The organism is Rhodobacter capsulatus, from assembly GCF_052363175.1.
Taxonomy (GTDB): domain Bacteria; phylum Pseudomonadota; class Alphaproteobacteria; order Rhodobacterales; family Rhodobacteraceae; genus Rhodobacter; species Rhodobacter capsulatus_D.
Window position 1 is genome coordinate 3168579 of the sequence record NZ_CP198946.1, and the last position, 112082, is coordinate 3280660.

The 112082-nt window shown below is 64.2% G+C and carries 108 protein-coding genes, 1 tRNA gene and 3 pseudogenes (2 of these 112 cut by a window edge); 38 read left to right on the forward strand and 74 right to left on the reverse strand.

All coding sequences use genetic code 11. The annotated features are described in order from the left end of the window. Positions 1 to 326, forward strand: partial view of a YgiQ family radical SAM protein gene (locus tag ACTTAI_RS16465; RefSeq protein ID WP_444452592.1) — the 3' end only. It extends 1723 nt beyond the left edge of the window; 326 of the gene's 2049 nt are visible here — the last part of the coding sequence; its start codon lies off the left edge, out of view; the stop codon is at positions 324 to 326. 7 nt (positions 327 to 333) lie between these two features. Here the strand turns inward: ACTTAI_RS16465 and ACTTAI_RS16470 are convergent, their stop codons facing one another. The 8 genes from ACTTAI_RS16470 to ACTTAI_RS16505 form a co-directional block, all read right to left on the reverse strand. Further along, positions 334 to 1620 (reverse strand): RsmB/NOP family class I SAM-dependent RNA methyltransferase, encoded by a 1287-nt coding sequence (locus tag ACTTAI_RS16470; RefSeq protein WP_444452593.1) that lies wholly within the window; start codon positions 1618 to 1620, stop codon positions 334 to 336. Positions 1621 to 2427: 807 nt separating this feature from the next. Then, the gene (gene hxsC, locus ACTTAI_RS16475; RefSeq protein WP_444452594.1) at positions 2428 to 3597 is read right to left on the reverse strand and encodes a His-Xaa-Ser system radical SAM maturase HxsC; all 1170 of its coding nucleotides are present in this window, start codon (positions 3595 to 3597) and stop codon (positions 2428 to 2430) included. After that, positions 3594 to 5051 carry a His-Xaa-Ser system radical SAM maturase HxsB gene (hxsB, locus tag ACTTAI_RS16480; protein WP_444452595.1) on the reverse strand — a complete coding sequence of 486 codons (1458 nt, stop codon included), beginning with the start codon at positions 5049 to 5051 and terminating at the stop codon, positions 3594 to 3596. Before hxsB ends, hxsC begins: the two co-directional genes overlap by 4 nt. After that, positions 5048 to 5362: a hypothetical protein gene (locus ACTTAI_RS16485; protein ID WP_444452596.1), complete on the reverse strand. Its 315-nt coding sequence runs from the start codon at positions 5360 to 5362 to the stop codon at positions 5048 to 5050. Before ACTTAI_RS16485 ends, hxsB begins: the two co-directional genes overlap by 4 nt. After that, positions 5359 to 5937: a hypothetical protein gene (locus ACTTAI_RS16490; protein WP_444452597.1), complete on the reverse strand. Its 579-nt coding sequence runs from the start codon at positions 5935 to 5937 to the stop codon at positions 5359 to 5361. Before ACTTAI_RS16490 ends, ACTTAI_RS16485 begins: the two co-directional genes overlap by 4 nt. Before the next feature lie 46 nt (positions 5938 to 5983). Then, positions 5984 to 6535, reverse strand: coding sequence for a recombinase family protein (locus tag ACTTAI_RS16495; RefSeq protein ID WP_444452599.1), 552 nt, complete (start codon positions 6533 to 6535; stop codon positions 5984 to 5986). Positions 6536 to 7123: 588 nt separating this feature from the next. Further along, the gene (locus tag ACTTAI_RS16500) at positions 7124 to 8482 is read right to left on the reverse strand and encodes a hypothetical protein (protein WP_444452600.1); all 1359 of its coding nucleotides are present in this window, start codon (positions 8480 to 8482) and stop codon (positions 7124 to 7126) included. Between the two features lie 81 nt (positions 8483 to 8563). Then, complete coding sequence (locus ACTTAI_RS16505; protein WP_444452602.1) at positions 8564 to 9955, reverse strand: DUF6538 domain-containing protein; 1392 nt, start codon at positions 9953 to 9955, stop codon at positions 8564 to 8566. A gap of 343 nt (positions 9956 to 10298) precedes the next feature. Here ACTTAI_RS16505 and ACTTAI_RS16510 point away from each other — a divergent pair, with 343 nt between their 5' ends. Together ACTTAI_RS16510 and ACTTAI_RS16515 are read left to right on the forward strand one after the other, a co-directional pair. Next, positions 10299 to 10499 carry a helix-turn-helix domain-containing protein gene (locus ACTTAI_RS16510; RefSeq protein WP_444452604.1) on the forward strand — a complete coding sequence of 67 codons (201 nt, stop codon included), beginning with the start codon at positions 10299 to 10301 and terminating at the stop codon, positions 10497 to 10499. Between the two features lie 44 nt (positions 10500 to 10543). After that, positions 10544 to 10801 carry a helix-turn-helix transcriptional regulator gene (locus tag ACTTAI_RS16515; protein ID WP_444452606.1) on the forward strand — a complete coding sequence of 86 codons (258 nt, stop codon included), beginning with the start codon at positions 10544 to 10546 and terminating at the stop codon, positions 10799 to 10801. A 22-nt stretch (positions 10802 to 10823) separates the two neighbouring features. On the opposite strand, the gene ACTTAI_RS16520 is transcribed toward ACTTAI_RS16515, so the two are convergent. After that, positions 10824 to 14117: a sacsin N-terminal ATP-binding-like domain-containing protein gene (locus ACTTAI_RS16520; protein ID WP_444452608.1), complete on the reverse strand. Its 3294-nt coding sequence runs from the start codon at positions 14115 to 14117 to the stop codon at positions 10824 to 10826. Positions 14118 to 14428: 311 nt separating this feature from the next. On the opposite strand from ACTTAI_RS16520, the gene ACTTAI_RS16525 reads away from it, so the two are divergent. The 6 genes from ACTTAI_RS16525 (at position 14429) to ACTTAI_RS16550 (ending at position 25709) form a co-directional block, all read left to right on the forward strand. After that, a complete protein-coding gene (locus ACTTAI_RS16525; protein ID WP_444452609.1) occupies positions 14429 to 15313 on the forward strand; it encodes a WYL domain-containing protein in 885 nt (294 codons plus the stop codon). Beyond that, entirely contained in the window at positions 15310 to 18216 is a 2907-nt protein-coding gene (locus tag ACTTAI_RS16530) for an ATP-dependent helicase (protein WP_444452610.1), read from the forward strand. The genes ACTTAI_RS16525 and ACTTAI_RS16530 overlap by 4 nt, the downstream gene beginning before the upstream one ends. After that, entirely contained in the window at positions 18213 to 19526 is a 1314-nt protein-coding gene (locus tag ACTTAI_RS16535; RefSeq protein ID WP_444452611.1) for a site-specific DNA-methyltransferase, read from the forward strand. The genes ACTTAI_RS16530 and ACTTAI_RS16535 overlap by 4 nt, the downstream gene beginning before the upstream one ends. A 71-nt stretch (positions 19527 to 19597) precedes the next feature. Beyond that, complete coding sequence (locus ACTTAI_RS16540) at positions 19598 to 20017, forward strand: hypothetical protein (RefSeq protein ID WP_444452612.1); 420 nt, start codon at positions 19598 to 19600, stop codon at positions 20015 to 20017. Continuing rightward, complete coding sequence (locus ACTTAI_RS16545; protein ID WP_444452613.1) at positions 20010 to 22688, forward strand: TnsA endonuclease N-terminal domain-containing protein; 2679 nt, start codon at positions 20010 to 20012, stop codon at positions 22686 to 22688. The genes ACTTAI_RS16540 and ACTTAI_RS16545 overlap by 8 nt, the downstream gene beginning before the upstream one ends. A 210-nt stretch (positions 22689 to 22898) precedes the next feature. Then, complete coding sequence (locus ACTTAI_RS16550; RefSeq protein WP_444455791.1) at positions 22899 to 25709, forward strand: UvrD-helicase domain-containing protein; 2811 nt, start codon at positions 22899 to 22901, stop codon at positions 25707 to 25709. A 209-nt stretch (positions 25710 to 25918) separates the two neighbouring features. Here the strand turns inward: ACTTAI_RS16550 and ACTTAI_RS16555 are convergent, their stop codons facing one another. From ACTTAI_RS16555 to ACTTAI_RS16625, 15 genes are all read right to left on the reverse strand, one after another. Then, the gene (locus ACTTAI_RS16555; RefSeq protein ID WP_444452614.1) at positions 25919 to 27844 is read right to left on the reverse strand and encodes a DUF2793 domain-containing protein; all 1926 of its coding nucleotides are present in this window, start codon (positions 27842 to 27844) and stop codon (positions 25919 to 25921) included. A 9-nt stretch (positions 27845 to 27853) separates the two neighbouring features. Then, positions 27854 to 31819 (reverse strand): baseplate multidomain protein megatron, encoded by a 3966-nt coding sequence (locus tag ACTTAI_RS16560; RefSeq protein ID WP_444452615.1) that lies wholly within the window; start codon positions 31817 to 31819, stop codon positions 27854 to 27856. 9 nt (positions 31820 to 31828) lie between these two features. Then, complete coding sequence (locus ACTTAI_RS16565) at positions 31829 to 32263, reverse strand: NlpC/P60 family protein (RefSeq protein WP_444452616.1); 435 nt, start codon at positions 32261 to 32263, stop codon at positions 31829 to 31831. Then, positions 32260 to 33144, reverse strand: a complete 885-nt coding sequence (locus tag ACTTAI_RS16570; RefSeq protein WP_444452617.1) for a DUF2163 domain-containing protein — start codon at positions 33142 to 33144, stop codon at positions 32260 to 32262. Before ACTTAI_RS16570 ends, ACTTAI_RS16565 begins: the two co-directional genes overlap by 4 nt. Positions 33145 to 33270: 126 nt before the next feature. Then, positions 33271 to 33501 carry a hypothetical protein gene (locus ACTTAI_RS16575; RefSeq protein ID WP_444452618.1) on the reverse strand — a complete coding sequence of 77 codons (231 nt, stop codon included), beginning with the start codon at positions 33499 to 33501 and terminating at the stop codon, positions 33271 to 33273. Between the two features lie 86 nt (positions 33502 to 33587). Further along, positions 33588 to 33818 (reverse strand): hypothetical protein, encoded by a 231-nt coding sequence (locus ACTTAI_RS16580; RefSeq protein WP_444452619.1) that lies wholly within the window; start codon positions 33816 to 33818, stop codon positions 33588 to 33590. 5 nt (positions 33819 to 33823) lie between these two features. Further along, the gene (locus tag ACTTAI_RS16585) at positions 33824 to 34477 is read right to left on the reverse strand and encodes a lysozyme (protein WP_444452620.1); all 654 of its coding nucleotides are present in this window, start codon (positions 34475 to 34477) and stop codon (positions 33824 to 33826) included. Between the two features lie 5 nt (positions 34478 to 34482). Next, a complete protein-coding gene (locus tag ACTTAI_RS16590; protein ID WP_444452621.1) occupies positions 34483 to 34614 on the reverse strand; it encodes a hypothetical protein in 132 nt (43 codons plus the stop codon). Continuing rightward, on the reverse strand, positions 34607 to 34957 hold the full coding sequence (locus tag ACTTAI_RS16595; RefSeq protein ID WP_444452622.1) for a hypothetical protein: 351 nt from the start codon (positions 34955 to 34957) through the stop codon (positions 34607 to 34609). The genes ACTTAI_RS16590 and ACTTAI_RS16595 overlap by 8 nt, the downstream gene beginning before the upstream one ends. Further along, a complete protein-coding gene (locus tag ACTTAI_RS16600; protein WP_444452623.1) occupies positions 34954 to 35580 on the reverse strand; it encodes a phage distal tail protein, Rcc01695 family in 627 nt (208 codons plus the stop codon). Before ACTTAI_RS16600 ends, ACTTAI_RS16595 begins: the two co-directional genes overlap by 4 nt. Next, entirely contained in the window at positions 35580 to 38015 is a 2436-nt protein-coding gene (locus ACTTAI_RS16605; protein WP_444452624.1) for a phage tail tape measure C-terminal domain-containing protein, read from the reverse strand. The genes ACTTAI_RS16600 and ACTTAI_RS16605 overlap by 1 nt, the downstream gene beginning before the upstream one ends. Beyond that, a complete protein-coding gene (locus tag ACTTAI_RS16610) occupies positions 38008 to 38136 on the reverse strand; it encodes a DUF7697 family protein (RefSeq protein ID WP_255453286.1) in 129 nt (42 codons plus the stop codon). Before ACTTAI_RS16610 ends, ACTTAI_RS16605 begins: the two co-directional genes overlap by 8 nt. Before the next feature lie 98 nt (positions 38137 to 38234). Then, positions 38235 to 38672 carry a hypothetical protein gene (locus tag ACTTAI_RS16615; protein ID WP_444452625.1) on the reverse strand — a complete coding sequence of 146 codons (438 nt, stop codon included), beginning with the start codon at positions 38670 to 38672 and terminating at the stop codon, positions 38235 to 38237. After that, on the reverse strand, positions 38672 to 39610 hold the full coding sequence (locus ACTTAI_RS16620; RefSeq protein WP_444452626.1) for a phage tail tube protein: 939 nt from the start codon (positions 39608 to 39610) through the stop codon (positions 38672 to 38674). Before ACTTAI_RS16620 ends, ACTTAI_RS16615 begins: the two co-directional genes overlap by 1 nt. 24 nt (positions 39611 to 39634) lie before the next feature. Next, positions 39635 to 40054 carry an acyl-CoA transferase gene (locus ACTTAI_RS16625; protein WP_444452627.1) on the reverse strand — a complete coding sequence of 140 codons (420 nt, stop codon included), beginning with the start codon at positions 40052 to 40054 and terminating at the stop codon, positions 39635 to 39637. Positions 40055 to 40109: 55 nt separating this feature from the next. On the opposite strand from ACTTAI_RS16625, the gene ACTTAI_RS16630 reads away from it, so the two are divergent. Next, entirely contained in the window at positions 40110 to 40898 is a 789-nt protein-coding gene (locus tag ACTTAI_RS16630) for a hypothetical protein (protein WP_444452628.1), read from the forward strand. Positions 40899 to 40931: 33 nt separating this feature from the next. Here ACTTAI_RS16630 and ACTTAI_RS16635 read toward each other — a convergent pair whose 3' ends face one another. From ACTTAI_RS16635 to ACTTAI_RS16670, 8 genes are all read right to left on the reverse strand, one after another. Then, positions 40932 to 41561 (reverse strand): DUF6441 family protein, encoded by a 630-nt coding sequence (locus ACTTAI_RS16635; RefSeq protein ID WP_444452629.1) that lies wholly within the window; start codon positions 41559 to 41561, stop codon positions 40932 to 40934. After that, positions 41558 to 41869 carry a head-tail joining protein gene (locus ACTTAI_RS16640; RefSeq protein ID WP_444452630.1) on the reverse strand — a complete coding sequence of 104 codons (312 nt, stop codon included), beginning with the start codon at positions 41867 to 41869 and terminating at the stop codon, positions 41558 to 41560. Before ACTTAI_RS16640 ends, ACTTAI_RS16635 begins: the two co-directional genes overlap by 4 nt. Beyond that, complete coding sequence (locus tag ACTTAI_RS16645) at positions 41869 to 42204, reverse strand: DUF2190 family protein (protein WP_444452631.1); 336 nt, start codon at positions 42202 to 42204, stop codon at positions 41869 to 41871. The genes ACTTAI_RS16640 and ACTTAI_RS16645 overlap by 1 nt, the downstream gene beginning before the upstream one ends. Before the next feature lie 74 nt (positions 42205 to 42278). After that, a complete protein-coding gene (locus tag ACTTAI_RS16650; protein ID WP_444452632.1) occupies positions 42279 to 44315 on the reverse strand; it encodes a prohead protease/major capsid protein fusion protein in 2037 nt (678 codons plus the stop codon). Positions 44316 to 44319: 4 nt separating this feature from the next. Beyond that, positions 44320 to 45840, reverse strand: a complete 1521-nt coding sequence (locus tag ACTTAI_RS16655) for a phage portal protein (protein WP_444452633.1) — start codon at positions 45838 to 45840, stop codon at positions 44320 to 44322. Then, positions 45840 to 46049, reverse strand: a complete 210-nt coding sequence (locus tag ACTTAI_RS16660) for a phage head-tail joining protein (protein WP_444452634.1) — start codon at positions 46047 to 46049, stop codon at positions 45840 to 45842. Before ACTTAI_RS16660 ends, ACTTAI_RS16655 begins: the two co-directional genes overlap by 1 nt. Continuing rightward, complete coding sequence (locus ACTTAI_RS16665; RefSeq protein ID WP_444452635.1) at positions 46049 to 47959, reverse strand: phage terminase large subunit family protein; 1911 nt, start codon at positions 47957 to 47959, stop codon at positions 46049 to 46051. Before ACTTAI_RS16665 ends, ACTTAI_RS16660 begins: the two co-directional genes overlap by 1 nt. Then, positions 47874 to 48470 carry a terminase small subunit, Nu1 gene (locus ACTTAI_RS16670; RefSeq protein ID WP_444452636.1) on the reverse strand — a complete coding sequence of 199 codons (597 nt, stop codon included), beginning with the start codon at positions 48468 to 48470 and terminating at the stop codon, positions 47874 to 47876. The genes ACTTAI_RS16665 and ACTTAI_RS16670 overlap by 86 nt, the downstream gene beginning before the upstream one ends. Before the next feature lie 115 nt (positions 48471 to 48585). Between ACTTAI_RS16670 and ACTTAI_RS16675 the strand changes: the two genes are divergently transcribed. From ACTTAI_RS16675 to ACTTAI_RS16685, 3 genes are all read left to right on the forward strand, one after another. Next, positions 48586 to 48768 carry a hypothetical protein gene (locus ACTTAI_RS16675; RefSeq protein ID WP_043869402.1) on the forward strand — a complete coding sequence of 61 codons (183 nt, stop codon included), beginning with the start codon at positions 48586 to 48588 and terminating at the stop codon, positions 48766 to 48768. 9 nt (positions 48769 to 48777) lie between these two features. After that, entirely contained in the window at positions 48778 to 49065 is a 288-nt protein-coding gene (locus ACTTAI_RS16680) for a hypothetical protein (RefSeq protein ID WP_444452637.1), read from the forward strand. A 94-nt stretch (positions 49066 to 49159) separates the two neighbouring features. Next, entirely contained in the window at positions 49160 to 49672 is a 513-nt protein-coding gene (locus ACTTAI_RS16685; RefSeq protein ID WP_444452638.1) for a DUF3489 domain-containing protein, read from the forward strand. A gap of 53 nt (positions 49673 to 49725) precedes the next feature. On the opposite strand, the gene ACTTAI_RS16690 is transcribed toward ACTTAI_RS16685, so the two are convergent. From ACTTAI_RS16690 to ACTTAI_RS16765, 16 genes and pseudogenes are all read right to left on the reverse strand, one after another. Beyond that, entirely contained in the window at positions 49726 to 49950 is a 225-nt protein-coding gene (locus ACTTAI_RS16690) for a DUF7220 family protein (protein WP_444452639.1), read from the reverse strand. After that, positions 49947 to 50237 carry a hypothetical protein gene (locus ACTTAI_RS16695; RefSeq protein WP_444455824.1) on the reverse strand — a complete coding sequence of 97 codons (291 nt, stop codon included), beginning with the start codon at positions 50235 to 50237 and terminating at the stop codon, positions 49947 to 49949. Before ACTTAI_RS16695 ends, ACTTAI_RS16690 begins: the two co-directional genes overlap by 4 nt. A 397-nt stretch (positions 50238 to 50634) precedes the next feature. Beyond that, positions 50635 to 51141 (reverse strand): annotated as a pseudogene (locus tag ACTTAI_RS16700) (DNA cytosine methyltransferase); the annotation flags it as partial. A 3-nt stretch (positions 51142 to 51144) separates the two neighbouring features. After that, positions 51145 to 52371, reverse strand: coding sequence for a DNA modification methylase (locus ACTTAI_RS16705; protein WP_444452640.1), 1227 nt, complete (start codon positions 52369 to 52371; stop codon positions 51145 to 51147). Positions 52372 to 52741: 370 nt separating this feature from the next. Further along, entirely contained in the window at positions 52742 to 53128 is a 387-nt protein-coding gene (locus ACTTAI_RS16710; RefSeq protein WP_444452641.1) for a DUF6362 family protein, read from the reverse strand. After that, positions 53121 to 53318 carry a hypothetical protein gene (locus tag ACTTAI_RS16715; protein ID WP_444452642.1) on the reverse strand — a complete coding sequence of 66 codons (198 nt, stop codon included), beginning with the start codon at positions 53316 to 53318 and terminating at the stop codon, positions 53121 to 53123. The genes ACTTAI_RS16710 and ACTTAI_RS16715 overlap by 8 nt, the downstream gene beginning before the upstream one ends. Next, positions 53315 to 53845: a crossover junction endodeoxyribonuclease RuvC gene (locus ACTTAI_RS16720; protein WP_444452643.1), complete on the reverse strand. Its 531-nt coding sequence runs from the start codon at positions 53843 to 53845 to the stop codon at positions 53315 to 53317. Before ACTTAI_RS16720 ends, ACTTAI_RS16715 begins: the two co-directional genes overlap by 4 nt. 390 nt (positions 53846 to 54235) lie before the next feature. After that, positions 54236 to 56509, reverse strand: coding sequence for a PriCT-2 domain-containing protein (locus ACTTAI_RS16725; RefSeq protein WP_444452644.1), 2274 nt, complete (start codon positions 56507 to 56509; stop codon positions 54236 to 54238). Further along, positions 56509 to 56733, reverse strand: coding sequence for a DUF6511 domain-containing protein (locus tag ACTTAI_RS16730; RefSeq protein WP_444452645.1), 225 nt, complete (start codon positions 56731 to 56733; stop codon positions 56509 to 56511). Before ACTTAI_RS16730 ends, ACTTAI_RS16725 begins: the two co-directional genes overlap by 1 nt. After that, positions 56730 to 58466, reverse strand: coding sequence for a DEAD/DEAH box helicase family protein (locus tag ACTTAI_RS16735; RefSeq protein ID WP_444452646.1), 1737 nt, complete (start codon positions 58464 to 58466; stop codon positions 56730 to 56732). The genes ACTTAI_RS16730 and ACTTAI_RS16735 overlap by 4 nt, the downstream gene beginning before the upstream one ends. Next, on the reverse strand, positions 58460 to 59404 hold the full coding sequence (locus ACTTAI_RS16740) for a PD-(D/E)XK nuclease family protein (RefSeq protein WP_444452647.1): 945 nt from the start codon (positions 59402 to 59404) through the stop codon (positions 58460 to 58462). Before ACTTAI_RS16740 ends, ACTTAI_RS16735 begins: the two co-directional genes overlap by 7 nt. Then, complete coding sequence (locus ACTTAI_RS16745) at positions 59404 to 59766, reverse strand: hypothetical protein (protein WP_444452648.1); 363 nt, start codon at positions 59764 to 59766, stop codon at positions 59404 to 59406. The genes ACTTAI_RS16740 and ACTTAI_RS16745 overlap by 1 nt, the downstream gene beginning before the upstream one ends. Before the next feature lie 64 nt (positions 59767 to 59830). After that, positions 59831 to 60331, reverse strand: coding sequence for a DUF669 domain-containing protein (locus tag ACTTAI_RS16750; RefSeq protein ID WP_444452649.1), 501 nt, complete (start codon positions 60329 to 60331; stop codon positions 59831 to 59833). 19 nt (positions 60332 to 60350) lie between these two features. Beyond that, complete coding sequence (locus ACTTAI_RS16755; protein ID WP_444452650.1) at positions 60351 to 61097, reverse strand: ATP-binding protein; 747 nt, start codon at positions 61095 to 61097, stop codon at positions 60351 to 60353. Then, entirely contained in the window at positions 61097 to 61582 is a 486-nt protein-coding gene (locus ACTTAI_RS16760) for a hypothetical protein (RefSeq protein ID WP_444452651.1), read from the reverse strand. Before ACTTAI_RS16760 ends, ACTTAI_RS16755 begins: the two co-directional genes overlap by 1 nt. An 11-nt stretch (positions 61583 to 61593) precedes the next feature. Continuing rightward, positions 61594 to 61803: a helix-turn-helix transcriptional regulator gene (locus ACTTAI_RS16765; RefSeq protein ID WP_043869387.1), complete on the reverse strand. Its 210-nt coding sequence runs from the start codon at positions 61801 to 61803 to the stop codon at positions 61594 to 61596. A 183-nt stretch (positions 61804 to 61986) separates the two neighbouring features. Between ACTTAI_RS16765 and ACTTAI_RS16770 the strand changes: the two genes are divergently transcribed. Continuing rightward, complete coding sequence (locus ACTTAI_RS16770) at positions 61987 to 62586, forward strand: DUF6088 family protein (protein WP_444452652.1); 600 nt, start codon at positions 61987 to 61989, stop codon at positions 62584 to 62586. Further along, positions 62583 to 63620 (forward strand): nucleotidyl transferase AbiEii/AbiGii toxin family protein, encoded by a 1038-nt coding sequence (locus tag ACTTAI_RS16775; protein ID WP_076534709.1) that lies wholly within the window; start codon positions 62583 to 62585, stop codon positions 63618 to 63620. Before ACTTAI_RS16770 ends, ACTTAI_RS16775 begins: the two co-directional genes overlap by 4 nt. Here the strand turns inward: ACTTAI_RS16775 and ACTTAI_RS16780 are convergent. From ACTTAI_RS16780 to ACTTAI_RS16790, 3 genes are read right to left on the reverse strand one after another with little or no spacing between them, the layout of a single operon-like run. Further along, positions 63607 to 64593 carry a hypothetical protein gene (locus tag ACTTAI_RS16780; RefSeq protein WP_444452653.1) on the reverse strand — a complete coding sequence of 329 codons (987 nt, stop codon included), beginning with the start codon at positions 64591 to 64593 and terminating at the stop codon, positions 63607 to 63609. The two genes, ACTTAI_RS16775 and ACTTAI_RS16780, sit on opposite strands and share 14 nt — an antisense overlap. Then, positions 64568 to 65752 (reverse strand): hypothetical protein, encoded by a 1185-nt coding sequence (locus ACTTAI_RS16785; protein WP_076534508.1) that lies wholly within the window; start codon positions 65750 to 65752, stop codon positions 64568 to 64570. The genes ACTTAI_RS16780 and ACTTAI_RS16785 overlap by 26 nt, the downstream gene beginning before the upstream one ends. Positions 65753 to 65765: 13 nt before the next feature. After that, positions 65766 to 66005, reverse strand: coding sequence for a DUF2188 domain-containing protein (locus ACTTAI_RS16790; RefSeq protein ID WP_043869383.1), 240 nt, complete (start codon positions 66003 to 66005; stop codon positions 65766 to 65768). Positions 66006 to 66141: 136 nt separating this feature from the next. Between ACTTAI_RS16790 and ACTTAI_RS16795 the strand changes: the two genes are divergently transcribed. The 5 genes from ACTTAI_RS16795 to ACTTAI_RS16815 all read left to right on the forward strand — a co-directional run bounded on the left by ACTTAI_RS16795 (position 66142) and on the right by ACTTAI_RS16815 (position 70016). Further along, positions 66142 to 66462, forward strand: coding sequence for a helix-turn-helix domain-containing protein (locus ACTTAI_RS16795; RefSeq protein WP_074743390.1), 321 nt, complete (start codon positions 66142 to 66144; stop codon positions 66460 to 66462). Next, positions 66462 to 67394, forward strand: coding sequence for an ImmA/IrrE family metallo-endopeptidase (locus tag ACTTAI_RS16800; RefSeq protein ID WP_444452654.1), 933 nt, complete (start codon positions 66462 to 66464; stop codon positions 67392 to 67394). Before ACTTAI_RS16795 ends, ACTTAI_RS16800 begins: the two co-directional genes overlap by 1 nt. A 398-nt stretch (positions 67395 to 67792) precedes the next feature. Further along, on the forward strand, positions 67793 to 68290 hold the full coding sequence (locus ACTTAI_RS16805; RefSeq protein ID WP_444452655.1) for a DUF2924 domain-containing protein: 498 nt from the start codon (positions 67793 to 67795) through the stop codon (positions 68288 to 68290). Between the two features lie 2 nt (positions 68291 to 68292). Next, complete coding sequence (locus ACTTAI_RS16810; RefSeq protein WP_444452656.1) at positions 68293 to 69624, forward strand: recombinase family protein; 1332 nt, start codon at positions 68293 to 68295, stop codon at positions 69622 to 69624. Then, on the forward strand, positions 69621 to 70016 hold the full coding sequence (locus ACTTAI_RS16815) for a hypothetical protein (RefSeq protein WP_444452657.1): 396 nt from the start codon (positions 69621 to 69623) through the stop codon (positions 70014 to 70016). The genes ACTTAI_RS16810 and ACTTAI_RS16815 overlap by 4 nt, the downstream gene beginning before the upstream one ends. A gap of 51 nt (positions 70017 to 70067) precedes the next feature. Here the strand turns inward: ACTTAI_RS16815 and ACTTAI_RS16820 are convergent, their stop codons facing one another. From ACTTAI_RS16820 to ACTTAI_RS16855, 8 genes and pseudogenes are all read right to left on the reverse strand, one after another. Further along, positions 70068 to 70787 carry a hypothetical protein gene (locus tag ACTTAI_RS16820; protein WP_444452658.1) on the reverse strand — a complete coding sequence of 240 codons (720 nt, stop codon included), beginning with the start codon at positions 70785 to 70787 and terminating at the stop codon, positions 70068 to 70070. A gap of 473 nt (positions 70788 to 71260) precedes the next feature. Continuing rightward, positions 71261 to 71350: transfer RNA gene (locus ACTTAI_RS16825), tRNA-Ser, on the reverse strand. A 61-nt stretch (positions 71351 to 71411) separates the two neighbouring features. Next, a pseudogene (locus ACTTAI_RS16830) lies at positions 71412 to 72672 on the reverse strand (mechanosensitive ion channel family protein); the annotation flags it as partial. Between the two features lie 780 nt (positions 72673 to 73452). Next, positions 73453 to 73593 (reverse strand): annotated as a pseudogene (locus tag ACTTAI_RS16835) (hypothetical protein); the annotation flags it as partial. 300 nt (positions 73594 to 73893) lie between these two features. Further along, positions 73894 to 74922, reverse strand: coding sequence for a cysteine synthase A (locus ACTTAI_RS16840; protein ID WP_444452659.1), 1029 nt, complete (start codon positions 74920 to 74922; stop codon positions 73894 to 73896). Positions 74923 to 74986: 64 nt separating this feature from the next. Next, positions 74987 to 76123 carry an NUDIX domain-containing protein gene (locus ACTTAI_RS16845; protein ID WP_444452660.1) on the reverse strand — a complete coding sequence of 379 codons (1137 nt, stop codon included), beginning with the start codon at positions 76121 to 76123 and terminating at the stop codon, positions 74987 to 74989. Between the two features lie 33 nt (positions 76124 to 76156). Next, positions 76157 to 76633 (reverse strand): TrgA family protein, encoded by a 477-nt coding sequence (locus ACTTAI_RS16850; RefSeq protein WP_444452661.1) that lies wholly within the window; start codon positions 76631 to 76633, stop codon positions 76157 to 76159. A 112-nt stretch (positions 76634 to 76745) separates the two neighbouring features. Beyond that, the gene (locus ACTTAI_RS16855; protein WP_444452662.1) at positions 76746 to 78167 is read right to left on the reverse strand and encodes a cryptochrome/photolyase family protein; all 1422 of its coding nucleotides are present in this window, start codon (positions 78165 to 78167) and stop codon (positions 76746 to 76748) included. 135 nt (positions 78168 to 78302) lie between these two features. Between ACTTAI_RS16855 and ACTTAI_RS16860 the strand changes: the two genes are divergently transcribed. From ACTTAI_RS16860 to neuC, 6 genes are all read left to right on the forward strand, one after another. After that, positions 78303 to 79364 (forward strand): extracellular solute-binding protein, encoded by a 1062-nt coding sequence (locus ACTTAI_RS16860; protein ID WP_444452663.1) that lies wholly within the window; start codon positions 78303 to 78305, stop codon positions 79362 to 79364. A 115-nt stretch (positions 79365 to 79479) separates the two neighbouring features. Then, positions 79480 to 80508 (forward strand): N-acetylneuraminate synthase family protein, encoded by a 1029-nt coding sequence (locus tag ACTTAI_RS16865; RefSeq protein WP_444452664.1) that lies wholly within the window; start codon positions 79480 to 79482, stop codon positions 80506 to 80508. Then, entirely contained in the window at positions 80505 to 81302 is a 798-nt protein-coding gene (locus ACTTAI_RS16870) for a glycosyltransferase family 25 protein (protein WP_444452665.1), read from the forward strand. The genes ACTTAI_RS16865 and ACTTAI_RS16870 overlap by 4 nt, the downstream gene beginning before the upstream one ends. Continuing rightward, complete coding sequence (locus ACTTAI_RS16875; protein WP_444452666.1) at positions 81299 to 82795, forward strand: capsular polysaccharide export protein, LipB/KpsS family; 1497 nt, start codon at positions 81299 to 81301, stop codon at positions 82793 to 82795. Before ACTTAI_RS16870 ends, ACTTAI_RS16875 begins: the two co-directional genes overlap by 4 nt. Before the next feature lie 49 nt (positions 82796 to 82844). Further along, positions 82845 to 83615 carry a hypothetical protein gene (locus ACTTAI_RS16880; protein ID WP_444452667.1) on the forward strand — a complete coding sequence of 257 codons (771 nt, stop codon included), beginning with the start codon at positions 82845 to 82847 and terminating at the stop codon, positions 83613 to 83615. Next, the gene (gene neuC / locus ACTTAI_RS16885; RefSeq protein WP_444452668.1) at positions 83612 to 84730 is read left to right on the forward strand and encodes a UDP-N-acetylglucosamine 2-epimerase; all 1119 of its coding nucleotides are present in this window, start codon (positions 83612 to 83614) and stop codon (positions 84728 to 84730) included. The genes ACTTAI_RS16880 and neuC overlap by 4 nt, the downstream gene beginning before the upstream one ends. Before the next feature lie 2 nt (positions 84731 to 84732). Here neuC and ACTTAI_RS16890 read toward each other — a convergent pair whose 3' ends face one another. The 10 genes from ACTTAI_RS16890 to ACTTAI_RS16935 all read right to left on the reverse strand — a co-directional run bounded on the left by ACTTAI_RS16890 (position 84733) and on the right by ACTTAI_RS16935 (position 93823). After that, the gene (locus ACTTAI_RS16890) at positions 84733 to 85680 is read right to left on the reverse strand and encodes a Gfo/Idh/MocA family protein (RefSeq protein ID WP_444452669.1); all 948 of its coding nucleotides are present in this window, start codon (positions 85678 to 85680) and stop codon (positions 84733 to 84735) included. Beyond that, on the reverse strand, positions 85674 to 86465 hold the full coding sequence (locus ACTTAI_RS16895) for an SDR family NAD(P)-dependent oxidoreductase (protein ID WP_444452670.1): 792 nt from the start codon (positions 86463 to 86465) through the stop codon (positions 85674 to 85676). The genes ACTTAI_RS16890 and ACTTAI_RS16895 overlap by 7 nt, the downstream gene beginning before the upstream one ends. A gap of 1 nt (position 86466) precedes the next feature. Then, on the reverse strand, positions 86467 to 87171 hold the full coding sequence (locus ACTTAI_RS16900; protein ID WP_444452671.1) for an acylneuraminate cytidylyltransferase family protein: 705 nt from the start codon (positions 87169 to 87171) through the stop codon (positions 86467 to 86469). Between the two features lie 271 nt (positions 87172 to 87442). Beyond that, positions 87443 to 87793 carry an H-type lectin domain-containing protein gene (locus ACTTAI_RS16905; RefSeq protein ID WP_444452672.1) on the reverse strand — a complete coding sequence of 117 codons (351 nt, stop codon included), beginning with the start codon at positions 87791 to 87793 and terminating at the stop codon, positions 87443 to 87445. A 126-nt stretch (positions 87794 to 87919) separates the two neighbouring features. Next, positions 87920 to 88318, reverse strand: a complete 399-nt coding sequence (locus ACTTAI_RS16910) for a F0F1 ATP synthase subunit epsilon (RefSeq protein ID WP_444452673.1) — start codon at positions 88316 to 88318, stop codon at positions 87920 to 87922. 9 nt (positions 88319 to 88327) lie between these two features. Beyond that, positions 88328 to 89746, reverse strand: coding sequence for a F0F1 ATP synthase subunit beta (gene atpD / locus ACTTAI_RS16915; RefSeq protein WP_444452674.1), 1419 nt, complete (start codon positions 89744 to 89746; stop codon positions 88328 to 88330). Between the two features lie 21 nt (positions 89747 to 89767). Further along, positions 89768 to 90640 carry a F0F1 ATP synthase subunit gamma gene (locus tag ACTTAI_RS16920; protein ID WP_110806624.1) on the reverse strand — a complete coding sequence of 291 codons (873 nt, stop codon included), beginning with the start codon at positions 90638 to 90640 and terminating at the stop codon, positions 89768 to 89770. Positions 90641 to 90660: 20 nt separating this feature from the next. Next, positions 90661 to 92190 carry a F0F1 ATP synthase subunit alpha gene (gene atpA / locus ACTTAI_RS16925; protein ID WP_444452675.1) on the reverse strand — a complete coding sequence of 510 codons (1530 nt, stop codon included), beginning with the start codon at positions 92188 to 92190 and terminating at the stop codon, positions 90661 to 90663. Further along, positions 92190 to 92750 (reverse strand): F0F1 ATP synthase subunit delta, encoded by a 561-nt coding sequence (locus tag ACTTAI_RS16930; protein ID WP_444452676.1) that lies wholly within the window; start codon positions 92748 to 92750, stop codon positions 92190 to 92192. The genes atpA and ACTTAI_RS16930 overlap by 1 nt, the downstream gene beginning before the upstream one ends. Before the next feature lie 314 nt (positions 92751 to 93064). Beyond that, positions 93065 to 93823, reverse strand: coding sequence for a methyltransferase domain-containing protein (locus ACTTAI_RS16935; protein WP_444452677.1), 759 nt, complete (start codon positions 93821 to 93823; stop codon positions 93065 to 93067). Between the two features lie 60 nt (positions 93824 to 93883). On the opposite strand from ACTTAI_RS16935, the gene gloB reads away from it, so the two are divergent. The 4 genes from gloB to rpsD all read left to right on the forward strand — a co-directional run bounded on the left by gloB (position 93884) and on the right by rpsD (position 99102). Further along, positions 93884 to 94654: a hydroxyacylglutathione hydrolase gene (gene gloB, locus ACTTAI_RS16940; protein WP_444452678.1), complete on the forward strand. Its 771-nt coding sequence runs from the start codon at positions 93884 to 93886 to the stop codon at positions 94652 to 94654. Between the two features lie 175 nt (positions 94655 to 94829). Next, positions 94830 to 97151 (forward strand): ATP-dependent Clp protease ATP-binding subunit ClpA, encoded by a 2322-nt coding sequence (gene clpA / locus ACTTAI_RS16945; protein ID WP_444452679.1) that lies wholly within the window; start codon positions 94830 to 94832, stop codon positions 97149 to 97151. A gap of 138 nt (positions 97152 to 97289) precedes the next feature. Continuing rightward, on the forward strand, positions 97290 to 98294 hold the full coding sequence (locus ACTTAI_RS16950) for a M23 family metallopeptidase (protein ID WP_444452680.1): 1005 nt from the start codon (positions 97290 to 97292) through the stop codon (positions 98292 to 98294). A 187-nt stretch (positions 98295 to 98481) separates the two neighbouring features. After that, entirely contained in the window at positions 98482 to 99102 is a 621-nt protein-coding gene (gene rpsD, locus ACTTAI_RS16955; protein ID WP_110806631.1) for a 30S ribosomal protein S4, read from the forward strand. A gap of 101 nt (positions 99103 to 99203) precedes the next feature. Here the strand turns inward: rpsD and ACTTAI_RS16960 are convergent, their stop codons facing one another. Further along, complete coding sequence (locus ACTTAI_RS16960; RefSeq protein ID WP_444452681.1) at positions 99204 to 99599, reverse strand: hypothetical protein; 396 nt, start codon at positions 99597 to 99599, stop codon at positions 99204 to 99206. Between the two features lie 229 nt (positions 99600 to 99828). On the opposite strand from ACTTAI_RS16960, the gene hisC reads away from it, so the two are divergent. From hisC to ACTTAI_RS16975, 3 genes are read left to right on the forward strand one after another with little or no spacing between them, the layout of a single operon-like run. Continuing rightward, complete coding sequence (gene hisC, locus ACTTAI_RS16965; protein WP_444452682.1) at positions 99829 to 100920, forward strand: histidinol-phosphate transaminase; 1092 nt, start codon at positions 99829 to 99831, stop codon at positions 100918 to 100920. Next, positions 100917 to 101846, forward strand: coding sequence for a prephenate/arogenate dehydrogenase family protein (locus ACTTAI_RS16970; RefSeq protein ID WP_444452683.1), 930 nt, complete (start codon positions 100917 to 100919; stop codon positions 101844 to 101846). Before hisC ends, ACTTAI_RS16970 begins: the two co-directional genes overlap by 4 nt. After that, positions 101846 to 103051: an extensin family protein gene (locus ACTTAI_RS16975; RefSeq protein WP_444452684.1), complete on the forward strand. Its 1206-nt coding sequence runs from the start codon at positions 101846 to 101848 to the stop codon at positions 103049 to 103051. Before ACTTAI_RS16970 ends, ACTTAI_RS16975 begins: the two co-directional genes overlap by 1 nt. On the opposite strand, the gene ACTTAI_RS16980 is transcribed toward ACTTAI_RS16975, so the two are convergent. Continuing rightward, the gene (locus ACTTAI_RS16980; protein WP_444452685.1) at positions 103048 to 104031 is read right to left on the reverse strand and encodes a DUF2125 domain-containing protein; all 984 of its coding nucleotides are present in this window, start codon (positions 104029 to 104031) and stop codon (positions 103048 to 103050) included. The two genes, ACTTAI_RS16975 and ACTTAI_RS16980, sit on opposite strands and share 4 nt — an antisense overlap. Before the next feature lie 60 nt (positions 104032 to 104091). Here ACTTAI_RS16980 and ACTTAI_RS16985 point away from each other — a divergent pair, with 60 nt between their 5' ends. Genes ACTTAI_RS16985 through ACTTAI_RS16995 form a run of 3 tightly spaced genes read left to right on the forward strand, consistent with a single transcriptional unit; the run spans position 104092 to position 107159 of the window. Next, a complete protein-coding gene (locus tag ACTTAI_RS16985) occupies positions 104092 to 104625 on the forward strand; it encodes a gamma-glutamylcyclotransferase (protein WP_444452686.1) in 534 nt (177 codons plus the stop codon). Positions 104626 to 104683: 58 nt separating this feature from the next. Next, positions 104684 to 105889 (forward strand): biopolymer transporter ExbB, encoded by a 1206-nt coding sequence (locus ACTTAI_RS16990; RefSeq protein ID WP_444452687.1) that lies wholly within the window; start codon positions 104684 to 104686, stop codon positions 105887 to 105889. Between the two features lies 1 nt (position 105890). Continuing rightward, complete coding sequence (locus ACTTAI_RS16995; protein ID WP_444452688.1) at positions 105891 to 107159, forward strand: peptidoglycan -binding protein; 1269 nt, start codon at positions 105891 to 105893, stop codon at positions 107157 to 107159. Here the strand turns inward: ACTTAI_RS16995 and ACTTAI_RS17000 are convergent. The 3 genes from ACTTAI_RS17000 to ybaK form a co-directional block, all read right to left on the reverse strand. Beyond that, positions 107156 to 108226: a Hint domain-containing protein gene (locus ACTTAI_RS17000; protein WP_444452689.1), complete on the reverse strand. Its 1071-nt coding sequence runs from the start codon at positions 108224 to 108226 to the stop codon at positions 107156 to 107158. The genes ACTTAI_RS16995 and ACTTAI_RS17000 overlap by 4 nt on opposite strands. A 128-nt stretch (positions 108227 to 108354) precedes the next feature. After that, a complete protein-coding gene (locus ACTTAI_RS17005; protein WP_444452690.1) occupies positions 108355 to 109275 on the reverse strand; it encodes a lipid A-modifier LpxR family protein in 921 nt (306 codons plus the stop codon). Positions 109276 to 109572: 297 nt separating this feature from the next. Continuing rightward, on the reverse strand, positions 109573 to 110052 hold the full coding sequence (gene ybaK / locus ACTTAI_RS17010) for a Cys-tRNA(Pro) deacylase (RefSeq protein ID WP_444452691.1): 480 nt from the start codon (positions 110050 to 110052) through the stop codon (positions 109573 to 109575). Positions 110053 to 110202: 150 nt separating this feature from the next. Between ybaK and ACTTAI_RS17015 the strand changes: the two genes are divergently transcribed. Beyond that, positions 110203 to 110970 carry a 3-hydroxyacyl-CoA dehydrogenase gene (locus tag ACTTAI_RS17015; RefSeq protein ID WP_444452692.1) on the forward strand — a complete coding sequence of 256 codons (768 nt, stop codon included), beginning with the start codon at positions 110203 to 110205 and terminating at the stop codon, positions 110968 to 110970. Further along, positions 110967 to 112082, forward strand: partial view of an acetyl-CoA C-acyltransferase gene (locus tag ACTTAI_RS17020; protein ID WP_444452693.1) — the 5' portion only. 78 nt of this gene lie beyond the right edge of the window; only the first 1116 of its 1194 coding nucleotides appear in the window; it begins with the start codon at positions 110967 to 110969; its stop codon lies beyond the right edge, outside the window. Before ACTTAI_RS17015 ends, ACTTAI_RS17020 begins: the two co-directional genes overlap by 4 nt.

Genomic DNA, 112082 nt, shown 5'->3' on the forward strand with positions numbered 1-112082 from the left:
TCAACCCGCTGAAAGGCGTGCGGCGCGGCGCCTCGGAGCCCGTGGGCACGGTGCGCGGCACACGGCAGCGGCGGCTGCACAAGGCCTTCCTGCGCTATCACGACCCGGAGAACTGGCCGGTTCTGCGCGAGGCGCTGAAGGACATGGGCCGGGCCGATCTGATCGGCACCGGGGTGAACCATCTGGTGCCCGGGCATCAGCCGCCCGGAACCGGCAAGACCGTGGCGGGCAAAGCGGCGCCGAAGCGCAGCTCCTCGCGACCGGGGCCGGGGGCGAAGACCTTCACCACCAAGGGCGTGCCGTTTCCGAAATTCCCGAAGAAATGAGCCGGGCTCAGGCCTCGTCTTCGGACGGGGCCGGGGTCGCGGCGCGTTGCAGCACCGCGGCAAAGAAGCCGTCGGTGTCATGGCGCGCAGGCGTCAGCGACAGATAGTCGGGATGGGCCGAACCGGTCAGCTGCGGCGCCACTTCGGCGAGCGGCACGACCGAGAAATCGGGATGCGCCGCAAGGAAGGCCGCCACCCGATCCTCGTTTTCCTCAGCAAGCAGCGAGCAGGTCGCATAGACGAGCCGCCCGCCCGGCTTCACCAGCCGCGCCGCGCTGGCCAGGATCCGGCCCTGCAGCGCCGCCAGATTGTCCACGCCCTGCTCCTGCGGCGAGCGCCAGCGCGCATCGGGATTGCGCCGCCAGGTGCCGGTGCCGCTGCACGGCGCATCGACCAGCACGCGGTCGAAACTGGCCTTGTGGCGCTTCACCCAGCGGTCGGTTTCGCTGGCCAGAAGCCGGGTCTCGGCATTCTGCAGCCCGGCCCGGCGCGCGCGTTCGGCGCAGCGTTTCAGCCGCCCCTCGTTCACGTCGCAAGCGATGATCCGGCCCTTGTTCTGCATCTGCGCCGCGATCGCCAGCGTCTTGCCGCCTGCGCCCGCGCAGAAATCGACGACACGATCGCCCGGCCGCGCCGCCACCAGCAGCGCAACAAGCTGCGAGCCCTCGTCCTGAATCTCGATCGCGCCGTCCTTCAGCCCCGGCAGCCGCCCCAGCGACAGCCGCGCGGTGACCCGGATGCCCGAAGGCGCCACCGCCGAAGGCTCGGCCGGAAGACCGATGTCGCGCAGCGCCCGCAGCGCCGTCTCGCGCGTGGATTTGAGCGTGTTCACCCGCAGATCGAGCGGCGGCACCGTCAGCATCGCCGCCATCTCGGTCGCGAATTCCGCCCCGAAGCGGCGCCGCAGCGCCTCGGCCGCCCAATCCGGGCATTCCAGCCGCACATCCTCGGGCATGGCGGGGCTGTCGACCGTGCCGCCATGCAGCTTGACCACCAGCGTGTGTTCCGCCTCGGTCAGGATCGAGGGCGCATATTTCGCACCGCTGAACAGCCGCTTCATCTGATCCGGTGTGCGCCGCTCGACCAGCGTCAGAAAGGCCAGCAGCCGGTTGCGGTGGGTGTCCTTGCGCCCGTGCCGATCGAGCCACCAGCCCAGCCGGGCCTGATGGCGCAAGAGCGCATGCAGCGTGGCGATGATCTCGCCCCGGTCTTCTTCGCCGATCTGACGGCGGGCACGAAACCAGGCGGACACGACCGCATCCGCGGGGCGCGCGACGCTGTCGACTTCGGACATGAGCTCAAGGATGGCTTGCAGACGGGCAGCAGGGGTCACGGTCAGACGATCTGGATGAGAAGCGATGGCAGGTGCGAGAGCGATGCCCGGTCACTGTTCGCACCTGTTGGCCAGCCACCAGCGGCCTTGCGGCCGGATCGGCAACTTATCGGTTAGATCGGCGTTTGGAAACCTGCATTTGCGGGCGAAACGACCAATGTCGCGGCAGGAGTCGTTTGACACGGCAGTCTGCGGGAAATCGAAGGAGGCCGTCGGTGGAAAAGGTTCGATGCCGCAAATCTGGATCATGCTATCCCGCCTTTGCCAGTCGATGGGCAGCAAGCATCAGTTGGTGCGATCGTGTTGCCGACCGAAACGTCATTTCAGGCAATCAAGCGATCGATCGTATCGAAGACTTCGAGAAACATGGCGGACGGGATGAGCCCAAGGCGGTTTCCGGAGCCTCAATTATCACTTATAAGTCAATACCTTACAAGCCCCCGAAGATCAGAGTGAGCACTGCGTGGCGGATTTGTGTAACCTCTGTGGGTCGCCATGAAAGCAACACAATGTGACCTATATTTAGCTTTGCGGCCTGACGAATCCACAAAATAGAGCCGACTTCGATGAACTTATCATCCGACTACGTCGACAGGATAAGGTCGGTCAGACCATCGGGAACCAAACTTTATTAGTTCGCGCGGCGTATTACCGCGAGCCAGGAGCCGGGATCTGCATTGGGCTGGTCCCCTGGGTAGTCGTTGAATTTTGCATTGTTAATCAGATCGATCGAGCTGGCGACGTGTGAGACGGCGCCCTCTCATTATGTTACCTAGCATTAACAGCGATTGGTGCTTCAATAGGCAAAACTCGTGCGCTAGCGTCCTTAATTCCAGACATAAAAAAACCACAACATGAGGCGCGCATAACGCAGGCATCGCACTCCGCAGGGTATTCATTCTTCCAGTCGCTGATCGATTGGCACGCATAAGGCCAAATGGATTTTTCGATCATACAGGCGGGAAGATTGTAGACCGATACATTCATGCCATAGTCTCTGAGCTTCAGAACTGCTGAAGCGAGCTCTGACCTATACTCGGTTGGATCGATCGCGAGGACGGAGTCATTGGCTTTCGCAAAGCCTTCTCGCTCAAGTCCCATGAATGCAACATGCTCAACAAAGGTAAGGTTGCGAAAGATGAAATCTGCAAAGAGCGATAGATGCGAGGCAGATTGACGGCTTAGAACGATCCGTAATTCGGTACGAATACCGCGTTCTCCGAGCGCACAGAGCCCCATCATCGTGTCGCGAAATGCCCCCTGCGCCTGAGCAATATAGTCGTGCTGCCATGGCACCGGCGCGTGAAGCGGAATCCCGATGCTCAATCGCCTATGCCCTACCTCTGCAAGTGCGTTCGCTAGTATGCCATCGCGAAAACCTCGCCCATTGGAGAGCACATGCAGATCGGTATGCGGAAGCCATGCCTTAGCCGATCGCACCAGATCGACGAAACGCTCTCCAAGAATTGTCGGTTCACCGCCAGTGAAGCCGATGGCCTTGGTTGATGGCGGCAACATCTGCAAAATTTGGCTAATCTCGTCCACGTATCGTTCGTTTGCCACATTCCGGGGCGGCTGTGAGCACATCAGGCAGAGATTGTCGCACTGCTCCGTCAACAGGAAATGATTCACCGGAGCGTTACTGCGAAATAGGACGCGCAACGCACCATGTTCGTCAAGCCTCACGATATCTCCATCCGCGAGGTAAGAAAAATGCTCGGGGCAAAGAAACATGGCGTTATGGCCATCGCAATCTCTTGGCGATACAAGAGAGATGCAGGCACCAAACTGATGTGGGTAGCTTCCGTCGCGCGATAGGAAGCACTCTTCTCGCGCCAGAATGGAGGGCCTGTCCGACTGCTCGCTGAGGCGATAAAGCTTCGGCCCCGGTTGTTTAGGCGGAGATTTAACGGTCAAATGTCCTGCGAGAGGGATCACTGAATGCTCCAACGGCGAAGGGTACGCGCATCTTCACCATCCGCTTCGACAATATCGATCAGTCGACGAATGACATGCATGTTCCTCTGGCAAAAACCAGAGCGCGGCTTGAAGCCGACGAAGTCTCCCTGCGTGGCGTGATGGTATACCGGTTCAGAACCGCAATATGGTAAATAGGCGCAATCTGAACACATCGGAACAGAGGCCGCGAAGGATTCCTCAATTGGCGTGAGTAGTGCATCCGAGCCAAATAGCTCTTCGAAACTGTTCTCGTGAACGTTGCCTAGGCGAAACGTGTAATCGTTCATCTCCGCTCGCATACGTCCCTCGTCGGACGCATAAACTGTACCGTCATGGTTGTAGATCACCCCGGCCAGACCGATGCCCGAGGGGGTCATGAGATCAACATATCCTGGAGAAAATGGTGTAAGGATCTTCTTAAGTATCATGCCGCTGTAGAACTCGCTGAAAGGAGTTCCTTTCCGATTGAGCTCAAGAATGTAATCTAGACCTTCGTCGAAGAATTCTAGCCAGCGTGTGGTGTCGTATTTCTGGTACGTTCTTGTCTTAACAGCAAAGCCGTAAGGCGAGAGCGGGCGGAGAAATATTCCTGGAAAGCCGTTTTCAACATAGGTGTCGATTATGTCGCGAACACGGCCAAGCCCTGCCTCGGTAGTCGTCATGAGCGCGCTTACGGAGTATCTGCCAAGATGGTGCCGCGCCAGTTCGACACCTCGCAAAGTAGCGTCAAAGCTGCTTCCTCCCGTCAAAGGGCGGTTAGCATCATGCAGATCGCGCGGACCGTCTAGAGAGGTCGAAATGGATATTCCATGAGCCTTACAGAAGCGCGCAATTCGGTCATCTATTTGACTGAGATTGGTGGCAATCACGAAAGATAACCGCCGCGACATCCTCCGCGCGACATCTTCAGCATAAAGTACGATATCCTCCACCGCCTCGAAGTTGAGAAGTGGTTCCCCCCCCTGGAATTCTATTTTGATGTCTGGATTGGGGGAACGAAATATCATATCGACGACTTTTCGCCCGGTCTCCGTTGAGATGTTGAACGCATCCTTATTCGCACTCTGTCGCGACACTTGACAATAGATGCAAGAATGGTCGCAGCGCTGCGAAATTACGATCATGTGCAGGCCGGTGAACCAAGCAAGGTTTTTTAGCTTAGTTCGCAGCTTCAGAGCGGTAATTTCGAGCGGCAACGGATCCGCACCAACGCGAAGAAAACCACGCGCGTAGAGCTGCGCAAAACTCGGCGTCTCCAAGCCGAGAGAGCAAGATACAAACGCTTGGAAATCCGCCTCAGAGAGTATCACATATTCTCCCGACATACTGGTCAGGATGCGTTTCCCAGCTGAGTAGCGATCGAAGCGAAAGGGCAGGAGTGTGTAGGCGTTCGCCTCTTCGCGAAAGGTAGAACTATCTCGAAAGATACTCAAGACATCAGGCCTGTGCGTGAAAATGTATAGGCAAGGATGGTGTTGCGGAGGGGCGCGGTTTGCTCAGCGATCCGCTCACGCAGATCGTAATCCACCGCGTCCAACCGCAGTTGCTCGGCAACTATCTCAAGATCAACACCAGCGGGTGCATCAGAGCGCAGCCGCAACGCGACGCATAGCTCATTTGCCAAAATGGAGACCTCGAAGGTGACAACATCCCCGTGCCGGTAGAGCGCCTTCTTTATGGCATCCTTGGAGATGAAACCCGCATCGAAACGGATCTCAACTCCAGGATCAAGCGAATCCTTCACTGGCAATAGCTGTATCCCGAACAATGGCTGCCATGACTTGCATGACTAGCGTGGCTCGCATGGCTTGAGTGCCAAACATAGCTGACGCCTTCATCAGAATGCCGCTCCAGAACCATGTTCCTAGAGAGCTCAGGAATGGGCGCGACAAAGTTTTGCTGAACCGGCGCCGTAGCGGCACTCTCGACGACAGCCCCATCTGTGGAGGCGAACGCAGTCCCGTCAAGCATCGCGACTGCGGCCGCGAGCGGGATGAGAAAATCTCTTTTCGACATCTTAAACTTCTCCCTTGCTACGATGCGTAAGCTATAGCTGTCGCTCAAAAAAAACTCAATTTCCCACGCTGAATGCGGCCGACCCCGAGCCCGCGACCGATTGCCGCGACACTTCAGCCCCGGCGCTAAGTTTGGCATTGTCGAGATCGGGCCGACGAAAGATCGATGTGACGCTGGCTTCGATATTTTCGAGTGTCTTCTTGCGGCGCGAGGCGGCGGCCCCACCGCATGGGCCAGGGCCAGGAACAACCCGCACCAGGCGAAGAAGACGATGCGGTAAAGGGTGATCAGTTTGCGAAGCATGATGCTCTCCTGTGTCATGATGTCTGCGTGATGTCTGGGGGGATGCTCAGGCCGCAGCCGAGAGGACGCGGTAGACCGAGCGCTCGGAGATGCCGAGCTTGCGGGCGATCTCTCGCTTCGGTGTCCCTGCCGCCAGCAAGGCCAGAGCTTCGGCCTGCTTGAACTGCGCCGTGGGCTTGCGGCCTTTGTACCTGCCATCAGCCTTGGCCTTGGCGATGCCTTCCCGTTGCCGCTCCAGCATCATCTCACGCTCGAACTGCGCCACGGCCCCGAGCACATTCAGCATCAGCTTGCCGGTGGCATTGGCCGTATCCAGCCCCAGGTCGAGCACCCTCAGCCCCACTTTCTTGCGCTCCAGGGCCTCCACGATCTCGCCCAGGTGACGCACCGAGCGGGCCAGGCGGTCGAGCTTCGTCACCACCAGAGTGTCCCCTTCCCGAACGAACTCCAGCGCCGCAGAGAGGGCGTCTCGCTGCCCCACCGAACTGACCTGCTCCTCGAACAGCTTCTCGCACCCGAGGGCCTGCAGGGCCTTCCTCTGGGCCACAAAGCCCGCGATCTGGTCCAGGGTCGAGGTGCGGGCATAACCGATCAGCATGTGATCCTCCTTTGCTGCCAATAGGGTCAAAGAGGTGGGGGAGAGGCGTCTGCCAAAACTCCGAACCCACTTCCATGACGGGGCTATCCCGCCACCTTTGCACCTGCCTCTGGGGCAAGCTTCAGTGGCAGAGGGGATCGGCTGGGGTCTGGACCTGGGATGGCCCTGGGAGACTCGGAGAGGGCCCCAGAATGGCCTTCCTGGGCTCTCCCGTGGGTGAGACTCGGGACGGCAGGAGGCGACTCCACGGCCTTCCCAGGGACTCTGGCGAGGCGCTGGGCTTTGGGACTTTTTCAATCCGTCAGAGGGGGGTTGGGGGTTTTGGAAGCGACTTCAAAAAGAGGGGTTATATTATTACTCTTATTGTTCTTCTTGATGCTGAGCCCTCACCTCTGACCGAAGGGGCAACCTTGGGCACTCTTACGTTTCCAAGTAATGCCTTGGTGGTCGTAAGTGAACCCGAGCCTCCAAAGCCCATCAAGTATCTGATGAGTAGGGGATAATAGCCCAGATACCTACCTTGGACCATCCAAGGACACCCCCCCAATGATCAGCCTTGGAGGGCCAAGGGGCAACCGAGGGGAAGGCCTATTTGCATCTGACCTCAGGCAGGCAGCCAAAGCGGTTCCCGTAAGCTTCCACCAGACAGGTGAGGGCCACGTCCTGATGCTGTTTGGCGATGATCAAGCTGTCAAAGACGGGCAAAGCGGCAACACCGTGATGGCGCCCAAGGCGGCTCAGGCATTCCATGAAGCACTCGGATTCCTCGTATTGCAGCCGAGCCCAATCCATCGAGCCCTTTTTGAGCTTGCTCAGGACCGGATGCTTCGCGATCAGGGCGTCCAGAACCTTCCTGAGCTTGTATACGGCACCGATCTTTCGCCCTGTGCGCTTCACGTAGTCCTCGCTTAGCGTCATCGGAAAGCGGGTCAGGCGCGATCCTTTCCCCGTCATCGCCACAAAGAGCCCCTTCACCACGTCCCGCTCGACACCAGGCAGGAAATAAGGGTCGTCGTCGCTGTCCAACTCCAGATCGTGCAGGGCGTAGAGAATAAAGAGATGGCTTCCCCTTACGTCAAGCTCGACTGTGGGTTCACCCCGGCAGGTGATCAGGGCGCGGTCTTCTTTCGACCTCTGCTGCCAATCATCCTCGGAACAGCAATAGAGCCTTCCGCCCATGTTGAAGTCGAAGTTGTGGAAGTTGCCCCGGTTGAACAGCCGATAGACCCGAGGTGTTTCCGCGAGGTCGAAGCCTCCTTGGGCCAGCGTGGTGTTGATCTCCCTGACCCTTTTGACCTCAGCATCATACTTTGCCCCGACCAAGCGCATATTGGCCGAGGTGACGCCTGTGCCATGCCGATTGGCAACTTCAGAGCGCACCGTGACCGGAGACAGGCGCCCCGTTTCCTTCAGGAAGTGATCCTTGAGCGTGTCCGGGGTGATGCCGAAGCCCTCCGCCAAGCTCAGCAGCTCTGCCGTTGCCCGAAAGCGTCTAGCCCTGCCAAAGCCAATCCCCGTGTCGTCTCCCTCCCAAGTCTCCCTGACCCGAAAGAAGCTGGTGACCTCCATCAGCCCCATCTCGGGCCAGAACTGCAGCAATTGCTCGAAGCTTCGCACCGAGACCAGGGTTTGCCCCAGCGCCTCCTTGTCGCTTGAGCGATAGAAGAACCCTCTCGCCTCCTGAAACCTGGCATGGTGGATCAGATCGGCAGCGAAAGCAGACACGGCCCCTGTAAAGCTCCTCTGGGCCTCGGCCTGCCGTGTGCGCTTCCTCGGCTGCGCCTTAGCTTCATGGTCAAGCGTGATGGCCGTCAGATGCGCCACCAGAGCCTTTGCCGCATCGGTCTTCGGAGCAAAGACGAATTCCGCCATGCGGGCCGCTTCGAGGTGATCCCGGCAATGCCCCAGCGCCGTGACGAGGGGAGTGTCCGTGTTCATGTCATTCATGTGCCGTAACCTGAGATTCGAGGCGAGTCTGACCCCGCCTCAGCGTTGCGCTGTGACCTTTGGATGAGATTCAAAGGAGATTCAGGCCGCTGATACGTGCTCAGCGGGGCCTTCTCCCGGCAACGGCAGCACCGTCTTCAGCATGTATCGCTGCATCAGTTCCAGGCTGTGCCCCTTGCCGTAAGTCTCTCCGACACCCTTGGTGACCCAACCACCGATCCGGTCAATCAAATCGGGCGGAGCTTCCACGTTGCGAAGACGATCCCGCATCGTGTGCCGGAAGCTGTGGAGCGTCTGGCCTTGTCGCGCCAACTTGTTTTCCTTGAGCCACTTGTTCAGGGCAGCTGAGGCCGCCCCGGAGTGAAACTCATCTTTCGGGACATCCTTGGCAATGCTCGGGAAGAGGAACTTTCCTTCGGTCGTCATGGCGCGCTGGGCTGCCCAGAGAGCAGCACCGACGAGGGGGACCGACCTCGCAGAGAGTCCCGTCTTCAGGTTACGAACATCGGTCACGCGAAGCCTGATATGGGGGACCGGATCGTTCAGCCTGACATCCTCTTTCATGATCTGCTGCAGTTCCGCCAAGCGTGTCATCGTGTCCGAGAGCATCGCAATCAGCCACCGGCGCTCGTCATCCTTTTCGTGGCAGGCAGCCTGAATTGCGATCAGTTCTCCGACCTCAAAGGTATCTCGGGGTTTGCGTGGCCCCTCATCACGGTTGGGAATCGTCAGCTTCTCGAAGGGATTGGCCTTGGTCATTTCGAACTCAAGCAGACCCGTTTGGATCACGGGGCGCACCTGAGCCAAGTAACGCTTCACGGTTTCGGGGCCGACACCCCTTTGCACCAACTTGCGCACGAATGCATTGGCATGATCGCGGCTGAGATGGTCGAGGGGAATGTCCCCGGCGATCTCAAGAAGATGGCCCCAAGCTCGCTCGAACTGCTTGTCCGCTACGGTGTTCTTCGGCCCCTTGCCCAACTCGAAATGCTTCTCCCTGGCATCACTCAGAAGCTTCGGCACCGGGGCACCGTAGAGGATGTCCAGGGTCAACTGGTCCTGTGGCGTGATCTCGGGCGGCGGCTCATGCGGCTCATGTTGCCCGATCAGTCGATCCACGAAGGTAGAAATCGCGGGATTGTCGCGGTATTTGATGGCATCCCCAGGCGACATTCCGGCAGCCGCAAGTGTTGCAAGAGCGACATGAGGATCAACCGCCGTCTTGTTCCCCTCTCTGTGCGATTTCCATAACGCATCAAGACGCCGAGTGTGTGCATCGGCAAGGCGACAGGCTTCCATCTTGTCGGTGGTCTTCAGGCTGAAGAACATTTGCTCCTCTGCCCTTCGACCAAGATCCTTGTAGATCGAGCGCACATCCTCGGGGATGCGACGGCGGTAGTAGAAGGTATTACCCTTTTGTTGGAGGTGCTTGCACATGACCCGAAAGGCCCCCGCATCGAAGATCAGTATCATGCCTTGTGTAACCTCGTGTGTTACCTCAGGCAACCCACGGATCACACCTAAGCCATTGATATTCAAGGGGAATGTCATGGTTTGGTGGCGGAGGAAGTGCCCTTCCAACTGGACCGTCTCCTGTGACCCCTGAGGAAGCTCCGGCAGGATGACGAGTCTTAAGATGTTCTGACGGAAATTGCGTGATCTGACATGGCGTTGGCCTGAAGCTCGCTGCTGCGCCGACTGTCCGAAGAACCCAGAGCGCAACGCGCAGAACCCCGCAACACACTGACTTGAATACGTTTTCTTTCTACGCATTCGTTGTCGTGCGACCACGGTGGTCGTTCGAAAGGAAACGAAAATGCGAGAAATTTGCCTCAGTCAAATCGATCTGGCTGCCCGATGGAGGATTAGCCCGAGGACACTTGAACGGTGGCGGTGGACTGGTGAAGGACCGAGCTTCATGAAGCTCGGCGGGCGCGTAATCTACCGCCTCGAAGATGTGCTTGCGTTCGAAAATCAAGAGCGCCGCGACTTGGAGGAGATGAAAGCCGGGCGCTGAACTGGCCCGGGTATCGTCAGAAAAACCCTGCGCGAAGCATTGTGTTGGACGCGCAGGGAATTTTCATTTCGGCCGTTAAGGTCGCACGAAAGGAAACGAAAATGCTTGACTTACGTCTGACCCAAATTGAGCTGGCAGCACGATGGAGGATCAGCCACAGGACCCTCGAATACTGGCGCTCCACTGGTGACGGGCCGCGCTTCATCAAGATCGGACGCCGCGTCATCTACCGGATGGAGGATGTCCTAGCATTCGAAGACCGAGAGCTCAGCGAGATCGCACTGGACGAGACCGGTGGCTGAACCGCGCCCGCTTAGTCCACTTTCATTCGGTGGCCGTTAAGCCGGGAGAAATTTCGGTAGCAACATGGCTCCAACCGTGGTCGAAGGTGAACGTTTTCGAATTTCCCGCCGGATCTTGTATTCCGAGAATGCGAGCTGTTGAAGCGTTCCTGGCGCTTTCGACGATATACAGCCAGTAGGATTTTCCTTTCTCGCGCGCGAAATCAAACTGCGTGCGAGAAAGTCCGACGGGGCGCTCCATCAACGTCCCAGTCATGGACTTCACTTCGACCCATCTTACCTGAATGTCGTTCTCATCGACCTCGTAAAGATCGAAGCCTGGATTACCTGCTGGTGTTCTGCAGAGTGCGGGCTCTGCCGCGAGTATCAGGTCGATTGCATCCGCCTCGAGCTGCATGCGCTGCTCTTGGTCAAGACCATCTGGATCCTGCTCCTCGTCATCCACATGTGCTCCGACATAGGATATGAACGGGCGTCCGGCAGCGTGCCCCGCAGAGCTCTTGCCAGCCCCACCAGCGCTTCTGCCGCCACCTCCGCTCGCGGCATCCCTGACGCCATTGCCCCGACCGTCGCCACCGTTGGCATCGAGGTTACCGCGCTTGTCGCCTTTTCCTGGCCCTTTGCTCCCGCCGGTAGAACCAGTGCGCACATCGTCACCCGCATCTGGGTCAGGGGTTCCAGGCGCAATATCAGGCATATCGTCCCCATAAAGGTCCTTGGCTTCGTCATAGACGTCACCGTCGGAAGAAATCTCGGCGGCTGCTTCTGTGGAGGCCGGGGACATGGGCTCTGGGCTAGCATCCTGCACCCCTAACCGCGAAGTTAAATCGGCGACACTGGTGATGCCAAGCCTCCGCAGCAGATCAAGCGCTGCCGGATCGATCCCAGCCTCTCTGGCAAGCTGGTCGATAATCGGTGGCTTGAATGCAATGACAGATTGAAGGAATGGATTGCTCTTCCAGCCAAGATCATCGAACACCACAAGACTCGGGACGACGAGCTCACCGCTTTCCGTTGGCACCCAAGACGTCCGGACAAGCTCTCGAACGAAAGAAGCGCTAAACCGAGCAAGTTTCACTTCATGGGAGTAGCCCCATTTGTACGTGCCGTAGAACGCTCCTGTGCCGCGCGCTTCCAGATCGGCTAATGCATCCCACAAGACTTTGGCTCTTATCGCCGACTCTTCAGCTGCCAGCTTTGGAAAGTGCTTTAGCAACTGCGATAGTCCTCGCAGCGTGAAATCTTCCGGTACTTGCTCCCAGCTGGCGCGCTCAAGGCCCGCATCGCGGCGAATCCGTTCTTTCTCGGAATACCCTAGTGTGGACTCAACTTGCTCCACGACCAAATACCGGCTTGCGCCGCATGACACTAACAGGTCGCGAATATCTTCGCCGCGCAAGCCTTCGTACTCGTTATTAACCAGCAGGACGTTTGCTACGCCTTCGAAAAGCTGCTGAAGTCGGTCGGTGGCAATATAAGTTTCGCCGGGTTTTGCAATGTACCTCTTGTCGCTGCCAGCATCGATAACCATCACAAAATGCGTGTCGCGAAGCGCTGCGCGCAGCTTCTCTTTTTGATTGGCTGAGTCGGTGTTAAATGCTGCGAGTATCCGCCTAATATCCTCGTTGTAGGCCTCATCGCCCACATCGATCTCGTCTTGCTGATATTTAGGCAGAATATTCCAAATGACATCGTCTACGGGGTCTGGCTCGGTGATTCCGAGCGAAGTCAAAAACTGACGCGCTTCCGGTGTGGCACATACTGCGCGGCGCACAGTCGGGAAGCTCGTAACGATGGAGCTTGGCAAGAAAGCGTTTGCTTTACCATTTTCACGGACGGCGACATGGGAGCCATCATCCAATCTGATGATCGGGATCGCATCAAGGTGACGGCGGATAATTTTCTCCTGTCCGCTTAGAAAATCGTACAATCGCACCACCCACGGATCGGACTGCGCCGCAAGGAAATCCTTCGTCAGGCTTGGTATGAGGGTCTCCGGTCTAACTTCATCAATACCTAGCTCGCGCATGAGGTATTGGCGTATGTCTGGCGCTCGATCCTGAGTTATGTCTCCTGAGAGCCAAGCTTGCACATTTGCCCCGAACAGCCCTTCAACCTGATTGGGACCGAGTAGATCTCGAATATCCTGAGTCCGCGCGAGTTTTGCTTGTGCCGCCGCAACATACGTCCCGTCGCTGGTCGGTAGTAATTCCTCATTTTGCAGCAGATTTTTTACCGCATCAAACACCGGCCGAAACCTACTGCTGGCTGGGAATTTCTCCCTGTCGAAGGGCAAACAGCGGAGCACTGAGACATCGAGCATAGACGCGTCGCGCAACCAGCTCATGGCCTCGCCAAGCAGCTCGGATGTCTGGATCACCAAGTGCTGGTTCCAAGGGTCGCCAGGAGGGATGTTTTCACGGCTTGGCGTGGTTCGAAACGGTCCTTGTACAAGGAAGCCAAGGTGTGTCTCGACGACCGTTGGAAAAAAGACCACCAAGGGCGACGTGGACAGGGGTTGAACTGCCCAACGCTCCGACCGCGCCTTTGGGGGCTGGACCTTAAATGCGATCTCCACACGACCGACTGACTTCTGACTGTCGGAAAAGACGTCCCGGTGGAATACGAGCCAGCTTTGGTCGACTTCTTCTTGACCGGTCTCGTGACCGATTAGGCTAACGCGCCGCACATTAGGTCCGAGCACATCAGGCGGATTGCGCATGTAAAACCCAGATGCGCCCCCTTCAACGTTCCAATTGATCTCTTCTATATTACGAAGAAACAGAAGCGCACTCGGTCCGAGCCTCTGGAATCCGTCCGTGATATCCGAGCCTGCGGTTGAATCTCCCGATTTCAACGGAAGGACGATCTGCGTCTCGTCAGCGCGCCGAGAAGATTGCGCCACCCTCTTGGGAAACACATACTCTTCTATTGCAAAGTCTTCATCGCCTGAATGAATTTCCGGGAGATCGGTGACAGTATAGACAGATTTGAAGCCTAACCCAAATCGACCGATTGCCGACTCGTTCTTTGTGCTTTCTGCTATGTCGCAGACGCTCCTGACATCATCTTCATCGAACGGCTTGCCAAAATGTGCGACAGTCAGCTTTTCTTCATCCAAATTGAATGAAACGGTGCGCGGCCCTGTCCATGCTCCACGTTTGCCAAGTGCGTCTTCTGCATTCTGAAGTAGCTCGAAGATAAAGTGCGTCCGATCATCGTAGAGGCCTGCAGCGAGACCGCCAGATTTCTTGGCGCCCTCTGTGCCGTATCGAGACCGGTTCTCTTCACAAATCAATTCGTAATTTGATGCCACGGCGAATGCCCTCAACAGAATTTATCACTCAGCATCCCACGGACGCCGAAGCAGCAAGATCGAGACGCCACCAACGCTTGTTAGCAGTGTCTGGATGGTGAGACCTTTCATCTAGCCGCACCCGCACCCGCACCCGCACCCGCACCCGCACCCGAGCTTTGCGAAGTAAGCAAGAAACGTGAAGCAATTTCAATGCAATCTCCGCTCATTTTCGATTGCCCCCGCAGAACCCGTCCGCTAGCGTGGATATGAGCACAGAAAGTGGGTGCACATAGTTATCGTGCGGTTCGCACTGATGTCGGGAGGGCGTGATGGATAGCGAAAGGTTAGAACTTCGCTGGGGCGTCGAGCAGCGCCTCGAGTTCATCGAGTTCCGCCTGTTCTGGGAGGGGCATGTGAACCGCAGCGATCTGATGGACCAGTTCGGGGTCTCGGTGAACCAGGCGTCCACCGACCTGAACCGCTACATCGGCTTCGCGCCGGACAACATGGCCTACGACAAGAGTGCGCGAACCTATGTGCGAGGCTCCAAGTTCAAGCCGCAGTTTCTCGAGCCTGACGCGAGCCGCTATCTTGCACAGCTGCGATCGGTCGCTGACGGTATCCTCGACCGCGAGGACGCCTGGATCGCCAACCTGCCGCCCTACGCTGCCGCCCCTACGCCAGTTCGTGGGGTCAATCCGGCAACGCTTCGTTCGGTCGTTGGCGCAATCCGCCGGTCCGAGGCGATTGAAGTAAAGTACCAGTCCCTGTCCAGCCCCGAGCCGCGCTGGCGCTGGATCGCCCCCCATGCCATCGCGTTTGACGGTTTCCGGTGGCACACTCGGGCGTTCTGCCAAACCGACGATTGCTTCAAGGACTTCCTGTTGTCGCGGATGCTCGAGATCCGAGGCTCGGGCGAAAGCAACAAATCGGCTAACGATGATCAGGACTGGCTTTCCGAGGTTACGCTTGAAGTCGGGCCCCATCCGGAGCTCTCCGAAACGCAGGCTAAAGTCATTGCGCTCGACTACGGCATGCAAGGCGGTAAAGCAAAAATTACGGTTCGGCGGGCGCTACTCTACTATGCGCTAAGGCGTTTGGGTCTCGACACTGAGCCGACCGCTAGGCCGCCCCAAGATCAGCAGATTATACTTCTCAATGCTGACGCGGTATTCGGTGCCCCGAAATATCTGGCGAGGTCGGCAATCCAATGAAGGATCATCGCTCCAGCGCAAACCCCCAACAGCTCGCGGCTATTAACGCGTCGGAAGGGCCTGTTCTGATCATCGCGGGCCCAGGTTCCGGTAAGACCTTCACACTCGTTGAACGCATTGTACACTTGATCACCGTGAAGAAGGTCACCCCGGAAAGCCTTCTTGTGGTCACATTCACCGACAAGGCGGCCCGTGAGCTCACCACTCGGGTTTCAAATCGCCTCACGGAACTGGATATCCGCTTCAACCTAAATGAAATGTACCTCGGTACATTTCATTCGATCTGCCTGCGCGTTCTCGAAGAGTTTCGGGAATTCACCCGCCTCAGGCGCAGCTTCACGCTGTTTGACCAATTTGATCAGCAATACTTCCTCTACCAGCGGATCAAGGACTTTCGGGAGCTTGCAGACGCGCAACTCGTCATGGGAGATGATCAGACCGGCCGGTGGGCACAGTCAGAACAGCTCATGAAATGGCTCAACAAGGTCAGCGAAGAGGCTCTGGACCCGGTTGCGCTTGAGGCGGCGCCAGATCCTGAGGTGCGCGCCCTCGCACGCTGCTTCTTGAAATATCAAGAGCTTCTCAACGAAAACAATTGCTTGGACTTCTCGGGAATCCAGTACGAGGCCTTGCAGCTGCTGCGTCAACATCCGGACGTCCTCGCCCAGCTGCGAGACAAGATTACGTACTTGATGGTCGACGAGTATCAGGACACCAACACTATCCAAGAGCAGATCCTGCTCCTGCTGGCGGGCGAAAAAAGCAACCTGTGTGTCGTCGGTGACGATGACCAAGGTCTCTATCGATTTCGTGGCGCCACAATTCGTAACATTCTGGAATTCCCACAGCTCTTCGCGCCCGCAAGTTGTACGCAGGTGCGCCTGACGGTAAACTATCGCTCTCACCCAAGCATCATCGACTTCTACAACGATTGGATGGAACGACTTGACTGGGAAGATCAAGGCAAGACATTTCGCTTTCCAAAACAGATCCTTCCGCGAGAGGACGATTTCCCGCACGTACCCGCCGCGGCACGGCTGAGCGCCTCCGACGAAAAAGGGGAGAATGACAACTGGCACGCAGAGGTACTGTCATTTCTGACAGCGCTGCGCGAGTCAGGTCGCCTTACCGACTGGAACCAGGTCGCCTTCCTGTTCCGATCGGTCAAGAACGACCGCGTGCTCAACCTCGCGCGTTTCCTCGAAGGTCACGGTGTCCCCGTCTATTCACCGCGCTCCAACATGTTCTTCGAGCGGGAGGAAATCCGGTTGATGATCGGGGCCATGATCTTCCTGTTTCCGCAGTTCCCCAAGGTCCGTCAGTGGGCCGAAGGTGCCCAGCTCGCCATCTGGGACTACTACGACCACGAGTGCTTCAAGGCCTTCGCGGATGAGCTCCGCAAGCCAGAGAACCGCCGCATGCTTGAGTGGGCCCGGCCACTCGCCAAGCGACATGCGGTGCTTACACAAACCGCCGACTATGCCTTCTCTGGGCTGTTCTATCAGCTGCTCCAGTTCCCCCTGTTCTCCCGGTTCCTGGACGAGGACGCGATGCAGGGCGTGGACAAGGGTCGCGCCGCCCGCAACCTGGCGACCTTCTCGAAGCTGATCACCAAGTTCGAATACCTTCACTACGTCACGGTCCTTAACCCCGAATACCTCGAACGGGACCTTCGGAACCTGTTCAACCAGTTCTTCCGCTTCCTCAAGGAAGGCGGCATCGGGGAGTATGAGGATGAGGCGGAATACGCGCCGAGGGGCTGCGTCTCGTTCCTGACCATCCACCAGTCCAAGGGGCTCGAGTTCCCCGTGGTCGTGTGCGGATCGCTGGAGGCAGTGCCGCGCAAGCAGCACACCGATCTGGACGAGATCCTCGAAGACGGCGGTTACCTGTCGAAGGCGCGGTTTGAGCCGCTGGACAGCATCAAGCACTTCGACTTCTGGCGTCTCTACTACACCGCGTTCTCGCGGGCGCAGAATCTGCTGATCCTCGCCGCGCAGGAGCGGCACGGGCACGGCCGGTCGCCATCGAAATATTTCGAGGATGTCTTCCGCGCCCTGCCAGAGTGGCGGGGAGTCGACCTGACCCGGTTCACCTTCGAAAAGGTGAAGGAAATCAACCTCAAGCGCGAGTATTCCTTCACCTCGCACATCACGCTCTTCGAAAACTGTGCAGAGCAGTATCGCTTCTTCAAGGAGCTGGAGTTCGCCGCCATCCGCGTCAGCCCGATGCTGTTCGGCACGCTAGTTCACCAGACCATCGAGGACATCCACAAGGCCGTCCTGCGGGGCGAAGAACACGCGGTCACGCCCGACGCCATCGATGGCTGGTTCTCCACCAACTATGCCATGCTGTCGAAGAAGGAGCGCGTCTTCCTGGCCCCGATCACCCTCGAGGCCGCCCGCAGGCACGTCATGCGCTACTACGAGCGCGAGAACGGCAACTGGGACCGGATCAAGGAAACCGAGGTCGAGATCTCGCTGGTCAAGGACGACTACATTTTGAAGGGCAATGTTGACCTGATCCGGGGCGAAGGTGGCACGGTCGAAGTGGTGGACTTCAAGTCGGAAAAGAAACCCGACATGGAGAAGGACCGCGACCGCCTGCGCCAGTACCAGAGCCAGCTCGAGGTCTACGCCCACCTCATCGAAGAGCGGACCGGCCAGAAGGTTAGCCGGATGCACCTCTATTACACCGGCGAGCAGGACGGGAACCCTTATGTCAGCTTCGCCAAGGATGACCGTGCGATCGGCAAGACGATCTCCCGCTTTGATGAAATCGTCCACCGCATCGAATGCTCGGACTACCGAATAGCCGCGCGCCCCGATAGGTTGTGCGAGAACTGTGACATGCGCGCCTATTGTGACGCGAAAAACTGGAATTTCAGGAAAGACGACCGATGAGTGATGTGAAAGACGACCAAACCGCCATGAGCCTTGGTGCCGATACGGGCAACCTGGAGAGCGTGGAGAAATTCCAGTTCGCGCCCATCAAGGGCTACCCGATGCTGAACTGGCGCGGGAAGCGGCCGTTTACGTCCACGCAGTTCTACCCAGCCCAGTTGAAAGAGGTGCATGGCGAAGAGGTCGATGGCTGGCGCAACAAGATTTTCTGGGGCGACAACCTCCAGGTCATGAGCCACCTACTAAAAGAGTTCCGTGGCAAGGTCGATTTGATTTACATAGACCCGCCATACGACTCTAAGGCCGAATATAAGAAGACCGTAAAACTGAAGGGGGGAACTGCCGCCTCCGACACAAGTTCTTTTGAGGAAAAGCAGTATAGCGACATTTGGACAAATGACGAATACCTTCAGTTCATCTACGAAAGGCTCGTACTTTGCCGCGAACTAATCTCGGATCGTGGGAGTATTTATGTTCACTGCGACTGGCATAAAAATCATTACATCCGCGCAATTATGGATGAAATTTTCGGAATTGGTCGATTCAGAAACGAGATCATTTGGAGCTATTTCGGCTTCAAGCGCTCTACGACGCGCAAATTTCCACAGAAGCACGACACCATATTCTCCTATGCGATGTCAGACGACTACAAGTGGAAAGTTCAATTTCGACCTCACGGTGAGGATTATATCAAGCGCTTCAAGAAAGATGCAAATGGACGCTTTTTCCGAGACGACGTGAACCCCACAGGCGGTGGCGCGCGCGTGATTTATCTAGATGAAGTCGAAGGTGACATCATTGATTCAGTTTGGGATGACATCCCCCCGGTTAACCCAGTTGCCAAAGAACGCCAGGACTATCCAACGCAAAAACCAGAGGCCCTTTTGAACAGGATTATATCGGCATCCACTGAGCCAGGAGATCTTGTCTTTGATTGCTTCATGGGGGCGGGAACAACGCAAGCGTCAGCGATGAAGTTGGGAAGAAGATTCATCGGCGCAGACATCAATCTCGGAGCGATCCAAACGACCACAAAGCGTCTTTGTGGCGTCGCTGAGGAACTTGGAAGCCGCCTACCTGACCCGGATCTTCCGCTATTCACAGGTTTTGAGGTTTACAACGTTAACCAGTATGACGTCTTCCGCAATCCAGTTCAGGCCAAAGAGCTACTCCTTGAGGCGCTTGAAGTGCAGCCCATTGAAATGAATGCACTCTTTGATGGCGAAAAAAGATGGGCGCTTGGTCAAGATCATGCCGGTCAATCGCATCGCCACGCGAGCGGATTTGAACGAGTTGACAGCGGGCTTTGACTACAAGGCTTGGGAACGTCGTCAGGGGGAAGCCCCCTAACAGACCTGTAGAAAAGATCACGTTGATTTGCATGGGCCATGAACCTGACCTTGCCGCCCAGTTGAAGTTGGCCGCATCGCCCTACAAAATCGATGTCGAGGTGGTCGACATCCTGCGCGACAAGGCGAACCTCGAGTTCCGCCGCGATTCCGAGGCGAAGGTCGTCATCAAGGATGGCGAGCTGGTGGTGGACCGCTTCTACCCCATGAACCTGCTGCAGAAGCTGTCGATGCAGAAAGAGACGGTCGAGGACTGGCGCGAACTGGTCGAGAGCATCCTCATCGATTGGAACTACGACGGGGCCATTTTGCAGCCGACGGTGGTGGACATTCCGGGCAAGACTGACCTCGTCGCGGGCCGCTACAAGGTTCCGGCCGACGCCGGGACGATCCGGGTGAAGATCACCGACCTCCTCTCCGAGTCCTGGGAAGGGAGCGTGACCAATGGCTAAGCGCGCCAAAGCGGTCAGCGCGTCGCTGGACTTCGCCTTCTTCCAGTTCCTGTGGGAATTCTACCGCGGCAATCGCGGCACGATCCGCACGCACTACAAGGAGCTGACGCGCAAGTTCCTGGACTTCAACAACCCCGACAAGAACCCCAAGGCCTTCCTGCGCCAGCCGCAGTTCGAGGCGCTGGAGATCTATGTTTTCCTGAAGGAATTCATGGACAACGCGAAGGTCGAGGAGGTTTTCAAGGCCTGGTTTGAAAAGTCCGGCGCCTTCGCAGGCCGCCAAGAAGGCGGGCTCATCGGTGGTGACACGCGCCAAGGGTCGATGTTCGATGCCGTGACGCAGGAGCAATACAAGGCCGTCTTCGCGGCGATGCGGAAGAACTCTCGCATCTACCCGAACTACATCTTTGCCCTGACCATGGGGACCGGCAAGACGATCCTCATGGCGACCTGCATCTTCTACGAGTTCCTGCTGGGGAACAAATTCGAGAAGGACAAGCGGTACTGCCACAACGCGCTGGTCTTCGCCCCGGACAAGACGGTGCTGCAGTCCTTGAAGGAAATCGAGTCCTTCGACCTCGCGCTGGTCGTGCCGCCGGAATACGTGAACTTCCTGACCACCCACCTGCGCTTTCACTACCTGGAGGAGGCTGGCACCTCGCTGAGCACGCTAGACCGGTCGCGCTTCAACATCGTGGTGTCGAACACGCAAAAGATTATCCTGAAGCGGCAGCACAAGCAAAAGACCCCGATGGATGCGCTTTTCGGCGCAACGCCCGAAACCGTGACGGCACCAGGCGTGTACGGCGATGCAGCCGACCTGTACGATTGGGATCAACCCGAGGAAGAGGCCGAACTGACCACAAACCAGCGGTTCGAAAAGCTGTGCCGCCTCGAGCAGCTGGGCATCTATGTGGATGAGGCCCACCACGCCTTCGGCAAGACCCTCGCCAAGGACATGGGGATCGGCGCCAAGGAGACGGACACCAGCCTGCGCACCACCATCGACCAGCTCGCCGCCAACCTGAACCGCGCAGGAACCCGCGTTGTGGCCTGCTACAACTACACCGGCACGCCGTACGTCGGGAAAGAAGTGCTGCCTGAGGTGGTCTACGCGTACGGGCTCAAGGAGGCCATCGACAAGGGCTTCCTCAAGAAGGTCGTGCTGCACGGATACCGAAACACCCGCACCGACGAATTCATCGACATCGCCGTGGATCAATTCCTCGATGAGACCGGAGATCTGAAACCGGAAGGCATGCTGCCCAAGCTGGCCTTCTTCGCGGCAACGATCGACGAGCTCACCAAGGAACTGCGACCTGCGGTCGAGAGAGCTCTTACCAAAAGGGGACTTCCGACGTCCCGCATATTGGTCAACGTCGGCGACGACAAACTGACCTCGAATGACGATATTCGCGAGTTCAATCGGCTGGACACGCCGGCCTCCGAGAAGCAATTCATCCTGCTCGTAAACAAGGGCCGTGAAGGTTGGAACTGCCGGTCACTGTTTGGGGTCGGCCTGTTCCGAGAGCCCAAGTCCAAAGTTTTCGTTCTCCAAGCCACGATGCGCTGCCTTCGTGCCATCGGCCAAGGCCAGCATACGGGACATGTGTTCCTTTCCGACGACAACATGGAAATCCTGAACGACGAACTGCAGCAGAATTTCAGGATCAGCGCCGCAGACCTGCAGAAGGTTGCGAGCGACAAAGAGCGAGTTCAGGTCAAGGTCGTCGAGCCCCCAGTCAAGATCAAGCTTGTTCGGGTGCGGAAGCAATACCAGGTCCGGGAGAAGACCGTGATGCCAGGCCAAGCTCTGTTTCCTGAGTTGGCTGCGCGAGACAAATGGAGCGAGCTTATCGAAAAATATCGCCTGGTAGAGACACAGCAAGAAGGCCTGTCTCCCACCCAGGCATCTCGCGCTTCATCCAGCCGCACATTTGACCTTACCGAGCGAAGGGAAAAGCAGACGTTTTCACGTCTCAGCTTGGTGGGTGAGGTATCTAGATATCTGAACCAGTCACCACTGCATTCCGAAAGCCTTTTGGACGCAACAAAAGAAGGCCTAGATAGGCTCGTTGAGATCACAAATGAGTTCAACGAACTTCTCTATGATGAGGTAATACCCCGTCTATTCCGAATGCTTTTTGATCTCGATGAAGATCAGCAAAAAGAAGAGCATGAAGTCGAGCTCATCAAATTGCCCTCCAGCGGCTACTACGAAGTTACGGCTGCCAAGGATAAGATCGTGCGCAGTACCGACGAGGTGCTGAAGGCAGCTGAGCGCGACAAGAGCTTCCACCTCGACACCTATTGCTTCGATTCAAACTCCGAACGAACGCTGTTCTGGGACTTGCTCAGAGAAAAGCGGGTGAAGAAAATTTACTTCACCGGAATGCTGACGCACGGGCAATCCGATTTCTTCGTCCAGTATATCGACCCGGATTCGCATACCGTACGCAGCTACTACCCAGATTTTGTTTTCTTGCGGGAAGAGGCTGACGGAAGCGAAAAATACGTCGTTGTTGAGGTAAAGGGCGATCATCAAATCGATAATGCAGTAGTGCAGGCGAAGAAGGAATTTGCCGAACAAATAGCCGTCGCAAGCGGAATGGAATACCAGATAATAAAGTCGACAGATGCAGATTCACGAAACTACCGAGTTCTCCTGTAAACCTGGGTCAGCTGACGAGGATTTACGCGTCGCAATAGGTAGGTGTAACTGCCATCGGCGAGGCATGGTTTCTTGAACAGTCTTCGTCGACGCCCCTTCGTCGGATTTCTTTGTGACCCGTTCGGCAAAGGCGCCCGCAAGATGGAGCTTGAAGCGGATGGGATAAGGATTGGGTATGGCAACCAAACATCGTCCATTTCTTTGGAGAACATGGCCAATCCGCCTGCGCTGAAGAAGGGAAGACTTGGAACCTCACTGACAATCCGTTCGGGCGACGACCTCGGTATCACGCTGAGGGGCGCGGGCCACAAAGAAGCACAAGACTTCTCGGAAGCGGTCAAAACGGCCTGGACCCGTTTCAATCTTTCGGCCCTCGAGAAGGAAGCAGCGCTACTGGACACGGTCCTGGCGGGTGTGCTGTCTCTGGCCGCGCCATCCCAATACCCCGCCGCGTGCCAGATCGCGCCGCTGCTGGATGACGCCCAGGCTCTGGATACATCGCTTCTTTCGAAGCTGAATGCCGAGGCCATCGGTCCCGAGGTCGTCGCGCGCATCGCGCCCGTCCGCAAGTTCGCCGCTGACCCTCAAACCGCACGGGCAAATGCCATCGCTACCTTCGTCTCGGCTGAACTGGACCGCTGGAAGGATTTCTTCGACACCATCGAGAGCAAGCCGCTGACACCGGAACAGCGTCTTTCGGTCGTCGTCGATGAGGACGCGACACTCGTCTTGGCCGGTGCAGGATCGGGGAAGACCAGCGTCATCACCGCAAAGGCGGCCTATCTGGTCACGGCGGGCATTCGTCAGCCGGAGGAAATCCTGCTGCTGGCCTTTGCAAAGAATGCGGCCGAGGAAATGTCGGAACGGGTCGAGGCCCGATCCGGCGTGCCCATCGTCGCGAGGACCTTCCACGCGATTGCCTACGACATCATCGGGATCGTCGAAGGGTCCAAGCCCGCCTTGGCCGACCATGCCACTGACGAAATGGCCTTCAGCAACCTGATCAAGCAGATCCTGAAGGACCTCGTTTACCGCTTATCTGAGGTGTCGAGGGCGATCATCCAGTTCTTCGCGCATTTCCTGGTCGAGCCGAAAACCGAATGGGATTTCAAGACCAAGCACGACTTCTACACGCACATGGAGAGCCAGGACCTGCGGACGCTGCAGGGCGAAAAGGTCAAGAGCTACGAAGAACTGCAGATCGCCAACTGGCTCTACGAAAACGGCGTCGAATACGAGTACGAGCCCGTCTATGAGCACAAGATCGCGGAAACTGGCAGGCGTGATTACCAGCCGGATTTCCGGCTGACCGAAAGCGGAATTTACATTGAGCATTTCGGGGTGCGCCGCCAGAAGGTGGCCGATGGCAGCGAGCGGCTGATCACGGCGCCCTTCGTGGACCGCGACGAATACCTGGCGGGCATGGACTGGAAGCGGAAGGTCCACGCCGAGCACGAAACCACGCTTATCGAGACCTACAGCTATGAACGGCAGGAGGGCCGCTTGCTTACCGGCCTCGCCGAAAAGCTGGCACCGCACGTAACCTTAAAGCCCCGCTCGCCCGACACGATCTACGACCGGATCGTCGAGATGAAGCAGGTCGACGACTTCTCCAAGCTGCTTGGAACCTTCCTGCGCAAGTTCAAGAGCGGCGGCTACAGCTTGCAGGACTGCGAGACCAAGTCCGATCAGATGAAGCTGGGCAAGCGCGCCCAGGCGTTCCTGGACGTCTTCGCGCCGGTCTTTGAGGAATACCAAAAGCGCCTCGGTGGCCGGATCGACTTCGAGGACATGATCCTGCGTGCCGCGCACTATGCCGAGACCGGCCGCTATGTCAGCCCCTTCCGGCACATCCTGGTCGACGAGTTCCAGGACATCTCGCAAAGCCGGGCCCGGCTGGTGAAGGCGCTGAAGGCCCAGCATCCGGATGTCCGCGTCTTTGCCGTAGGTGACGACTGGCAATCGATCTTCCGCTTCGCCGGGTCCGACATCCACCTGATGCGCCATTTCGGGCGGGAGTTCGGGGGCCGCTTCGATGGCGAGGCTGGCGTGCACAGGACCGTCGACCTCGGCCGCACCTTCCGGTCGGTCGACCAGATTGCCTTTGCCGCCCGAACCTTCGTTCTGCGAAACCCCGCCCAGATCGACAAGAAGATCGTCCCGGCCGGGACAGCGACCGACCCGGCGATCAGGGTCGTGACCGTGTCCAAAGGCGAGGATGAAGGGAAACTGAGCGAGGTACTTGCGGCCCTGTCCGCCGCAGCGGCCTTGGAAGGCAAGTCCACAACGGTGCTGCTCCTCGGGCGTTATCGCTTCAACGAGCCAGACATGCAGGGTCTGCGCCGCCGGTTTCAGCGGATCAAAATCAGCTTCAAGACCATCCATGCCTCGAAGGGGCTGGAAGCTGACCACGTTATCCTGCTGAACGCTGACAGCGGGCGCATGGGGTTCCCGTCAGAGATCGTAGACGACCCCCTCTTGTCTCTGGTCTCGCCAGAAGAGGAGGCGTTCCAGAACGCAGAGGAGCGGCGCGTCATGTATGTGGCGATGACGCGGGCCCGACATACCCTGACGATCCTTGCCTCGAATGCCCGGCCATCGTCCTTCGTGACCGAGCTTCGCAAAGACCCCGCCTACGGGATTTCGACAGCCCCCGGTGCTGAACCAGAGGCCCACGTCTGCGGCGAATGCTGCGGGCGATTGCTGGGCGTGACCGGGCAGGATGGCCGCATCTGGTACCGCTGCGAGCACGTCCAGCACTGCGGAAACCTGCTGCCCGCCTGCCCATCCTGCGGCACGGCCCTGCCTCGTCATGCGGAAGGGACGAGTGAGGTTCGCTGTGGGTGTGGTGCCAGCTACCCGACTTGCCCGGATTGCGAAGATGGCTGGCTGGTCGAGCGAAGCGGCAGCTTTGGCAAGTTCCTCGGCTGCGTTCGTTACCCTACCTGCACCGGGAAAGCGAAGATTTCAGGTGGTGACCGGCCAACGATCACCAAACCACGACGACGAACCAAGGCTTGATCCAAGGTGCACAATTGTGCCCACCGCCGCGCGGGACAGATGCCGCTTAGCTGTGCCACTATTCCGCCGCAGCGAATCCCTGCCGCCCTTTGAAACCGTGAACCTGTGATCCGGGCCGGGCGATGCGCCACGGTTGCGCCGTGTAGCATTTCCCGTAATGGGGTCGCGTGGCCCAGAACTCGCCCGCGTCTGTTCGCATCATTCCCCGCTCAATAATCCGTCTCGACATAGACCCCCGAGCAATCATAGGCGACCGCCGCCGCCGTCGCGCCGTTGTTCATGTAGTTCCGGGGGCTCAGGAGCTGCGTCGCGGCGGGGATGTCGGTGTCGAGCATGGTCTCGACCACCGCCCCGCTGACCTCCTCGACCACCCGGACGCCGATCTCGCTGCTGTTCGGGGCGGCGAGGAGCGTGAGGGTCAGGACGTTCGTTGTGCTTGAGATCGGGAAACTCGCTCCGAGATCGGTGAGCGTTGGCGCGCCGGAGGCGTCGTTCTGGACCAGTTGCCAGTTCGTGTGGGTGCCGCGTTGGAAGCCGATGCCGATGCAGTTCACCACGGCCGACAACGTCAGGGTCGTGGCCAGCGCTGTTGTCGATCCGTAGAGGCCGAAGAAGCCCATGCCTGTCGCCTGCAGGGTGACGAGCGAAAGCCGGTTCACATAGGTGAAACCGCCCAGCCCATCCGCATTTCCGCGCCAGCATACCCAGCCGGCCGAGCGTTCCTCGGCCGCCGCGTCGGCGGTGGCGGCGCTGGTCACGCGCCAGCGGCGCATCGAGGTCGAGAGATTTGTGGTGGCGAACGTCGGCGTGGACACGGTGCCGACGGCCGTGCGCGGCATGCCGTTGGTGTTGACAGTCGTGCCGGTGGACGGCGCCCAGGTCGCGATCCGGTTCACCCCGAAATGCGGCTGCAGCGGAAAGAACCGCCCCGAGGGGCGCTGGACGTCGAGCCATCCGGCCCCGGCGCGGTCGCGCGCGTAGAGCGCGAGCTTGCCGGTGGGCGGCGGCGCGGGAACGGCGCTCACCGCCGGGAGCACCACGGGTTCGGGCATCTCGACCCGGCCGCTCGAGCGGTCGATGCGGAGCGCCTCGTAAAAGGCCGAGCCGTCCGGGCTGACCTTGAAGCTGAAATCGTCGCTGCCCAGAAGCCCGATCAGCGCCCGGGCCGACCAGTTCGTCTTGAAGGCGAAGCTCGCGTCGTTGGCGGGCGCGGCCTTGTTGACGGTCGCCTCGATCCCGGCGCCCGCGTTATTCAGAAGCACTGCGGGCGTGTTGACCGACAGCCGGTTGTAGCTGTCAGCCGTCGCACCGCCTAGGCCCAGAAGTTGCGCGGTCAGGTTCGCCTGGGGCATGCCGACCTGGGTCACGGCATTGGCGAAGGTTACAGTCGGCGTGTTGATGACCGTGGTTCCGTTCGCGCCCGAGGTCACGGGGCCGATGTTGACGACCGTGCTCGACCCCGATGCACCTCCGGTGCCGAGGTTCACAGTCTTGATGAGCCCGGTGGTCGTCGCTCCGGTGCCCATCCCGTAGGTCGCGGTTCCCGTCGCCGTGCCAATGGTCGCGGTCACTGCCGAGACCGTGACGGTGCCCGACGCGGTCAGCGTACCCGAGAAGGTCTTATTGCCGGTGAAGGTCTGGGTGCCGGCCAGGATCGCCAGTTCCGAAGACGTGTTCGGCAGCGTGTAGCTGCGGATTGTGGCGGTGGAGATGCCCGACAGCGAGAAGACCGCCTTTTTGGTGGGATCGGCGTCGTTCACGAGGCTGAAGACCGCATCCGAGATGTCGCTGGGCTCGCCCACGACCTCCCAGGCAGCGCCGGTCCAGACGAGTAGTACGGCCTCGTCCTCGACCCATGCCCGCCAGCCGGTGCGCGGCGGAAGGCGCAGCCAGGCGCCGTCGGTCCAGAAGGCGATGTTCAGGTCCCAACCGGCCCAATCGCCGGTGGCGCCGGAAGCGACGAGATAGCGGTCGCCTTCGGCAGGGCTTCCCGGCGGCGCGGTCAGGTCCCGGTCGAGGACCGAGAGCTGGACGAGTCCGTCCAGGATCCGCAGCGCCTCGTTATGGGTGACGTGCTTCTGGGCCTGCGCCGCCAGGATGTAGGGCAGCAGCAGGTGGGTCGTGGCGTCGGACATGGGATGGCCTCAGAAGATCAGCGCAACGGTTTTCGCCGCGCCCCGCCCCACGAGGGCGGAGAGTTGGTAGATGCGGATGGTGAGCGTGTCGCCGTGGCTGAGCAGCGCGCCCCAGTCGGTGATCTGGGCGGCGGCGGTGTAGACCGCACTGGTGGTGGCAGTGGTCAAGGATCGCTTGACAACTGCACCGTCGAGGATCTCGACGTCGTAAGCCTCCAGTTCCTCGGCGACTGGCACCTCTAGCCCGCCCCAGGTGTCGGCAGCGAGCGCGCGGGATCGCCGGGTCCAGCGGATCGTCAGATCGCCTGGTGCGCGCGGTCTGCGCCACGGCTGCTCGACATGCGCGACGGAAAACGGCCGCAGCCCCACGCCTTCGGGCGTAAAGGCCCGCGCCATATAGGTCTCGTCGCTGACCGGACGGCTCGCGGGCCCAATACGCCAGTTCCAGGGGATGCCAAGATCGGCCTCGGCGATCGGCAGCGATGCGAGCGCGGTGTCCAGCACGACGACCCGCGCGCCGGCGGGCGCAGGGTTGCCTATGGCGCCCTCTGTCCCCCGCTGGCCGCGCAGGAGACGGGTCAGTCGATACCGGCCGGGGGCGATCAGTTCGGCTGCGCCTGCCTGTACGATCTCCCAGGCACCCGGCGCACTCTCGATGGCGAGCGCATTGGCTCCGCCAAACAGGGTCAGGTCGGTGACGCTTTCGAGCGTGCCGGTGAGCAGATCGACCACCAGCGCATTGCCGAGGTCGAAGCGCGACGTCGGTCCCGCGTAAAAGTCAGTGACCAGCGCGCCGATCCTGGCGCGTGTGCCAAACGTGGTCAGCAGGTCGAAACCATCCGTCGAGGGGCTGCGGTAGACCGCGATCTCACCGGGCCATGGTGCGGCGTACGCCGCCGCGAAGGGCCGATGCGCGGCTTGGTCCTCGGTCAGCTGCGGCAGATCGAGGAGGACCGCGTCCGGCGCGCCGAAGACGACGGCCTGCGACAGCGCCGAGGGTCTCGGCGCGCCAAGCGGCAGGTCGTAGGCCTCTCGGTCCTGGCGGATGGCCTCGATGCCGCGTGCGTCGGCATCGGCAATCGAGATGAGCCGCAGCGGGACGAACCGGCCGTCATGGGCGAGCGTCACCACATCGGCCGGGTCGAGCGCCAGCCGCGAGGGCGGCAAGCGGAAGGCTGCGCTCTCCCGGCCGGTCCAGGCTTCCATCAGCGCGCGACGGCAACGGCGCTCGGCCTCCTCAGGCGGCACCGCCATCGGGAAGCTCTCGGAGGCGATGCGCGTCGTGTCGACGGTGATCCGCCGGGCCTCGACCTGAGCCGCCTCGTAATCCTCGTCGGCCCGGGCGACCTGCCACTTCAAGGCCTGCGGCAGTTCGGTCTCCTGTCCGCGCGTCAGTTCCAGTACGTCGCCTTCGCGGGCTGCGACCAGATCGTCGGGTGCGACGCTTGCCACCGCCGCCCTCCCGCGCATGACGAAGCGGATAACGCCTTCGGTCTCGACAGCATCGAAGCCGAAGTGCCGCGCGAGCGTGGTGATCGAGGCGCGCGCGCTTTCCAGCGCGCCGATGGCATAGCCCTCGACCGCGCCCCAGAGGCCGGTGACGTCGATGCGGGTCTCCGGCATCCCGGCGCGCAGGCAGAGTTGCCGCACAAGCGCGGCGAGCGACACCGCCCCGAGGCGGCCGGTCAGCCAATGGCCGAGCCGCCAGTTGGGTCCATCGGTCCAGACATCGGTCAGTTCGGGGAAGAACGGGTATGGCCGCGCGTCCCAGGTCCAGGCCGCGCATTCTGGCACATCGATCATCCGGCCGCCGTAGACCGAGGACAACGGGTTGTTCGCGGCCTCACCCCAGAAGAGATAGGTGGCCTCGAGATAGGCGCGCTGGATGGTATCGTCGCGCCAGCCCCGCGAGAAATACGGCGTTAAGCTCTCGGAGGATTTCGGGTCGAAGAAGACGTTGGGCTGGTTGGTGCCCCGGTCGATGGCCGGGCAGCCGAGTTCGGTGAAGCGGATCGGCTTCGATTCCGGCACCCATGCCGTCGGCGTGCCGCTCTCAACCCCGCCCGGGCGGTTGTAATGCGGGTTCGCCCACCAGCTGCGCAGATCCTTGTAGCGGAAGACCCATGGCTTGCCGGCACTCCCGTCGGTGATCGGCGTGCGCACCTGCGCCGACCGATCCGCCGCGCCGGCATAGAACCAGTCGAAGCCCTCGCGGCCCGCGATGTTCGCCTGCAGATAGGCCCGGTCGTAGATCGCGGGCCAGCCCTCGGCAGTGTCCGCGTGCCCGAAGCCGTCGCGCCAATCCGAGAGCGGCATGTAATTGTCGACGCCGACGAAATCGATGTTGGCGTCCGACCAGAGCGGGTCGAGGTGGAAATAGACGTCGCCGCTGCCGTCGCCCGGGTGGTGGCCGAAGTATTCCGACCAGTCGGCAGCATAGCCGATATCGGTGCCTGCCCCGAGAATGGCGCGCACATCGGTGGCGAGCGCCTTGAACGCGGTGACGGCGGGATAGGTGCTGGCAGCCGCGCGGATGGTGGTCAGGCCGCGCATCTCTGAGCCGATCAGGAAAGCATCGACCCCGCCCGCCACGGTGCAGAGATGCGCGTAATGCAGCATCATGCGGCGCAGACCCCAGTCGCCGGACGGGCCGGTCCAGGAGACGGTGTCGCCCGAAATCGCGAAGTCGGAGGGGCTGGCGGTGCCGAAGAAGGCCGCGACCTGGCTCGACGCCGTGGCCGTCTTGTCCACGCTCCCGGCATAGCCTGCCGCCGACGAACAGGTGATCCGACCACGCCAGGGAAATGTGGGCTGACCGACCTCGACGGAATTGTCCGAATACGGGTTCGGCAGCGTGTTGCCGGGCGGGACGTCCATCAGGATGAAGGGATAGAAAGTGACTCGCAGCCCGCGCGCATTCATCTCCCGGATCGCCTGCACCACCGCGAAATCGGCGGGCGTGCCGCCATAGACGGGTCGATCCTGATCGTCGCGGCTGACGAGGAAGGCATTCGCCCGGCTGACGCCATTGACCGACCAGCCGACCGGCGTCGTCGACTTGACCGTGACCTCGACGCCGGGGCGCAGTTTGCAGGATCCCGCGCGCAGGTCGTCACCGAACCAGGCCACGACGAGGCTGACGCTTTCGACGGCCGGTGCCATGGCCTGCAGGCGGTCGAGCGCCACGACCATGTCGGAGGTGTCGGGCAGCGCGTTCAGGTTCTCAGAAACCGTCGCGCCGCCTGAGGATTTGCGGATAACTTGGGTGGCGTAGGTGAACTCGCCCGAAGCCGGGATCAGGGTGACAGCGCGGGTCAGCCCCTCGGCGGTGTCTGGATCGGCGAGCGGCCGGAAGACCTCGAAGGACAACTGCGGCAGGCGGTTGCCGTAACTCGACAGCGGCAGTTCCTCGAAGACAACATAGGCCGTGCCGCGATAGGCTGGCGTGTTGGCCGCGCCCATCTTGGCCGAAATGAACGGGTCCGCCGCCTGCGCCTCATCGCCCGGATACCAGCGCCAGACGACGCCGGAGAGGTCCATCGGCTTGCCGTCGGCCCAGACCCGCCCGATGCCGGTGATCGGTCCCTCGCAGAGCGCGACGGCGAAGGACGCGTAGTAGAGATATTCGGTGGTCTTGACCTTGCCGCCCCCGCCGCCCTTGCCCCCGCCCTGTGTGGTGGCCTTGGTCTCTTCCCGAAAATCGGTGGCCCAGATGATGTTGCCGCCGATCCGCATCCTACCGTAGAGCCGCGGGATGACCGCCCCTTCGGTGGAGGACGTGATGCGCAAGCTGTCGAGCCGCGCGCCTTCGATCCGCTGCGTCGGTGCGAGCGAGGACACGATCCAGTTGTCGACGACCGAGCCGATGGTGGACCCGATGAAGCCACCGATGGTCGCCGCGCTGACGCCGAGGATCGCGCCACCGATCGAGCCGCCGATGGCGGCACCGGCAGCGCCAAGAATGAGGGTGGCCATGTCGGGGTCTCAGCGTTGCGGAAACAGGAAGGCGAAGGCGATACGCCGGCGCCAGGCTGCCGTGAGCGGCTCCTCGATCACGCCGAGCCGCTCGTAGGCATGGAGGAAGCTGTCCGGCCCGGTCACGATGCCGACATGCTTGGCGATGGCGCGGCTATCCATGCGAAAGAGGACCAGCGCACCGGGACCGGCATTTGCCGGGGCGATCTCGGGCATCATGCGGCGCGCGCCCTCGGCCAGCACCTCGCGAGGGCCGGTCTCGCCCCAGTCCCGGCTGTAGGGCGGGATCGGAAACGGCTCGGGACCGACAACCTCGCGCCAGACGCCTCGGGCCAGCCCGAGGCAGTCGCAGCCGACGCCCTTGAGGCTCGCCTGGTCGTGATACGGCGTGCCGAGCCAAGACCGGGCTGCCGCGATTACCTTGTCAGGATCGGCGGTGTTCACAGCACGCCTCCGTCGTGCCCGCCATCCTTGGTGGCGTAGCGCAGAACGGCGTCTTGGCCGGGGATATGCGGAAAGCCCCGGAAACTGGCGGTTTTGGCAAACTTGGCCCCGCAGGTCTCGATCCGCTTGTCGCAGCCCGCACGGATCGTGAAGTCGTCGCCCTCGGCAATCGCGCGCACTGGCGCCTCAAGCAGGGTGAGGATCGCCACACCGTCCGTGACGCCATACCCCAGCACCTCGGTGCGCCGCCCCGCATTCGCGCCGCTGGTCCAGTCCAGCGTACCAAAGGTGAACCAGCCGGAGGTGAAGCCGCCTAGCCCCGAGGCGGTGAACGCCCGGTCGCGCAGGAGATCGATGACTGCGCCGGTCCCCTTGTAGGCCGGGTCCTCCAGATCGACGCCGCAGCGGGCATCGCCGAGCGCAGCATCGCAACTCGCCTGGAAGGTTCGCCCGACCGTCTGCCCGAGGACATGTGCCAGCGAGCGGACCTCGGCGACGAAAGCGAGCCGCCCGCGCCGGATCTGGCCGATGGCCCCGCGCCGCATCAGCACGCGCTGCGCGGTGTCGGCCCAGTTCACCCGCCAGACCTCCACCGCCGCGTTGTCCCATCGGCCATCGAGGATGTCAGTCTCGGTGATCCGGTCGGAGGTCAGAACGCCCTCGGCGTCCTGCGCATCGACGGACAGGTCCGAGCCCGAGCGCACTTCGGAGGCCGTCAGCCCGCTCTCGGGCTCGAAGTCAGTCCCGTCAAAGGTCAGCGTCCTGTCGTGGTCGGTGAAGCCAAAGGTCACGCCGTCCGCGCGGGCGATCCGCCAGCACCAGGCGAGCGTCGTCGTGCCGTCGTCGAGATGGGCCTGCAGGGCGGGATCGAGGGTCTTCATCGGCATGTTCCTGTCATGCGGTCGTCGAGATCGGCGATCCAAGTCGCCCATTGCGGGGGCACGGCGGCGACGGCAGTGGCCGATGGTCGGGCGAGACGCGCCTCGGCGTAGGAGGCGCAGCCCGCGTCACCAGCGCCCGTCGTTGCGGCGCAGCCGGTCAGCAGGATCGCCTGCGCCGCGGCCGTCGCGAACCGCCTCGCGCCCGCGCGCGACGCGCTCGTTCTTATCTTCAATCGCATCGCGTTCCGCCTCCCGTTTGCCCATGCGCTTCCCTTCCGCGCGGCCCCGGATGCGGCCGAGGACGATGCCTCCGAACGCACCCAAGGCCGCAACCAGCCAGAACAGGAACTCAGCCATCGTCGTGATCCCCGCGCGCCGTGGCGACGCAGAGCGCGACGACGAAAACGCCGAGACCCCCGCCCACGATCATCCCTGCGAGAGACTCAAGCATCGCGGCGGAACCCGCGTTCGATCCGATCCCGCAGGCCGATGAGGCCGAGCCCGAGGAACATCAGCCCCGCAGGCGAGGCATCGCCCGAGCCCGCGAGCAGCGCGACGAGGCGAGATAGGTCGGCAAACGGGCCTGTGGCGGGCAGCGCAAGCGACGCGATGCCGGTGAGCATGGCGAGGCACCCCGCCCACCAAGTGAGCGAGGTCGGACGGATGTAGCGCATGGGGATCAGGCCCTCCGGGTCAGGGTGGAAAAGAAAGCGGTCAGCCGGACGAGCCAGCCGGTCGGGGTGCCGGGTTCAGGCTCGGGGACCGGCGGTGTCGGCGCCGGCCGAAGCAGCGCCAACGCCTCGCCCTCGGTCAGGCGCCGGATCGGTCGCGAGAAATCGACCTTTCCGCTACTGTCGACCGACCAGACCGGGATGGTTCCGGTTGGATAGCGGCCCGTAGCAAAGAGGTCGCGCTCGGCCTCGCGGCGCGGGCGGATCGCGGCGGGCTTGAGCCAGCCCATGAAGGCTGTTGCCGCCGCAGCCCGGTCGCCCGCGTTCAGATGTCGGGTGAGCGCCGCCTTGGCGATGCCGCCGGTGTTGTAATGAAACGAGACCAGCGCATCGAACTCGTGCGGTTCGAGCGGCACCTTCACGGCACGCAGGACGGCAGCCTCGTAGCGCGAGAGATCGGACCGGAAGGCCCGGAACGCCTCGCGGATCCCGGGATCGAGATCGGTGGGCATGCCGCGCGGCATCGTGGCGGGATCGGGCAGACCGGCTGCGGCCGTGTGGCCGATGCCGAAGGTCCAGACCTGTTTCACATCACGGTAGGGTCCGGGCACGATGCCTTCGTGTCGGACGAGGGCCAGCAGCCCCCGGTCAGTCATCTGCATGGAAGTCACCCCAGAAGCGATAGGATCAGGATCAGCGCGGCGACGGCGATGCCGACGCCCAGCCGATGGCGGAAGGCCTGACCGGGATCGGTCGGGTCGCAGCGCAGCGAGCGCGCGAGGCGGAGAAGGTCATGCATCGCCACCGCCTTTCCCGGCATGGCGCAGTCGGGCGAGCAGCACCTCGATGAAGGCCGGTCCGAAGACGCCGACGAGATAGGCGGCCGATCCGGCCGCGCCCCCGGCTGGGATCGCTTCGGGCGGCAGGCCAAGCCAGCGGGTGATGATCGCCATCGAGAGGCTGCCCATGCCGGCGGCGATCAGACCGCCGAGCAGGATGTGGCGCAGCGCGTCGCGCAGCCGCATCTTCGTCGTCAGAGCGTTGGTCGCACCCCCAAGCGCGCCCCAGGCGGCGAGGATCACGGCGGTGGAGGCGAGCAGTTCCTTCAGCGCCGCCGCCAGAAATCCGGTTTCGTCGTTCATCGTCGGATCTCCAGAAGCGGGATGGAGGTGATGGAGCCCAGCCGCTCGAGGTCAAGCGTCACGTCGAGCGCGTCGGTATCGAAGCGGACGGGCACGTCGAATTCGAAGCCTACGGTGATCGGGACGCCAGCGCCCGGCGCGGCAGCGAAGGTGATGACACCGGTCGTCGTGTCGACCGACCAGCCGGAGGCCTGCAGGGCGCCATTTAAGGCGACGGCGACTGAGCCCGCGACCGGCTTGGTGATGGTCCGCACCCATGTCTGGCTGCCCGAAGCGTAGCGCTTCACCAGCTGGAAGGTGGTCGTCGCGCCATTGCCGGTGCCGATCGACTGATCGTTCGGCGAAGGCGTGCCCGAGGGAAGGCAGGATTTGTGATCGCCCCAGTCCTTGAACCGGAAGCCATGGAGGCGACCATTGCGCGCCTCGAAGAAGGCGACGACTGCCGCCAGATCGTCGGCGCGGCGGATGCCGTAGGCCACATCATAGCGGCGGCGCGAGTTGGCCCAGCTGGCGTTTCGCTCCTCGTCACCCGATGCCAGCTCGACGACCTGGGTGCGTCGCTCTGGCCCGCCACGCGCACCTCGGCTGACGTTGTCGGGAAACCGGACCTCGTGAAACGTCATCACATGCCCCTCCGTCCCAGCGAGACGGCCCGGGCGATGTCCGCCGCGACCTGCGTGCGGGACTGGCGGAAACTCTCGGCGTCGCGGGCCATGATGGTGACGTTGATCCCGCCGCCCGCGCCGTAGCTCTGCGCCTCGCGCCGGGAGAGCACACGCTCGCCGCGCTGCAGGATCGCAGGCACTTCGTCGTGGCGTAGGCCGACGGCGCCGCCAGAATGCATCCGAGGCGCCGCGGCGAAAGCCATGGCCGGGACCATGCGCGAGGGTCCGGACAATCCGACCATGCCGCCAGCGTGCAGGATATTGGCGAAGATCCCGCCCGCGCCACCGAGCGCGCCCGAAAGCGCGTTGGCGATGGGGCCGAGGATGAAGCGCCGCGCCGCCAGTTTCGCCAGGTCCGCGATGAGCGAGGTCACGAGATCGCGGAAGTTCAGCTTGCCGGTCTTCACGAACTCACCGACCGCGTCCTCGGCCGACTGGAACGCGCTGACGAGGCTCTGGCCGATATCGCCGCCGATCTCGCGGGCGCGGCTCGCGTAGTCCGACAGCGCGGCCGTCACCGCCTGCCAGCCGGTCAGCGCACGCTCGGCCCCTTCGCCTGCGGCGGTTCCGGCATCGCGGGCCGCACCTCCGGCGCCATTGGCAGCGGCTGCAGTGTCGTCGAGCCCGGCCGCCAGCGCATCGGCGGAAGTCGCGGCGTCCGTCAGCGCAGTCTCGGCCTCCGTGCCGGACCCAGCCACGGCATCCTTCAGAGCCTGCCAGGCAGCAAGCGGCCGGGCTGCGGCATCGGTCAACATGCCAGCGGCCTCGCGATAGGCGTCGGCCCGGGCACGCGCATCATCCGCCATGGCACCGAGACCGAGATCGGGCGGTGCGATATAGGTCCGGGCGAGTGCGGCGGAGAACGCATCGGCTGCCGCCGTGCCCGCCGCCGTTGCGGCCCCCTCGAACGGGTTGTCGATCCGGCTCAGGTCCACTGCATCGAGCGTGCCGATCCGCACGCCACCTTCGCCGGTCGCCCATTCGGGCAACAGGGCCAGCGCGGCGTTCAGGGTCTCGATGAAGCTGTTGATGCGGGTGACGACGCCGTTCAGCATCGCCTCCACGCCGCCGATCAACCCGTTCGCGGCTTGGTAGGCGAAGTCACCGATGGCGCCCGGCAGGCTGCCCCAGATCGCCACCGCGCCGTCATAGGCCCCTTGGAAGATCGCGACGGTGCGGTCTCCGAACCCGTTGAGCCCCGCGACGGTGCCGTCGAGCGCCGAGAGTGCGGCGGCCTTCAATCCCTCCCATCCGGCGGCCATGCGGGCAAGTGCGGCGTCGAGCGCGAGCCCGATGCGCGACCAGACCGCAGAGGCCAGATCGGAGAGCAGCCGGAAGGCTTCGCCGACCCCGCCCACGCGGGCAACGAATTGCGACAGCTGATAGATCAACTCGCCGACGCCGACGATCATAGCGCCGATACCGGTACGGATCAGCGCCCCACGCAGAACGACCAGCGCCGTAGCGAGGCCCCGGACCGAGAGCGCGGCAGCGGCCAACCCCGCGACCCAGCGGCCCGCGAGGAAGGTTGCAAAGGTCACGGCATAGGTGGTCAGGCGGCCGATATTGTCGAAGAGCCCGCGAATGGCGATGCCGAGCGGCCCGGTGCGGCTGGCAATAGCGGCCATCGCGTTGGCGACCGCCTCGAGCGCGGGAGCCGCGGCGACGGCGAGCTGGTTCGACAAACCGCGCCAGATCAGCCCGAGGCGCGAGATTGCGTCGTTCGTGCGCTCGATCTGGTCGGCGTCCTGTTCGGAGACCACCACCCCAAAGGCGAGGACATCCTCCGTCGCCTGGCGCAGCGTCGCGGTGTCGATGCGCGACATGGCGATGGAGCCTTCCTCGCCGAAGAGCTGACCCGCGACGGCCGCACGCTCGGCGGCCGGCACGAAATTCTCGATGGCAGCGTTGATCGCGCCGACGCGCTGATCGAGCGGCAGCGCGATCAGGTCAGAGGCCGAAAGACCCAACCGGTCGAGCGCGTCGGCAGCCGGGCCTGTCCCGGCCGCTGCCTGGCTGAGACGGCGCGTCAAATCCTTGGTGGCCTGCTCGATGCCGGACATCGAAACGCCCGCCAGCTCGCCCGCGCGCTCCAGCGTCTGGATCGAGGCGACGGTAGTCCCGAGCGACTGCGCGAGCTTCGCCTGCGCATCGACGGTCTGGAGGCCCGAGCGGACCATCGCCACGCCAGCGGCGGCGGCTGCAGCCACGGCGGCTGCGGCGGCCACATGGACCCGTCGCGAGAAGGCTGCGAGCCGGGTGTTCGCCGCTTCCATCTCGCGGCTGAGCCGTCCGAAGCCACGCGACCCGGCCTCACCGACACCTTCCAGCTCGGCGCGCACTTGCCGACCACCGACCGCCGCGAGGCGGACGCTGACGCGTTTTTCAGCCATTGGGGCGTTCCATCTGTTCGTTGAGTTTGGCGACCATCACCGCTTCGATGACGGGCAGAAGTTCGGCCATGGCGAGCGGCGGCACGCCGAGCGCGTCACCGAGCGCCAGCGCCGCCGACATGTCCCAGCCGATCACCGCGCCAGGCAGGACGCGGAGTTGGCCGCCGAGGCGGCCGACCAGGTCCCAGACCTGCCAGCCCTCCGGAGTTTCTGGACGGTTCAGCCGCGCCGGGCAGTCCGGGCAGGCTTGCGCGCAGGCTTGGCAATATCGTTCGCCCCCGCCGAAGGACCATTCGGCGAGAGCGCGGAGGCGTTTTTTTCCTGCTCCAGCAGCAGGCCCTTGGAGACGTAGGTCAGTTGGAAGGCCTCGAAGATCGGCCAGACGTCGAGCAGCGCATCGATGGCCTCGGGGCTCGGCTCGATGGGGTTGCCGTCCGCATCGCCGATACCGTCCCAGGCAAGCACCGCCCGCCGCGCCAGCGCCTTGGCGAAGGCCACTGCGCGTTCCTCGTCGGAGGCATCTTCTGGAACAGCTTCCACGGCCGGATCGCTGCGCGTCGCGACCATCAGCGCGGTGGTCAGCGGGCGCAGCTGCACCCGCACGCCGGGGGCGAGGTCGTGCCAACGCGGCGCGTTCGTCAAGTCGAGCGTCAGCATCAGTAGGTCTCCACATCGTTCACAAGGGTTGCCGTGCACATCCGGCCGACGACGCTGTCGCGCGCGGCCTGCCAGTCGAAGGTCGCCTGCACGCCCTGCGGCCCTGAAATCTCGATCCGGGGGCGCGGCAGGTAGACGGCATGCACGGTGAAGGTGAAGCTCTCGCCCGAGGGCAGGACGTAGGCGAACTCGAGCTCGCAGGGATCGCCGTTGATCGCCTGCGTCACCAGTGTGCTGTCGGAGAAACGGACTTCGATGGAGCCGGTCAGCGCGGCGATGGACGGGTCCGCGCCATCGATGCGGCCGTCCGAACGGATGGTTTCGATGCGGTCGAGGTTGTTGGCGTAGGTGATGTCGGCCGAGACCACGTTTCCGAGGGCCGAACCGTTTCGGGTGATCGACCCGTTGAAGTGTCCGAAGCGCTTCAGCTCCAGCGTCGCGGGTGTGCCTGCGCTGGTCGTCGTGCCCACCGTCTCCCCCTGCGCCACCAGCCGGGCGGTCGCGGTCAGCAGGCCAGACCGCTGCATCTGCCAGGTGATCTGGTCGAGCACGCAGCCGGAGTACATGGCAAAGCGCGGCACCTCGGGCATGCCGGTCTCGATAGAGAGGCTCGGCAGCGTCCACGCACCGGACCGGAACTCGTGTGTCCAGGGGCCGGTGCCGGTCGTGGTCGGGTCGCCGAAGGCGGCCTTCAGCCAGAAGCCAAAGGCCTCCGCGTCGAGCGGGACGACGACGTCCCCGTCGGCCGTCACCGCGTCCTTGATCGGCGCGAGCGGATCGCGGCCGTAGCCCAGCAGCTTGGAGTTCAGCAGTGGCTGCTCCGCGCCGAGCGAGGTGCTGGCGAAGGGCATCTTCGTGAAGCCGCCGACGGGCGGCGTGCCATAGACGGTCTCGAACGCAAACGCCATCTGCGCCCGCGCCCCTTGGGCTCGTGCCATGTTCTTCTCCTGTTGTCGGTTGGGTCAGGCCAGCGGGTCGGCCGTGGAATAGTGCAGCACCACCGGGATGACCGCGACCTTCAGGCTCGCCGCGCCCTCGACCGGCAGATCGACGGACCGTGGCGCTTCCGCCTCGACCCAGTCGCAGAGCCCACCCAGCGTCCTGTCCGTGGCGAGCGCCGCGCCGACGCTGGCGGTCAGCGTGTCAAAGGCGACGTCACGGTCGGCGCCCTGCACGACCGCCTCGATCTCGGCGCGATGCTGGTAGTGGTAGCGCAGGGGCGAGAGCGTTACGTCGGGTTCTCCCGGTTCGCCGTCGCGCAGGATCAGCAGGCCTTCGGCCGGGACCCGCTCGGGCAGCACGTCGCCGCGCAGCGCGGTGGCGGGCAACCCCGAAAGCCGCGCGTGCAGCGCGGCGAGGATGGTTTCGCGAGTAGTGGGCATCTTGGAAAGCCGTTCGCTTACAGATACTTCATAGATTGTCAGCGGAGGATCGAGGTTGCAGCCTATTCTTTACCCGAAATACCAACATGTAATTGAGTCACGAGGCGCTTCGGCTTCAAATGATCCGGCACTCGTGGTGGATCAAAGCGCACGAGATACCGTCTTCTACATGCCATTCGAGTATGTAAATGAGCGCGCTAGGATCGTGATTGTCGGCATTACGCCGGGACCGAACCAAATGGCGCTCGCATACGATGAAGTTAAGGCGCTGTCCTCCAGAGGAATGAACGAGGATCAGATCCTGTATCAGGTGAAGAGCCTCGCGGCGTTTGGGGATGAATCAATGCGCCCCAACCTTGTGAAGATGCTAAATGCAATGCAGATCAACGAGTTGATAGGCATCCGAGACGCCGGTGAGCTTTGGTCAACTTCGTATGACGCACTCCATGCCACTTCCGTCATTCCGCATGCTGCGTTCAGGAATGGGAAGATGTTCGCTGGCAGCTTTGACCAAGTTCTTCGATCCGAGGCCTTCGCTGCCGGTTTCCAAAGGGATTTCCTGCCATCCTTGCAAGCCTTGCCACACAATGCCTTCTTCCTTGCGCTTGGGCCTACGCCCCTTGAAGCGCTCCAATGGTGCGTTGCGCAGGGACACATTCAGGAGGAACAACTTCTCGGAGCACTCGCGCATCCCTCACGATCCAGCGGAAGCCAGGTCGACATCTATCTTGGCCTGAAGGATCCGCAGGATCTGAACCCGAAGGATCCGGTCCGTTATCGCGTCGACTGGCTGCAACGCGCATCACAGTCGCTGAGACAGAAGCTTCGGAAACTCGCTATGTAGGCACCTGCCAAGTAACCGGCTCGTCGAAGTTTCCTACAGCTTCCCCTCCACCCAATTCGCCACGATCAGACCCGGCACGCCGTCCAACGCCCGGTCTGCATCTCGTGCGAGATCCAGCCGCTTCGGCAGCTTGACCTGCGGCACCAGCAGGAAGATCGGCGCGGTGACCTTGCCGCGTCCGGTCTTCGATCGCGACACCACCGCCTGGCCTTTAGTGTTCAGCCGTCCTTCGGCCACCAGCAGGCTCGGTCCCGTGCGGCGATAGACGAACCGCAGGCGGAGGCCACGGCGGCGCTCCCATTCGCCGGGCGTGATCCGGCCGCCGCGCAGCGACTTGCCTGCGGCAGGCAGCGGGATCGCGAGCCAGAACCCATCCTTGGAACGGATCAGCGGGCCGGTGTCATGCGCGCCGATGATGACCGGCGCCTGGGACCAGACCAGCGCGGCGGCATCAAGGCTCTCGCCAGACTTTGGAAACGTCTGGCTGCGGATCGTGTTGGCGAGGCGTGTGCCAAGCCCTGCGCCGGTGACCTGCAAGCGCCACGCGGCCTTCAGCCCGGTCCCAGCCTCGCGCATCGCGGCGGTCACCGCGCGCTCCCCCGCCGTCACCTCGGCTTGCATCATCGCGACGATGTCGGGATCGATGTTGAGCTTAAGCCTCACGCGGGCCTCAGATCGACGATCCAGACGAGCCGCTCGCGGTCGCGGACGGGCTCGCCCTGGATGAGGAAGGCGTCGCCCTCGATCTCGATCCGGTCGTCGGGGCGCGGGTTCGCCACCTCGGTCACCTGCAGATCCACGCGCGTGGTCTCGGACCAGATCCTTGCATCGCCGAAATCCGTAACCACGTCCGCGCGCCGGGTGACGGCGCGCACCAAGACGGGCGCGCCGCCCTCGGGCGTGTAGACAGCGTCCCTGCCGATGTTTGGATCGGCAAAGAGCGCACCCACGGCGGCGGCGAAGGCAGTCATCAGAAGCTGCCGTTGAGCCGCACCCGGCCGATGGTGTCGCCCGCGCCGCTGGCCACCGCCTCGATGGCGACGCCGATCAGCGTGTTCGAGGTCGCCACATTAGTGGTGCGCTTGTTAGTGTCGTCCCAGTAAATCCTGGCACCTGCGGTCCAGGCCTGCGAGCCAATCTTGGTGATGTCGAAGACGCCGGTGAGCGCGGTCTCGACGCTCTCGCCGAGGGCGGCGGTGCCGCTGGCGATGCCGAAGATGGAGCCGACGAGCAGGCCATCGCCGGAGGCGACGGCATAGGGCGCGGTCAGGGTGATGGTGTTGCCGGGCTGGACGGAGTTTTTCATGGGGGTGATCCTCGTGGAAAGACGAAGGGCGGCCCGTTAGGACCGCCCGTGTGTCAGGGTTCAGGATGTGGGCCTTACGCGCCCGGATTTTTGTAGAGGCCGCGCCAGTCGATGGCCTTGGCACCGAAGTCGAGGCGGCACTTGATCTCGACGCCATCCACATCGAAGCCGTTGCGGGTCTCGATATAGGCGCCCTGTTGTCCTTCGAGATAAGCGTATTCGATGGTGTCGATCTGGTTCGGCGAGGCCGCCAGATACCAGGCGGTGGCGCTGGCGGCATCGAGGCGCGGCTCGCTGATCGGCGAGAGCGTGCGGATCGATTGCGGTACTACGCTAGAGGTCGCGGCGGGGACGAGGTTCTGGGCGACCAGCTGCTCGGCCTTCAGTTCTAGCGCGGCGGGCACGATCAGGAAGGCGGGGCGGATGTTCAGCACCGTCTTCTTGTCGAGCCCGGTCTGCAGCGCCATCGCCGCCCGGGCCGCGCCTACCGCATCGACGGCCAGCGCTGCGCCGGTGCCCGCGAGGTTCTTGTGGTTGGCGTGGAAAAGCGCCGTGCCATCGGCCATGGCCGGGTTGGCGGTGATGATGCCCCAGACCACGTCCGACTCCAGCTGCGCGATGGAGTTGCCGTACATCGCCGGGATCCGGGTGAAGGCGTCGAGATCGTCGTTGATCAGCACCTGCCGGGTGATGGCGACCACCCGGCCATAGGTCTTGACCTTGTAGCTTTCCTTGCTCTCGCCCAGCGTGCCGCGCTTGAACTCGCCGCTCTCGCCCACTTCCAGAAGCTGCGGCGCCTCGCCGAGCTGGACGCGGTGCATCGACTTGAAATCGGTGGCCAGCACCTGGCGGCAGAAGAGCGCGAAGGTGCGGGGATAGGCGTCATAAGCCTGCCGCAGGGTCTTGTTGGTGACGGCCGAGAGGATCTCGGGGAAGTCCGAGGTCGTGTGCAGTGCGCGCGTCGCCACCTCATCACGCGACAGGCCGCGCGTGTTCACCCCGGAATTGCCAAGGCTTTCACGGGCCAGTTCCAGCAGGGTCATGCCGCGATACTGGCGCGCGGCGTCCTCCAGCGGGAACAGCGTCGGGCTGTAGCGGTGAAGGAGCGCGTTCGCCACGGCATCGCGGCGGGTGATGCGCTCGTCCCGGCCGCCAAGGGGGACCGAGACATGCGGGAAGGTCCGGGTCTCGTCGGATTTCGCGGCGACCTGGTCAAGGATCAGGCGGCGGGATTCATCCACACTGATCTCGCGCTTGACCAGATCCTCGGCAAAGCTGCGCTCGAGGTTCAGGCGGCCCGCCAGATCGTAGATGGTCGAGACGCGGTCGCGCTCGGCCTCGCGGGCGCGGGTCGCGATGGCCTCGGTGTCGGGGGCCTCGGGCTTCAGGGCATTGGGCTGGCTGCGCGTCTCAGCCGCGCGCGTCTGCGCCTCAGCCGCGCCGGTCTTGTCGTCGGGCATGGTGATCTCCTCGGTCGCTGCCGTATCGGTTGTGTCGTCGGCCGGGGCGGCCGGGGTCGTCTTGTCGGTCATCGGGGATGCTCCTTCGCTGGTTTCGGCGTCCCGGCGATGGAGGACGCAATCGTGATGTTCGCCCTTGGCGCGGAAGCCCGCGGCGGGATCGGCGCCGACCGGCACAGCCGAGATCTCGAACGGGGTCCAATCGATCGCGCGCCAAAGCTCGCGCCCGCCATCGAGTTTCGAGACGTCGAAGCGGTGGACCTGGTAGCCGATCGAGACGGCCCTGATGTGCCCGGCCTGGATGTCGCGCCAGATCGGCTCGACATCGGCGCGCTCGCTGATCCGGACCTGCGCGATGCCGCGACCATTCTCGATCCGCACCGAGCCGGGCACGACCGAGCCGATCACCGCGTCGAGCGTGTCGATCTCATGGACCTTCAGGAACGGCGCGCCCGCGTTCAGCCGGTCGAGGCGGACGTGGGCGGGGTCGAGGCTCAGTTCCTCGTCATAGGGCTCGCCGAAAAAGGTGGCGCGGCGAACGCGGGCGCCCGCCGACCAGATCACCTCGACGGTGCGCGCGCCATTGTCGACGCTGTTCGGCGCAAGCTCCGCCGACCGGCGCAGGGCCGGCAGTTCGATCATTGTATCCATGGGGTCAGTCCTGTTGGTCAGTCTGCGCTGGTGTGATTTCCGTATCGGCGGGGGCTGTCAGGTCGCCCGCCTGCGCGCTGCCGGTCTTGGTGACGCGGCGCGGGTCGCTGTCGAGCACGAGGCCGAGGTCGTCGAGCTTCGCGTTGGTCGCGGCGATTTCCGCCAGCACGGCGTCGGGGTTGCGCCCCTGCCGGGCGATGGCCTGCGCCAGCGTCATGGTGCCCGACCGGATGGCCAGCAGGTCCGCCATCGCGTCCTTCTGCGGATCGACGGCCTCGAACTTCGGCGGCTGCCATTCGACCGGGACATCGGGTGTCGGGATTTGGCCCGCCGCCCAAGCGGCTTCCGTGAACCAGCGCCAGACGGGCGCGCAGAGCATCGGAATGAAGAGCTGCCACTGGACGGCGTCGATCATCCGGCGGAACTCCACGAGCCCCGCCCGGATCGAGGAGTAATTCACCTGGGACAGGTCCCCGGTCAGCAGCTCGTAAGGCACCCGGAACCCGGCCGAGATCGTGTGCAGGCTCGCCCGCTTGTATTCGCCATAGCCGCCGGTTGCGGCGGGTTGGTTGAAGCGGATGTCCTTGCCGCCGCGTGCATAGGCGATCAACCCCGGCTCGAACTGCTCCACGCGGTTGCCATCGGCATCGACCACCGAGGGCGCGATGCCCTGCTGCGCCTCGTCATCGCCGAAGACGATGGCGGTGACGCAGGCCTCGGTCTTCTTGCGGACCAGTTCGGCAACCTCGTAGTCGTCGAGATCGCGCAAGCTGCGGATCACCGGCGCGCCCCAGGGAACGCCGCGCGCCTGCGTGCGCTGCTTCTCGTAGATGTGGGCAATCTCACTCGCAGGCACCGGGCGGCTCTGCAACCCGTTCTGCAAGGCCCCGTAGGCGTCGCCCGGGTGCTCGGCATGGAGCCAGTAGGCCCGGCGTTTGCCGACTGGGTCGAACTCGATCCCTTGGACCAGCCGTCCCGCGCCGATGGCGCCGGATTTCGTGGCGTCGAGGAAGTCGGCCTCCAGCACCTGCAGCTGCAGCGGTACTGGAAGACCGTCGCTTGCCCGCCGCAACCTTCGACGGATCAGGACTTCGCCCGCCTCGACCATCTCGCGGCAGATCAGCGTCTGCAGGCCGTAGAAGTCGAGCTGGCCGTCGGCATCGCACTCCGCCGTCCAGCGCTCGAAGAGCGCATCGACCTTCCGGTCGAGCTTGTCGTCACCGCTCGCGGCGCGCGGCATGATCCCTGCGCCGATGATATTGTTGACCAGCACCGCGACGGCTTTAGCCGCATGCGGGTTGTTGCGCACCAGATCCCGCATCCGGTCGCGCAGCAGCGCACCGGCCAGCTCGATCTCGGTATCGGCAGAGGATCCCGGCGCCCGCCAGCCCTCCGTCCGCCGGCCTTTCGCGGCCCCGTCATAGCCCCGTGTCAGGGTCTCGAAGGCATGACGGGCCAGGAAACGGCGGGCTGCAGCACGTGGGGCGACGGAGGCAATAGCCCTATCGAACCAGTTGGCCGACATCAGCGATCCCCGCGCGAAAAGCCCGTCAGCCCGGCTATGGGCAGCGGCCGTGTGGTGCCCGCGATGGCGCGCTCGATGGTGCGGATGCGCGCGAGCAGGTCCTCGGCCGAGCCGTAATCCACCGATTTGCCGTCATAGCTGACCCGGGTCGTGCCACTGGCATAGGCCCGGCGCAGCGCCGAGAGCTCGGTTTCCGTCCAGTCCGTCATCAGAACCATCCTCCGCGCCGCCCGAGCCAGTCGGAACGGCGCTTGCCCTGCGGGGCCTGTCCCGGCCGGTTGATCTGCCCGGCGGGATCGGTGTCGGTGGGGGCGGACCCGAGCTGATCCTCGAGGTTGCGCCATTTCTCGTCAGTCCAGCGGTCCGCGCCCGCGATCCAGGCGGCGGCCCGGGCATAGACCCGGCAATCCAACGCCTCGTTGCGTTCGCGCAGCTTCTGCCACTCCAGTTTCGCGAAGCCGCGCTTGGTGCGGACGGTCACCAGTTGCTCGGCCACGACCTGCTTCAGCCACTCGCTTTCGACCCATGTCGGCAGGTGGATCGTTCCAGGCGGAAAGACCGCGCCCTCGGCCATCTCCTCATCGGTCGGGCGCGCCAGCCGCAGAAAGCGGTACGTCTCGGCCTTGAAGGTCGAGACTGCCACGGTCCAGAGCCGGGCCCCGCGCCGCAGGCGTTTCCCGCCCTCGGTCGCATCGACAAAGGTCGGCCCCGACACCGGGCTCGAGCGGTTGAACCCCTCGACGCCTTTGACCGGCGACACCTGCGCGAAGCCCTGCGCCCGCGACCAGGAATAGACCGCCGGGGCCTCGTAGCCGGTGTCGATGGCGAGCCGCGCGACCCTGAGATGCGCGCCGCGTTCGTGAGGCCAGGACCGATCCAGCAGCGCGGTCAGCTCCGACCAGGCGTCATGCCGGTCCGGCCCGCCCTCGATCACGACGTGATCGACGAGCCAGCTTTCCAGCCCGCGGCCCCAGGCCCAGACGTCGACCTCGACCCGGTCCTTCTGCACGTCGGCCCCGGCCGTCAGGAACAGCCCGCCCGCGGGCACCATGCCCGGTTTCCAAGCCTCGCGCCGGTCGTAGAGCCGCTGCCAGTCTGGCGCTTCCCCGGTCTCGACCCATGTCTCGCCCAGCGACGTGTTGACGAAGGTCTTCATCGTCTCGTCCCCGCCGGAACGAGCCGAGAGAAAGGCTCGCACCATCGCCTCCAGTCTGACCCATGGCGAGTAGATCTCGTTCAGGTGGAAGCCCGCCACGCCCGCGAAGGGCTGTTCCGCCACCCAATGTCCTTTTGAAACGGCCGCCCAGCGGGTCTCGTCCCGCCAAGCCGCATCGCATTCCGCGCAGTGGTAGCGCGCCGTTTCGGGCCGGTGGTCGCCCTCGGGCCCCTTGCTCCAGCGCACCTGTGTCCAGGTCAGCACCTGTTCCGCCCCGCAGTCAGGGCATGGCACCCAGAACCGGCGCTGGTCGCTTTCCTCGAAAGCTGCCTCGATCCGGCTGGTGCCCTTGTTCGTGGGCGTCGACACCAGCACGATCTTGCGGTTCCAGAAGGTCACCGTGCGTTTCCTGGCAAGGTTGACAGGATCGCCCTCGGCACCTGCGCTGAACGGGTAGCGGTCCACCTCGTCGCACAGCAGAAGACGGATCGGTCGGCTGGCCAGACCCGAGGGCGCGTTCGCGCCCACGATGGTCAGATGCCCGCCCGGAAACCGCTTGTGCAGGATCTTGTTGTTGCCGTCGCGCGAGCGCGGATCGGCGATCTTGCCCTGAAGACAGGGCGTGTCGCGGGCCATCGGCGAGAAGCGGTCCTTCGACCAGGTTTCCGCGTCGCGCTCGGTCGGCATCACCACCATGATCGGCGCGGGATCCTGATCGATGTGATAGCCGCAGGCGTTGTTCAACACCTCGGTCTTGCCGACCTGGGCGGAGGACATGATGACCACCGTCTCGGTCGAGGCGTCCGAGATCGCCTCCATGATCCCGCGCTGATATTCGGCCCGGCTCGTGCGCCATTGCCCGGGTTCGGCGCTGGCCTCAGAGCTCAGCCGTCGGTTCTGATCCGCCCAATCGCTGATCGTCAGTTCCGGCGGCGGGCGCAGCACCTTCAGCGCCGTCTCCACCGTCCGCTTCAGGATCGGCGAGCCCGTCAATGTCAGCGCTGGCTTCGAGTTGGACATCTGGCTGCGCGAGATCATCGAGCACCTCGCGGATGGTCATTCGGATCAGGTTCCGGGTGTCTCCGACGGTTGATTGTTCAAAAACCTGCGGCGCCAACCGGTCCGGCAGCGCGAGCAAGCGGGTGCGCAGAAGCGCCAGGACGGCGATCCAGGCGGCCTCGATCTGCTCGGCCGCGATCAGCGCGCCGCGCTTTTCCTCGGCCTCCATCTCGGCGAGATCAGCCCGCGCCCGAATGAAGCGCGCCCGCTCGGCCGCGTAATCCGGCGCACCGGCCTGCGCCTTCGTGGCTTGATCGCGCAGGTAGCGGACATAGCCGCGCACCGAGCCGATCAGGTCGTACTGGCCGCGCTCGGCCTTCGGGATCACGCCCTCCCGGCTCAGCTGCTGGACCCGGCGCTCCGAGAGATCGAGGAGCCGCGCGATCACGCCGATGGGTTGCGTGGCTGACGACATGAGATGATCCGCGATCTGCGATTAAAGCCATGTAATTGCTGCGATTATACTGGATGATGTGCCCCGGCAGAGCGAAGCTGATCCTACAACAACGATGCACCCCACGGAGCCTGCCATGACCCTCGCCGAACGCTACAACCTCGAAGCCGCCCGCCTCCTTCCGCACATGGCCGCCGACCTTCAGGTCGATCCTGCCATCACCCGCGCGACCGAGATCGACGAGATCGTCTTCCGGCGCGGCGAGTTTCTGGGCGGCATGGCCTGCGCGATCCTTGCGATGATCGAGCAGAAGAACTGAGGGGGCAGGATGATGACCGAACGCCACCAACTCTGCGCCGAAAAGGCCCGCAGGAACCAAGGTGAGACCGGTTCCGCCACCGGTTCAAGAAACCGGTCGAACGCACTGGCGGCCTTCATGGAAAAGAAGGCCGACATCGACGCGATGCTCGCCCGCCTGCAAAGCCTGAGCGACGACCACTTCAACGCCCACCCCGATGAGATCAATTGGGGCCATGTCGGCACCCTCGAACACTATTCCAACCTGCTGAAGCGCATCACCGACAGCGCGTTCGGCGAAGGCGAATTCGCAGGCTGACCTCCGGCATTTCCGGACCCTTGCCGCGCGCTGGCGCGGCTTGGGGTCGTAGAAGGGATCGCGACGGCCGCGACCCAAATACGGAGACGACCCCATGACCCAGCTTTCCGACACCCAAGCCATCATCCTCAGCGCCGCCGCCCAGCGGCCCGAGCATATCGCCCTGCCGCTGCCCGAGAGCCTGCGGGGTGGCGCCGCCGCCAAGGTGGTCGGCGCGATGCTCGCCAAGGGCTTCCTGCAGGAGGTCGACGCGGACCTGCGCAAGGGAGAACCCATGTGGCGCGAGACCGGCGACAGCCACGGCGTCACACTGGTGGCCACCGACGCGGGCCTCGCCGCCATCGGCATCGAACCGGACACCTCCGCCGCCCCCGAACCCGCGCCAAAAGCGCGTACGCCGCGCGAGGGCACCAAGCAGGCCACACTGATCGCCATGCTGCGCGCGTCGGACGGCGCGACCATCGAGGAGATCATGGCGGCGACGGGCTGGCAGTCGCATACGGTGCGCGGCGCGATGGCCGGGGCGCTGAAGAAGAAGCTTGGGCTCGAGGTGACCTCAGAGAAGGTCGAGGATCGGGGGCGCGTTTACAAACTACCCGCCGCCTGACGCACCGGACTCCGAAAAGTCGATGACCGCCGTCCCTCCGGGGCGGCGGTCGATCATTTGGCGCCCCGCATCCGGTTCGCCTCAAACACCCGCCGCAAGGCGAAGGAACGCGCTATCGACACAATGGTGAAGACCGCGCCCATCTTCAGGTTCTGCGCCAGCGTCGTGTGCAGGCCGAAGATCGGAAAGATCAGGATCTGCGTGACGACCTCAACGCCGTAGCCGACGATCACGTTGGCAACGGACTCGATCAGCGACATGAGGCGGGACTGCTTCATGCCTCCACCTCATCCATCTGCCAGCAGTTCAGCTGCCAAAGTTCTGAGCGCATGCGCCGCAACCAGCGGGACCACGCCGTTGCCACAGAGGCGAAGCCGGTCCACCCGGTGGGCCAGCCCATCAGCGCCTCGACGAACAGCGGGTTCAAGGTCCGGCGCGGCTCGGAGGTATCGCTCCCAGCCATCGGCGTCACCAGGACCTGGCGGCCAAGCAGGCCGTTCACCGGCGTGTTCGCCAGCGTCGTCGCGCCATCCTTGTGATCCCGCGCCGTCGGCGTCATCCACATCCCGGCCGCGTGGGTCAGGTCCGCAGTCCGCCGGTTGCCCGCGCTCGGCTTGCATCCGTCGTTCGCCATCGGGGTCGGCCAGTCCCGCGCCAACCGGTCGAGACCTTTCTCGTCGCGCCTGTCGCCGCCCCGGCTCCGAAAGCTGTCGGTCTGCGGCGTCGGCCAAAGCGCGGCCGTCGTCGCGAGGTTCATCCCGTGCTGGCCTGCTGCCTGTGACGGCGTCGGCTTCGTCTGCCGGTTCTCGTTGGCACTGGCCCGGGGCGTCGGCCAGAGCCGCAGCAGCTCTGTCCGGTTCCCGCCACTCGAGCGGGTGCCAGAGCAGGCGCGCGGGGTCGGCCAGCTCGTCGCCCTCGCGGATGGCGAGGATGAACAGCCGCTCACGCTTGTGGGGCGCGCCAACTTCCGCCGCCGTGAAGAGGCCTGCCGCAAGGCGGTAGCCCATGCGGACCAGTCCGCTGGCGACTTCGGGGAAGCCGAGGCGGAGATGATGGGCGACGTTCTCAAGGAAGACAAAGGGTGGCTCGACCTCGCTGATGATGCGGGCGACATGCGGCCAGAGGTGGCGCGGGTCGTCCGTGCCCCGGCGCTTGCCCGCGACGGAGAACGGCTGGCACGGATAGCCCGCAGTGACGATGTCCACCGCGCCGCGCCACGGGCGGCCGTCGAAGGTGGCAACGTCGTCCCAGACAGGCGCGTGATCCAGGGCCGCGTCTTCCATCCGCGCCACGAGAGTGGCTGCGGCGTAGGTTTCCCGTTCGACATGGCCCACAGTTCGATATCCGGGCAAGGCGATGGTGAGCCCGAGGTCGATGCCACCGGCGCCGGAGCAGAGCGAGAGGCCGAAGAGGCATGCGTCGCCTGTTCCGTCAGGCAGGCCTGCGGAAGGTAAAGCCAGGTCATCCATCCCTCAGCGGTCTTTGGTCTTGAGGTCGTCGTAGGGCGTTCCATCCCCGTCGAGGACGGCCTGCTTCCCGGTGAATTTCTGCCAGCGCTGGACGGCCACATCGACATAGGCCGGGTTCAGCTCGATGCCGAGGCAGACGCGGCCCGTGGTCTCGGCCGCGATCAGCGTGGTGCCCGATCCCATGAAGGGCTCGTAGATCGCCTGACCCGGGCTCGAATTGTTGAGGATCGGCCGACGCATGCATTCCACGGGCTTCTGGGTACCGTGGACGGTTTTTTCGTCCTGATCCTTGCCCGAGATATGCCAGAGCGTCGTCTGCTTGCGGTCGCCCGCCCAATGGCCCTTGCCGGATTTGCGCACGGCATACCAGGCGGGCTCGTGCTGCCAGTGATAATCGCCCCTGCTCAGAACGAGCCGCTCCTTGGCCCAGATGATCTGGGACCGGATGGTGAAGCCCGCGACCTCGAGGCTTTCCGCCACGGTCGCCGCGTGCAGCGCGCCGTGCCAGACATAGGCGACATCGCCCGGGAACAATGCCCAGGCCTCGCGCCAATCGGCGCGGTCGTCGTTCAGCACCTTGCCAGTGCGCTTGGTCTTGGCCGCCCCCGCCTGGTTACGCCAGCCCGGGTCGTATTCCACGCCATAGGGCGGATCGGTGACCATCAGGAGAGGCTTCACCGGGCCGAGCAGCCGCTCGACATCGGTGGCGACCGTGCTGTCGCCGCAGAGGAGCCTGTGATTTCCGAGGAGCCAGAGGTCGCCGGGGCGGCTGACGGGCTCCTCCGGGGTTTCCGGGATTTCGTCTTCGCCTTCCTGCGGACCGGTGCCCGCATCGAAGCTCGACATCAGCGCGTTCACCTCGTCCTCGGTGAAGCCGGTCAGGCCGAGGTCGTAATCCGCCTCCAGCAGGTCCGCCAGTTCAAGGTTCAAGAGGTCCTTGTCCCATTCGGCATTCTCGCCGGAACGGTTGTCCATGATCCGGAAGGCGCGCGCCTGCGACGTAGTCAGCCCCTTGGCGACATGCACCGGCGCGGTCTTGAAGCCGAGCTTGCGCGCAGCCGCCAGCCTTGTGTGCCCGGCCAGCACGACCATCGCCTCGTCCACGACGATAGGCTGACGCCAGCCGAACTCCTGGATCGAGGCCGCGACCGCGGCGATGGCTTGCTCGTTGCGCCGGGGATTACGCGCATAGGGAATGATCTGCTCGAGCGGCAGGTCGACGACGTCCATGGGAATGTCCTTGGGGTGCCGGGCGGCGAAATGGGGGCGTGAGCCGAAATGACCCCGCAGGGCCGTTTCGGTTCAGGAATGGGGTTTCCGGCGGTCAGGCCCTTCGCTCATTGCCGCGTGGCCCCAAGCGAAACGAAACGGGTGTTTTTCGGGGTATCACTGGGAAACCCTCGCGCTTCGCCCGCCCGTATAGGATGGACGCCGGGAAGGACCCGCCGATTTCAGGGAAATGCGCTCCGCTGTGGCCCTGCAGTCGCGGGTCCGCGCGAACGGAAACGGGGAGAGCCGTCTTCCGACGCACTCTCCCCATCATATCCTTCAGATAGCACGGATCTGTTGCAGCTGTCGAAGACCAAAGTGTTGCAACACTTCATGCTCGCGCAGCATTCAGCCGCGCAGCGATTTTGGTGAGCGCGAGCTTGTGCTGGCGCCATGCGGTGCTGCGGTCGACGCCCAGCTCATGGGTGATCTGCTTCCACGGCCGGCGGGCAGCGCGCCACCAGATCAGGCGGCGTTCACTCTCGCCAAGCCAGAGCACCCAGTCGAAGGTCTGCTCGAGCCGCGAGATCGCGGCGGCCGAGGGCCAGACCCGCATCGGTTCGGGTTCCATGGCGAGGATCTCGCGCTCGCTGCGGATGACCTGCGGCCAGGCGTTGAAATAGCCCTGCACCTTCACCGGCGGCAGTTTGCGCAGGGTGCGGAATGCCTCCTCGAAATGATCGGCGACGTCCTCGGCGGTCCAGATGCGCTCAGCCATGGCGCAGATCCTCCGCCGGGCGCGGGCCATAGAGCCGCGTGCCCAGCTGCTCGACGAGTTCACGCTCGGGCCAGGTCAGGCGCTGGTCATCCACGCTGACCGCCAGCACGCCCTGTTCGCGCCAGCCGTCACGCTTCACCTCATCGGGTGACCGGCGGTGGCCGCCATAGCCCTTGGGATGGAACCTCATGCCGCACCTCCCCGGGCGTCGAGCGCCCAGAGCAGGATGGCGATGGCATCGGCCTCGTTGTCGTCTTCGGGGCTGAAGCCCTTCGCGCGGGCCGCATCGATCATGGCCTGCTTGGGCGCGTTGCCCTTGCCGGTGGCGTGGCGCTTGATGGTGCCCACCGGCACGCCCTCGTAAGGAATGCCCCGCAACTCGCCCCAGCTGGTGAGAGAGGCCATCAGCCCGCCATAGACATGGGCTGCATCCGTTCCGGCGTGGCGGCGGACCTCCTCGAACCAGATGGCCGCGATCGGCCCCGACAGGCGGTCCAGCTCGGTCAGCCAGTTGGTGAAGCGCAGATAGCGCATGCCGCCGCCGTCATAGCGGCCGGGCCGGAAGCTGGCGGTGCCGCTGATGATCAGCCCCTCGTGGCTGCGCAGCGCCCAGCCGGTGGTGGTACCGAGATCGAGCGCGAGGGTGGCGCAGAACCGTGGCCCCTGTGGGGCCGCGTAAGTCTGCGTCACGCGCGGGTGTTCGTTGGATTGGGTCATGAGAGACCTCCTCTTCGCGTTTGTGAGCGAGGCGAGCGGGCTGGCCGGTGAAGGCTGCGGTCTCGCCAGGCCCCGAAGGGTGGTCTGGTCAGTTCATGGGCTGGGCAGCTGGGCCGCCCGGCAAATCCTTCAGAACCTTCAGAGGGGCGTCTTGAAAGATCTCCTCCCCTAAGTGGTTGTCCTGTATATGTAATATATAATCCTTCAATTATTCAATATTTCAATAGGTACCTGTCTCTCTCTTTGAGAACGCGCGTGCACGCGTATAGGGGAAAGAGGTCCTCTTGAAAGATTGAAGGATTTGAAGGATTCCGTTTTTCCCTTTCATTTCTGCTGCTTGTCGGAGTTTCGGCTTCAAGGGCCGCTTCAGGCGGATTGAAGGATCTCCGGTCACCCGCCCCACTGCGCCATCCGGTAGACCATGGCCTGCTTGGTCGAGGAGCCGCGCATGCCCGTCGTGATGTCGCCGCTCTCGATCAGCGTCAGCAGGATTTCGTCGCGGTCGCGCGATTTCAGCCATTGGGAGGCCCGGGTAATCTCGGATTTGGTGATCCCCTTGGGCCCGGCCGCGCGGACGATTTCCTTCAGGCGCTTCAGATGCGCCTCGGTCTCGGTATCCGCCACATGGCGCTCGACCGCTTCCATGGTGCGCCGCGCGTAGTGGCGCACAAAGCCGATGGCCCAGTCCGCCGCGGTAAGGTCGATCTCGGGGCGCACAGGATCGCGCCCGACAGCGACGATCAGCGCCAGCTTCAGCGCGTTCTCTCCGATCCGGGCGAGAATGGCGGTAAAGGCCGTCCCGGCCGCTGCCCGCAGCTCCTCGGTCAGGGCGTCGCTGAGCTCGGCAAACCGGGCGCGCGCCGCATCCGACATCGGCACGGTCATCGGGTTCACGGCTGTGTTCTGATCGGCGGTCTTGCCGGTCAGGTTGCCCTTCACGGCCCCGCCGCCGTTTGCGACCAGCTGGAGCGCCTGGATCAGCGTGGGCGGCGCTTGCCGAATGCCGACGGCGAGGTTTTCGTCGGGATAGTCCTCGTCGCTCGGCAGGATCAGGAAACGGGCAAGCGAGCCGTCGACCACATTCGCGCCCTGCAGCGCGCCCCAGAAATGCAGCGGCGTCGTGGTGCCATAGACGCAAAGGCAGGGCTGGTTGATGTCGCGCCGCTCATTGGTGCCGTCGCGGTTCGCATATTCGGCCCCGAGGAAGATCCCGCCTGCGGCCGTGAAGAGTTCGGTCATGTTGTCGAGGATCTCGGTGATATGGCGCGGGCTGCGCTTGCGGTCGGCGGCGGCCGACAGGAACATCCCGAATTCGTCGATCTGGAACAGGATCGCGGGCTGGCGATGGAGCGCGGTCAAGAGCCCGGCGCCGGACGCGATCTTGTTGCCGCCGAGATGGTGGGCGAGACCCGCCTCGAAGAAGACCTCGTTGATGATTTCGCGGGCGTGGTTCTTGCCCGAACCGCTGTCCGCGATCCCCACGACATAGAGGTTCGAGCGCAGGTTGCTGGTCGTGCGGTACCGCCGCCCGATCAACGCCCCGATGGCGCAGAGGCTGGCCCCGAGCGACAGAAGCGGTTGCGGGCGGCGCGCGGTGGCCAGCATGTAGCCGGTCAGATCGCCGACAAGACCGTCGGGAATGGTCAGGCTAAAGATCGGTTTTTCCGGATCGGCGATGGTCGGCGCGCTCCCCTCCAGCCGGGCCAGCAGATCGGCGGCCGGATGCGGGCCGTCCGGATCGAGGCTGCCATCGAGGCGCAACGCGGCGTCGGGCTGCCAGCCGCGCTCCATGGCGAGGTGATAGATCGTGCCCGCGCCGATCCTGTCGGGCTTGAAGCTCGCCCAGGCGCGGGCGGTGGTCGCAGGCACATCCTTGGCCGCCTGCGCCGACCAGGTGGCAAAGACCTCGCCGCCCTCATCGCCAAGCGCGCCTTTCAACGCCATGCCGATGCGCATCCAGCTGTCGTAATCGAGCTCGTCATTCGGCAGCCAGTCGAGCGCTGACCGGATGGCGGGCAAGGTGCCGATCTGCCCGTGGTGGCGCAGCACGGTGGCCGGTGCTGCCGAGCGCAGCCCACGCTGGCGCAGGGCCTCGGGCAGGATCGCATATGCCTCCTCTAGAAAGGCCGCCGCCGCTTCCTCGGTGATTTCCGGAAGATCGCTGATATCGAGATCGGCCAGCCCCTCGTCGGGCCAGACATAGGGCGCGCCGGTGTCAGGGTGATCGGCATAGGCCAAGAACTGCTGCCCGAGGCAGAGCACCTCGAGCGGATGGCGTTTGATGCCCCGAAACGGTGCGGCCGAGCGATAGACCAGCATGCGCTTCGGGGCGCGGCCGATGCGCAGCGCGGGCGTGTCGCCAAGGCGCGCCCGGGCCAGCGCCTCGATCTGCAGCGCCAGTTCTGCGTCCGTCGCGATGTCGATATCGACCGCCGCCACCGCACCGCCGACGATGCCGATGCCGCAATCGGGCCAGGCAGCCCAGGTCGCGACCTCGACTTCCGTGGTCGGGCGTTCGGCATGGCGGTTCCATTCCGGGTAATCGGCCCAGCCGCCGCGCTGGAACCGGCCGGGCTTCTTGGTGCCCGGGCCGATCGGCAGGATGGCATAGCCATTGGTGACGAGCCGCGCGCCGAAGCGCGCCATCCAGGACGTGTCGGCCATCAGAACGGCACCTCCGGCGCCATCGCGTCGAGCCTGCTGCGATCCTTCGCCGTCAGCGCGCGCAGATGGTCGCAATAGCCGGTCACGACCGCATCGAGAAACCGGGCCCATTCCTCCTCGGACAGGGTCGCGAGGTCGGACTTGCCGATGGCTTCCAGATATTCGCCGCCCATTTGGCCGCCCGTGGCCATGGCCTCGGTCTCATTCGGGGTCGGATCGATCATGCCCTTCCTCCCATGGCAGAGGTCCTGACAGGCACGGCTGCAGAGCCGCTTGCGGCTGGCGTCGCGCCGCGAGTCGGTGCGCCGGAAGCCCGGTTCGAACCAGCCAAAGCCGCGAGGTTCCCGGTGGCAGACGGCGCAGAGGCCGGGGTCGGATGGGCGCATGGGGCGAACCTGTAGCCGGAGATTTCAAGATAACGGCCCGAGGGGCGGACCGAGATGGCGCTGGGGCGCGCAAGGCGGCTCGTCTGCGCGAGGGCCTCGGCCACGCTCAGCGGCACGGCGCAGCCGGGCGCGCGCTTGCGCCACCACTCGGCCGCCTTCTGGCGGGCATAGCCCTGATGCTCGAGGCAGACCCATTCGCTGTAGGTGGCAAGGCCGCTGCTATAGGTCACCTTTAGCGACGGACGCCCGCCCGCCTTGTCGTGACGGCTGTAGGACACGCCTGTGACCGGAAGCCATTGTTGCTTCGGCGAAAGCACCGGCAGCGTGGCGGCCGTCGGGGCGATCTTCACCTCGCGTGCCGGGAAGACATAGCCGCAATCCGGGCATTCGGTCGCCGAGAGCGCGATGATGCTGTCGCAGTCCGGGCAGACCTTGGTCGGCGCCTCGCCCCCGCCGCCATCACCGGGGCGCTTGGGCCGCACCAGGTCGATCGGCCCATGGCGACGGACATTGCCCGCGAAGTCCAGCACCAGGCAGTTCTCCTTGCCCGGTGCGAGGCGGGTGCCGCGCCCGACCATCTGCACATAGAGCCCGGCAGATTGCGTGGGACGCAGCAGCGCGATCAGGTCGACGCCCGGCGCGTTGAAGCCGGTGGTCAGCACGCCCATCGAGGCGAGCGCGCGGATTTCGCCGCGCTTGAAGGCGGCAAGTATCGCATCGCGCTCGTCCTTCGACGTGTCGCCGAAGATCGTGCGGCAGATGATGCCCTGGCGGCCGAATTCCTCCGCCACATGGCGCGCGTGATCGACACCCGAGCAGAAGGCAAGCCAGGATTTGCGGTCGCGGCCATGCTCGATGATTTCGGTGACGGCCGTGCGGGTGATGGCGTCCTGGTCGACCGCCGCCGCCAGATCGCGCGCGATGAAGTCGCCCGCGCGGGTGCCCACCTTCGAGACGTCGAGCCGGGTGGCGGGCTGCTTCGAGACCAGAGGGCTCAGATACCCCGCGTCGATCAGCTCGCGGACCGGGGCCTCATAGGCGATGTCGGTGAAGAGCGCGTTTTGCCCCTCGTGCAGCATACCGCAGTCGAGCCGGAACGGCGTGGCGGTCAGCCCGATCACCTTGAGCGCCGGGTTGATCGCCTTCAGCGCGTCGAGGAAACGCCGATACATCGTGCTCGACTTGCCGGGGATCAGATGCGCCTCGTCGATCAGCACCAGATCGGTATGGCCGATCTCGGCCGCGCGGCGGTGGATCGACTGGATGCCCGCAAAAAGGATCCGCGCCTGCGCCTCGCGCTTGCCGAGGCCCGCCGAATAGATGCCCGCCGGGGCATCGGGCCAGAGGCCGATCATCTCGGCATGGTTCTGGGCGATCAATTCGCGGACATGAGTCACGATCAGGATGCGCTGATCGGGCCAGGCCTTCAGCACGCCTTCGATGAAGGACGCCATGACGAGCGATTTGCCGCCCGCGGTCGGAATGACCACCAGCGGATTGCCGGTGTGGGTCTGGAAATAGCCGTAGATCGCGGTGATCGCGGCCTGTTGATAGGGGCGCAGGGTCAGCATGGCGCAGCCTCCGGAGAACGAGCGTCGTTGGTCCAGGTCGAGCCATTGGCCATGCGGTAGGTGACGACATCGTCGCCCGCATCGATGACCTCGCCCGGGATGAGATCGGGGATGAAAAGATGGCGGTCGCAGGCGGCGCGTTGCTCTGCCGGGGCCAGCATCCGGTCGCGCCGCGCGCAGTGCCAACCACCGTCGACCGGCGTCGCATGCAGGCAGGACCGGCAGGTCACCGCCGCGCCACCGTCTTCGTGGCAGGCAGCATGGTGATCGCAGAACCGGCACTCGAACCAGGCCGGATCCTCGCTTATCCGCGCGGGCGGGTGCTGGGCGAAGATGATGCGCCCGGCCTTTTCCAGCAGGCGCTCGGCCATGGCGCGGTCCGCCTCGATGCGCTCGACATGCAGCGCGTCGGTGTCCTTGCAGACGGCGACGTAGAGGGCGCGCGTGATGCCCGTCAGGTGCATGTAGATCTGCATCTGCGCGGCATGCTGAGGCTTGGCCAGAACCACGCCCTTGGCGGTCAACTCGTTGAAGCTCTTGACCGAGTGGGTCTTGAATTCCAGCACATGCCACGTCTTCGGCGCTTCGAGGAGTCCAAGGGCCACGCCGTCGAGCGATCCACCGAAATGCCCGCCATGGGCTTCGACGCGGAACTGGCGGCCGGTCTCGGGATCGACTTCGAGCACGGTCGCCCCGGTGGCACGCAGGTTGCGCACGAGCCGGTCCTCTTCCAGCTGACCCGTCTCGAACAGACGCAGCAGGCGGCCGGAATGGCGCGCGGGCGTGACCCAGCGGAAATCGTACCAGAGCGCCCGGGCGCAGGATTTGCCGATGATCGACGCCCCGAGGTGATCGCGGAAACCATCGCCCTGGCGGGCCTCGTAATCGGCATAGATCGCCGTCAGCGTCGGCGTGGGCGCTTCGGGAAGCTCTGCCATCACAGACCCTCCCGTTCGCTGCGGGCCTGGGCCTCGGCCAGAATGCGATTCCAGGTCTCGGGATCATGGTGTTCGCGCAGGATGCCGATCAGCGCGTCCTTGAGCTTTTCGCGGCGACGGCGGCCGGTGCCTTGGGCTAAGAGTTCCGCGCGCTCGCGGCACAGGTGGCGCAGGGCCGTTCGGGCCCGGTGGAACCAGTCTGGATCGATAGGCTTCTGGCCGCGCTGGCGGGCCAGATCGGCCGTCGCGATCTGCGTGCGGATCTTGGCAATGGCATCGTCGAGATCGATCAGCCGCCGCTGGTCATCAGGCAAGCCGGGGCTGGTCGCGGCCACAGGGGCCGCGTTGGTCATGTCAGTCATGGGAATTTCCTCAGATGGGGTTGCGCGCTGCCCCGTCAGTCAGGGCGCAGGGCAGCGCGAAAGCTCAGCCCTTCTTGTTCCAGGGCGCGGAGGCCATTTTCGGCGGCACCGAGGAGCCGGCCGGATCGGGCGCGGGCTTCACCAGACGGCCGGCCGGGACCGAACCCCGCTCGGGCGGCAGATAGGCAATCGCGTTGCTCTCGCCGTAGCCGTTCTTCGGCGGGCGGATCTTCACCTGGATCGTCATCGGGATCAGGTGCAGCTCCTCGCTGTCGCTGACATGCAGCCGGCCCGTGGCGTGGCAGATCGCCGAGAGCGTGCGCTGCGCGATCTCAACCGTGGTCGGGTTCGGGTTCACCAGGTTCAGCTGGTCGAAGATCTTCCGGCCCTTGTGCTCGCCCTCGAGGATGTCGAGCATCAGCCAGAGGAACTGGCCCATGCCGTTCTTCGTGACGCGCATCTCGCTCTCGACGATCTGGGCACGGTATTTGCCTGCGGGCAACAGCTCGTAGGCGGTGGTGGGCTCGACGCTGGTGGCGTCGAAGGACGTATCGAAACGTGCCATGGTCTTGTCCTTGTTCAGTTCAATGGGATTGGGGCATGGCCGCGAGGAACTCCGACCACATCAGCGGCAGGGTGTCCGGCAGGCCGTAACGGTTCTTGGCGAGGAAGGCGGGGCGCTCCTCGGTGTGCATGACACGCGCACCGGACCCGAGCGCCCGGGTCACCCGTCTGTTGAAGCCGACATCGGATTTCGCGACCGAGATCTGATAGTTGGCGAAAAGCACCACGTCCGAATGCTCCTGCAGCAGCGCCGAGGCGCGGGTTTGCAGCTTGATCACATAGCGGTCGTAGGGCTCGTGCTCGGGGCTGTCGAAACGCTTGATGTCGGTATGGGCGATCTGGATGACCACCATGCCTTTGCGGTCGCGCAGCGCGTTGAGCCGGTCGAGATATTCGCGCCAGATGGTCAGCGCCTCGGCATAGCCCTTCCCAAAACCCGGGGCCTCGATGGAGGCCCAGCCGTTACGCTTGCAGGCCTCGGCCCAGATCAGCGGCTCCAGCCAGTCGACGCTGTCGACGACGACCGTGCCGAAATCATGGTCCTCGCTCAGCAGCGCATCCAGCGCCTCGGCCACCTCCGCATAACTGGTCGCGAGCGGGAAATGCGGGACCTGCAGCTTGCCCAGACCATCCTCGGTCATGAGGAAGACAGGCCGGTCAGCATCAGCCGCAAAGGTGGATTTGCCCACCCCGGCCACGCCGTGGATCAGGATGCGCGGCGGGGTCAGCACGGAGGTCGTGCGCAGTGACGCGAGCGAAATGGCCATCAGCGCACCTCCTCGTTCAGCACGAGGCGGAACTTCGGCTTGCCGGTGCGGACCGTGCGCGCGGGCTCGAAGCCCTCGCGCCAGCTTTCCGGCAAAGCACCGTATTTGCGCTCGGACACCGACAGCTTGGTCTCGATGAACTCCGCCGGGTCCTCGCCCGCCGAGGCGATGTTCTCGGCGATCTGCGCCAGCAACGCCTGATCCCAGTCGATGCGCTTGGGCAGTTCGGCGATCACGGTGACGCCGCCATCCTCGAACCGTATCGTGCCGGTGTCCTTGCCCGCCTCCTGGCGGGTATCCTGGGCGCGGTCCGCGTATTTCAGCGAGACCGCGCCGTCGAGCCAGTCCGCGACCGACTTCGCCTGCGCCAGCTGCTCCTCCGCCGCGCCTTTCAGCAGCGCGAGCTGATCGGCGGGCAGCGCCGCGATCTGTCCCACCGGCATGCGGTGGATATCGGCCAGGGTGATGTGATTGGAGATCGTCATGTTCCGCCCCCTCACGCCGACATCGGACGATGGGGTTCGTGATCCACGCCGCGGATCTGTTCGGCCTCGAAGGCCTCGACATCCTCGAGGCGGTAGATCACCCGGCCGCCGAGCTTGATGAACTTCGGGCCTTCTCCCGTCCACCGCCAGCGCTCCAGCGTGCGGTGCGAAATGTTCCAGCGAGCCGCCAGCTCGATCTGGGAAAGGTGCCTGGTCGCCATGTGAACCTCCTTGGGATTTCTGCGAACTCTTGCGGGTTCAACATGGCGGAGGGCGTGGGAGGGCTTAGGGAGGCGAAAGGGAGGCGTTCGGGGAGGAATTGATTTCGTCAGAAAAATCCTCTATATTTCTGACAAGAAAAGCCTACGAGGACCGCTCAGATGACTGGTATTTCTGATAGAATCATGAAGCGCCTTCGCTCGAAGGGACGCGGGAAGTGGGTTTGCACCCCCAAGGACTTCCTCGACCTCGGTAGCCGTGCGGCTATCGATCAGGCATTGTCGCGCCTGGCAAAGAGTGGTGATCTCCGTCGTGTCGGCCGTGGGCTTTACGATCTTCCCCGTACCAGTGGCGTCCTGAAGCGGCCCGCACCGGTCGATATGGACAAGGCGGTTGCAGCCCTCGCGCGGCGCGACAGTGTTCGCATCATGCCCGATGGCATCGCCGCAGCGAACCAGCTGGGCCTGACCAATGCTGTCCCCGCGAAGACAAGCTATGTGACGGACGGGGCGACGCGGGACGTGAAAATCGGCAATCGGACCGTGCGGCTGCGGCATGCAGGTCCGAGTGTGATGGCATGGGCGGGTAAAACCTCCGCGCCAGTCGCGCAGGCGCTGCGCTGGCTCGGACCCCAAGCAGCTTTGGACACACGGGTTGCGACCACGCTCAAGCGCAAGCTGCCAGACGCCGTGAAAAAGGATCTCGTTCGTAACAGCGGCAGCCTGCCGAGCTGGGCAGCGCCCATCGCGCATAGCCTTGTCGACCCGCAGATCGTCACACCATGAGCGAGAGCTACACGCGGTTTCTCGCGCTTTCAGCTCGCAACCAGAAAGACGTATTCGAGGCGGCTGCTGACCGCCTCGACACGCTTCCGAGCTATGTCGAGAAGGATTTCTGGGTCTGCTTCGTGCTGGACGCGCTCTACAAACGCTTGCCGGAGGGCCACCCGCAACTCTTGTTCAAGGGTGGCACGGCGTTATCCAAGGCCTATGGGCTCATCCGCCGCTTCTCGGAGGACATCGATCTTGTCGTTTATCGGGATGGTCTCGGCTTTGCAGCCGAGCGCGACCCGACGAACCCAGAGGGAATTTCGAACAAGAAGCGCAAGGCCCTGTTCGATGACCTGAAGAACGCCTGCGGCACCTATATACGCGGTGATCTTGCTGAAGCGCTGAAGCCGCTGCTCGACGCGCGTTGCAGCATCATGCCAGACGATGAGGACAGCGATCAGCAAACTCTGCTGATCGAGTACCCGACGCTCTATCCAAGCACCGAGATATCCTACGTCCTCCCACGCGTGAAACTAGAAGCGGGCGCACGCTCGGCGCTCGATCCCAACGCCACCACCAGCGTGATGCCCTATATCGCAGAGGAACTGACCGACGGATGGTCATTCGCAGTCGACAACATCCACGTCATTGCCCCGCAGCGGACCTACCTGGAGAAACTTCTGATTTTGCACGGCGCGTTCTGCGGTCATCGTGACGAAGGACGGGTACCTGCCGACAGCGACAGGATCTCCCGCCACTACTATGACGTCGCCATGATCACCGGCACGGAGATTGGGCGCTCTGCCCTGGCCGACGACGGGCTGCTTGCGGCCGTGCGCGAACACAATCTCATCGCTTTCAGGCAGGCATGGAAGAAATTCGAAGAGGCCACGCCGGGCTCGATCTGCGTCGTGCCGGCCGCCAAGTTGCGCGCAGCAATCGAGGAGGACTATGCGGCGATGCAGGGCATGATGCTCGGCGAGGCACCGCCTTTCGACTGGATCATGGAACAACTTCAGGTCGCCGAGGACGCAATCAATCGGCGTTAGGAGTATCGGCCTCCAGAAGCTCCCTGATGCGAAGCCGACAGGATCCCCCCGTCGTCTCGATCAGATCGCGCCAATCGGGGTGGCCCTTGAAGATATCCCGCATGCGGCTCGAGACATCGTATTCGAGATCGGCAAACATGACTTCGGTGCTGACGCTCTCCTCGCCATCCTCCCATGTGTTGAAGAGGTACTCGACAATTTGCCGCCTCTTGTCGCCACCAAACTTGAATTCCCGTTCTCCCACCCAGAGATGACGGAACCCAGCGGCGTGGCGCACGGGATCGCCTGCATGGGTCGCCGCGCCGGCCTTCAGCTGGGCGGCCAGATACGTTGGCTCGACAACCAGTCCCGCACCGCTAATTTCCAGATCCCCCAGCGCGATGAACTGATGCCGGGACAGGTCAGCCTCAGCGAGACCACGGGTCACCGAAGTGGTCACCACCACCCTGAAATCTGCGGGCGGACGCCCCCCGAGGTAGTTGACGACCTGCTGCCAGATCTCCCGATCCGTCAGCCGTCTCGCATACCAGATTGGGACACGGGCACCGCGCCCGGGCAGTCTGACATCGCCCAACTCCCATAGATGACCCGGAATGCGTTCTGCCGGGCGGGCGGAGCGCGGCAGGTCAAGGCGAGATGTCAGCCGAACGAGGAACGCATTGGCATCGAAGCGGAAAACCTGAAGGCGTTCGCTGTCGACGGTCACCCATCCCGCTGCCGGGCTGAAATACCCGTAGGCGCGCTGCTCTGGAGACCATTCCAAATTTACTGGCTCGTCGTCATGGTCAGCCAGTGAGGTGGCAACCAGGACCGGCGCATCCGGCACCAAGAGACCAGCGCCGATCAAAGGGGTGGCGCTGGCCGCGTGATAGTCATGAAGAACGGCCCCGGCGATGCGCGCGCTTTTCGTCTCTACGATGCTGACGAAAAGCCGGGCAGACCGTTCGTCAATCGTCGATGAGGATCGGGTCATCGACCACAACTCCCCACCGGCGCAGATACTTCTCGCCGATCAGCTGCTCCTCTTCCGTCTGATCCTTGAGATTGCAGCCATGCGGCATGGTGATGGTCAGGGGCAGCGTGCGACCACGCCGAGCCCCAGGCTTGGGCTGGAACTTGATCACGAGCTTCGCCTGCGTCGCCACCCAGCCGCCGGTGAGGGGATTGTCGGGGCCAAGCCGAGCCTCTGCCATCGTCCAGATGTCGCGTTCAGCCTTGCTCATCGCCTCCAGCGTCACGCGCTCACCCACGGCATCGATCGGCATGAGCCTGAGCTGCCGGACTTCCACCCGCTCGATCCCGTCCTCGATGTCAGTCGGGAACGCATGGGGCGCAAGCAGCACCGCGAGATCATAGCGCCGCATGGGCACCTTCTCGTCCCGGAATTCCACGCCGAGCAGGTCGCGGGCCAGATACTGCGCCATCTCGGCGCGGCTCTCCCGATCATTGGCAACGACTTCGATGACCCCGGAGGCGGGCTCATAGGTCATCGCGGCCTCGAAGACGGGCCGATAGGCGCGGCGCACCAATTCGCCCTCGTCGAAAGCGAACTGATCGTCCGGCAGACCCTCGCGGTAAACCGTGATCTGAACCAGATCGCAGTCCTCACCTTCGAAGGTCGGACGGACGCGCTCGAAAATGTCGACATGAACATTCCGCGACGCGAACCTCTGGCACAGGGCCGCCTTGAACGCGTTGAGCGCGAGCTCGTCGCGGCGGAGGTTCAGGTTCGCTTCGCAGATGAAGCCGTCCCAGCTCCGCCCGCGGCGGCGCTCATCGGTGAAACGGACCTCTTCCGCATGGCGAAACCGGTTGAGATCGTTGATGAACAGCCACATGGCGCGGGCATGTCCATTTTCGAGCTCATCGAGGACCTCCCGGTCGTCGACAACACTGTAGAGCGCCGTCTGACCCGCGACATCGGCCATGGCGCCAACGCGCTCACCATCGTTGATGACGCGGCCTCGCGCTTCGTCATCCATCTGGTCCACCGCTTGAAGCAGCGGCCGGACGACCTCCGGCTCAGGCGCATCCCAGTTTACGGGCGTCGGAAACTCGATCCCGGCCGCAGTGAAATAGTCGCGCAGCGACGCGAGCGGGGTATTGCGGATGAAGTTGGTCACCGACGCCATGTCTTACATCTCCTCAGCCCTTGATGTTTCGGGGGTCGTTGCCGTGCGAATCCGACTGCGCGATCCGTCCGTCACGATTGTGGATCTTCAGTTCGGTATCCGCATTGCGGCTGATTTCGCGAGCACGCTGGACGGCGTCCTGCTTGGTATCAAAGTGCCCGCTCGAGCGCGCCGCACCACCGCGGCGGACATCCCAGCCGCCTTCTGCATTCGGCACGACGTGATGCGTGCCCGGGTTCTTTCCAACAGCCATTCTGGCCTCCTGGTCTTGTTTCAACGGGAATCAAAGTTCGTAGTAGCGAACCTGCGCAAAAGATAGGGATTGCGCGTATGGCGTGTCAAGGACTAGAAGTTCGTAAAAACGAACCACCAACGAAAAGGGTATTGCCGTGCCAACACCACTAGGGGAGCGCGTTCGCGAGCAGCGGCGAAAGCGCGGATTGACCCTGGAGGGACTCGCCGAGCGGGTCGGCTCCAGCAAGAGCTACATGTGGGAAATAGAGAACAAGGAAGTCGTTCGTCCCTCGGCCGAGAAGCTGGCCATGATCGCCACCGCGCTCGACACCACAGTCGAGTACTTATTGGCCGGTGACGGTGAAAAAGAAGAGGAAAACGCCGAGGACATAGCTTTCTTCAGAAAATACAAGAAGATGGCGGCGCCGGAGAAAGAACGCCTGCGACGTATACTGGATGCTTTGGACGACGATTGATGACCAACGGAAAGCGGAAATCGCCCCAGCAAGAGGCAAATCGGCTCTCGATCATGCTCCGGCACGTTCTGGGCGGAGACCGCTTTCCGGTCGACGTCGAAGCCTTGGCACGAGAAGTCTCCCGCAACAACGCAGACCCGATCGGGAAGATCGTGGGTGGCGAACTTCCGGGGTTCGAGGGAATGCTCCGACCGCACCGAAAGCGCCCGGAATGGCACATCGTCTATAACGACGACCCCCGGTATTCTGGCCGCGTTCGCTTCACCATCGCGCATGAGTTCGGTCACTACCAGCTTCATCGTCCGGTCCTGTCCGACCGGGACTATAAGGGCGGAACCCTCCAGCGCGATTGCGATTTTCAATGCAAACCGCTGCTGCCGAATGCCTGGCAGGACGCAGAACGACAACGCGAGGAAGAGGCGGACACTTTCGCCTCCTACCTGCTGATGCCGCTTGATGACTACCGTGAGCAGATGAACGGCGAAGAAATGACCGTCGATCTGCTGAACCACATCACCGATCGCTACGGCGTTTCACTGCTGGCCGCCTGCCGGAAGTGGATCGATTTCACGGACCGGCGGGCCGTCATGATCGTCGCGCGTGACGGTTTCGCAAGGTGGGGGCGTGCCAGCAAGTCTGCTCTCAAGAGCGGGATCTTCGTGCGATCGGGCATGCAGATCCCTGACGATGCGCTGGCTGCCCTCGGCGCCGACGAGAGGGGATTTGTCTCGGACCGGCCGGTCCAGCGACCGGCTGGCGTCTGGAACTTCAGTCGCGGGTCCGAGCCAGTGCGGGAACTGGCATTGGTGTCCGAGTTTCTGGACTTGTCCCTGACCATCTTGCAGTTCGACGACGCCGTCTATGGTCGGGACTTCGAGGAGGAGCCGATCCTCGACAGCTACGACAAGTTCATGGACGGGTGGACGAGTTGATTCGGCGCATCCGCCCGACCGACAGGTCAGTGCGGGGGCATTTCTGCTACGCAGATTTTCGCCACGCAGCGCAGATGTCCTCATCGACCTTAATAAACTGATTTACTTGATATTTTTATGATTTCGCGACACATTTTGCCTATCACAACAGTCGCGAAAACCCGCCATGTCCATGCCTCCCGAAGACCCGGTTTCCGGGCCCAATCCTCTATGCCCTGAACGGATGTCCCCTGATGCCCGGCTTGCCGAGCTGGGCCGTATTCTCGCTGCGGGCGTCGTTCGCCTGACTGCCGGGAAGTCCAGTTCTTTATCGCCCGCCGACGGAGACAGTTCCGTGGACTACCCGCCCCGAAAGAGCGGTGGTCGTCGCAGGAAACGCATCCGCATCGGAGGAATTTATGAAGCATCACAGTAAGATATCGCCGCCCAAGCCCGGGCAGGACGCCCGCCTGGACCAAAGCGTCCTGTCGCGCATCGCTGCGCTCAAGGCCATGTCGGTGAAAGAGCTGAAGACCGAATGGGAACGGCTCCTCGGCAGCGCCGCACCGAACAACAGCCGCGCCTTTCTGGAGGCCCGCATCGCCTATCGCCTGCAGGAACTGACCTATGGCGGCCCTGATCACGAGACTCGCCGCATGCTGGACCTGCTCGCCGACGAGGTCGAGGGCGTCTCCCGCCGCAAGAACCAGATCGCGGATCCCCGCAATCCGGTGGCAGGCACGCGGCTGATCCGGGAATGGAACGGGGTCGAGCACACCATCACCGTGCTGAAGGACGGTTTTGAGTGGCAGGGCCGCAAATACAAATCGCTCTCGGGGATTGCCCGTGAGATCACCGGCGTGCGCTGGAACGGCTATCGCTTCTTCGGGCTACAGGTCCGACCGCGGGAGGTTTGACCATGGACATGAACACGCGCCCCGGCCGCCGCCTGCGCTGCGCCATCTACACCCGGAAGTCGAGTGAGGAAGGGCTCGACATGGAGTTCAACAGCCTCGACGCCCAGCGGGAGGCCTGCGAGGCCTATATCGCCAGCCAGAAATCCGAGGGCTGGGTCGCCATCCGCGACCGCTACGACGACGGCGGCTTCTCGGGCGGCAATCTGGACCGGCCGGGGCTTAAGCAGCTGCTGGCCGACATTGACGACGGGCTGATCGACGTGGTGGTGGTCTACAAGATCGACCGGCTCAGCCGCGCCCTGATGGATTTCTCGAAGCTGGTCGAGGTCTTCGACCGCAACGGCGTCACCTTCGTCTCGGTTACGCAGTCCTTCAATACGACCACCTCGATGGGGCGGCTGACGCTCAACATTCTGCTCAGCTTCGCCCAGTTCGAACGCGAGGTCATCGGCGAACGCATCCGCGACAAGGTTGCCGCCTCGCGCAAGCGCGGGATCTGGATGGGGGGCTATGTGCCGCTCGGCTACGATGTGCAGGACCGCAAGCTGGTGATCAACGAGGCTGAGGCCGCCTCGGTGCGCCGGATTTTCGACCGGTTCGTCGAACTCGGCTCGGCCACCATGCTGGCGAAGGAGCTGCGGCGGGAGGGGTTTCGCAGCAAGCAGGGCACGCTGATCGACAAGGGCTACCTTTATCGGGTGCTCCGCAATCGCGTCTATCGCGGCGAGGCCGTCCACAAGGGGAAAGCCTACCCGGGCGAGCACGAGGCCATTGTTACCGACAAGATTTGGGATCAGGTCGACGCCATTCTGCAGGGCAACCGCCACGCCCGGTCCAGCAACAGCCGCATGCAGACGCCCGCGCCGCTGAAGGGCCTGATCTTCACCGACACCGGCGCGGCCATGACCCCGACCGCGACCAAGAAACGCGGCAAGCTCTATCGCTATTACGTGTCGATGGACGTGATCAAGAACCGCACGACAGAGGACGACAGCGCCAGCGACCTCGCTCCGACCCGCCTGCCTGCGGGCATGGTCGAGGACGCCATCGTCACCGAGGTGCGGCGCATCTTGCAGACGCCCGAGGTGGTCACGCAGGTGCTGGCGGCGCTGAAGCGCGATCAGGTGTCCGAGGCCGAGGCAATCGCGGCGCTGCATGATTTCAACACGCTCTGGGCACAACTGTTTCCGCTCGAACAGGCGCGGATCATCCAGCTTCTGGTCCGGCGCGTCACGGTCACCGCCGCCGGGCTCGAGGTCGACATCCGCCGCGAAGGTGTCGCGGGCGTCATCCGCGAGATGATCGCCCCGCGCGACATGGAGGCCGCCGAATGACCAGAGGCAATGACACTATCCGCGTGCTGATCCCCCTGAAGCTGCGCAAGAAGAATGGGCGGCCCAAGATCATGCCGCCCGCCGATTACAGCCCGAGCGAGGATCAGACGCAGGACCCGCACATCCTGCGCGCCATCGGCCGGGCATGGGGCTGGCGGCGGCGCATGGAGGCAGGTGAGTTCGCCACGATCCAGGAACTGGCCGAGGCCGTCGGTCTGGCCGAACGCCATGTCAGCCGCCAACTGCGCCTCGCCTATCTGGCACCAGATGTGCTGAAGCGCCTGACCTGCGGCCGCGAGGCGTCGGCGGTCAGTCTTTACGATCTGTGCTTTCTGGCCGGGGAGACATGGCAGGAGCAGGCTGAGCGGGCGTTTGGCAAGCCTAAACGCTGAACCACGCGCGCAGGATGCCGTGGCGACGAAAGCTGCATGACGATTGCACTCCTATTCTTGCACGACCCTTAACTGCTGATTGTCGTCATGTTCATCACGCTGGTAATGCGCGCGAAGCTGAGCCATGATCGCTAATGTTCTGCGGCCGCGTGCGGCGCTGTTTGTGAAAATTTCTTTTTGCGCTGCCGCCTTATCCGTGTCCTTCTGATGTTCAAGAAGTGAGAGCATCGTCGGCAAGCGGGTAACGGCACCTTCGGCCCGCTTTTCGATGTATCCAACTATCTGCAACAGTTCAGACAGCGGCACAACGTGATCGCCGCCCGTCTCGTGCTGTCTGAACATCCAGTCGATAAGTTCTGATCTGGCTGCAGACAAATCGTCGTCCGGCCATTCTCTCTTCGGCGCGCGGAAGCTTTTCATAGCGTATCGAACGAGCTCCGCAGCCATCTGCATCGCGACGGGAGGTGCAAGCCGAGTGCCCGTGAATTCCAGAAACTCGCCATAGTTGTTTATCGATGCTGAACGGGATTCCATGCAAGGATGCTTCGGCCAAGGTGGGCCAAGTTCATCGAACCACACCTTCCCACCATTTGGCGATTCATAATAAAAGACAGCCTCGCCGCACAGCGGGCAGCGAGCGTTCGGACTGACGAAACCGTCGGAATGCCCGAGCGACCAGTAAGAACCGGCTCGCTGACCAGCTCCGCCGCCCGTGTCGCCGCCCCACCCACAATCGCAATCAGGCGGGTGGTTCCATCCATTACAGCTCACTCTAACCTCCTGAAAAAAACGCGATCGTGCGATTTGAACGACGCTCTTTTCGTAATTTCAAGCCGTTGCAATGACGTGGTGACGATTAGGTCGTCTCTTGATCTGTCCTAGGCCCGTTTGACATCGCGCCCTTCTGGGGGCCGAAGCTGTATTTGTCAGGAGAGACTTCGCGCAAGACTCCTTAGACATACCAACGACCACGCCGCCCGTGTCGCGTCTCCGTCTGCTTTGAGACAAGCCGTAACCAGCGAAACAGGGGCGCAACGCGATCCCGCCAGTTCCTTGTAATGCATGGATGTTTTGAACCCGTCTCGCAGAGAGCGAGGGGCGGGTCGAAAGAGACGGTAGGCATTCAGAGACCGATCGCGCGCAGTTGGCCAGTCTCCGAAGGGCGGATGGCCCCTGCAAACCCCTTTGGCACATAAAGAAAAAGGCCCCGCGAGGGACCTGTTTTCAGGTTTGCAATGTGCAAGTGGCGGACGGGATGGGATTCGAACCCACGAGACGGTTCCCCGCCTACACACTTTCCAGGCGTGCGCCTTCGACCACTCGGCCACCCGTCCGCGGCCGGGTTTAGCGGCAAATCTCCCCCCTCGCAAGGGGGGAGATCATCCCGTCATGCTCTCAGCGATCGTCGCCTTCCTCGGCGCCATCATTGTCGGACAACACCGCAATCCCCTCGCCCGGTTCGGGGCGGGCCGGGGACGGCGGCGGCGCAATCGTGCCGTGGCCCACCACCATCTTCTCGGCGGGCGGCACATAGTCGGGCCGCAGCATCTCGGGGTTGCGGATCCAGACGTCGCGCTGCGGGAAGGGAATCTCGATCCCCTCGCGCCCGAAGCGTTCCGCGATCTGGTGGTTCATCTCGGAATGCACCCGCAGCTTGAAGTTCACATCCGACAGGATCGCCCGGATCTCGAAGTTCAGACTGTCCGCCCCGAAGCCGGTGAAGACCGCAAAGGGCGGCGGCGTCATCATGACCAGCGGATGGGCCTGGGCAATCTCGGTCAGGATCGCCTCGATCCGGCGGGTGTCATTGCCGTAAGCCACCCCCACCGGCACGATCAGCCGCCCGGTCTTGTTGCCACGCGTCCAGTTCGTCACCGCGCCCGAGATCAGATCGGCATTCGGCACGATCACGTCGGTGCGGTCGAAGGTCTCGATGATCGTCGCCCGCACCGAGATGTTCCGCACGATACCTTGACGGCCACCGACTTCGATCCAGTCACCTTCAGAGATGGGGCGCTCGACCAGCAGGATGATGCCCGAAACGAAGTTCTGCACGATCGTCTGCAGACCGAAGCCGATACCCACCGAGAGCGCCCCGGCAACGATGGCGAGCGAGGACAGATCAATCCCCGCGGTCGAGATCGCGATCAGCGCAGCGAGCAGGATGCCGACGTAGCCCAGCCCCGAGACGATGGCGTTCTGACCGCCCTTGTCGATCGTCGTGCGCGGCAGGATCGAGGCCTTGAGCGCGCCCTGAAAGATCCGCGTCAGCGTGTAGCCGATGGTGAAGACGACGGCGAAGGTGATGAAGGACGAGGGCGAGATCCGCACGCCGCCAACCTCGATCCCGGCCTGGAACGAGGTCCAGAGCTCGACCAGATCATCGACGCGCGCGCCCCAGATCAGCGCCAGAACCGGCATCGAGGCGAGCGCCAGCAGGAAGCCGCCCAGCACCGGCAACAGCGCGTCACGGCGGGCCTCGGGACCTGAGATGGTGACGTAAAGCTCGGCAATGAAGCTTTGCAGCGTGATCACCAGCGCAAAAAAGCCCAAGCGTCAGCACCGCCGGCCAGATCAGCGCATTGGCGGCGCTGACATAGCCGATGACGCCCAGCGCCGGCCCTGCCACGGCGATCAGCAAGAGCGCATTGCCAAGCCAGCGCAGAAGGCCAAGGCGGAAGGCGCCGTCGGCTTCCTCGGTCAGGTTCGCACCGCTGCCCTGACGGCGCAGAAGCTGCCCCATCCGGAACAGCGCCAGCGCCGCAAAGACCTGCAGCGGCACCTGCAGCACCGAGAGCGCCGCATCGGCCCTGTCGGCCACGGCCGCGGCGCGGTCCGATCCAAGCTCGCCGGCCCCGCCCAGGAAATCCTCGGCGCGGGGGGCGACCCACATTTCGATCAGACGATAGGCCATGAAGCCAAGGCCCAGCATCAACGCATAAACCCTGCCCTCGGCGCCGGGGGTGATCACCCCCTCGCCTGCCTGCGGCGGGAAGACCCGGGTGCCCAGCCAGCGCGCCGAGAGCACGACAAACAGCATCCCCGGCGCGAGCAGGTAAAGCGAGGCGAGGATCGGTCCGAACAGCGCCGTCTTGTCGAGCGCCGTCGTCGCCATCACCGCCCCCGCCGTCGGCAACAGCACCTGACCGAAGCTGACGATGCCGGAAATCAGATTGCGGCCGCGCATCGCGGTTTTCGTCAGCAACCAGCGCGTCAGCCGCGCCATCCAGGCCCCGCCGCGCGCCAGCAGCAACAGCGCGCCAAGGATCAGGCCGATGATCAGGGGGGCATTGTCGCGGGTGGTTTCGTAATTCACCGGCTGGGTGAAACGCCAGCGGGTCTCGTCATAGATCCACTCGCCCATCCAGCGCAAAAGCGAGGCCCCCGCGGGCCAGTTCACCGGGTTGGCCACCGAGGGCGAAAGCCGCAACAGCTTGTCCGCCTGACGTTCGCGGATCAGCTTGTCGATGGCACGGATGATCGCATCCGAGCGGCTTGCGGCCTCGGTCGCCGAAATCCCCGGCGCCTGCAGCTTGGACAGCTTGGCGTTCAGATCCTCGCGCCGGTTTGCGATCAGCGGATCTTCGGTCGCCCCCCTCGGCCGGTGCCGGCCCCAGCGCCGCGATCTGGCTTTTCAGCGTCTCGATCTGGCCGGCGTTGGTGTCTTGCGCCTCGGTAAAAGTGGTGCGCCATTTCACCATTTCGGCGCGCATCTCGGTCAGCCGGGCGTCGGAAATCTCGCCCTTGGCGACGGCCTCCTCGACCTGCGACGAGGCTTTGGTGAAGGCCTTGTAATTCGGTTCGCCATCGCTTTGCGCCGCCACGGGCAGCGCAAGGACCAGCGTCAGCAGAAGGATGCGCAGAAACAGGCGGGCGATCATCCCTCGAACACCTCCGGCACGGTCTGGGCGCGGCCATCGAGCCAGACCGGCACCGGCAGGCCCTTGGCCCGCAGGAATTCCGGGTTGAACAATTTCGACATGTAGCGGGTGCCGTAATCGCAAAGCACCGTGACGATGGTGTGACCCGGCCCCATCGCACGCGCCATGCGGATCGCCCCCGCGACGTTGACGCCCGAGGAACCGCCGACGCAGATGCCTTCCTCGGACAAAAGGTCAAAGACCACCGGCAGCGCCTCGGCATCGGAGATGTTGAAGCTCATGTCCGGGGTGAACCCTTCGAGGTTCGCGGTGATCCGGCCCTGCCCGATACCTTCGGTGATCGAGGAGCCTTCGGATTTCAGCGCGCCGGTGGTGTAGAAGCTGTGCAGTGCCGCCCCGTCCGGGTCGGCCAGCGCGATCTTCACGCCCTTCGGTTGCAGCGCAAGGCCCACCCCCGCCAGCGTGCCGCCCGAGCCCACGGCACAGACGAAGCCATCGACCTTGCCGCCGGTCTGTTCCCAAATTTCCGGGCCGGTGGTTTCCAGATGCGCCTGCCGGTTGGCGGTATTGTCGAACTGGTTCGCCCAGACGACGCCATTCGGCTCGGTCTCGGCCAGCGCCTCGGCCAGACGACCCGAGTAGCGGACATAGTTGTTCGGGTTGGAATAGGGCGCCGCGGGCACCTGCACCAATTCGGCGCCGGCCAGCCGCAGCATGTCCTTCTTTTCCTGGCTCTGCGTCTCGGGGATCACGATGACGGTGCGAAAGCCCATCGCCGATCCCACCAACGCCAGACCGATCCCGGTATTGCCCGCCGTGCCCTCGACGATGGTGCCGCCGGGCTTCAGCGCACCGCGCGCGATCGCGTCGCGGATGATGTAAAGCGCCGCCCGGTCCTTGACCGATTGGCCGGGGTTCATGAACTCGGCCTTGGCGAGGATCTCGCAGCCGGTCATTTCGGACGCCTTCTTCAGGCGGATGAGCGGCGTGTTGCCGATGGCGGCAGCCAGGTCCTTGCAGATCATGTCTCTCCCTCGTGCCGGGGCGTTGGGCCCGGTCGGGCAAGACTAAAGGGCAAGCGGGGGCGCCTCAAGTCCCGAGGGCGCTTTTGCGCAACTCCTCGCGCAGACGTGCCAACCAGAGCGCGATCACAATGAGCGGCCCGTTCTCGATTTCACCGCTGTCGATCAACTCCATCATCTGCGCGAAAGGAATGCGGTGGCTGCGGATATCCTCGCCCTCGGCTTCAAGGCCGCCAAGCCCGGCGCCGGTCTCGGGCAGGTCACACAGACCGATGTAGCAATAGAGATATTCGCTTTTCGCCCCGGGCGAGGGGTAATGCGCAGGCGCCGCGATCAGGCGGCCCAAGGTCACGCCCGCCTCCTCCTCGGCCTCGCGCCGCGCGGCCTCTTCGGGGGTTTCGCCCGCATCGACACGGCCTGCCACGGTTTCCAGCGACCACGGGTTCGCATCGCCGCGCGCAAACGGACCGGGGCGGAATTGCTCGACCAGAAGCACGGTGTCGCGGACGGGATCGTAAGGCAACACCACCGTCGCATCGCCCGAAATGAAGGCGGCCCGGTCGAGCACGGCGCTCATGCCGCCGCTGAAACGGCGATGACGCAGGCGGTAATCCTCGACCGCGAAGAATTTCGCGTAAGGCGTGGTCAGGCTTTCGACCTGCACATCGCCCGCGACCGTGGTCCGGCGCAGCGTGGCCGGGCGCGGCTGGGCGGCGCGCAGACGCGAGGCGGCCCGCACGCGGATCATCGGATAGCGCGCAATCGCGGCCTCGGACGACACCTGCCCGCGCAGCGCCATCACCTCGGCCACGGCGAGCGTCGCCAGATCACCCTTTTCCGCGGCCCAATCGGCCAAAGCCCAAAGCCGCCCCGGCGTCCAGCGCCGATCCTCGGGCAGATAGGCCAGCGCCTTCACCGCATTGCCCGCGGCATCGACAACCGCAAGGACATCCTTGCGATAGCCGATCTCATACCAGTCGAGCACCTCTTCCTCGGCCGCACTCACCTCGGCCAAAAAGCCCTCTGCGCCCACGGGGCCGGGCACGAGCAGCGGATAGCCGAGTTCGGCACCCGCGGGATCGCAGGCATGGCGAACCTCATAGCCGGTCGCGCGGGCGGGATGCAGGTCGGGAGAGCGGCCCAGAACCGCCGCAAGCAGCGGCTGATGGCCGAGGGTGCCATAAAAGAAATAGAGTTTGCGCAATGAACCTGCCCCGGTTTGCGGTTGGGGCGCGGCCTATTGCCAGCGTTTCCACGCCCATTCGGCAAGCATAGCGGAAAGGATCGCCCCGCAAAAGAGCGTGGCCAGCACATCCAGCTGGATCGCCTCGGTGCCCAGCCGCATCCCTTGTGCCAGAATGTCGAGAAGCGCCTCGCTCGGGCTGTCATAGCGCCCGTGCACCATCTCGCGCATCATCTGCAACGCGCCCAGAAACAGCATTGTCCAGAGCAGCAGATAGATCGCCGCATGCAGGCCACGCTCCACCGCCTTGACCAGCCCCTTGCCCGGGCGCATTCCGATCACCCGCCAGCCCAGAAGCAGCCCGAAAGAGGCCGCCATCAGCGCCAGCCCGTGGATCTCGGCGCCGGGATGGAGTTTGCCGGGGATCAGCTCCGCGGTGACAAACCCAGTGGCCGCCAGCCCCAGCGCCCCGAACAGCTTCGCTGTCGTGGGAAGGGCCACCTGGGTGTCGCGCAGCACGACTTTCTGCATCTCAGAACTCCGACCGATCCTCTGGAGGAGGCATTCATGACTTAATTTTATCGACGGAAAATGTGGCGCGAATCGGGATGCAATCATGGCGGGAACGGAAACGATCCCGCGGTTATGGCTCTTTCGTTGACCGGGCGGCATAGGCGGCCAGCGCCCGTTCCCGTCCGGCCGCCAGATCGATCAGCGGTGCGGGCAGCGCAGGGCCGGGCACCAGTTGCCACGACTTCGGCACGGCGGCAAAGAAATCGCGCGCGGTCTGCGGCGCATGGCGGTTGCCCTCGGCCAGCCAACGGCGGCGATAGGTGCCCTCGGGGTCGAATTTCTCGGCCTGCGACGCCGGGTTGAAGATGCGGAAATAGGGCGCAGCATCCGGGCCGCAGCCCGCCACCCATTGCCAGCCCATCGCATTCGCCGCAGGATCATGGTCGATCAGGCAGTCCTCGAACCAGCGCAGCCCGACGCGCCAATCGGTCAGCAGATGCTTGGTCAGATAGGAGGCGACGATCATCCGCGCCCGGTTGTGCATCCGCCCGGTTACGTAAAGCTCACGCATCGCCGCATCGACAACGGGCTCGCCGGTCTGGCCGCGCCGCCAACGCTCGGCCGCGGGACTGTCGCCCGCCCAAGGGAAGTCATCCCAGTCCGCGCGCCAATTCGCCTGAGCGAGCGTCGGATAATGAAACATCAGATGCCAGGCAAACTCGCGCCAGACCAGTTCTTTCAGGAAGGTCTCGGCGCCCGCCCGGCCTTCCTGCATCGCGCGCCATCCGGCGTGCCAGATCACCCGCGGCGAAATCTCGCCCCAGGCGAGGTTCTCCGACAGCTCCGAGGTGGCATGATCGGCGAGATGATCCCGCCGCGCCTGATAGGTCTCGATCCCGTCGCGCAGAAAGCGGTCAAGCCGGGCCTGCGCCGCGGCCTCGCCCACGCGGGCATATTTCGCGACGATCGCCCCCCCGCGCCGCATCGCGCAGCCAAGCCCCAGATCCGCAAGACTGTCGCCGCGCAGGATCGGCCCCGGGCGCAGCGCCGTAACTGGGGGCAAGGGCCTCGCCACCGGCAGGCCGCGCACGGCTTTCCAGAACGGCGTGTAGACGCGATAGGGACCGCCCTGCCCCGTCTTCACCTCCCACGGCGCGAAAAGCACCTGCCCATCGAACGAGCGCGCCTCCAGCCCCTCAGCTTTCAGCGCCGTCTTGACCGCGGTATCGCGCGCAATCGCCACCGGATCGAGATCGCGTTGCCACCAGACGGCCCCCGCCCCGCTTTCCGCGACAACCTCGCGCAGCACCGAAAGCGCCGCGCCCCGGCGCAGCACCAGCGGCACGCCGCAGCGTTCGAGCGCCGGGCCAAAAGCCGCAAGCGCTTGTTCCAGACGCCATTTCGGCGCCGCGCCATAGGCCTCGGTCACGGGATCAAGAATGAACAGCGCCAGGACCGGCCGCCCGGAGGCAGCCGCTTCGGCCAGCATCGGATGGTCATTCAGCCGGAAATCGCGGCGCAACCACAAAAGGATCGGGGTTTCACGGGTCATGCCCCCCAACTGGGGCAGCAGGGCCGGTTCGGCAAGGGGGCGCCGCGCCGCAAGAGCGGCGAAATATTCGCTTGTTCGCACGCGTTGTGCGGTCTAGCGTTTCGCCAAATCCACAATCAACGGGGAACGCCACTCATGAAGAAATCATCGCTTCTGCTTGCCTCTGCTACAGCCGCGCTGCTGCTGTCGCTGCCTTCGGCCCCGGCCCGTGCGGGCGATTCCGGCCTTCTGGTCTTCGACTGGGCCGGCTTTGAGGTCGAGGGCCTGTATCAGGCCTACAAGGACAAATACGGCGATGCGCCGACCTATTCCTTCTATGGTGACGACGACGAGGCCTATCAGAAGATCGCTTCGGGCTTCAAAGCCGACGTCGCCCACCCCTGCTCGCAGATGGTGTCGAAATACCGCGATGCCGGGCTGATCGAGCCCTGGGACCCGGCGAAGATCCCGGCCATCGCCGATATCGATCCGAAATACCTCGACTCGCCGATCTTCAAGGACGACAAGGGCGTCTGGTTCATCCCGACCGACTGGGGTGCCGCGGCCATCGCTTACAACCCCGAAGAAGTCCCGGCAGAGGATGTCGCCTCGCTGCAAGTCTTCGTGAACCCGAAATATCAGGGCCGTGTGTCGCTGCCGAACTCGTCCGATGACGTCTGGGCGCTGGCCTATCTGGCGACCGGCGTGACCGACTGGACCAAGGTGACGGATGAGCAATTCGCCGCCGCCGCCGCCTGGCTGCGCGAGGCGCACAAGAACGTGCTGAGTTACTGGGCCGACCCGGCCGAGCAGGCGCAGACCATGGCCTCGGGCGAGGTGCTGATTTCCTGGTCGTGGAACGACGGCGTCACCAACCTGCGCAACGAAAACTACCCGGTCGCCTTCCAGCGCGAGCCGAAGGAAGGGTCGTCGACCTTCTTCTGCGGCTATGTGAATCTGAAGGACGGCCCCGGCGACGAGCAGAAGGCCTATGACTTCATGAACTCGTGGCTGCGCCCCGAAGCCGCCCGCGCGCTTCTGGACAACATCGGCTATGGCCATTCGAGCCTGAAGGCGATGGCGACGATCCCGCTCGAAGAGCAGATCAAGGCGGGCATCGGCCCGGTCAACGCGCCGATCCTGCCGCAGGTGCCGAACGATCCGCAGCTGCGCGAAAAGCAGCTCGCCGAGTTCGAAAAGATCAAGGCCGGGTTCTGAGATCGCGGTTTCCGAAATGGGGCGCCTTCGGGCGCCCCTTGCTTTTGCCCGCGGCTTGACGGGTGCGGCGCGGGGTTCTATCGCCTGAGGGCGAAACCAGCGAAGGGGACAGGCCATGAAGATCGGAACGCGGGAGATCGGACCGGAGCATCCGCCGCTGGTCATTGCGGAAATCGGCATCAACCACGGCGGCTCGCTGGCGGTTGCCAAGGAAATGGTGCGTCTGGCCGCGGCCTCGGGCTGCGAATGCGTCAAGCATCAGACCCATATCCTTGAAGACGAGATGACCGACGAGGCGAAGCAGATCTTTCCGCCCAATGCCGATGTCTCGATCTGGGAGGTGATGGCGCGCTGTGCCCTGTCGCGCGAAGACGAGATCGAGCTGAAGCGCTACACCGAGAGCCTTGGGATGATTTACCTGTCGACGCCGTTTTCGCGCGCGGCGGCGGAGTTTCTCGAAAGCATCGGCGTGCTGGCCTACAAGATCGGCTCGGGCGAGGCGGACAACCTGCCGCTCATTCGCCACATCGCGCGGCTGGGCAAGCCGGTGATCCTGTCGACCGGCATGCAGACGATCGAAAGCATCCGCGCGAGTGTCGCGATCCTGCAGGCTTCGGGCGTCGAGTTTGCGCTTCTGGAATGCACGAACCTGTATCCCTCGCCGCCCGAGATCGTCTCGCTGCGTGGCGTCAAGGATCTGCAAGACGCCTTCCCGGGCGTGCCGGTCGGTTTTTCCGATCACTCGATCGGGCCGGAGATGGCGCTGGCGTCCGTGGCGCTCGGCGCCTGCATTCTGGAACGCCACTACACCGACACACGCTATCGGATCGGCCCCGACATCATCAACTCGATGGACCCGTCGGAGCTGCGCCATCTGATCGACCGCTCGAAGGAAATCTGGATCGCCTCGCGCAATCCGAAGGAACGCACCGCGGCCGAAGAGCCGGTCTATCGCTTCGCTCGCGCCTCGGTCGTCGCGGATCGCGCCCTGCCCGAAGGCCATCTGATCACCGAGGCCGACATCTGGGCCCGCCGCCCCGGCTCGGGCGAGATCGCGGGCTATGATTTCGACAAGGTGGTGGGCAAGCGCACCACCCGCGCCCTGCCCCGCAACACCCAGCTGAAATGGGAGGATCTGGCGTGACGCTCTCCCGGGCAGATCTTGGCGTCTGGCTGATCAACCTGCCGCGCGCCACCGCGCGACGGCAACGGATGGAGGCACAGCTGGCCCGGATGGATCTGGGTTACAGCGTTTTCGATGGCGTCGACGGCAAGGCCCGCAAGGACGAGCTGGTCAAGCTGATGGACCTGCCCGCTTTCGAGCGCAATCTGGGCCGCAAGGTGCTGTGGGGTGGCATCGGCTGCTACACCTCGCATCTGGGGGTCTGGCGCGAATTTCTGGCCTCGGGCAAGCCTGTCGCGCTGATCATGGAAGACGACGTGGTGTTTCACGACGACTTCCTCGCGGCCGTCGATCTGGCGCTGGCCAATGATCACGCCTGGGACATGCTGAAACTGAACCGGATCCGGGCGAAGCTGCCGATCTGTCAGGGGCGGCTCGGGCCCTATCGGGTCAATGCCTATCTGGGCTCGGCCACCGGCACCGGCACCTATCTGATCCACCGCGCCACGGTCGAGAAGCTTCTGCCCGCGATGATCCCGATCACCCGCGCCACCGACCACGAGATCAACCGCTTCTTCCGCCACGATTTCCGCCTGTTCGGGCTGGAGCCCTTCCCGAGCCATGTCGATGACGGCGGCGAAAGCCTGATCACCGGCACCGGCTTTGGCGATGTGGCGAAGTTCAAATGGTATCGGCGCCTGCCGCATTACCGGCTGAAGGCCGCGAATTACTTCCGCCGCGGCTGGTGGCTGGCGAAAAAGGGCTTCCTGATCCCGCGCTGCGACCGCGATCTGAGTCTGGAGATCGAAGAATGACAATTCGGCTGGTGGTCGATGGCCGCGGCGCGCATCGGCGCGAGATGATCGAAACGCTGATCCGCAAATCGAACGGCGGCATCGAACTGGCATTCCACTCCGGCGACGTCGGGGCGGACCTGTCCGGGCCGGACCTGTATCGCATGCGCCCCGCGCGCAACGGGCAGGACGATCTGATGCAGGGCTTCAAGGCGCGCGGCGTGGATCTTCCGCTGCTGGCGTCGGAAGACTATCGGCGCATGGTGGAAACCGCCGTCGATCAGCTGCACCGGTTCGACCCGACCTTTCGCTACAGATCGCACAACCTGCGCAACCTGCAGGATTATCTCGACTATTATCACATCCTGGCCGAAGCCTTGGCGGCCAAGCTGGTCGAGACGCGCGCGACGCATGTGCTGTTTCTGAACGTCCCGCATCTGGGCTATGACACCATCCTTTATCATGTCGCGCGGGCGCTTGGCCTGAAGACGCTGGTGCTTTACCAGACGCTGTTTCCCAATCGCTTCTTCTCGATGGAGCGGGTCGAGGATCTTGGCCTTGCCGATCTTGAGACCAGCACCGCAGCGCCGATGCCGATCGAAAAGGGCTCGGCGCCGGATCTGTTCTACATGGACCCGCGCTGGCAGGATCAGGGCCCGCGCGGAAAGATCAGCCGCCATGCGATTGCGCGTTTCATCAAGCACATGGCCCTGCGCAGCCCCGGCAAGCTGCTGAACCCGGCCTATATCCGCCGCACCCTTGGGCGCATCTCCGCGATCTACGAGAAGCTGCCGGATTGGCGCGATCCCTTTGCGCGGTTCTTTCACGACAATGAGCTGGCCTATTTCGAACATCTGGCGGAATACGAAACCGGCAAGGTCGATTGGGACGCGGATTTCATCTACGCGCCGCTGCACAATCAACCGGAGCTTTCGACCTCTGCCCTGGGCGGTGTCTGGCGCGACCAGCTGCTGATGATCGAAGCTCTGGCGCATGACCTGCCCCCGGGCTGGAAGATCTACGTCAAGGAAAACCCGCGGCAGGGGGCCTTTGCCCGGGGACCGCTGTTCTTTCATCGGCTCAAGCGGATCGAGGGGGTGCAATTGCTGCCCTCGCACAGCAACACCGCGCTGCTTTCGGCGAAGGCGAAGTTCACCGCCACCGTCACCGGAACCGCCGGTTGGGAGGCGATCCGCAAGGGGCGCCCGGCGGTCGTCTTCGGTGGCGCCTGGTATCGCGCCTTGCCCGGCGTCATCAACTGGAAGCCCGGCCTGGACTTCAAGGCGATCTCGCAGCTCGGCTTTGCCCACGAGGAGCTGGAACGGAAAACCGGCGCCCTTTGGGCGCGTGGCCACGAGGGCGTTCTGGAGACGATCTATACGGAAATCGCCAAGGATTACGATGCCAACGCCAATGTGGAGCGGGTCTCCGACACGCTTCTGGCGCTGCTGACCGGCAAGACGGAAGTCTCTTTCCCGCCGCCGTCACCGCAAAAGGACATGCCCGATGCCTGACCATCGGACCGCCCCCCCGCGCGCCCGCAAGATCGCGAGGTTCTAGGCCATGGCCGGGGCTTTCCTGCATCTGCGCGACACCTGGAACCTCGGCGACCGGTGGTGCTCGCCCTTCGACTGGTTCGACTGGCCCGAGGACGCTTTCGCCGCCGATATCCGCAAGCCGGTCGCGGCCTATGACTGGGCCGTTCTGGGCGGCGGCAAGATATTTGGCGGGGTCAGCACCTACCCCGGCGTGAATCAGGACCTTCGCGGGCGTCACATCGCCTGGGGCGTCAGCACGGTGCAGATGTTCCCGTTTTCGCTGCGCTACGCGCGGGCCCGCCGCCTGTGCAGGCTGGTCGGCAGTCGGGACTATGGCGATCGCGACTACCCCTGGGCGCCCTGCCCCAGCTGCATGTCGCCAGAGTTCGACGCCCCCGCCGCGCCCGAACATGACCTCGTCTTTTATGCCCACGCGGGCAAGACCGGCAAACAGGGCCTGTCGATCCCGGACTCGATTCCGGTACTGACGAATGCCGCCACCGCCTTGCCCGAGGCGCTTCGCTTCATCGCGAGCGGGCGGACGGTGGTGACCAACTCCTACCATGGCACCTATTGGGCGCTGCTCATGGGGCGGAACGTCTTGTGCATTCCGTTTTCCGGGAAATTCGCCCGGTTCCGGCTGCCGCCCGCCTATGCAACGCCCAAGAACTGGCTGTCGCAGCGGCACACGGCGCAAGCCCAGCCGGAGATGCTGGCCCTCTGCCGTGCCCGCACGCGGGAGTTCAAGGATCAGGTGGTTGCGGAAATCAATCTCATGAAGGGCGGGCGGACATGAAATCCATCCTTTTCGTCACCGGCACCCGTGCCGATTTCGGCAAGATCGAGCCGCTGGCCATCGCCGCCCGCGATGCGGGGTTTGTCGTCTCCTTCCTGGTCACCGGCATGCATATGCTCGAGCGCTACGGGCTGACCAAGATCGAGGTCCACCGCGTGCAGGGCGCCACCGTGCATGAGTTCCTCAACCAGCGCGAAGGCGACCCGCAGGATCTGATCCTGGCGAAATCGATCACCGGCTTTTCCGACATCTTCGCCGAGCTGCGCCCCGATCTGGTGGTCTTCCACGGCGACCGGATCGAGGCTCTGGCCTGCGCGCTCGTCTGTGCCACGAATTACATCCGCTCGGCCCATATCGAGGGCGGCGAGGTCTCGGGCACGATCGACGAGGTGTTCCGGCACTGCAACACCAAGCTGGCCGCCTGCCATTTCGTGTCCTCGGAAGCGGCGGCGAAGCGGGTGATGACCTTGGGCGAACCGGCCGACAAGATCCATGTCATCGGCTCGCCCGAGCTTGATTTCCACGCCCGGCCTTCGGGGGTGACCCTGCCCGACGTGCTGCGCCGCTACGACATCCCGTTTGACGATTACGGCGTGACGACCTTTCACCCGGTCACCTCGGAAGCCGCGACGATGGGGCGGCAGGCGGCGGATCTGTTCGGGGCGCTCGACGCCTCGGGGCGGAACTTCGTCGTCATCGCGCCGAACAACGATCCCGGCTCACGCGATATCTTTGCGGTGCTGGAAAAGCTGCCGCGGGAGCGGTTCCGGCTGATCCCCTCGATGCGGTTTGCGCATTTTTCCGAGCTGATGAAGAATGCCGCCTGCCTCGTCGGCAATTCGAGCGCCGGGGTGCGCGAGGCGCCGTTTCTTGGCATCCCCTCGCTCGATATCGGCTCGCGGCAGACGAACCGGGCCGAGGCGCCGTCGCTGTTTTCCGCCGATGCGGCGGATCGGGGAAAGATCGACGGGTTCCTGACCCGCGAATGGGGCAAGCGCTACCCGCCCCATACCGCCTTTGGCGAGGGCCGCGCGGCCGAGCGATTCATCGATGTGCTGCGCGACGAAGGCTTCTGGCAAGGCGGGTTGCAGAAGACCTTCGCCGATCACGGCTGAGCTCAGCCCATCTCCATCTCGACCTGCCCGGTGAAGCGCCGGGCAGACCAGGCTGTGGCGACCATCTCGTTCACCGGCCGCATCGTGGTGAAGCGCGGCGCGAGCGGTTGCAGATCCGCCCCCGGCCCTTCGGCGATGAGGCGCAGGAAGTCGCGCATCGCGCCCATGAACATGTCGTTGCGTTCGAAGACGTAAGCTTGGCTGGTGCGGCGGCCGGGCGTCAGGAACGTGATCTCGGGCGTCAGGAAATCGACCTCGATCAGGCGCTTGAGCCCCACCAGCCGGGCGCGGCGGATGAAGACGGGCGAGAGGTAATCCATCGAGACAGTGCCGACCGGCCCGCCCGTCGCTGCAAGCATCAAGGTGGTGGCGAAATCGACGCCGGGGAACGACGGATGGCCCAGGCTTTCCGCCCCGCGCAGCGCGAGGTCGGGGAAAAGCACCATCGCCAGATCGACCTCGTGCGAGAGGTCGAGAAGCACCCCGCCCCCCTCGGGCCGGGCGGCGTAGCTGTCAGCGAACCGCCAGTTCGCCCGCCATTGCCGCACGTCATGGCCGATCTCGAAGGAGAAGCGGTAGATGTCGGAGAGGTCTTCCGCCGCCAGCGCCTGCAGCGCCGGGTTGTAGCGCATCATGAAACCGATCAGGCTGCGATCGACGACCGGCGCCGCGGCGGCATAGATCGCCGCCACCTGCTCGGGCGTGTAGGCCAAGGGCTTTTCGACGTAGAAGGGCAGGCCCATTCGAGCGCAGGTCTCGATCAACTCAAGCCGGATCTGGGTTTCGGTGGCGATCACCACCCCGTCCAGATCACTCCGCGCGGCGAAGGCGGCAGCGTCGAAGCTGCGCCATGGCAGATGCGAGACGGTGCAGCCGAGCGCGCCCAAGTTGGCCGCATGCCGCCGCCCGATCGAGCCTGCACCGATGACGGCGATCCGGGCGCTTACCACGCCGAGAACCCGCCATCGACATTGACCAGTTGCCCGGTCATGTAGCCCGCCCCTGCCGAGCACAGGAACAGCATCGCATCGGCGATTTCATCCGGTTTTGCCATGCGGTTGAGCATGATCAGCTCGCCCACGCGGCGCTGGAATTCCTCGGAATGGTTGTTGAAGACCGCGCCCGGGGCGATGGTGTTGACCGTGGCGCCGCGCGGCGCCCAGTAGCCCGCAAGCCACACCGTCAGCCCGTGGATGCCCGCCTTGGTCACACCGTAAGCCGAGAAATTCTTGAACGGCATGCCCTCGTAAATCGGGTGATGCGCGCCATTGAGCGCATACATCGAGGCGACGTTGATCAGCGTCGCAGGCCAACGGCCGACGATATCGCGGTCCATCTGCCGGGCGATCATGAAGGCGCCTGTGAGGTTCGTGCGGAGGGTGCGCTCGAAATCGGCGACCGAGGTATCGGCGAAATCCGGGAACGGCTTGCCCGCGCCCATCAGCATCTCGCCGGTGATGGCGGCATTGTTCAGAACCACATTGGGCTCCCAGCCATCGGCCAGAACGCGCTTGAAGATCTCGGTCACCTGCGCCTCGTCGCCCACGTCCAGATCGTAGAAGCGGAAGGCCTCGTTGCCCGCGTGGGCGGCTTGCAGCGCCTCGGCCCGGTGGCCGGGCAGATCGGTCGCCACGACGCGGGCGCCCTGGTCGAGCATCCGGCGCACATAGGTCGAGCCCAGCACGCCGCCCGAGCCGGTGATGAAAATGGTGCGGCCCGAAAGTTGGTTCGTCATCTCAGTTTCCTTCCGCGATGCGGTCGTTCATCAGCATTTCGACCAGCCGGAAATCAAACGGCGTGTCGATATCAAGGCAGCGCTCGGGCGGCATCTCGAAGGGGATCACCCGGCCTTCGTAGATCGTCTTGGCCCGGCGCAGATAGTCCGAGGACAGCACATAGGTCGAGGCCGCATGTTCCCAGACCTTGGGCGCCGATTGCCGCGACCAGACCCCGCCCGGCAGCGGTTTCGAGACATGCAGCGCCCCGGTCTCATCGGCCTCGACAAGGTTGAAATAGGGGTTCTTGCGCGCCTCGCAGACGCTCATCACCATGTCGGGTTTTTCCCGGGCGAACAGATCCAGCGCGCCCTCAAGGTCTTCGGGCAGCCGCAGCGGCGAGGTGCAGTCGAGATCGACGAAGGTGGTCACGGGACTGCCCAAAGCCCCCTGCCCGGCCTCGAGCGCATGTTGCCAGACCCCCCATTTCGGCGCCGCATCGGTGGCCAGATGGTCTGGCCGCAGCCCGATATCGAGCGCGCCTTTCGCCACCGCATGGTCATAGATGCGTTCGTCATCGGTCGAGACGACAACGGCATCGATGCGCGGATTGGCAAAAAGCTGGTCGAGCGACCAGTCGATCAGCGGCTTGCCCGCGATCAGCCGGAAGTTCTTGCCGGGCACGCCTTTCGAGCCCTTGCGTGCGCCGATATGGCCCAGAATCATGGTTGTTCCCCTTGCCGGTTTCCGGCGGTCAGGATGGTGTGACGGATGACGCTTGGGGCGCAGACCAGCCCCTGCCCGCGCGCCGCGGCGCGGATGTGATCGGGCTTATCCACGCGCTGCCAGATGTCGGCAAGGTGTTGCACGGGCGGGCCTCGCAGGCTGGAGAAGTCGCGCGCACCATCAGGGAGAGGGCGGCGAAAGTCAAGTTGAGGGGCGGCTCCAAAGCCCCGCCGCACCCGCGCGTGACGGGACGGTGAAAGCCATTCGGGGTTCAGCCCACGTCCCAATCGTCGTCATGGGCGCAGCCGCCGATCGCCAGCCAATCGGCGCGGACGCGGGCGACGCGGGTGTCACCCCAGGTGCGGAAGACGATGACGAAGCCCTCGGCCGTGATCATGTCAGAGGTGATGTCCATGCGTGGATTGTGCTTCTGGTCGATATCCCACATCGACAGCGAGACCTGCACCGCTGGCGCCTCGCGGAAGGGCTCGTCGAAAACGACCACGCGGCGCAATTCGCGCGGGCCCTCGCCGGTCCACATCACGCCGCCATCCTGATAATCGGAAAACAGCACCAGCGAGCCCTGCGCCACGCCGATCCGGGTCGAGGAATACTTCTTCATCTGCCTTTACCGCTCACTCCGGCCTTCCACTCGGCTCAGGCTAATCCGCGGCACCAAAAGGAAAAAGCGAAAAGCAAAGGCCCCGGCACGAAGACCGGGGCCCAAACTCGCCTGAGAGGTGATCCCTCAGAGGTTGATGTGCGTGCCAAGCGCTTCCATGTCGGCGAGCATCTTGGCGGCGGCATCGGCCACCGTCGGATGCGCGGCGTCCGCGACTTTCTTGGCTTCGGCCAGCATCTCGGCATGAACCGCGGCGGTCAGTTCCGCCCGGGTCAGACCGCGCTCGGCCAGAACGGTCACCTTGTCGCCCGAAACCTCGGCGAAGCCGCCCGTCACGGCGTATTCCGCCGTGCCTTCGGCGCTGACCACGGTCAGGATGCCCGGCCGCAGCGAAAGGATGACGGGCGCATGGCCCGGCATCGCCGTCAGGTCGCCTTCCACGCCGGGAAGACGGACCTCGCGGGCCTGAACGGAAGCGAGCTTCCGTTCGGGCGAGACGAGGTCGAACTGCATCGTATCGGCCATGATGCCCCCTTACGCCGCAGCGGCGAGGCGCTGGGCTTTCGCGATCACTTCGTCGATGCCGCCAACCATGTAGAAGGCCGCTTCCGGCAGGTGGTCGTATTCACCGGCAACCACCGCCTTGAACGACTTGATGGTGTCTTCGAGCGGAACCTGCACACCGTCAGAGCCGGTGAACACTTTCGCCACGTCGAAGGGCTGCGACAGGAAGCGCTGGATCTTCCGGGCGCGGGTCACCGTCAGTTTGTCTTCTTCCGACAGTTCGTCCATGCCGAGGATGGCGATGATGTCCTGCAGCGACTTGTAGCGTTGCAGCATGCCCTGCACGTCACGCGCCACCTGGTAGTGCTCTTCGCCGACGACTTGCGGGTCGAGGATCCGCGAGGTCGAGTCGAGCGGGTCCACGGCCGGGTAGATGCCGAGTTCCGAGATCGCACGCGACAGAACGGTCGTGGCGTCGAGGTGGGCGAAGGACGTGGCCGGGGCCGGGTCGGTAAGGTCGTCGGCCGGCACGTAGATGGCCTGCACCGAGGTGATCGAACCGGCTTTGGTCGAGGTGATGCGTTCTTGCAGCGCGCCCATGTCGGTGGCGAGCGTCGGCTGGTAGCCCACGGCCGACGGGATACGGCCGAGGAGCGCCGACACTTCCGAACCCGCTTGGGTGAAGCGGAAGATGTTGTCGACGAAGAACAGCACGTCGGTCCCCGACTGGTCACGGAACTGTTCCGCAAGGGTCAGACCGGTCAGCGCCACGCGGGCACGGGCCCCCGGGGGTTCGTTCATCTGGCCATAGACCAGCGCCACTTTCGACTCTTCGAGCTTGTCGAGGTTGATAACGCCCGATTCGATCATCTCGTGGTAGAGGTCGTTCCCTTCACGGGTCCGTTCGCCAACGCCCGCGAACACCGAGAAGCCCGAGTGCACTTTCGCGATGTTGTTGATCAGTTCCATGATCAGAACGGTCTTGCCCACACCGGCGCCGCCGAAGAGACCGATCTTGCCGCCCTTGGAATAGGGGGCGAGCAGGTCGATCACCTTGATGCCGGTGACGAGGATCTGGCTCTCGGTCGACTGAGCGGCGAAGTCCGGGGCCGGCTGGTGGATCGCACGGGCTTCGGTTTTCGCAACTTCGCCGCGCTCGTCCACCGGCTCGCCGATGACGTTCAGGATGCGGCCGAGGGTGGCGTTGCCCACCGGAACGGTGATCGGGCCGCCGGTGTCGGACACGGCAGCGCCGCGCACGAGGCCTTCGGTCGCGTCCATGGCGATGGTACGGACGGTGTTTTCACCAAGGTGCTGCGCCACTTCGAGAACGAGGCGCTTGCCGTTGTTGGTGGTTTCAAGGGCGTTCAGAATCGCCGGGAGGCCGCCTTCGAACTGCACGTCGACGACGGCGCCGATGACCTGGGTCACTTTGCCTTTGCTTGCCATTCTCTTCTATCTCCGGTTCCGTCAGAGCGCCTCGGCGCCCGAGATGATTTCGATGAGCTCTTTGGTGATGGCGGCCTGACGCGAACGGTTGAACTCGATGGTCAAACGATCGATCATGTCACCCGCGTTGCGGGTGGCGTTGTCCATGGCCGACATCTGCGCCCCGTTGAAGGACGCATTGTTTTCCAGCAGCGCGGCGAAGATCGCCGTGGCCACCGCACGCGGCAGAAGCGCGGTCAGGATTTCCTGATCGCCCGGTTCGTAGTCGTAGACCGCCGAGGCCGAGGCCGCTTCGGTTTCGAACTGCGCCGGGATCACCTGCTTGGCGGTCGGCACCTGGCTGATCACGCTCTCGAAGGTCGAGAAGAAGATCGTCGCGACATCGTATTCGCCCGCGTCGAAGCGGTCGAGGATGTTCTGGGCAATCTTCTGCGCCACCGGGTAGCTCAGCTTCTTCACTTCGCTCAGGTCGATGTGGTCGATGTAGTACTGGCCCAGATCGCGACGCAGGGCGTCGCGACCTTTCTTGCCGACGGTGAGGATCTTCACCGTCTTGCCGGCCGCCAGCAGTTCATTCGCCTTCGCCTTCGCGAGCTTCGCGATGTTGGCGTTGAAGCCGCCGCAAAGCCCGCGCTCGCCCGTCATGACGACGAGGAGATGGACCTTGTCGGAGCCCGTACCAGCCAGCAGGCGGGGAGCGCCTTCGGTCGAGCCCACCGCAGAGGCAAGGCTCGACATCACGGCGTTCATCCGCTCGGCATAGGGCCGGGCAGCTTCGGCGCTTTCCTGGGCGCGGCGAAGTTTCGCCGCCGCGACCATCTGCATCGCTTTCGTGATCTTGCGAGTGTTCTTGACACTCACGATCCGGTTTTTCAGGTCCTTAAGGCTGGGCATCTCCCTGTCCTTTCAGGCCGTCAAGCGAAGGTCTTGGCGAACTCGGCGATCGCGTCTTTGAGCTTCTTCTCGGCGTCGCCCTTGATCTTGGGGTCTTCCTTGGTGAGCCACTCAAGCACGTCCTTGCGGGTCGAGCGCAGATAGGCCAGCAGGCCTTTCTCGAACCGGCCGACTTCTTTCACCGGAACGGTGTCGAGGAAGCCGTTCGTCCCCGCGAAGATCACCGCCACGATTTCGGCGTTGGTCAGCGGCGAGTATTGCGGCTGCTTCATCAGCTCGGTCAGACGGGCACCGCGGTTCAGCAGCTTTTGCGTCGCGGCATCGAGGTCCGAGCCGAACTGCGCAAAGGCGGCCATTTCGCGATACTGCGCGAGTTCCAGTTTCACCGGACCGGCAACCGATTTCATCGAGTTGGTCTGAGCCGACGAACCGACGCGCGACACCGAGAGACCGGTGTTCACGGCCGGGCGGATGCCCTGGTAGAACAGTTCGGTTTCAAGGAAGATCTGGCCGTCGGTGATCGAGATCACGTTGGTCGGGATGAAGGCCGACACGTCGCCGCCTTGGGTTTCGATGACCGGCAGAGCGGTCAGCGAACCGGCGCCGAAGTCTTCGTTCAGTTTCGCCGAACGTTCCAGCAGACGGCTGTGGAGATAGAACACGTCGCCCGGATAAGCTTCACGCCCCGGCGGACGGCGCAGAAGCAGCGACATCTGACGGTAGGCCACGGCTTGCTTCGACAGGTCATCATAGATGATCAGGGCGTGCTTGCCGTTGTCGCGGAAGTATTCCGCCATCGCGGTCGCCGAATAGGGGGCGAGGAACTGCATCGGAGCCGGGTCCGAAGCGGTCGCGGCGACGACGGTGGTGTATTCCATCGCGCCGGCTTCTTCGAGTTTCTTCACCAGCTGGGCAACGGTCGAACGCTTCTGGCCGATGGCGACGTAGAAGCAATGCAGCTTGTTGCCCGGGTTGGCGTCGTTGTACGACTTCTGGTTCAGAATGGTGTCGAGCGCGATCGCGGTCTTGCCGGTCTGACGGTCGCCGATGATCAGCTCGCGCTGGCCACGGCCGATCGGGATCATCGCGTCAACCGACTTGAGGCCGGTCGCCATCGGCTCGTGCACCGATTTCCGCGGAATGATGCCCGGGGCTTTCACGTCGGCGATGCGACGCTCTTTCGACACGATCGGGCCTTTGCCGTCGATCGGGTTGCCAAGACCATCGACGACGCGGCCGAGCAGGCCTTCGCCCGCCGGAACGTCCACGATCGAGTTGGTGCGCTTGACGGTGTCGCCTTCCTTGATGTCGCGGTCCGACCCGAAGATAACGATACCGACGTTGTCGACTTCGAGGTTCAGCGCCATCCCGCGGATGCCGCCGGGGAATTCGACCATTTCGCCCGCCTGGACGTTGTCGAGCCCGTGAACGCGCGCGATACCGTCACCGACCGAGAGCACGCGGCCCACTTCGGCGACTTGGGCATCCTGCCCGAAGTTCTTGATCTGCTCCTTGAGGATCGCAGAGATTTCAGCAGCCTGGATGCCCATTATCCAACCTCTTTCATGGCGTTCTGGAGGGAAGCGAGTTTGGCTTTGACCGTGGTGTCGATCATGCGCGAACCCAGCTTGACGATCATGCCACCGATGAGGCTCTCATCGACGGCGACGTTCAGTTTGACGGTCTTGCCCGTCTGTTTCGCCAGCGTCGCCGCCAGCTTGTCGACCTGCGCCGTGGACAGCGCGGTGGCCGACGTGACGTCGGCGGTCATCTCGCCCTTGGCTTCGGCAATCGCGGCCGCAAGCCCGCTCAGCAGTTGCGGCAGCGCGAACAGCCGGCGTTTGCCCGCCATCAGCTTGAGCCCGTTGGCAAGCGGCGCCGACAGGCCCATCTTCGCGGCCACCGCGGCAATCGCGGCACCCTGTTCGTCGCGGGTGTAAACCGGCGACGAAATCAGGTCGCGCAGCTCGGCCGACGCGGCCAGAGCCGCCGTCAGCGCGTCCACGTCGGCCGAGAGCGCGTCGATGCCCTTGGCGTCCTGCGCGAGGTCGAAGATGGCCGTGGCATAACGCCCGGCAATGGCTGCGGAAATCGAAGCTGGTTCGGACACGTCCACCCTTCCGATGCTTTTGCCTCCGCACGCCGACGACAGGAACCAATCGTTCCGTCACCGATTCAGAGGCCCCCCTCGGCGCCCAAGTATCTCCCGCGCGCCGCATTCGGGGTTGCGTCTAGCAGAGCCTAAAGACCCTCGCAACCATCTTGGCGGCATGAATCTACATCAGGCTGGCACATTTTCTGCACAGGCACGGAGTGTTAGCGCAAAGGGTCGGACGCACCCGTTCTGCGTCCCCCAACCGCGGGACGAAGTGACGCGGAAACGCACATTTTCGCGATGGCGATTCTCTGCGGCGATCGAGGCGTTCAGGTCCGCCCGACGACCGGCTTCGCCGCCCCTTCGAGGATCGAAAGCGGCTTGCGCACCGCGGCCCCCAGCCCCGTTCGGCGCGGCGAATGCACCTGCTTGATCACTTCCAGCATCACCACCCCCGCCGCAAGGTAGCCCGCCGCCCTTGTGCCGAGCCGTTCCCAGACCTCGGAAGAGCGCAACCAGAACCGCCGTTGCGAGGGCGGAATGTAGAGCGCGGCCGCCTGACGCTCGGGGGCGAACCCCACCCGTCGTGCCTGCGCCTCGAGTTGGCCCATCGTATAGGGGCGACCGAAACCGAAAGGCGTGGTTTCGCGCGGCGCCCAAAGCCCGACCCGGTTCGGCACGATGAACAGCGCCCGCCCCCCGGGGCCAAGCGCGCGCCAGCATTCATCCATCAACGCATCGGGGTCGTCCGAGACTTCAAGCCCGTGCAGCACCACCAGCCGGTCGATCATCCCGGTCTCGACCGGCCAGCTCGTTTCGGCGCAGAGGACCGAGACATTCGGCTCGCCCGCAGGCCAGGGCATCACGCCTTGCTGCGCGGGCATCAGCCCGATCACCCGGCGCGCCTGCCCGAGGTAGGGCCGCAGCAGCGGCACCGCGAAACCGTAGCCCGCCACCGTCAGCCCGGCCACGCTGGCGGGGGTGTCGGGCCACAGCTCCACCACCTTGTCGCGGATCGCCTTTTGCGCCGTGCGGCCAAGCTGGGTCCGGTAGTAGAAATCACGCAGGTCGAGCACGTCGAGATGCATTGCAGGTTGGCCTTCCTTCGGCGAAGCTGGGTCAGGATAGCGAAAGATGCGCAAAAGACCATGACCCTCGAACTGATCCCGATCCCCTGTCTGAAAGACAATTACGCCTGGCTCTGGCATGACACCGCCACCGATACCGTCGTCGTGGTCGATGTCCCCGAAGCCGCCCCTGTTCTGAACGCGCTGGCCGAGCGGAACTGGCAGCTGCATCACATCCTGATCACGCATCACCATGCCGACCACATCGCGGGGGTCGAGGCCTTGGCTCAGGCGACCGGGGCAAAAGTGGCCGGGGCGGCGGCCGATGCGCATCGCCTGCCGCCGCTCGATCATCCGGTGGCACCCGGCGACACCCTGCATCTGGGGATGGAGGCGGCACAGGTTCTGGCGGCGGATGGTCATACCGTCGGGCATATCGCCTGGTATCTGCCCGGCGCCGGGCTGCTCTTTTCCGGCGACAGCCTGATGAGCTGGGGCTGCGGGCGGCTCTTCGAGGGCACGCCTGCGCAGATGTTCGACACGCTCACCCGTCTGGCCGCCCTGCCCCCCGAGACGCTGGTCTGTTCCGGGCATGAATACACCGCCGCGAACGGCCGTTTCGCGCTGTCGCTTGAGCCCGGCAACGGGCGACTGCATGACCGGATGGACCGGGTGACGGCGCTGCGGCTGGCGGGAGAACCGAGCCTGCCGGTGCCTCTGGGCGAGGAATTGGCGACGAATCCCTTCCTGCGCAGCGATGACGCCGCGTTGCGGGTGGCACTTGGCATGGTCGAGGACGCGGATCCGCTTGCAGTCTTCACCGAGGCCCGGGCCCGCAAAGACAAGTTCTGAAAGCATTTTTGCAAGATGCCTGCGGATCGCGCGAAGCCTTCATCCTTTGGTCAGATTTGCAACACAGCGTGGAGAGGTGGAAAAAACACGCAAGCGGCCCTTGAAGCGCGGCGAAATCCACCGAAACTTAATCACATGAGGCCAGTATCGGGAGACCCGAGGAAAGGAGCGCCGCATGCCTTCGTTTTCGACCACGCTCGAGCAAGCAATCCACGCCGCACTGGCGCTGGCCAACACGCGCAAGCATGAACTGGCCACGCTCGAACACCTCTTGCTCGCGCTGATCGACGAGCCCGATGCCAGCCGCGTGATGCGCGCCTGCGGCGTCGATCTCGACGAGCTGCGCCAGACGCTCACCGAATTCATCGACGATGATCTGTCGACCCTCATCACCGAGGTCGAGGGGTCCGAGGCCGTCCCGACCGCCGCCTTCCAGCGGGTGATCCAGCGCGCCGCGATCCATGTGCAAAGCTCGGGCCGGACCGAGGTGACGGGGGCCAACGTCCTCGTCGCGATCTTCGCAGAGCGGGAATCGAACGCGGCCTTCTTCCTGCAAGAACAGGACATGACCCGCTACGACGCAGTCAACTTCATTGCCCATGGCGTGGCCAAGGACCCGGCCTTCGGCGAAAGCCGTCCGGTCGTCGGCGCCGAGGAAGAGACCGCCAAGGCCGAACCCGCGCAACCGGGCGAGGCGAAGGAATCCGCGCTTGGCAAATACTGCGTGAACCTGAACCAAAAATCGCAAAAGGGCGATATCGACCCGCTGATCGGCCGCGCCGAAGAGGTCGAGCGCTGCATTCAGGTGCTCTGCCGCCGCCGCAAGAACAACCCGCTGCTGGTGGGCGATCCGGGCGTCGGCAAGACCGCCATCGCCGAAGGTCTGGCGCTGAAGATCACCCGTGGCGAGACGCCCGACATTCTGGCGCGCTCGACGATCTATTCGCTCGACATGGGGGCGCTGCTCGCTGGCACCCGCTATCGCGGCGATTTCGAAGAGCGTCTGAAAGCGGTAATGAAGGAGCTCGAGGAACACCCCGACGCGATCCTCTTCATCGACGAGATCCACACCGTGATCGGCGCCGGGGCGACCTCGGGCGGGGCGATGGATGCCTCGAACCTGCTCAAACCCGCGCTGCAGGGCGGCAAGCTGCGTTGCATGGGCTCGACCACCTACAAGGAATTCCGCCAGCACTTCGAAAAGGACCGCGCCCTGAGCCGCCGGTTCCAGAAGATCGACGTGAACGAACCCTCGGTCGGCGACAGCATCAAGATCCTGATGGGGCTGAAACCCTATTTCGAGGAACATCACGACGTGCGCTACACCAACGACGCGATCAAGTCGGCGGTGGAACTGGCGGCGCGCTACATCCATGACCGCAAGCTGCCCGACAAGGCGATCGACGTGATCGACGAAGCGGGCGCGGCGCAGCACCTGCTGCCCGACAGCAAGAAGCGCAAGACTTTGGGCGCGAAAGAGATCGAGGCCGTCGTGGCGAAGATCGCCCGCATCCCCCCGAAGAGCGTGTCGAAAGACGATGCTGCGATCCTGCGCGATCTGGAAAAGACGCTCAAGCGCGTGGTCTTCGGTCAGGACAAGGCGATCGAGACGCTGGCCTCGGCGATCAAGCTGGCCCGGGCCGGTCTGCGCGAACCGGAAAAGCCGATCGGCAACTATCTCTTTGCCGGTCCGACCGGCGTCGGCAAGACCGAGGTCGCGAAACAGCTGGCGAATACGCTCGGCGTGGAACTGCTGCGCTTCGACATGTCGGAATATATGGAGAAACACGCGGTCAGCCGTCTGATCGGCGCGCCTCCGGGCTATGTCGGCTTCGATCAGGGCGGGCTTCTGACCGATGGCGTCGATCAGCATCCGCATTGCGTGCTGCTGCTCGATGAAATCGAGAAGGCGCATTCGGACGTGTTCAACATCCTGCTGCAGGTGATGGACCACGGGAAACTGACCGACCACAACGGTCGTCAGGTCGATTTCCGCAACGTGATCCTGATCATGACCTCGAACGCGGGCGCGGCCGAACAGGCGAAATCGGCGATCGGCTTCGGCCGCGAGCGCCGCGAGGGCGAGGATACGGCGGCGATCGAACGCACCTTCACGCCGGAATTCCGCAACCGTCTGGATGCGGTGGTCAGCTTCGCGCCGCTGCCGCGCGACACGATCCTGCAGGTGGTCGACAAGTTCGTGCTGCAACTCGAAGCGCAGCTGATCGACCGCAACGTCCATATCGAGCTGACGCCCGAAGCCGCCGAATGGCTGGCGGTCAAAGGCTACGACGACAAGATGGGCGCGCGTCCGCTCGGCCGGGTCATTCAGGAGCACATCAAGAAGCCTCTGGCGGAAGAACTGCTGTTCGGCCGCCTGATCAAGGGCGGGGTGGTCCGGGTGACGGTGCGCGACGATGCGATCGCGCTCGATGTCGAAGAGCCCGGCAAACCGCGCATCGCGGGAGCGAAGCCGCGGCTTCTGCCCGCGGGCTGAGCTTCGACCGCTGCGGATCGGCGCTGCCGGTCACATGCGCAGGAGCGCGCCCAAGGACGCGTGACCGGGGCGACATCGCTGTGCTACGCTTTTCAGGCGCTCCCTCGGGGGCGCCTGATCATTTGTGGGGAAGTTTCGATGCCTCTGGTCTCTTTTCGCCAGTCTGACCCCCGCGCCGTCTTTCTGGCGCTCGCCCTTGGCTTCGCCGCTCTGCCCGGCGCCGTCCGGGCGCAGGACATCGTGCTGAAACAGCCGATCGCCTGCACCCTGGGCGAAACCTGTTACATCCAGCATTACGTCGATCACGACCCCGGCCCGGAGCTGCGCGATTTCGGCTGCGGCACCGCCACCTATCAGGGCCATGACGGCACCGATTTCGCCCTGCCGACCCTGGCCGCAATGCAGGCGGGCGTCGATGTACTGGCCGCGGCGCCGGGCCGTGTCCGGGCCGTCCGCGACGGCGAGACGGATGGCGCCTTTGCCGCCGGGGCCAGCGTCCAGGACAAGGAATGCGGCAATGGCGTGCTGATCGACCATGGCGGCGGCTGGCAGACGCAATATTGCCATCTGAAACAGGGCTCGGTCGCGGTGCAGCCGGGCACGAAGGTCGCCGCGGGCGCAAGGCTTGGCCAGGTCGGCATGTCCGGCAAGGCGGAATTCCCGCATCTGCATCTGGCCGTGCGCCACGACGGGGCTGATCTTGACCCGTTCCTGCCCGACACCGCGGCCGCCTGCGGCCCCGCGCCCACCCGCACGCTCTGGCAAGACCCGCCCGCCTATGTCGGCGGCGGCCTGCTGCTGGCGGCGCTGACCGATGCCCCGCCGAGCTTCGAGGCGGTCAAGGCGGGCTTGCCCAAGCAAGACACGCTTCCGGCCAATGCCCCGGCGCTGGTGCTTTGGGCTTACGGTTACGACAGCCGCAAGGGCGATGAGATCAAGCTGACGATTGCAGGCCCCGGGGGCTTTGCCTTCGCGCATGACGAGGTGCTGGAAAAACCGCAGGCGCTGTTTTTCCGCTATGCGGGCAAGCGCGCCCCCGCGGGCGGTTTCGCCCCCGGCGGCTATACCGCCACCGTCACCCAAAGCCGCGACGGCACCGAAATCAGCCGCAAGGAAGTTTTCGTGACCCTTGCCGCGCCTTGACCCACGAAAGCCGCCGCGGGGGCGTTGACTCTGCCCGCGCCGCCTGTATAAGCCCCCCATCCCGGCAGCGGCGACGCTTGCCGGGGCTTTCATTGGTGTTGGTGGACCCCGCAAGGGGAAGCCTGTCGCCCGAACCGCAAGGGGAGGGAAAGGACAACGCCCTTCACAGTCAAGAAGGAGATCAGCGATGACCAAACGCACCGCTGCCAAGTACAAAATCGACCGCCGCATGGGCGAGAACATCTGGGGCCGCGCCAAGTCGCCGCTGAACAAGCGTGACTACGGTCCGGGCCAGCACGGCCAGCGCCGCAAGAACAAGCTGTCGGACTTCGGGACCCAGCTGCGCGCCAAGCAAAAACTCAAAGGCTACTACGGCGATCTGACCGAGAAGCAATTCCGCAAGATCTACGGCGAAGCCGAACGCGTCAAGGGCGACACCGGTGAAAACCTGATCGGTCTGCTCGAGCGCCGTCTCGACGCGATCGTCTACCGCGCCAAGTTCGTTCCGACGATCTTCGCCGCGCGTCAGTTCGTGAACCACGGCCACGTCACCGTGAACGGCGCCCGCGTCAACATCGCGTCGTACCGCGTCAAGGAAGGCGACGTGATCGCCGTTCGTGACCGTTCGAAGCAACTGGCGATCGTCCTCGAAGCCGCCCAGTCAGGCGAGCGCGACGTGCCGGATTACCTCGAAGTCGATCACTCGAAAATGACCGCGACCTTCGTGCGCACCCCGGGCCTGAGCGATGTGCCCTATCCGGTGCACATGGAACCGAACCTGGTCGTCGAATTCTACGCGAAGAACTGATCCGGTTCTTTGCCTCCCAAACGAAAGGCCGCCCTTCGGGGCGGCCTTTTGCGTTTCATGGCGTGTTGCGGAGGGGGCGGTGTCCCCCGGCCCTGAGGGGGTCAGCCGCCCAGATGGATCTTGCGCAGGAAGGCGCTGCCCGCCGAATAGTCGCCGGGGCGCAGGTAGGTGGAATAAGACCCCTCGGCCAGCGCCTCGAGATAGGTTTGCATCGACTGGGTGGTTTTCAGCTTCGGATGCACCCGATCGCCGGAGTTCAGCGCGATCGTTTCGACCGACCGCAGCACCGCGCGTTCGGTCGCGGCACTCCAATCCCCATCGGGATCAGCGAGATAGAGATCGACTTCCGCCAATTCCGACTGAATGGCGACGCGGGTATCAATCGGAAGCGCATGGAACGCGGCGCCCAGATCCCCGGCCGCGGCCGCAGAACCGAAAAGCGCACCGAAGACGCAGCAGACACAGGTAAACAGGGCAGTACGAGAGGGGTGTTTCATCAGGACCTTCCAGCTTTTACCAACCGTCATCCAATCGGCCCGAAATGTGGCACCAAACGGCGGCTACGGAGGCGGTATGAAGCACATGTTCTAAAAATTTCCTAAAATTTGATCTGCAGGTTGCGGTCTTGCGGCATCACTGCCGCTTTCAGGCGGATTTCGGGTTGAAACAGCGCTTCCCATGCGGCTTTGCCCCGGCTATTGAGGCATCCAGGACAAGGACCTCAGCATGACAGACCCCATCCGCCCCCAGCCCGGCATCCTCGACATCGCCCTTTACGAAGGCGGCGCTTCGCATGTGGCTGGCATCAGCGATGCGATCAAGCTCAGCTCGAACGAGAACCCGCATGGCGCCTCGGACCGGGCCAAGGAGGCGTTCTCGCGCACGGTGCACAAGCTGCACCGCTATCCCTCGACCGACCATGCTGCGCTGCGTCAGGCGATTGGCGACGTGCATGGGCTTGAGCCCTCGCGCATCATCTGCGGTGTCGGCTCGGATGAGATCATCCGCATGATCGTCAACGCCTATGCCGGGCCGAAGGACGAGGTGGTGCACAGCGAACACGGGTTCCTGATGTATCGCATCGCGGCTTTGGGCGCGGGGGCGACGCCGGTTTCGGTGCCCGAACGCGAACGCACGCTGGATGTGGACGCGATCCTGAAGGCTTGCGGCAAGAAGACGAAGCTCGTCTTCATCGCCAACCCGAACAACCCGACCGGCACGATGGTCGGTCTGGCGGAACTGGAACGGCTGGCGGCGGGGATTCCGAAACAGGCGATGCTGATCATCGACAGCGCCTATGCGGAATATGTCGAGGGCTATGACGGCGGCGCAGACCTGGCCTCGCGGCTGCCCAACGTAGTGATGACGCGCACCTTTTCCAAGATCTACGGTCTTGGCGGGCTGCGCATCGGCTGGGGTTACGGCCCGAAGGACATCATCGATGTGCTCAACCGCATCCGCGATCCGTTCAACCTCTCGACCTCGCAGCTGGAAACCGCCGAGGCCGCGGTGCGCGATCAGGATTGGGTGGCGCAGTCGCGCTCGGAAAACGCCCGGCTGCGGCACTGGCTGTCGGAGGCTCTCGCCGAACGCGGCGTGCCCAATGACACCTCGATGGCGAATTTCGTGCTGGCGCGCTTCGGTTCGGAAGCCGAGGCCGAGGCCTGCGACGAGTTCCTGAAAAAGGACGGGCTGATCGTGCGGCGCGTGGCCAGCTACGGCCTGCCGCATTGCCTGCGCATCACCGTGGGCGACGAGCCCTCGTGTCGGCGCGTGGCGCATATGATCGGCCTGTTCAAGGCGGGCGCCTCGGCATGACACACTACAAGCGCGTCGCCCTGATCGGGCTGGGGCTCATTGCCTCCTCGATGGCGCATGCGATGCGCGAAAAGGGTCTGGCGGGCGAGATCATCGGCCATGCGAAATCCCCCGAGACCCGGGCGACGGCGCTGGAAATAGGCCTGTGCGACCGGGTTTTCGACACGGCGGCCGAAGCGGTCGAGGGCGCCGATCTGGTGGTGCTCTGCGTGCCGGTCGGCGCGATGGCGGCGATTGCCGCCGAAATCGCGCCCCATCTGGCGCCGGGCGCGACCGTGACCGATGTCGGCTCGGTGAAACAGGCGGTGGTCGAAGCTGTGGCCCCGCACATGCCCGATCATGTGCAGTTCATCCCCGGTCACCCTTTGGCCGGGACCGAACATTCCGGGCCGCGCTCGGGTTTTGCGACGCTGTTCGTCAACCGCTGGTGGCTGCTGACGCCGCTCGAGGGCAACGATCCCGCGGCGGTGGCGCGGCTGAAAGCCTTCCTGACCGCGCTTGGCGCCAATGTCGACGAGATGGAGGTGGCCCGGCACGATCTGGTGCTGGCCGTCGTCTCGCACACGCCTCACCTGATCGCCTATACGATGGTGGGCGTCGCCGACCATCTGCGCCGGGTGACGCAGGAAGAAGTGATCAAATACTCGGCCTCGGGCTTTCGCGATTTCACCCGGATCGCCGCCTCGGACCCGACGATGTGGCGCGACGTGTTCCTGACCAACAGGGAGGCGACGCTCGACATTCTGGGCCGCTTCACCGAGGAACTGTTCATGCTGCAACGCGCCATCCGCATGGGTGACGGGCAGATGCTGTTCGACTATTTCACCGAGACCCGCGCGATCCGCCGCGGCATCATCGAGGCCGGTCAGGACACCGCCGCCCCCGACTTCGGCCGCGTGCCGCCCCCCAAGGCGGAGACGCGCTGATGCGCGCCAACCGGAGCCTTGCGCTGGCGCTGATCACGGCGCTGGCGTGTGGGCCCGTCGCGGCCGAAAGCCTGAAAAAGTCTCCGCTGCCCCTGCCCCGTCCGAAATCGGCCGCCACCGCAACGCCAACACCGAAGCCCGAGGCGCCAAAGGCCACGCCGGGCGGTGTCGCGCTGCCCACAAGCGCCGGACAATCGCCGATCGGCACGCCCGAGGCGCGCGCGGCCGAAACCGCTCCCCTCTCCGATCCGGCGCTGGCAGGCTACCGCCCGCATCCGCGCCCCGCCTCGATCGAGACCAGCGCGCCCACAGACAGCCTGCCGCCGCCCGCCGATCCGCGCCTAGCCAATGCCCATCCGAAACCCCGGCCTGAGGGGCTGGTGACGCTCTCCCCCGCGGACGCCGCCCCCGGTCCCGCCCCCAAGGCGGACCCGCGGCTGGCGGGCTACCGTCCGAAACCGCGCCCCGAAGCGCTGGCCGTTCAACCGCCCGCCGAGGGCGAGGAGACGGCCGCGCAGCCGATCGTTCCTGTTGCCCCGGTCGCGCCCGAGGAACCCGTCGAACCGGCAGCACAGAAACCGCCGCCGGGCGGCGTGCTGTCACGGCTTTTCGGCTCGCGCAAGCGCAACGCCCCCAAGCCCGAGGCGCAGGCCACAGCCCCCGGCCCCGAACAAAACCTGCGCGGCTCGGTCTGCGGCGTCCCCGGTCTGATCGGACAGGAGTTGCCCCCGATCGGCAATGGTGGGCGCGGCACGGGCTGCGGCATCGCAGAACCGGTGCGGATCACCTCGGTCTCGGGCATCAAGCTGACGCAACCGATGACCGTCGATTGCCAGACCGCCGCCACCTTCAAGCGCTGGGTCGATCGCGGCATCGTTCCGGCGGTGGGCGGCAAGGGCGGCGGGATCGCGAAACTGGACGTCGGGCCGGGCTATGTCTGCCGTCCGCGCAATGGTGTGCGCGGAGCGAAGCTGTCGGAGCACGGCCACGGCAAGGCGATCGACCTGATGGGGCTGATCCTGAAGAACGGCCAGAACCTTGACGTGCTGCAAGGCTGGAGAAGCCAGCCGCGGCTCTTCAAGTCGATTCACTCTTCGGCCTGCGGGCTTTTCGGCACGGTGCTCGGACCAAAGGCCGACCGCTACCACCAGAACCACATCCATGTGGACACGATCCACTACCGCTCGGGCACCTACTGCCGTTAACGCAGCTGCGGCGCGGGGCCAAGCGGGATCGCGGCAAGGGTCATCCGGCCGTTGGCGAAGCTGAGCGGCAGCTGTACCGACCCATCCGGGCTTTGCTTGCCCAGATACTCCCCCATCGCAGCCAGCATCGCCTTGCGCTCGCGCGGCACCAGCCCCGCGGCCAGACCGAGATCGAGCCAGACCGGAAAATCACTGAGCGCGATCGTCAGCGTGCCCTCGGGCGTGCCGTCGGGGCGGAGGGTCAGACGGCCCGAAACGCTGATCCGATGGCCGCCCCAAACCAGTTCGGCCCGGCGCAGATCAAGCGCGCTCAGGGCCACAGGCGCGGGGGACAGCAGCATCAGAGGCTGCGCAAGCCCCACCCCCGCGTCGAGAGAAACGTGTTCAAGCCGATCCGGCAAGGACTGGGTCAGCCCGGCCTGACGGCTGAGCGCGGCGGCCAGACCGGGCGGCAGCGCAGCCCCGACGATCGCCCCCGCGAGCGTGTAAGTCTGCGGATCCTCCGTCGGCTGCAGCGCCAGATCGACGCTTTCGGCCGCCAGCGAGGGGGCCTTGGTCGCCTCAAGCTGCAGCGCGGGGGCCTGCATCCGCAGCGTGATCCCCGCCAGCGGCAGATCGGGCGCCGGGGCCGACGCAACCGTCAGCGCCGCCGCCTTGCCCGTCAGGGCAAAGGGCAGACCCTGCAGCTCGACCTTTTGCGGCAGGGGCAGATCAAGCGTCCAGGCCAGCGGGTTCCAGACCGGCGCGGTGATCGTCGCCCGATCAAGCGCCACCGCCCGCATACCCGCATTCGCACCCCAGGGCGCGTCCAGCTGCACGCCGATCCGGGCCGGAAAGCCGGTCGCCGTCACTTGCGCCGCCCCGGCAGCATCGGACCCGTCCAACGCCCCGCGCAGCCAAAGCGCCATCCCCTGCCCCGCGCCCCAATCGGCCAGCACCGCGCCGCCTGCCACAACCGCCGCCCAAACGAGACCCCGCATCGCGCCCCCTTCCCAAACCCCGGTCTTCCTTTTATCCCCCGTCCGAAAGGAGAGCCAGCCATGCCCGAGGCGCTTTGGATTTTCGGCTACGGATCGCTGATCTGGGACCCGGGCTTTGCCCCAGCCGAAACGGCTGCGGCACGGCTTGACGGCTGGCACCGCAGCTTCTGCATGCATTCGATCCATTTCCGCGGCACACCCGAGGCGCCGGGGCTGGTGCTGGCGCTTGACGCGGCCGAGGGCGCACACTGCAAGGGCCTTGCCCTGCGCGTGGCCGAGGCCGAGGCCGACCGCGTTCTGGCCGAGATCCGTGCCCGCGAGCTGGTGACGGATGCCTATCTGGAACGCGTGCTTCCGGTAACTTTGGCCGACGGACGGCAGATCACTGCGATCACCTACGTCATCGATCGCGCCGGGCCGCAATATTGCGCCCTCGATTTCGAGACTCAGGCGCAGACCATCGCCCATGCCGTGGGCGCGCGCGGGCCGAACCGCGATTACCTGTTCAACACCGCCGCGCATCTGGCCAGCCTTGGCCTTTCCGATCCCGATCTGGAAGCGCTGGCCGCAAGGGTGCGTGTGCTGCTGGCTTGAGGCTTGGCAGGGGGGCGAACGCGTCATATCCTCGCAGCAACGAGCAGAGAGGCAAAACATGCGCGCACCGGTCCGGGTCCAACCCCCGCAGTTTTCGCAACCCGTCCGACAGATCGTCTCGATGCTGGTCGTGCTGGCGCTTGTCGGCGCGGGCGGGTTTCTGGCCTATGCCCGTATCTACCCGATCTTCCAGACCAATCCGCTGCTGAACGGGCTGATCGGCGCGGTCTTCGTGCTCGGCGTTCTGGGCTGTTTCTGGCAGGTGGTGCAGCTGGTGAAAGCCGTGAGCTGGATCGAAAGCTTCGCCGCCGACCGCCCCGGTCGGCCGATGTATCGCCCGCCGCAGATGCTGGTGCCCTTGGCGGCCCTTCTGGGCCGCGGTGGCGCCAGCCGCACCATCGCCACGACCGCCGCCCGCTCGATCCTCGAATCGGTCGCGGCGCGGATCGACGAGGCCCGCGACATCACCCGCTACTTCTCGAACCTTCTGATCTTCCTCGGTCTTCTGGGCACGTTCTACGGCCTTGCCACCACGGTCCCGGGCGTCGTCGACACGATCCGCGCTCTTGCCCCGCAACAAGGCGAAGCGGCCACGGCGGTCTTTTCGCGCCTGATGTCGGGGCTGGAAGGTCAGCTCGGCGGCATGGGCACGGCGTTTTCCTCCTCGCTCCTTGGCCTTGCCGGATCGCTCGTCGTTGGACTTCTCGAACTTTTCGCCACGCATGGGCAGAACCGCTTTTACGGCGAGCTGGAGGACTGGATTTCCTCGATCACCCGGCTGTCCTTTGCCTCGGCCGAGGTCGAAGGCGCGGGCGAGGCTTCGGCCGTGGCAGGCGTGCTTGACCACATGGCCGAGCAGATGGACGCGCTGCAGACGCTGTTCATCCGGGCCGAACAGGCGCGCAGCCAGACCGAGACGCGGCTGGCGCAGCTGACCCAGGGCTTTGCCGATCTGGCGCAGCGGCTGGGGTCAGAGGTCGATGCCCGCGCCGGGCAGGCCGAGGCCTTGGCGCAGATGGCCGAGGGACAGGAAAGGCTGATCGCGGCCCTTGATCGGCTGGCGGAACAGAGTGCCGCCGACCGCCATGCCGATCTGGATGTCGATGCCGAGATGCGGATGCGGCTGCGCTCGATCGATCTGCAGATGTCGCGAATGCTGGAAGAGATGTCCGCTGGGCGGCAGGAAAGCATGGCTGATATTCGCAACGATTTCGCGGCCTTGACGCGTGCGCTGCTGACCCGCGCCCGCGGCGGGGAGGGCTGAGATGGCGCTCTCGGGCCGCCGCGGGCAGCGCTTCACCACCACCAATGTCTGGCCGGGCTTCGTCGATGCGATGGGCGCCCTGCTGATGGTGCTGATCTTCGTCTTGTCGATCTTCATGATGGTGCAGTCGATGCTGCGCGACACGATCACGACGAAGGATCACGAACTGGACGCGCTGTCGGCGCAGGTCGCCGGGCTGGCGCAGGCGCTGTCGCTGGAACAGGCGAAGACCGACACCCTGACCGGGCGGCTCGATGCCGCGGGCGCGCGGATCACCGCCTTCGAGGCGCAGGTGGCGGGGCTTCTGGCCGACAAGGCGGCGCAGGAGGCGACGATTTCCAGCCTGCAGGGCAATCTGAAAACCTCGGACGAGGCTCTGGCGGCGGCCCGGTTGCAGCTTGAGGAGGCACGCAAAAAGGCCGAGGAAACCCTGACGCTTCTGGCTGCGGCCGAGGCGGCAAAGAAGGATCTGCAGGGCAAGCTTGAGGTGCAGCTGAGCGAGGCTGAGAAGCAGGCGGCGCTGAAGGCATTGGCGGAAAAGACCCTGACCGAGACGCGGGCCGAAGGCGATCGCAAGGCGGAACAGGTGACGCTGCTCAACCAGCAGGTGGCGGCTTTGCGCACGCAACTGGCCGATCTGCAAGCGGTTCTGGACGCGGCCAAGGCCAAGGATGCCGATGCCAAGGTGCAGGTCGAAGCGCTGGGAAGCCAGCTCAATTCGGCGCTCGCGCAGGTCGCGGCGGAACAGAAACGCCGCGCTGCGCTGGAGGAGGAGGCCCGCAAGAAGGCCGAGGCCGAGGCGAAGGATCTGGCCCGGTATCGCTCCGAATTCTTCGGTCGGATGTCGCAACTGCTGGACGGGCGCGCGGGCGTTCGGGTCGTCGGCGATCGCTTCGTCTTTTCCTCCGAAGTGCTTTTCGAACTCGGCTCGGCCGATCTTTCGCCCGAGGGGCAGGCGCAGATTTCGCGCGTGGCCGAGACCTTCCGTGAACTGGCCGCCGAGATCCCGCCCGAGATCGACTGGGTGCTGGAGGTGGACGGTTTCACCGATGACACGCCGCTCTCGGGTCAGGGGGAATTCAAGGACAACTGGCAGCTGTCACAAGCCCGCGCGCTCTCGGTGGTGAAATATCTGATCGACGCACAGGGCTTCGCGCCCAAGCGGCTGGCGGCGGCGGGCTTTGGCGAATTCCGCCCGGTGGCCGCGGGCAACAGCGCAGAAGCGCGGGCACAAAACCGCCGGATCGAGTTGAAACTGACCGAGCGTTAAGCCGCCAGATCGTGGCGCAGGATCGCGGCTTCCGAGGCGCTTAGAATGCGCCGCGCGAACGGCCCGTAGCGCATCGGATCGGCGTCAATCCCGGGCAGAAGCCGCAGCAGCGCCCGCCGCTGATCTTCGGCGATACCCTCGATTTCGGTCGCGGCGGGGTGGAAGCTCTCGGTCTCGACCCCGTTCGCGCGCAGCACCTGATGGCGCTCGAACAGCAGATGCAGATAGGTGACCTCGGGCAGGGTCGTCTCGACCCGGACGGACGTGCCATTCACCAGATCGATCGCCTGCACCAGCACCTCGGCCTCGTTGAACAGCGCCCGCGCCGCGGGGCCAGTCACCAAAAGCCGATGCTGCGGCGAAACGCGCAACTCGCCCCCAGATTGCAAAATCCCGAACGCCCCTGCCCGCAGCCGCACCGGGCGCAGATGTGGCAGCGCGTAAAGCCGGGCCCCGCTCATCCGCCGCGATCCGATCCAAAGCAGCTCCTGCGCGCCCTCGTCGCGGGTCCAGACCCGGTCGCCGGGCCGCAAAGCCTCGACCGGGCGCGGCCCGCGCGGCGTGTCGATCAGCGTGCCCGGCGTGAAACAGATGACCCCGGGCTCGGGCAGGCGCTGGCTCTCGGGGCGCAGATCGACGTTGCTCTCGACCAGCCACAGATCGGTGTCGCGCGGCGGCATGCGCCCGGCAAACATCAACAGACGCGCCCGCGCCTCGGGCAGCTCGACCAGTGTGATGACATAAGAGGCGATGCCGTCGGTCACGGTAAAGCTTTGATCCGGAAGCTCGGGCAGATCGGCTGCGGCGCGAAAGGCGGCACTGCCACCGCCGTCGACCGCCACGCCCAGAAGTCGGCGCACCACCCGCGCCGCGCGCTGGCGCAGCGCCTCGCTGCCCTCGGCCCCGCTCAGGATCAGAACGTCGCTCGGGCCATCAACCCGGACCGCCTCGCCGGTCCAGCGCCAACATGCCCCCGTCGAAAGGCTTGAGACCGGAGCGCCAAGAGCGCCATCAATCTCTGTCTGGACCCACGATATGACGAAGGTGCCCAGATAGCCCGGCTTCATTGCCTGTATGTCCTGCCTCGAAGTATGGACCCTTCGGTCCTTGATTAAGGCAAACCTAACACGGGTGATTCGGCTTGTGAATCCCCTTTGATCCAGATCAAGAAAAAGACAACTTCAGGCTGAATTTTTCAGAACTTCATCCGCAGCCGAAGCGAGCCGACACATTGCCCCTCGGGCTGGCCGATGAATTCGCGCGACAACCAGGTGACACCGTAAAACACCCCGACCCGACCAAGCCGCGTGGAAAGACCCGCGCGCAACCGGGCGCGGTTGGGCTCGGGCTGGACGTCCCAGCCTCCCGGGAGATAAGCGCTGTCGAAAACATGGGTGAGATCGGCGCCGACGACAAACGACGTGCCCTCGCCCCCGGTGCCGGAAATGCCGACATAGCGCTGCCCGGTCACCTCGTCGCGCAGCCAAAGCGCCCCGGTCTCGCGCTTGCCAAAGGCCAGATCGGCGCCCACACGCAGCAGGCTTTCGTCTCCGGCCCGGGCTTCGGCAAAGGGACGCACCTCGGCCCGGCCCAAGGCCACAGGCCGCGCGATTTCGCCGCTGATCACCGGATAAAGATGGTTCGGCAACTGGCTGTCGGCGGCGCGGGGGGTGGGCTGGTTCAGCCAGTCGTGCAGATCGCCCTGCAGCTCGGAAATCCCGTTCGCCGGGCCAGTCCAGACCAGACCAAGGCCCAGATCCGCCTCGGTCGTGGCGGTGGGGGCGAAGGGCGTGTGGATCGCATAGCTCGCCTTGCCGACATAGCGCCGATCGCCATGCAGGCTTTTCAACCGCGACGGCGCAATCACCGCGCCACTCAGCCGGTATTCGAGGATCTCGAAGGGACGCCCCGGCAACGTGCCATTCCAACCCGGGCCGCGCAGCCAGGACATCGTGTAAGAGCCGGTTTGCCAGCGATCCTTGCCGTCGCCCAGAAGGTCGTTGTTCAGAAAATGGCCAAAGCCCAACGGCTTTGCAGCCGTGCTTTCCGCCTGAACGGAGGGGACAAGGGCCAGAAGGCCGCAAAGGGCAAAGACGAGCGAAATCAGGCGCGGCATGGTTTCCTGTCGGTCGAAACGTTTCGATGCGATCACATTAACCACGCTTTCACGTCCGATCCCGGCGAAAATGCGGCCCCGCCGCGGTATCTGCAGGACGCGACTTTGCCGCCACACGAACGCGCCGCCGCCTCAACCGCAGAAGCGCGCTGACACGGGCATCCTGCAAAAAAACAAATCGCGACCGAAACCTCCATAGAGGCGCGTTGGGATGACCAAACGTATGGTATCGCTGCGATGGCCGCGTCTTGCGGCCAAACGGGCCCAGCAGGCACAGCCGGTCGAGGCCAGACAGCCCTAACCTTCGGCCACCAACCCCTTCGCGATACCGCCCGACACCGCCAGCGCATCGGCAGGCGCGAGCCGCACCATCAAGCCCCGCTTTCCGCCATTGACGACGATCCGGTCCACCCCCAGCGCCGTGGCCTCAAAAGCCACCGGCACCCGCTTCTTTTGCCCGAAAGGCGAAATCCCTCCGGTGTGAAAGCCGGTCAGCCGCTCGGCCTTGTCGGGGGGCATCATGGCCGCCGTCTTGCCGCCAAAGGCCGCCGCGACCTTTTTCATCGAGAGCGTCTGGTCCGACGGGATCACCGCACAGGCCGGTTTGCCATCGACCTCGACCATCAGCGTCTTCAACACTTCGGCCGGATCGGCGCCGATCGCCTCGGCCGCATGCAGGCCGATCTTGTCCTGCCCGGCGACGTAATCGTATTCGATCCGCTCGAACGCCACCTTGGCGGCTTCAAGCGCGCGGGTGGCGGGGGTGGCTGTGCTCATGGCGCTCTCCTTTGTGCCGTCTTGCCAAGCCCCTTGGCCTCCGTCAACGCCGCAAATTCCGTTGCGTCGCAACCGGAGGCTGAGCCGCCTTTGCCGTTGCCAGAGACCCCGCCCCCGATAGGATTTGACGTGAGGGAAAGGGAGGAGAGGATGCAGATTTCAGGCAAGGTCTTTGTCGTCACCGGCGGCGGTTCGGGGCTTGGCGCCGCGGTCGCGCGGATGGTTGCGGACAATGGCGGCAAGGTGGTGATCGTCGATCTGAACGCCGAGGCGGGCATGGCGATGGCCTCGGACCTTGGCGCCGCCTCGCGGTTTTGCCGCGCCGATGTCACGCAGGAAGCCGATGGCACCGCCGCGATCGCGCTGGCGATTTCGGTTTTCGGGCGACTTGATGCGCTGGTCAATTGCGCGGGCATCGCGCCGGGGGAAAAGATTTTGGGGCGCGAGGGTCCGCATCGGCTGGACAGTTTTGCCCGCGCGGTGACGGTGAACCTTGTCGGCACCTTCAACATGCTGCGTCTGGCCGCCGAGGCGATGGCGAAGAACGCCCCCGGCCCGGGCGGCGAGCGGGGGGTGATCGTCAACACAGCGTCCATCGCCGCCTTTGACGGGCAGATCGGACAGGCGGCCTATGCCGCGTCCAAAGGCGGCGTCGCGGCGCTGACGCTTCCGGCCGCGCGCGAGCTTGCCCGACATGGCATCCGCGTCGTGACGGTGGCGCCCGGCATCTTCCGCACGCCGATGATGGCGGGCCTGCCGCAGGAGGTGCAGGACAGTCTGGGCGCCTCGGTGCCCTTCCCGAACCGGCTGGGCGATCCGGCGGAATATGCGGCGCTGGTGCGCCATATCTGCGAAAACCAGATGATGAACGGCGAGGTGCTGCGGCTCGACGGCGCTTTGCGGATGGCCGCGAAATGAGGGGGGAAGAAATGGATCCGGTGGTGATCGCGGGGGCTGCCCGCACGCCGATGGGCGGCTTTCAGGGCGCCTTTTCGGACCTGAGCGCCGCCGATCTGGGCGCCGTGGCTTTGGGCGCGGCGCTGTCGCGGGCGGGTCTTCCGGCCGAGGAGGTCGACGAGGTGATCATGGGCTGCGTCCTGCCCGCGGGTCAGGGTCAAGCCCCGGCACGGCAGGCGGCGCTGAAGGCTGGCCTACCGCTTGCGGCAGGGGCGACAACGATCAACAAGATGTGCGGCTCCGGCATGAAGGCGGCGATGTTCGGCCATGACCTTTTGCTCGCGGGCTCGGCGCAGGTGGTGCTGGCGGGCGGCATGGAGAGCATGACGAATGCCCCCTATCTTCTGCCGAAAGCGCGCGGGGGCTTGCGGCTTGGCCATGGGCAAGTGCTCGATCACATGTTTCTGGACGGGCTCGAGGATGCCTATGACCGCGGTCGGTTGATGGGCACCTTTGCCGAGGACTGCGCCGAGGAATTCGGTTTCACCCGCGCAGCGCAGGATGACTATGCGATCACCTCGCTGACCCGGGCGCAGGCGGCGATTGCAAACGGGGCTTTCGCGGCGGAAATCGCGCCGGTGGTGATCTCGGGCAAGACCGAGGTCAGGGTGGATACCGACGAGCAGCCGGGCAAGGCGCGGATGGACAAGATCGCGACGCTGAAACCGGCCTTCCGCGCGGGAGGCACGGTGACGGCGGCGAATTCGTCGTCGATCTCGGACGGGGCGGCGGCGCTGGTGCTGATGCGCGCCTCGGAAGCCGAGGCCCGTGGGTTGACGCCGCTTGCCCGGGTGCTGGGCCATGCGACCCATGCCGACAAGCCGAACCTGTTTCCGACCGCGCCGATCGGGGCGCTGTCGAGGCTATCCGAAAAGCTCGATCTCGATCTGCGGGCGGTCGATCTTTTCGAGGTGAACGAGGCTTTCGCGGTCGTGGCGATGGCGGCGATGACGGTGCTGAACCTGCCGCATGAGCGCGTGAACGTGCACGGCGGCGCCTGTGCGCTGGGGCATCCGATCGGCGCCTCGGGGGCGCGGGTTCTGGTGACGCTGCTCGCGGCGCTGCGGACGCAT

Bases quoted from the DNA above. Each gene is read 5' to 3' on its own strand.
- atpD (WP_444452674.1), bottom strand. From the start codon at position 89,746: ATGGCAAGCAAAGGCAAAGTGACCCAGGTCATCGGCGCCGTCGTCGAC.
- ACTTAI_RS16525 (WP_444452609.1), top strand. From the start codon at position 14,429: ATGGATAGCGAAAGGTTAGAACTTCGCTGGGGCGTCGAGCAGCGCCTC.
- ACTTAI_RS16710 (WP_444452641.1), bottom strand. From the start codon at position 53,128: ATGGCTGAGCGCATCTGGACCGCCGAGGACGTCGCCGATCATTTCGAG.
- ybaK (WP_444452691.1), bottom strand. From the start codon at position 110,052: ATGAGCACAGCCACCCCCGCCACCCGCGCGCTTGAAGCCGCCAAGGTG.
- ACTTAI_RS16730 (WP_444452645.1), bottom strand. From the start codon at position 56,733: ATGATCGATCCGACCCCGAATGAGACCGAGGCCATGGCCACGGGCGGC.
- ACTTAI_RS16935 (WP_444452677.1), bottom strand. From the start codon at position 93,823: ATGCATCTCGACGTGCTCGACCTGCGTGATTTCTACTACCGGACCCAG.
- ACTTAI_RS16760 (WP_444452651.1), bottom strand. From the start codon at position 61,582: ATGACGATCTCCAATCACATCACCCTGGCCGATATCCACCGCATGCCG.
- ACTTAI_RS16595 (WP_444452622.1), bottom strand. From the start codon at position 34,957: ATGAACGACGAAACCGGATTTCTGGCGGCGGCGCTGAAGGAACTGCTC.
- ACTTAI_RS16655 (WP_444452633.1), bottom strand. From the start codon at position 45,840: ATGTCGGCCAACTGGTTCGATAGGGCTATTGCCTCCGTCGCCCCACGT.
- ACTTAI_RS16775 (WP_076534709.1), top strand. From the start codon at position 62,583: ATGAGCGAGAGCTACACGCGGTTTCTCGCGCTTTCAGCTCGCAACCAG.
- ACTTAI_RS17015 (WP_444452692.1), top strand. From the start codon at position 110,203: ATGCAGATTTCAGGCAAGGTCTTTGTCGTCACCGGCGGCGGTTCGGGG.
- ACTTAI_RS16625 (WP_444452627.1), bottom strand. From the start codon at position 40,054: ATGCCCACTACTCGCGAAACCATCCTCGCCGCGCTGCACGCGCGGCTT.
- ACTTAI_RS16605 (WP_444452624.1), bottom strand. From the start codon at position 38,015: ATGGCTGAAAAACGCGTCAGCGTCCGCCTCGCGGCGGTCGGTGGTCGG.
- ACTTAI_RS16610 (WP_255453286.1), bottom strand. From the start codon at position 38,136: ATGTCGGCGGCGCTGGCGCTCGGTGACGCGCTCGGCGTGCCGCCGCTC.
- ACTTAI_RS16550 (WP_444455791.1), top strand. From the start codon at position 22,899: ATGGCCAATCCGCCTGCGCTGAAGAAGGGAAGACTTGGAACCTCACTG.
- ACTTAI_RS16585 (WP_444452620.1), bottom strand. From the start codon at position 34,477: ATGCAGATGACTGACCGGGGGCTGCTGGCCCTCGTCCGACACGAAGGC.
- ACTTAI_RS16705 (WP_444452640.1), bottom strand. From the start codon at position 52,371: ATGGACGTCGTCGACCTGCCGCTCGAGCAGATCATTCCCTATGCGCGT.
- ACTTAI_RS16725 (WP_444452644.1), bottom strand. From the start codon at position 56,509: ATGGCCGACACGTCCTGGATGGCGCGCTTCGGCGCGCGGCTCGTCACC.
- ACTTAI_RS16510 (WP_444452604.1), top strand. From the start codon at position 10,299: ATGCGAGAAATTTGCCTCAGTCAAATCGATCTGGCTGCCCGATGGAGG.
- ACTTAI_RS16530 (WP_444452610.1), top strand. From the start codon at position 15,310: ATGAAGGATCATCGCTCCAGCGCAAACCCCCAACAGCTCGCGGCTATT.
- ACTTAI_RS16790 (WP_043869383.1), bottom strand. From the start codon at position 66,005: ATGGCTGTTGGAAAGAACCCGGGCACGCATCACGTCGTGCCGAATGCA.
- ACTTAI_RS16570 (WP_444452617.1), bottom strand. From the start codon at position 33,144: ATGAAGACCCTCGATCCCGCCCTGCAGGCCCATCTCGACGACGGCACG.
- ACTTAI_RS17005 (WP_444452690.1), bottom strand. From the start codon at position 109,275: ATGCCGCGCCTGATTTCGCTCGTCTTTGCCCTTTGCGGCCTTCTGGCC.
- ACTTAI_RS16555 (WP_444452614.1), bottom strand. From the start codon at position 27,844: ATGTCCGACGCCACGACCCACCTGCTGCTGCCCTACATCCTGGCGGCG.
- ACTTAI_RS16755 (WP_444452650.1), bottom strand. From the start codon at position 61,097: ATGGCCATTTCGCTCGCGTCACTGCGCACGACCTCCGTGCTGACCCCG.
- ACTTAI_RS16615 (WP_444452625.1), bottom strand. From the start codon at position 38,672: ATGCTGACGCTCGACTTGACGAACGCGCCGCGTTGGCACGACCTCGCC.
- ACTTAI_RS16660 (WP_444452634.1), bottom strand. From the start codon at position 46,049: ATGACGGACTGGACGGAAACCGAGCTCTCGGCGCTGCGCCGGGCCTAT.
- ACTTAI_RS16580 (WP_444452619.1), bottom strand. From the start codon at position 33,818: ATGCGCTACATCCGTCCGACCTCGCTCACTTGGTGGGCGGGGTGCCTC.
- hisC (WP_444452682.1), top strand. From the start codon at position 99,829: ATGACAGACCCCATCCGCCCCCAGCCCGGCATCCTCGACATCGCCCTT.
- ACTTAI_RS16505 (WP_444452602.1), bottom strand. From the start codon at position 9,955: ATGATACTGATCTTCGATGCGGGGGCCTTTCGGGTCATGTGCAAGCAC.
- clpA (WP_444452679.1), top strand. From the start codon at position 94,830: ATGCCTTCGTTTTCGACCACGCTCGAGCAAGCAATCCACGCCGCACTG.
- ACTTAI_RS16650 (WP_444452632.1), bottom strand. From the start codon at position 44,315: ATGGATACAATGATCGAACTGCCGGCCCTGCGCCGGTCGGCGGAGCTT.
- ACTTAI_RS16850 (WP_444452661.1), bottom strand. From the start codon at position 76,633: ATGCAGAAAGTCGTGCTGCGCGACACCCAGGTGGCCCTTCCCACGACA.
- ACTTAI_RS16855 (WP_444452662.1), bottom strand. From the start codon at position 78,167: ATGACCCGTGAAACCCCGATCCTTTTGTGGTTGCGCCGCGATTTCCGG.
- neuC (WP_444452668.1), top strand. From the start codon at position 83,612: ATGAAATCCATCCTTTTCGTCACCGGCACCCGTGCCGATTTCGGCAAG.
- ACTTAI_RS16810 (WP_444452656.1), top strand. From the start codon at position 68,293: ATGGACATGAACACGCGCCCCGGCCGCCGCCTGCGCTGCGCCATCTAC.
- ACTTAI_RS16715 (WP_444452642.1), bottom strand. From the start codon at position 53,318: ATGAGGTTCCATCCCAAGGGCTATGGCGGCCACCGCCGGTCACCCGAT.
- ACTTAI_RS16575 (WP_444452618.1), bottom strand. From the start codon at position 33,501: ATGGCTGAGTTCCTGTTCTGGCTGGTTGCGGCCTTGGGTGCGTTCGGA.
- ACTTAI_RS16590 (WP_444452621.1), bottom strand. From the start codon at position 34,614: ATGCATGACCTTCTCCGCCTCGCGCGCTCGCTGCGCTGCGACCCGACC.
- ACTTAI_RS16805 (WP_444452655.1), top strand. From the start codon at position 67,793: ATGAAGCATCACAGTAAGATATCGCCGCCCAAGCCCGGGCAGGACGCC.
- ACTTAI_RS16920 (WP_110806624.1), bottom strand. From the start codon at position 90,640: ATGCCCAGCCTTAAGGACCTGAAAAACCGGATCGTGAGTGTCAAGAAC.
- ACTTAI_RS16950 (WP_444452680.1), top strand. From the start codon at position 97,290: ATGCCTCTGGTCTCTTTTCGCCAGTCTGACCCCCGCGCCGTCTTTCTG.
- ACTTAI_RS16540 (WP_444452612.1), top strand. From the start codon at position 19,598: ATGGGCCATGAACCTGACCTTGCCGCCCAGTTGAAGTTGGCCGCATCG.
- ACTTAI_RS16495 (WP_444452599.1), bottom strand. From the start codon at position 6,535: ATGCTGATCGGTTATGCCCGCACCTCGACCCTGGACCAGATCGCGGGC.
- ACTTAI_RS16685 (WP_444452638.1), top strand. From the start codon at position 49,160: ATGACCCAGCTTTCCGACACCCAAGCCATCATCCTCAGCGCCGCCGCC.
- ACTTAI_RS16970 (WP_444452683.1), top strand. From the start codon at position 100,917: ATGACACACTACAAGCGCGTCGCCCTGATCGGGCTGGGGCTCATTGCC.
- ACTTAI_RS16985 (WP_444452686.1), top strand. From the start codon at position 104,092: ATGCCCGAGGCGCTTTGGATTTTCGGCTACGGATCGCTGATCTGGGAC.
- ACTTAI_RS16720 (WP_444452643.1), bottom strand. From the start codon at position 53,845: ATGACCCAATCCAACGAACACCCGCGCGTGACGCAGACTTACGCGGCC.
- ACTTAI_RS16535 (WP_444452611.1), top strand. From the start codon at position 18,213: ATGAGTGATGTGAAAGACGACCAAACCGCCATGAGCCTTGGTGCCGAT.
- ACTTAI_RS16815 (WP_444452657.1), top strand. From the start codon at position 69,621: ATGACCAGAGGCAATGACACTATCCGCGTGCTGATCCCCCTGAAGCTG.
- ACTTAI_RS16765 (WP_043869387.1), bottom strand. From the start codon at position 61,803: ATGGCGACCAGGCACCTTTCCCAGATCGAGCTGGCGGCTCGCTGGAAC.
- ACTTAI_RS16900 (WP_444452671.1), bottom strand. From the start codon at position 87,171: ATGATTCTGGGCCATATCGGCGCACGCAAGGGCTCGAAAGGCGTGCCC.
- ACTTAI_RS16785 (WP_076534508.1), bottom strand. From the start codon at position 65,752: ATGGCGTCGGTGACCAACTTCATCCGCAATACCCCGCTCGCGTCGCTG.
- ACTTAI_RS16995 (WP_444452688.1), top strand. From the start codon at position 105,891: ATGGCGCTCTCGGGCCGCCGCGGGCAGCGCTTCACCACCACCAATGTC.
- ACTTAI_RS16990 (WP_444452687.1), top strand. From the start codon at position 104,684: ATGCGCGCACCGGTCCGGGTCCAACCCCCGCAGTTTTCGCAACCCGTC.
- ACTTAI_RS16975 (WP_444452684.1), top strand. From the start codon at position 101,846: ATGCGCGCCAACCGGAGCCTTGCGCTGGCGCTGATCACGGCGCTGGCG.
- ACTTAI_RS16800 (WP_444452654.1), top strand. From the start codon at position 66,462: ATGACCAACGGAAAGCGGAAATCGCCCCAGCAAGAGGCAAATCGGCTC.
- ACTTAI_RS16690 (WP_444452639.1), bottom strand. From the start codon at position 49,950: ATGAAGCAGTCCCGCCTCATGTCGCTGATCGAGTCCGTTGCCAACGTG.
- ACTTAI_RS16675 (WP_043869402.1), top strand. From the start codon at position 48,586: ATGACCCTCGCCGAACGCTACAACCTCGAAGCCGCCCGCCTCCTTCCG.
- ACTTAI_RS16980 (WP_444452685.1), bottom strand. From the start codon at position 104,031: ATGCGGGGTCTCGTTTGGGCGGCGGTTGTGGCAGGCGGCGCGGTGCTG.
- ACTTAI_RS16600 (WP_444452623.1), bottom strand. From the start codon at position 35,580: ATGACGTTTCACGAGGTCCGGTTTCCCGACAACGTCAGCCGAGGTGCG.
- ACTTAI_RS17000 (WP_444452689.1), bottom strand. From the start codon at position 108,226: ATGAAGCCGGGCTATCTGGGCACCTTCGTCATATCGTGGGTCCAGACA.
- ACTTAI_RS16695 (WP_444455824.1), bottom strand. From the start codon at position 50,237: ATGTGGATGACGCCGACGGCGCGGGATCACAAGGATGGCGCGACGACG.
- ACTTAI_RS16545 (WP_444452613.1), top strand. From the start codon at position 20,010: ATGGCTAAGCGCGCCAAAGCGGTCAGCGCGTCGCTGGACTTCGCCTTC.
- ACTTAI_RS16490 (WP_444452597.1), bottom strand. From the start codon at position 5,937: ATGCTTCGCAAACTGATCACCCTTTACCGCATCGTCTTCTTCGCCTGG.
- ACTTAI_RS16905 (WP_444452672.1), bottom strand. From the start codon at position 87,793: ATGAAGAAGTATTCCTCGACCCGGATCGGCGTGGCGCAGGGCTCGCTG.
- ACTTAI_RS16560 (WP_444452615.1), bottom strand. From the start codon at position 31,819: ATGGCCACCCTCATTCTTGGCGCTGCCGGTGCCGCCATCGGCGGCTCG.
- ACTTAI_RS16960 (WP_444452681.1), bottom strand. From the start codon at position 99,599: ATGAAACACCCCTCTCGTACTGCCCTGTTTACCTGTGTCTGCTGCGTC.
- ACTTAI_RS16735 (WP_444452646.1), bottom strand. From the start codon at position 58,466: ATGCTGACCCTGCGCCCCTATCAACAGGCCGCGATCACCGCGATCTAC.
- ACTTAI_RS16865 (WP_444452664.1), top strand. From the start codon at position 79,480: ATGAAGATCGGAACGCGGGAGATCGGACCGGAGCATCCGCCGCTGGTC.
- ACTTAI_RS16740 (WP_444452647.1), bottom strand. From the start codon at position 59,404: ATGGCAGAGCTTCCCGAAGCGCCCACGCCGACGCTGACGGCGATCTAT.
- rpsD (WP_110806631.1), top strand. From the start codon at position 98,482: ATGACCAAACGCACCGCTGCCAAGTACAAAATCGACCGCCGCATGGGC.
- ACTTAI_RS16745 (WP_444452648.1), bottom strand. From the start codon at position 59,766: ATGACTGACATGACCAACGCGGCCCCTGTGGCCGCGACCAGCCCCGGC.
- ACTTAI_RS16895 (WP_444452670.1), bottom strand. From the start codon at position 86,465: ATGACGAACCAACTTTCGGGCCGCACCATTTTCATCACCGGCTCGGGC.
- ACTTAI_RS16680 (WP_444452637.1), top strand. From the start codon at position 48,778: ATGATGACCGAACGCCACCAACTCTGCGCCGAAAAGGCCCGCAGGAAC.
- ACTTAI_RS16470 (WP_444452593.1), bottom strand. From the start codon at position 1,620: ATGTCCGAAGTCGACAGCGTCGCGCGCCCCGCGGATGCGGTCGTGTCC.
- ACTTAI_RS16645 (WP_444452631.1), bottom strand. From the start codon at position 42,204: ATGAAAAACTCCGTCCAGCCCGGCAACACCATCACCCTGACCGCGCCC.
- ACTTAI_RS16770 (WP_444452652.1), top strand. From the start codon at position 61,987: ATGAAGCGCCTTCGCTCGAAGGGACGCGGGAAGTGGGTTTGCACCCCC.
- ACTTAI_RS16880 (WP_444452667.1), top strand. From the start codon at position 82,845: ATGGCCGGGGCTTTCCTGCATCTGCGCGACACCTGGAACCTCGGCGAC.
- ACTTAI_RS16750 (WP_444452649.1), bottom strand. From the start codon at position 60,331: ATGGCACGTTTCGATACGTCCTTCGACGCCACCAGCGTCGAGCCCACC.
- ACTTAI_RS16875 (WP_444452666.1), top strand. From the start codon at position 81,299: ATGACAATTCGGCTGGTGGTCGATGGCCGCGGCGCGCATCGGCGCGAG.
- ACTTAI_RS16670 (WP_444452636.1), bottom strand. From the start codon at position 48,470: ATGTCGTCAGCCACGCAACCCATCGGCGTGATCGCGCGGCTCCTCGAT.
- gloB (WP_444452678.1), top strand. From the start codon at position 93,884: ATGACCCTCGAACTGATCCCGATCCCCTGTCTGAAAGACAATTACGCC.
- ACTTAI_RS16780 (WP_444452653.1), bottom strand. From the start codon at position 64,593: ATGACCCGATCCTCATCGACGATTGACGAACGGTCTGCCCGGCTTTTC.
- atpA (WP_444452675.1), bottom strand. From the start codon at position 92,190: ATGGGCATCCAGGCTGCTGAAATCTCTGCGATCCTCAAGGAGCAGATC.
- ACTTAI_RS16910 (WP_444452673.1), bottom strand. From the start codon at position 88,318: ATGGCCGATACGATGCAGTTCGACCTCGTCTCGCCCGAACGGAAGCTC.
- ACTTAI_RS16620 (WP_444452626.1), bottom strand. From the start codon at position 39,610: ATGGCACGAGCCCAAGGGGCGCGGGCGCAGATGGCGTTTGCGTTCGAG.
- ACTTAI_RS16640 (WP_444452630.1), bottom strand. From the start codon at position 41,869: ATGACTGCCTTCGCCGCCGCCGTGGGTGCGCTCTTTGCCGATCCAAAC.
- ACTTAI_RS16840 (WP_444452659.1), bottom strand. From the start codon at position 74,922: ATGATCTGCAAGGACCTGGCTGCCGCCATCGGCAACACGCCGCTCATC.
- ACTTAI_RS16860 (WP_444452663.1), top strand. From the start codon at position 78,303: ATGAAGAAATCATCGCTTCTGCTTGCCTCTGCTACAGCCGCGCTGCTG.
- ACTTAI_RS16500 (WP_444452600.1), bottom strand. From the start codon at position 8,482: ATGAATGACATGAACACGGACACTCCCCTCGTCACGGCGCTGGGGCAT.